This is a genomic window from Kaistia geumhonensis (assembly GCF_030815145.1).
Taxonomy (GTDB): Bacteria; Pseudomonadota; Alphaproteobacteria; order Rhizobiales; family Kaistiaceae; genus Kaistia; species Kaistia geumhonensis.
The window spans coordinates 1,628,957-1,742,212 of record NZ_JAUSWJ010000001.1 but is presented as its reverse complement, the minus strand read 5'-3'; the positions used below and the strand labels follow the sequence as shown (position 1 = coordinate 1,742,212).

The following is a 113,256-nucleotide window of genomic DNA, read 5'->3' as shown; positions in this document are numbered from 1 at the left end:
TCTCAAAGGCGTCCTCGTGGCCCTGGCCGCCGAGCGGCCCGATCCCGTCGGCGCTGTCCGCCTCGGCGATCACGGCGCCCTCGCGGTCGAGCAGCATGGCGCGGCAGCGCGAGGTTCCCCAGTCGACGGCGATGAGCGCGGCCCTTGCGGCGGCCTCGGCGGAAAGCGCTGATGAAGTCACGGCGTTGATCCGGCTGATGACCGCAGCGTTGTTCGACGTTCCCCGCCGCCTGTCAAGCGGCCGCTCAGCCGTCCGGCGCCGGTCCCGTCGAGGCGCGCACCACCAGTTCGACGGGCCAGAGTTCGTGGATCGTCTCGGCCGCGCGGCCCTCGACAAGTTCCTTCAGCAGTTCGCCCACCCGCTTGCCGGCCGCGCGGATCGAGGAGCGCGTCGTCGACATGGTCGGGACCATGACGTCAGGGTTCAGGAACGGGAAGACGTCGTCATGGGCGATCATCGAGACGTCGCGGCCGAGTTCGAGCCCTGCGGCGCGGATGGCGCGGAAGGCGCCGAGCGACATCATCATGGAGGAGACGAGCAGCGCCGTCGGACGTGGCGTCTCGCAGAGGAAGCGTTCGGTGATACGGTAGCCGATCTCGTCACTCATGACACCCGAGGCGACGAAGCGTTCGTCCACCGCGATGCCGCGCGCCGCGAGCGCCGAGCGGAAGCCCGCCTCCCGGTCGCGCGCGAAGGTGAAGCGCGTCTCGCCGTTGACGAGGCCGATGCGGCGATGGCCGAGATCGATCAGATGCTTGGTCGCGTGACGAAAGGCGCCCTCGTTGTCGATGTCGATCCAGGCATGCGCCACCGGCGATTCGGTGCGGCCATGCAGCACGAAGGGCAGGCCGAGCTCCGTCAGCAGGCGGACGCGGTCGTCGGCGATCAGGGGGCTCGACAGCACGACGCCGTCGACGCGCGAGCCGACGGCCATCCGGCGGTAGGTCGCCATCTCGTCGCTGCCGCGGGTCGGCGACAGCACGATGTCGATCTCGTCGGCCAGAAGCGTCTCGCCGAGCCCGGCCTGGAACTCCATGTAATGCGGGTCGAGCAGCATGTTGCGATCGGTCGGCAGCACGATGCCGATCGCGCCCGCGCGGCCGGTGGCGAGGCGGCGGGCATTGGCGTTCGGCTGGTAACCATGACGGCGCGCCGCGTCGAGAACCCGCCGCCGCGTCTCCTCGTTCACTTCCGGATAGCCGTTCAGCGCCCGGCTCACGGTCGTCTGGGACAGACCGAGATGCAGGGCGAGTTCTTTGAGCCGCATCGAGCCCGTCCTCCCTCGCCGCGCCATTCAAAGCGCTTTCAAACCAGCTTTCAAGATCGATCCTGAGCGAAGCTGATCGAACGTTGCTCCTGTTGCGATGCGAAATGATCGGGTGTCGACGGATTCACAAGAAGATTCAGCGGAATATGCTGATTTATCATACGAAATCATTGTTGGCGCTTGTTGCGCTGCACGCTGTTTCGATGCTGCACCCGCTTGACAGGCGCCGCGCCAACTGCTGAAACTCCCTTCAAAGCGCTTTGAAGCCCTGTTGCAAACGGGCTCTCATCGGGCGTTTTTTGGGGAGGGGACGCGTCGTGATCCGTTCGGGTGGACGGGCGTTGCGCATGCTCGCCCCATGGGTCTCGACCAGTTCCACAGGGAGGTTCTCACATGAACATGCGGACCGCGCTTCTGGGCTTCGCGTCGGCGATGATCATCGCCAGCGCAGCCAATGCGGCCAATCTGTCGATCGTGTCCGGCGACACCGGCAACGGCCTCGCCGTGCTGCGTGAAAAGCTCGACATTTTCGAGAAGCAGAGCGGCAACAAGGTCACCATCGTCCCGATGCCGTCGTCGACGACGGACCAGTTCGGCCAGTACAAGCTCTGGCTCGCCGCCGGCAACTCCGACATCGACGTCTACCAGACCGACGTCATCTGGGCGCCGCAGCTGGCCGACCAGCTGGTCGACCTGACGGAAGCCACCAAGGACGTCATCGGCCAGCATTTCCCGTCGATCGTCGAGTCGCAGACGGTGAACGGCAAGCTCGTCGCCATGCCGCTCTTCACCGACGCGCCGGCCCTCTACTACCGCAAGGACCTGCTCGAGAAGTACGGCAAGACGCCGCCGAAGACCTGGGCCGAACTCGCTGCCACGGCGAAGGAGATCCAGGACAAGGAGCGCGAGGCCGGCTCGAAGGACATCTGGGGCTTCGTCTGGCAGGGTAACGCCTATGAAGGCCTGACCTGCAACGCGCTCGAGTGGGTGAAGTCGAACGGCGGCGGCCAGATCGTCGAAGCCGACGGCGAGATCTCGATCAACAACCCGAAGGCCGCCGAGGCCCTCGAGATGGCCAAGTCCTGGGTCAACACGATCTCGCCGCCCGGCGTGCTCGCCTACCAGGAAGAAGAGGCCCGCGGCGTCTGGCAGACCGGCAATGCCGTCTTCATGCGCAACTGGCCCTACGCCTATTCGCTCGGCAACGGCGCCGACTCCGCCGTCAAGGGCAAGTTCGACGTGGCTCCGCTCCCGGCCGGCTCGGCCGAGGGTGCCGCCTCTGCCGCCACGCTCGGCGGCTGGAACCTCGCGGTCTCCAAGTATTCGAAGAACCAGAAGGAAGCCATCGACCTGGTGAAGTTCCTGGCTTCCAAGGAGATGCAGAAGAAGCAGGCGATCGAGGCCTCCAACCTGCCGACGATCATCGAACTCTATGACGATGCCGACATCGCCAAGGAAGTTCCGATCATCCCGCGCTGGAAGGAAGTGTTCCTGAACGCCGTGCCGCGTCCGTCGGCTCCGACGAAGGTGAAGTACAACGAGGTCTCGTCCAACTTCTGGACGGCCGTGCACAACACCCTGTCCGGCAATGGCAGCGCCGCCGAGAATCTCGAGCTGCTCGAGGCCCAGCTGACGAAGCTCAAGGGCTCGTCCTGGTAAGGACAGGCTGCCGAGGCATCCGTCAACCATCGCCTCCCGCCCGCGGGCGGGAGGCGAAACCCGATTGAAAAAGCGGCGCGCTCGACTAGCGTTGAAGACGGCGCGATCGATCGTTCCAGAGGGGCGCCCGAGCCGGCGCCGAGCGGGCGTGAGGGGGGACCAGCTGCAATGGCCATAGCGCAATCAGCCGACAGCGACGAGGTGGGCGCCGGATCGGAACTGTTCCGTCAGCGCATCCGCTCCGCATGGCTCTTCCTGGCGCCCATGCTGATCGTGCTCGCCATGGTGGCCGGATGGCCGCTGCTGCGAAGCATCTATTTCTCCTTCACGAATGCCTCGCTGACCAATATCGACGCCGCCGAATGGGTCGGCTTCGAGAACTACTTCTCGATGACGACGCTGAAGAGCGGCCGTGTCATCTATGACGGACTGCTCGTCGACCCGCTGTGGTGGCGGTCGGTCTGGAACACGGTCCGCTTCACCATCATTTCGGTGACGCTCGAGACCATTTTCGGCATGGTCGTCGCGCTGGTGCTGAACGCCGAATTCCGCGGCCGCGGCCTGGTGCGCGCCGCGATCCTGGTTCCCTGGGCGATCCCGACCATCGTGTCCGCCAAGATGTGGGCCTGGATGCTGAACGACCAGTTCGGCATCATCAACGACATCCTGCTCAATCTCGGCCTCATCTCGCAGAAGATCGCCTGGACCGCCAATCCCGACACCGCGATGATCGCCGTGCTGATCGTCGATATCTGGAAGACGACGCCCTTCATGGCGCTGCTCATCCTGGCCGGACTGCAGATGATCCCCGGCGACATCTACGAGGCGGCGAAGATCGACGGCGTGCATCCGATCAAGGTGTTCCTGAAGGTGACGCTGCCGCTGGTGCGCCCGGCGCTCATGGTGGCCGTGATCTTCCGCATGCTCGACGCGCTGCGCATCTTCGACCTCATCTATGTGCTGACCGCGAACAACGCGCAGACCAAGACGATGTCCGTGTTCGCCCGGGAGAATCTCTTCGATTTCGACAAGTTCGCGTATGGCTCGGCGGCGTCGACCCTGCTCTTCCTGATCCTGACGCTGATCACCATCGTCTACATCATCGTCGGCAAGGTGAATTTCGAGGGAGGCCGCTGATGCTCTGGCATCTCGTCAAGCGCACCGCGTTCTACCTGCTCGTGGTGTTCATCGTCGTCATCTCGGTGTTCCCGTTCTATTATGCGATCCTGACGTCCTTCAAATCGGGAACGGCGCTGTTCGAGATCAACTACTGGCCGACGAGCTTCTCGCTCGCCAACTACACCCAGGTGCTGACGACCGGCAGCTTCCCGCGCAATCTCGCCAATTCGCTCCTGATCTCGACGGTGGTCGTGGCGATCTCGTTGCTGCTCGCGGTGACGGCGTCCTTCGCCCTGTCGCGGGTGCGCTTCCGCGGCCGCTCGACGCTCCTGCTCACGATCCTCGCGGTGTCGATGTTCCCGCAGATCGCGGTGCTCGCGGGCCTCTTCGAGCTGATCCGCTTCCTCGGCATCTTCAACACGCCGTTCGCGCTGATCTTCGCCTACATGATCTTCACGCTGCCGTTCACGGTGTGGATCCTCACGACCTTCATGCGCGACCTGCCGATCGAGATCGAGGAAGCGGCGATCGTTGACGGCGCCACGCCCTGGGTCATCGTGACCAAGGTGTTCATGCCGCTGATGTGGCCGGCGCTGGTGACGACGGGCCTTCTTGCCTTCATCGCCGCCTGGAACGAGTTCCTGTTCGCGCTGACCTTCACCTCGTCGAATGCGACGCGCACGGTTCCGGTCGCCATCGCGCTGCTGTCGGGCGCCACGCAGTACGAAATCCCGTGGGGCAATATCATGGCTGCGTCGGTCATCGTGACCGTGCCGCTGGTCGTGCTCGTGCTGATCTTCCAGCGCAAGATCATTTCCGGCCTCACGGCTGGCGGCGTCAAGGGTTGAGCCAAGGTTGGGCCAAGGGCTGAGCATGGACCAGAAGGTGCAGAAGGTGCCGGGATCGATCCTGTCGAACGATCCCGACTGGTGGCGCGGCGCGGTGATCTATCAGGTCTATCCGCGCTCCTTCCAGGACACGAACGGCGACGGCATCGGCGATCTCAAGGGCATCGCCGAGCGGCTCGACCACATCGCGACGCTCGGGGCGGACGCGATCTGGATTTCCCCGTTCTTCAAGTCGCCGATGAAGGATTTCGGCTACGACGTGTCGGACTACTGCGAAGTCGACGGCATGTTCGGCACGATCGAGGACTTCGATCACCTCGTCGCCGAGGCGCATGCGCGCGGCATTCGCGTGATGATCGATCAGGTGCTTTCGCACACCTCCGACCAGCATGCCTGGTTCAAGGAGAGCCGTTCGTCGAAGGACAATGCCAAGGCCGACTGGTATGTCTGGGCCGACGCCAAGCCGGACGGCACGCCGCCCAACAACTGGCTGTCGATCTTCGGCGGCTCGGCCTGGGAGTGGGACACCACCCGCTGCCAGTATTACCTGCACAACTTTCTCGCCTCGCAGCCCGACGTGAACTTCCACTGCATGGCGGCGCAGGACGCGCTGCTCGATACTGTCGAGTTCTGGCTGAAGCGCGGTGTCGACGGCTTCCGCCTCGACACGGTGAACTTCTACGTCCACTCGCAGGGGCTGGAGGACAACCCGCCTTCGCAACTCGAGGACCGCAACTCGCCCGAGGCGCCGGCGGTCAATCCGTATAACTGGCAGGACCACATCCACGACAAGAGCCAGCCGGAGAATCTCGAATTCCTGAAGCGGCTGCGCGCGCTGCTCGATCGCTATCCCGGCCAGACGACGGTCGGTGAGATCGGCGACGGGCCGCGCTCGCTCCGGACCATGGCGGCCTACACATCGGGCGGCGACAAGCTGCACATGTGCTACACCTTCGACTTCCTGTCGCCGATCTTCACCAAGGACCACTTCGTCCGCCGCATCACCGCCTTCGAGGCGATCGTCGGCGACGGCTGGCCCTGCTGGGCCTTCTCCAACCACGACATCGTCCGCCATGTCAGCCGCTGGACGACCGACGGCGACTATGACGGTGTTGCCAAGCTTGCCTGCGCGATCCTCCTGTCGCTGCGCGGTTCGGTCTGCCTCTACCAGGGCGAGGAACTCGGCCTGACCGAGGCCGACATCGCCTTCGAGGACCTGCAGGACCCCTACGGCATCCGCTTCTGGCCCGAATACAAGGGCCGCGACGGCTGCCGCACGCCGATGGTCTGGGATTCGAACGCCGTCTATGGCGGCTTCTCGACCGGCAAGCCCTGGCTGCCGGTGCCGCAGGAGCACATCGCCCGCGCCGCCAATCGCGAGAGCGCGGACCACCAGTCGGTGCTCGAGCAGTATCGGCGCATGATCGCCTTCCGCCGGTCGCAACCGGCGCTGGTGCAAGGCTCGATCGCCTTTGTCGAGACGCCGGACGACGTGCTCGGCTTCGTGCGCGAGCATGCCGGCGAGAAGGTGTTGTGCCTGTTCAATCTCGGCTCCGCGCCGGTGACCGTCGCCCTGCCGGCGGGCGCGGAGGTGACGGCGCTGGAAGGTCACGGATTCACGGCGATACCGCATCCACAGGAACGAACCGTGAGCCTCAATGGGCGGAACGCGTTCTTCGCACGGATCGGCTGACGGAGCGGGAAGGGGAAACGACATGGCTGGACTGCTGCTGCGCGGCATCAAGAAGAGCTACGGCACGGTCAAGGTGCTGCATGGCATCGACCTCGACATCAAGTCGGGCGAGTTCATCGTCTTCGTTGGCCCCTCGGGCTGCGGAAAGTCGACGCTGCTGCGCCTCATCGCCGGCCTCGAGGACATCACCGGCGGCACGCTGCAGATCGACGGCCAGGTGGTGAACCAGCTCGCGCCCTCGAAGCGCGGCATCGCCATGGTGTTCCAGTCCTATGCGCTCTATCCGCATATGACCGTCTACGACAACATGGCCTTCGGCCTGAAGCTCGCGAAGGGGACGCCGCAGAGCGACATCGACCGCCGCGTGCGCGAGGCGGCGGACATCCTGCAGATCACGCCTTATCTCGACCGTCTGCCCAAGCAGCTCTCGGGCGGCCAGCGCCAGCGCGTCGCGATTGGCCGCGCCATCGTACGCGACCCGAAGGTGTTCCTGTTCGACGAGCCGCTCTCCAATCTCGACGCGGCGCTGCGTGTCGCCACGCGCATCGAGATCAACAAGCTGCACGAGCGCATGGCCGGCGTGACGATGATCTATGTCACGCATGACCAGGTCGAGGCGATGACGCTGGCCGACCGCATCGTGGTGCTGAATGCCGGCCGGGTCGAGCAGGTCGGCGCGCCGATGGAGCTCTACAACTTCCCGGCCAATCTCTTCGTCGCGCGCTTCCTCGGCTCGCCGTCGATGAACACCATCCCCTGCGCGATCGTCGCCGGCGGCGCCGAGGCGAGCGTCCAGCCGGACGGCTGCGCGCGCATCTCGGTCTCGGCCGTGATCCCGACCGCGGCAGCGGGCAAGCGCGGCACATTCGGCGTCCGCCCCGAGGACCTCATCCTGGCGGACGGCGCGGACGCGATCTTCACCGGCACGATCGACATCGTCGAGCAGCTCGGCGAGGTGACGCTCATCTATGTCGATGTCGGGACGTCGGAGCCGATCGTCGCCAAGGTCGACAGCGATGTCGAAGTGGTGAAGGGGCAGAAGATCGCGCTGACCGCCGAGAAGCGGCACCTGCACGTCTTCGACGAGAACGGCGTCGCCTATCCGCGCGGCTGATCGGATGCGGATGGCGCCGATTCGGCGAGCCATCCGTTCCGGCGATACCAGCGGACAACATCGGCGAGCGTTTCCTCGACCGGCCGGAACGACAGGTCGAGCTCGCGCGACGATTTCTCGTCGCTGAAGCGATAGCGGCCCTCCTCCCGCCGCATCAGCCTGACCGTGGCGAGACTGACGAGCGCCGGCCGGGCGAACAGCCGCTGGCCGAGTTCCTCCGCCATGCCGAGCAGATAGAGCATCGGGTAGGGCACCTTCCGCCTCGGCGCCGGAACGCCGGTGACGTGCTCGATCACCTTGACGAGTTCGGCCATTGTCATGGGTCGGCCGGCGGCGAGATAGAGTTCACCGCGCCGTCCCTTCTCGGCTGCCGCGACCTCCGCCAGGGCGACGTCGCGCGCATCAACGACGGAGAATCCGCCAGGCGGAATTCCCGGTAGCTTGCGCCTTGCATGATCGAGCACGATCTGCCCGGCGGCGGTCGGGCCGGCATCGCCGGGTCCGAACATGAAGCCCGGCAGGACGAAGCAGCCGTCCATATCGGGATGCCTCTCCAAGAAGTCCTTCACGGCGCGGTCGGCGAGGATCTTGCTCGCATAGTAGTCGTCCGCGTCCTTGATCCGTCGCGGCATGGTCTCGTCGATCAAGCTACCGCGCGGACCGTCGAGCACGGCGATCGACGAGGTATGAACGAAGCGCCGGATGCCGGTGGCATAGGCCGCGCCGAGCAGAGCCTCGGTCGCCGCGACATTGGTCGCGAGCAGCGCGTCGCGGTGGCGGCCGCCCTTGTAGCTGTCGCGGAAATAGGCCGCGGTGTGAAAGAGGACATCGTGGCCGGCGAGGCGGTCGGCGAAGGCTGGGACATTCCCCATGTCGCCTTCGACGATCGTCAGGTCGGAATCGCCCAACATCCGCATCGCCTTCTCGCGGGAGCGAACGAGTGCCGTGACCCGAACGCCGCGCTCTCGCAGCAGCCGGACGAGATTGTTGCCGAGCAGTCCGGTTGCCCCGGTGACGAATGCGCTCGCCAATGCCATTGTGCACTCCATCCGATATGGGATTGGGATACCGATAGGATCGTAAAATACTAGTTGGTATCCAAAGTGCAAGCGGTCTTGGGAGTGACGATGGCACGTCTGTCACGAGAGGAAAGCCGGGCAAGGACGCGCGAGCAACTGCTGGCCTCAGCCGCGCGGGCCTTTGCCCGGGCCGGCTATGGCGGCGCCAGCGTCGACGAGATCGCCGAGGATGCGGGGTTCTCCAAGGGCGCCTTCTATTCCAATTTCGCCTCCAAGGAGGCGATTTTCCTCGCTCTCCTCGAGCAGAAGAAACGCGGCGAGATCGCCGCCATCCGCTCCCTGCTGGCGGAGCCAGATACCGATGCGCTCATGCGCGGCCTCCGTGCATGGCTCGATGCGGCGCATGACGATCCCGCCCTGTCTCTGCTCGCGGCGGAGATAGAGTTGCAGGCACGGCGGAGCGAAAGCCTCGCGGCCGGCTATCGCGCCCTGCAGGAGCGGCTGAGCACGGAACTCGTCGGCTTCATCGCGGCCGTTTTCGGGCGCCTCGGTCTCCGGCCGCCGGCACCGGTGGCGGATATCGCGGCGACCTTCATCGCGATCTCGAACGGTGCGGCCATGGCGACCGATCCGGGCGCGAACCAGTCGGGCCGGCTGATGCAACTGTTTCTCGACATGGTGCTGAAGGCGAGCCGCCCCGCCGATGCCGGCGACAGCGACGGCTGATCGGCGTCAAGCCAGCCGGCGGGCGATGATCGGGCCGTCGCGGCGGAGCGTTAGCTCGATATGGCCGGCCTGGGTCACGTCGAGGATCTTCGAAGGGCGGTAGGCGCAGATGTTCTCGCCGCCGCGATGGCGCAGGCTGGCATAGAGAAGGCCGTCCTCGCCGCGGGCGCGCGCCGCCTCGCCGAAGGCCTGCGCGGCCGAATAGTCGGACGACGAATAGAGCCCGGCCGGCGCATTCGCGACGTCGCGGATGTCGAGATAGCGGCCGGCGAGGCGTGCGCCATAGGCGCGATAGGTGGCGGTGAAGCGGTCCATCCGGCTCGCGATCATCTCGCGGCGAAGGTGATGGCCGACTTCGGCGACCGCCGTCTCGACGCGCATCGCGCCATACCAGGCGCCCAGCGCGCCGGACGAGAAGCGCAGCCCCGTCGGCGGCGTGTGCAGGAACGACGCCATGACGACGCTCGCATTCGCGCGGCCATAGACCCATTCGTCCTCGGGCAGCCGCTTCAGCCGTTCGGCGACGAGGCGGTCATTGGTCCAGCCTTCGAGCTCCATCACCGCCGCGAGGTCGTCCGGCGAGGCGACGTCGTCGAACGCGCCGATCGGCGGAAAGCGCGACGGGATCAGGCGATGGGTCGGCTCCTCGATCGCGACGCGCGGCTCGTCCGTCATCGGTCAGGCCCAGACGATGTCGCCGTCGCCGATCGGGGCGGCCATGTCGTCGAGCGCCGGCAGCGGCGCCGCGAAGAGCCCGCCGCGCCAGGCGTCGAGATGGCGCCGCAGCAGCAGCAACCCGTCCTGCGTGCCGTTGGCCGCGAGGGCGAGCGGCGGCTGGCCGCCGAAGAGCGGACCGTCATTGGGACGCCGCAGCCAGTCGAGCGCCGTCCGGTCGTCGGTGAAGAGGATGCGCATGGCCTTGTGGATGCCGAGCACCGCCGAGATGCGCAGCAGCGTGTCGAGCGGCAGCGTCAGCGCCATGCCGGCCCGCGCCTTGGCGAGCCAGCCGAAATAGGTCGAGCGGCCGGGGAGGCCGAGCATCCGCATGCGCTCGGTCTCGCCGAGACCCCACTGGTCTGCGATGGCCGCGAAAGCCCTGAGGCCCGGCCCGCTCAGGCGGCGGCGATCGGCGGCGGAGAAAGGGCTCGCGGGACCACCATCGGCTTCGGCGATCGGACGATGTCCGGCTGACGGCATGACAGGCTCCAGTCCAATTCAGGACAATATAGTCCAAAACTGGACTGGAGCAAGACCTGAGCTGGATGGCGTCAGCGCATGTCTCGATCGGTTCGAGGAATTCGAGCCGGTTGCCGAAGGGGTCCGCGAGATAGAAGCGCCGATAGCCGGGCAGCGGCTCGTCTTCGACCGGCGTGTGACCCGCGGCGAGAAGCCGGTCGCGCAGTGATTCGAGACCGGCGACGCGGAAAGCGGGATGCGCCTTGCGGGCAGGCTGGAAGGGCTCTTCCACGCCGAGATGCAGCTGTCGATCGCCGAGGGCGAACCAGACGCCGCCGCGCCTGGCGAGGTTCTCGGGCTTGGCGATTTCCGTCAGTCCCAGAAGGGCACCATAGAATTGCCGCGCGAGCGCTTCGGCGCCGCGCGGCATGGCGATCTGCACATGGTCGAGCCCGATGATGGGCATGGACTCACCGCATCGCGGCTGCGAGGGCCTGCTTGCAGCCGGCGGACAGGCGCGCCGCATTCTTCCTGAGGCAGGCGACGCCATTGCCAGCGCCGAGACGGACGGTGCTGCAATAGCGGTTGAAATCGGCTCCGCAATACTGGCGGACGATCATCGCCTCCTGCCGTGGCGAGAGTGGCGGCATCGGGGGAGGGGGCGTCGCAGCCGCCTCAGGCTTGGTCGGTGCCGGAGCCGGCGTTGCGGTGGCCGGGGCGGCGGCAGGTGCAGGTGTCGCGGCAGGGGCAGCGGCCGGAGCCGTTGCCGCGGCGCCGCCGGAGGCGGCTTTCACCGCCTGCTGGCAGGCGGTCGAAAGCGCCGACAGGTTCGATTGCAGGCATTGCAGCGCCTCGCTGCCGCCCGGCGGCACGCTGGCACAGTGGGCGCGATAATCGCTCTGGCAGGACGATTTCAGCGCCTGCTGCTGGCTGCTGGTGAGCGCGGCCGCGCCGGCGGCGAGAAGCGGCAGCATCATGGCTACCAGACCCAGCCTCGCGGCCGGGGTGAAGCAACGCTTTATGGACATCGGAAGCCCTCCATCGCCCGATGGTCGGCCCGGCCGATGCCCCCGTCGCATCGCGAGGCCGAAGCGCGGGCACGATGGCACGCGCCCCGCCATTCCCGCAACGGCTTCAGCGGTCGAGCCGGAACACCGTCTCGGCGACGCCGGGCACCGGGCTCTCATAGGCGAAGAGCCCGCCGGCCAGCCGCTCCATCGGGCCGGAACCGCCCTGCGCGGTGGTGATGTAGAGCGTCTTCAGGTCCGGGCCGCCGAAGGTGCAGTTGGTGATGTTGCCGACCGGCATGTCGAGCACGCTCGCGACCTTGCCCTCGGGCGTGACGCGGACGACGCAGCCGCCGCCATAGCGCGTGTTCCACAGATGCCCCTCGGCGTCGATCTGCGAGCCATCGGGCGAGCCGCGTTCGAAGCCGGCGAACCAGACCCGTTCATTGGCGACCGCACCGCTCGCCGTGTCGTAGTCATAGGCCCATATCTCGTTCTTCAGCGTGTCGCCGGTATAGAAGCGGCGGCGGCCGAGATCCCAGGCCATGGTGTTGGAGATGCCGATATCGCCCCTGAGCGTCTCCACGGAGCCGTCGCCGCGCACGCGGTAGAGCTGGCCGCGGGCCGGGCCGCTGATATCGACGTTCGAGCCGTCGGGGGCAACATTGTTGAACATCGAGCCGACGATGAGATCACCATGCGGGTCGGGGCGGCCATCATTCAGCCGCGCGCCGGGCGTGTTCTTCTCCGGTGCCGCGAAATCGCTGCGCGCGTCCGTTGCGACCGTCCACAGGATCACCTTCGAGCCGAGCGCGATGATGAGCGTAGCGGGGCGGTCGGTGAGGCCGATCGTGGTGACCGGTTCGTCGAAGAACCAGCTCCGGACCGAGCCGCTCTCCGTGTCGAGGCGGTGGATCAGGAAGCGGTTGATGTCGGTCCAGTACACCGCCCGTTCGGCGGCATGCCATGTGACGCCTTCGCCGGTGCGGTCTCCCGCGGGAACGATGCATCGGGGTTCGGTCATCGCGTGGTCTCCTTGGCCCGTATCATGCTTGGCTCTTGTCCGGGGCCTGCCCGGAAGGCGGAGCGCACCTTAGGGCAAACTGGTCGCAGGAGTTTTATTTCGATGCTCTAATTTTCACGCTCAACATATGAAGCGGAATTGGATAGGACACCGGAGCGAACCAGGCCCTGCCGGTCCGGTGTCGGGAAAGAGGGATTTCATGACCAGTCGAATCATCGCCGTCGACCCCTTCGACCTCGTCGTGTTCGGCGCCACCGGCGACCTTGCCTATCGCAAGCTCTTGCCGGCGCTGTTTCACCGTCACCGCGACGGCCAGTTGCCCGACGTCTCGCGCATCATCGCCGCCTCGCGCCGCAAGCTCTCCGACGACGACTACCGCAAGCTCACCGAGGACGCGCTGACGAAGTTCGTGCCGGCGGCCGAGCGCGAGCCGGAGCATGTCGCCTCCTTCCTGAAGCGAATCTTCTATGTCTCGGTCGATGCGAAGATCGACGACGAAGGCTGGCCGGAACTCGGCCGTGTCCTGGAGGAGGGGAAGGACCGCGTCCGCGCCTTCTACCTCGCCGTGTCGCCCGATCTGTTCGGCGTCATCTGCGAGGGCATCGGCGCGCATGGGCTGATCACGCCGGAAACGCGCGTCATCATCGAGAAGCCGATCGGCAAGAGCCTCGCCTCGGCCACCGCGCTCAACGACGCGGTTGGCAAGGTGTTCAAGGAAAGCCAGATCTACCGCATCGATCACTATCTCGGGAAGGAGACGGTCCAGAACCTCATGGCGCTGCGCTTCGCGAACGCGCTGTTCGAGCCACTCTGGAACGCCGCCCATATCGACCATGTCCAGATCACCGTCGCCGAGAATCTCGGCGTCGAGAGCCGTGCCGGCTATTACGATACCGCTGGCGCGCTGCGCGACATGGTGCAGAATCACATCCTTCAGCTTCTCTGCCTCGTCGCCATGGAGCCGCCGAACCAGTTCGAGGCGGATGCGATGCGCGACGAGAAGCTCAAGGTGCTGCGCTCGCTGAAGCCGATCACTGCAAGCGACCTCGAAGCCGTGACGGTGCGCGGCCAGTATCGCGCCGGGGCCTCGGCGGGCGGCCCGGTGCCGGGCTACCTTCAGGAGCTCGGCAGCGACGATTCGGTGACCGAGACCTTCGTGGCCCTGAAGGCCGAGATCGAGAACTGGCGCTGGTCCGGCGTCCCCTTCTATATCCGGACCGGCAAGCGCCTTCCGGCGCGGCTCTCGGAGATCGTCGTCTCCTTCAAGTCGATCCCGCACTCGATCTTCGGCAGCGCGGCGGGACAGCTCGTCTCGAACCAGCTCGTGATGCGCCTGCAGCCCGACGAGGGCGTCCGCCTCTGGCTGATGATCAAGGATCCCGGCCCGGGCGGCATGCGGCTCCGCCACGTCCCGCTCGACATGAGCTTCGCCCAGACCTTCAAGGTGCGCAGCCCCGAGGCTTATGAGCGGCTGCTGATGGACGTCATCCGCGGCAATGCCACGCTGTTCATGCGCCGCGACGAGGTCGAGGCCGCGTGGAAGTGGATCGATCCGATTCTCGACGGCTGGGCAGCCTCGCGCGAGTCGCCGAAGGCCTACACCGCCGGAACCTGGGGACCGTCCTCGGCCATCGCCCTCATCGAGCGCGACGGGCGCACCTGGCACGAGGAAATCGACTGACGGCCTTCCGCAAGAGGGAGGCCGCATCGCCGGGCGCGGACGTGCCCGGCCACGAGGAGACCTGACGCATGACCATCCATCCACGGGTCGCAGAGGTCACGGCGCGCATTCGCGCCCGCAGCGAGAAGAGCCGCAGCCGCTATCTGGACCGCGTTGCCGCCGCCTCGAAGGCGGGCGTGCGCCGGGCCTCGCTCGCCTGCGGCAACCTTGCCCATGGCTTCGCGGCCTGCGGCGTCGACGACAAGGCGGCGCTGAAGGCAGACGTGGTGCCCAATCTCGGCATCATCACCGCCTATAACGACATGCTCTCGGCCCACCAGCCCTACGAGACCTATCCGGAGCTGATCCGGAAGGCGGCGCGCGAGGCGGGCGGCGTGGCGCAGGTGGCCGGCGGCGTGCCGGCGATGTGCGACGGCGTCACGCAGGGCCAGACGGGCATGGAGCTGTCGCTCTTCTCCCGCGACGCCATCGCGATGGCGGCGGCGATCGGCATGTCGCACAACATGTTCGACGCCTCGGTCTATCTTGGCATCTGCGACAAGATCGTGCCGGGCCTCATGATCGCCGCGCTCTCGTTCGGCCATATCCCGTCGGTCTTCGTTCCGGCCGGGCCGATGACGACCGGGCTGCCGAACGGCGAGAAGGCGCGCATCCGCCAGCTCTATGCGGAAGGCAAGGTCGGCCGCGCCGAACTTCTGGAGGCGGAGAGCGCCTCCTATCACGGCCCCGGCACCTGCACCTTCTACGGCACCGCCAACACCAACCAGATGATGATGGAGATCATGGGGCTGCACATCCCCGGCGCCTCCTTCGTCAATCCGAACACGCCGCTGCGCGACGCGCTGACCAAGGCCGCGACCAAGCGCGCGCTCGCCATCACCGCGATGGGCAACGAGTTCACGCCGATCGGCGAACTGGTCGACGAGCGCGTGATCGTCAACGGCGTCGTCGGGCTGCATGCCACCGGCGGCTCGACCAATCACACGCTGCATCTCGTCGCCATGGCCAAGGCGGCGGGCATCCAGCTCACCTGGGACGATTTCTCCGATCTCTCGGACGTCGTGCCGCTGCTGACCCGCGTCTATCCGAACGGCCTCGCCGACGTGAACCATTTCCATGCCGCCGGCGGCATGGCCTTCCTGATCCGCGAGCTGCTCGAGGCCGGCTATCTGCATGAGGACGTGAAGACCGTCTGGGGCCAGGGACTCGCCGCCTACACGACCGAGCCGAAGCTCGAGGAGGGCGGAGCGATCGTCTGGCGCGAGGGACCGCGCGAGAGCCTCGACGAGAAGGTGCTGGCGCCGGTCGCGAAGGCCTTCCAGCCGACGGGCGGTTTGAAGCTCCTCTCCGGCAATCTCGGCCGCGCGGTCATCAAGATCTCGGCCGTCAAGCCGGACCGCCACGTCATCGAGGCGCCGGCCAAGGTGTTCGACGCGCAGGACCAGCTCCTCGCCGCCTTCAAGGCGGGCGAACTCACCGGCGATTTCGTGGCCGTGATCCGCTTCCAGGGCCCGCGCGCCAACGGCATGCCGGAACTGCACAAGCTGACGCCGACGCTCGGAATCCTGCAGGACCGTGGCCACCGCGTCGCCCTCCTGACCGACGGCCGCATGTCGGGCGCGTCCGGCAAGGTTCCGGCGGCGATCCATGTGACGCCCGAGGCGCTCGACGGCGGCCCGATCGCCCGCATCCGCGACGGCGACATGATCCGCGTCGATGCGGTGACGGGTCGCTTCGACGTCCTCGTCGATCCGGCCGAATTCGCCGCCCGCCCGGCCGCCACGCGCCGCGACGAGGAGGACGAGGTCTACGGTATGGGCCGCGAGCTCTTCGAGATGTTCCGGCAGCGCGCCGGCGCGGCGGATCTCGGCGCCGGCGTGTTCTGAGGCGCCGCTTCGGTCGCGGAATGATATTCTAGATAGGCGACTCCTTTAGTCGTCTATCTGGAGCCTGCGGTTCTTCCCCGCGCCATCCCGGAAGCGCCACGCCCCGCACGACGCTTGGCTTTGCAAGGCCTTGGAGGCGCGCTTCGTTCCGGCGCCGTCTGGCGCGTCGTTTCACGCCGAAGAATGATTTTCCAAGCCCGTGACGGAGTTTGGAACCGGCTTTGTCGTGTTTCTGCTGCGCTGTCCTTAAATACCGTGCGAGGATTTACTCTCGAAGCGCGACCCGGTGCCGGAGATAACGATGGCGGCAGCCCATCGGAAACTGTCGACCTTCCCGGCCTTCCACAGGGTGGAGGGACGCCGCGTCGTGATCGTCGGCGAAGGCCGCGAGGCGGCGGCGAAGCTGCGCCTGCTCTCCGAGACCAGCGCGCGGCTCGTCCTGTTCGCCCCCGATGCCGAGCCCGAAGCAGCCGGCGATGCAGCGGCCGCCGGTGCCGAGCATGTCGCGCGCTGGCCTGAGGCGGCGGATATCGACGGCGCGGCCCTCGTCTTCGCGGCGACCGGCGAGCTCGAGCGTGATACCGCGATCCGCGATCTCGCCAAGCGGGCCGGCATTCCGGTCAACGTCGTCGACCGTCCGGAACTCTGCGATTTCCATGTGCCCGCGCTCGTCAACCGCGCGCCGCTCGCCGTCGCGATCTCGACCGACGGCAAGGCGCCGGTCCTCGCCCGCCATGTCCGGGCGCGGATCGAGGGGCTGCTGACGCCGGCGATCGGCGATCTCGCCCATCTCGCCGAGCGGCTGCGCGAGCGCGTCATCGCCCACATTCCCTCGAGCGATGCGCGGCGGCGATTCTGGGCGCATTTCTTCTCCGGTCCCGCTGCCGCCAAGGTGCTGCAGGGCCAGATCGAGAGCGCCGCCGATGTCGCCGAGCGGCATCTCGCGGCTGATACCGGCGAGCGCCTCATCGGCCATGTCAGCCTCGTCGGCGCCGGTCCGGGCGCCGAGGATCTGCTCACCCTTCGCGCCGTGCGGCTGCTGCAGGAAGCCGAGGTCATCGTCTACGACAAGCTTGTGCCCGAGGCGGTGGTCGCGATGGGCCGCCGCGACGCGCTGCGCATCTATGTCGGCAAGGCCAAGGGCATGCATGCCGCGAGCCAGGACGAGATCAACGCGATCCTCGTCCGCGAGGCGCAGGACGGGCGCCGCGTGGTCCGCCTGAAATCCGGCGATCCGCTGATCTTCGGCCGCGCCGGCGAGGAGATGGCCGCGCTCAGGGCCGCCGGCATCCCGTTCGACATCGTGCCGGGCGTGACCGCCGCCATCGCCGCCGCCGCCGAGAACGAGATTCCGCTGACGCTGCGCGACGTCGCGTCGACCTTCGTCATGGCGACCGGCCACGACATGCGCGGCGACACGCTTCCCGAATGGGCCGGCCTCGCACTCGCCGGCTCCACCATCGCCGTCTATATGGGCCGCAGCGTCGCCTCCAAAGTGGCCGCGAGGCTAATCGAGAACGGGCTCGCCGCCTCGACGCCGGTGGCGGTGATCGAGAACGCCTCGCGCGAGGATCGCCGCGCCTTCGCCGGCCGCCTCGACGAGCTCGCCGGCATCGCCGACCGTCCGGAGCTGGACGGTCCCGTCGTCATCATCGTCGGCAAGGTGATCGCGGAGAGCGCGCTCGGCGTCGCGCCGCTGCCGCTCGCCGCCATGGCCGCCTGACCGCCGCGTCGCCCCTTCCGGGAAGAACTCCATCCATGACCGCCAAAGCGCCCGTTCTTCACGTCATCACAGCGAATGCGCTGGGCGATGGCCTCGTCGTGTTCCTGACCGCCGATGGCGGCTGGAGCAACGACATCGCCGCGGCGCGCGTGATCGAGCCGGACGGGCTCGCGGATGCCGTCGCCTATGGCAAGGCGCAGCATGACGCGCGCATCGTCGTGGAACCCTATGAGATCGAGGTGACCGTCGACGCGGGCATGCCTTTGCCGGTGCGCCTTCGCGAGCGGATCCGCGCCGAGCGCGGGCCGACGGTCGCCTATGGCGAGGCGGAGATTGCCGCCCGCGCCGCCAACAGCCGGTGAGAACGCCCCATGTATCGCTATGACGAGTTCGACCAGGACTTCGTGACCGATCGCGTCGCGCAGTTCCGCGACCAGGTGAACCGGCGCCTTTCCGGGGACCTCACCGAGGACCAGTTCAAGCCGCTGCGCCTGCAGAATGGCGTCTATCTGCAACTGCACGCCTACATGCTGCGGATCGCAGTGCCCTATGGCACGCTGAACAGCGTCCAGATGCGCCGTCTCGCCCATGTCGCGCGCCGCTACGACCGCGGCTACGGTCATTTCACGACCCGCCAGAACCTTCAGTTCAACTGGCCGAAGCTCTCCGACATCCCGGATATCCTCGCCGAGCTGGCCGAGGTCGAGATGCATGCCATCCAGACCTCCGGCAACTGCATCCGCAACGTGACCGCCGATCACTTTGCCGGCGCCGCCGCCGACGAGGTGGCCGATCCCCGGCCCTATGCCGAGATCCTGCGCCAGTGGTCGTCGCTGCACCCGGAATTCCTGTTCCTGCCGCGCAAGTTCAAGGTCGCGGTCACGGGAGCGGAGCGCGATCGTGCCGCCATCCAGGTGCACGATATCGGCCTGCATCTGAAGCGCGACGGGAATGGCCGCCTCGGCTTCGCCGTCTATGTCGGCGGCGGGCAGGGCCGCACGCCGATGCTGGCCAAGAAGATCCGCGACTTCCTTCCGGAAGAGGACCTGCTCTCCTATTGCGAGGCGATCCTGCGCGTCTACAACCTCTCGGGCCGGCGCGACAACAAATACAAGGCCCGCATCAAGATCCTCGTCCACGAGATGGGCGCGGAGGAGATCACGCGCCAGGTCGAGGAGGAATGGGAGCGCATTCGCCATGGCGCCTTGAAGCTTCCGCAGGGCGAGGTCGAGCGCATTCGTGAGTATTTCGCGCTGCCCGACGCCGTGCGCCCGCTGGACAGCGATCCTGCCCTCGCGGTGACCCTCGCCGCCGATCCCGAATTCGACGCCTGGGTGCGGCAGAACACGGATCCGCATGCGGTCGCCGGCCATGTCTCGGCGACCATCTCGCTGAAGGCCATCGGCGGTACGCCGGGCGACGCCACCGCCGACCAGATGGACGCCGTTGCCGACCTCGCCGAGCGCTACGCCTATGACGAGATCCGCGTCAGCCACGAGCAGAACCTGATCCTGCCGCATCTGCCCGAGACGGCGCTGCGCGCGGTCTATGACGGGCTGGTCGCAGCAGGCCTTGCGACCGCCAATGCCGGCCTCGTCACCGACATCATCGCCTGCCCGGGCCTCGATTATTGCGCGCTCGCCAATGCCCGCTCGATTCCCGTGGCGCAGCGCATCTCAGAGCGCTTCGGCGACATCGCCCGCCAGCGTGAGATCGGCGAGCTCAAGATCAAGATCTCCGGCTGCATCAATGCCTGCGGCCATCACCATGTCGGCCATATCGGCATTCTCGGCGTGGAGAAGAAGGGCGAGGAGTTCTACCAGATCTCGCTCGGCGGCTCCGGCGACGAGGCGGCCTCGATCGGCGACATCATCGGTCGCGGCTTCTCCACCGAGGAGATCGTCGATGCGGTCGAGACGATCGTCGACACCTATGTCGCGCAGCGCGCCTCACCGGAGGAGACCTTCCTCGCCGCCTATCGCCGCCTCGGCCAGGCGCCGTTCAAGGAGGCGCTCTATGGCGCGGCTTGAGCCATCGCCGTCAGGCGCGGCCGGCGCCGCGCCGCTGTTCGACCACGAGAATGCCGGCCTCGAGGAGGCCGCCATCCTCAACGCCCGTTATGGCCATCTCGGAGCGCGCGAGGCGATAGCCAAGGCGCTCGAACTCTTCGGCGAGCGGATCGCGCTCGTTTCCTCCTTCGGCGCCGAATCCTCGGTGCTGCTGCATGTGGTGGCGAGCGTGAGCCGCGACGTGCCCGTCGTCTTCATCGATACGCTGCGACTCTTCCCCGAGACGCTCGCCTATCGCGACACTCTGGTCGAGACGCTGGGCCTCACCGATGTGCGGACCGTGGCGCCCGATCCCGCCGCGCTCGACGACAAGGACCGCTACAAGGCGTTGTGGATGACCGACGCCGATCTCTGCTGCCAGATCCGCAAGACGGAGCCTCTGGCGCGGGCGCTCGCGGGCTTCGACGCCTGGTTCACCGGCCGCAAGCGCTTCCAGGCCGCGACGCGCGCCGCGATCCAGCTCTTCGAGCAGGATGGGCGGCGGGTGAAGGTCAATCCGCTCGCCAGCTGGTCGTCGGCCGAGCTCAAGGCCTATATGGCCGAGCATGCGATGCCGGCCCATCCCCTGGTCGCGAAGGGCTATCCCTCGATCGGCTGCCAGCCCTGCACCTCCAAGGTGAAGCCGGGCGAGGACGAGCGCGCGGGCCGCTGGCGCGGGCTCGACAAGACGGAATGCGGCATCCATCTCGGCGAGTCCGACGGCAGCGGGATCTGAACATGGCTCTGTGGAAACATGGCGTTTTCGTCGAGGACGGCTTCACGCATGTCCATGGCGAGGCGGAGCTGCCGCACCATGGCGGCGCCATCGTCGGCCTCGCCCGCTATCGCGAGGAGCGCGAGGCGCTTCTCGCCTGGCCGCGGCCGCTCGGCGTCGTGATCGAGCCGGGCGCCGACTGGACCGATCTCGTCCCCGATCTCGACCGTTTCGCCGTCGTCGCGGCCGACCTCCCGAAATTCGCCGACGGTCGCGCCTTCTCGATCGGCCGCCTGCTGCGCGAGCGCGACGGTTTCAGGGGTGAGCTTCGCGCCGTCGGCGCCTTTTTCCTCGACCAGATTCCGCTGCTGCGCCGCGTCGGCTTCGACGCCTTCGAGACCCATGATCCCATCGTCATCAAGGGTCTGGCCGAAGGACGCTGGCCCGAGGTAAAGGAATATCTTCAGCCAGCCTCCGAGAATGGCGAAGTCCCGGCCGGAAAGCGGCCCTGGGCGCGGCGGGCGGCGCGTATGGGAGCGACATGAAGCTTTTCGTCACGGATCAGGACGGCGGCGAGCACGAGCTCGAGGCACTCGAGGGCTGGCGCGTCATGGAGGTGATCCGCGACTGGGGCCTGCCCATCAAGGCGGAGTGCGGCGGCGCGCTCGCCTGCGCAACCTGCCATGTCTATGTCGATCCCGACTGGCTCGACCGCCTCGTTCCGATGAGCGACGAGGAGGAGGAACGGCTCGACGACGCGATGATGGTGAAATCCAACTCGCGGCTCTCCTGCCAGATCCTCATGTCGGACGATCTCGACGGCCTCCGCGTCACGCTGGCGCCGGGCAGCGAGCCGGGCTGATCACCGCCGTCCGCGACTTCCCTGTGCGGGGGCCTCGACTTCCCCTCGCCATCGCTCCGCCGATCGCTATGCTGGCGCCTGTCACGCAACGATCACGCAGGACGTGCGATCGTCGCCAAAGAGTCGCCGTTCTCACTTTCGAGGAGCGCCATGTCCGATCTCGTCGCTATCGTCTATCCCTCGCTGGAAAAGGCCGAGGCCGTCCGCCAGGAATTCCTGACGCTGCAGAAGGAATATCTGATCAGCCTCGATGACGCGGTCATCGCGGTGAAGACCGACGACAACAAGATCAAGCTGCACCAGATGGTCAACACGACCGCCACCGGCGCCGCCTCGGGCAGCTTCTGGGGCCTCTTGGTCGGCATGGTGTTCCTGATGCCGGTCGTGGGCGTCGTCATCGGCGCCGCCTCGGGCGCGCTGGGCGGACTGCTCGCCGATTTCGGCATCAACGACAAGTTCATGAAGGACCTGTCGTCGTCGATCCAGCCGGGCAATGCCGTCCTCTTCCTGCTGATCCGCTCGATGACCGCCGACAAGGTGCTCGAGGAAATCCGCGGCTCGGGCGGCGTGGTGCTGAAGACCTCGCTCAACAACGAGAAGGAAACGGCGCTGCGTGAGGCGCTGGCCGGTTCCCCTGTGCACGACACCCCGGCCGCCCCGTCGGCCTGAGTGGATCCCCTGAGGGCGGCCGGCCAGAACCGGCCGCTCGATCACCGGCAGCTCAGTCGAGCGTGCGCCGGTAGCGGACCAGCGCGATCGCCGCGACGGCCAGCCAGAAGACGGCGAGCGGCCAGACTTCGCCGGCGAGATCGGCCGCTCCGCTTCCCTTCAGCATGATGCCGCGCACCGAGCGGATATAGTGGGTGAGCGGCAGCACCGCGCCGATCAGCTGCGCCCAGTCCGGCATGCCTCGGAACGGGAACATGAATCCCGACAGGAGGATCGACGGCAGGAACCAGAAGAAGGTCATCTGCATGGCCTGCATCTGCGTCCGCGCGATCGTCGAGAACGTGTAGCCGAGCGTGACGCTCGCGCCGATGAAGAGGAACGTCACCGCGACGAGCAGCGCGAGCGAGCCCTGCATGGGCACCTCGAACAGGAGCCGCGCGCAGACGAGGATGATCGCCACCTGCAGCGTGCCGATGCCGATATAGGGCACGATCTTGCCCAGCATGATCTCGAGTGGGGTCGCCGGCGTCGCCATGAGGTTTTCCAGCGTGCCGCGCTCGCGCTCCCGCGTCAGGGCCAGCGCCGTCATCAGGATCGTCGTCATGGTTAGGATCGTGCCGAGGAGGCCCGGCACGATGTTGTAGGCGGTGATGCCCTCGGGGTTGAAGCGCCGGTGGATGACGAGATCGACCGGACTCGGCGTCGGCGCGCTTCCGGCCAGCGGTCCTGCAAGGCTCCTTGCGAGCGCGGCATCGACGATCTGCGACAGCGCGCCGAGCGCATTGGCCGAGGCGGATGGATCGGTGGCATCCGCCTCGACGAGGATCTGCGGGCGCAGGCCACGCGCGAGGTCGCGCTCAAAGCCCGGCGGGAACGAGATGACATAGGCAGCGCTGCCGTCGACCAGTGACGCCGCTCCTTCGCTCTCGCTGGCGAGCCCCGGCCGCAACGCGAAATAGCGCGAGCTGGCGAGCGCCGAGACGACCGCGCGGACATGCGGTCCGTTGTCGGCTGCGGTCACCAGCGTCGGCAGCTCTTTCGGATCGGTGTTGATCGCATAGCCGAACAGGACGAGCTGCATCACCGGGATCGCGAGGATCATGGCGAAGGTCATCCGGTCTCGCCTGAGCTGGATGAACTCCTTGATCATCATTGCGAGGATGCGCGATCCAGACAGTGCCGATGACGCGCTCATGGGCGTCTCCCGGACGGGGTGGAGTCGTCGGCGAGGGCGGCCTGCTGCATCAGCCGGATGAAGACGTCTTCGAGGCCGGTCGAGCCCGTCTCGGCCGTGACGCCGCCGCCCGCCTCGGCAATGGCCGCGTCCACGGCGGCACGGAGGCGCTCCGGGTCCGTGCCGACGACGTGGAGATCGTTGCCGAACGGCGCCACCTGCTCGACACCGTCGCGCCCGCGCACGGCCGCCGCGACGCGCACCACATTGGCCCCCGTGACGACGATGGTCGAAAGGCCCGAGGCGGCGATGACCTCGGCGACCGTGCCGCGGGCCACGATGCGGCCATAGGCGATATAGACGATGCGGTGGCAGCGTTCGGCCTCGTCCATGTAGTGGGTCGAGACGAGCACCGTGAGGCCGTCGGCGGCGAGGCGGTGGATCTCGTCCCAGAACTCGCGCCGCGCCTGCGGATCGACGCCCGCCGTCGGCTCATCGAGCAGCAGCAGCTTCGGCTCGTGCATGACGGATGCGGCGAGCGCCAGCCGCTGCTTCCAGCCGCCGGAGAGCGCGCCGGCCAACTGGTCGCGGCGCCGTTCGAGGCCGAGGCGACGGACCGTCTCCGTGACGCGGGCGCGGCGGTCGGCGAGACCGTAGACGCGCGCCACGAAATCCAGATTCTCGCGGATGGTCAGGTCTTCGTAGAGCGAGAAGCGCTGCGTCATGTAGCCGACCTCGCGCTTGATGCGGGCCGACTGCGTCAGGATGTCGAGGCCGAGGCAGGTGCCCGAGCCGGAGTCGGGCTTCAGCAGCCCGCAGATCATGCGGATGGTGGTCGTCTTGCCGGAGCCATTGGGGCCGAGAAAGCCGACGATCTCGCCACGGCGGACCTCCAGCGCGACATCGTCGACCACCTTGCGGCCAGAATAGCTCTTGGTGAGCCCGCTGATCGCGATGATCGGCGCGTCCTCGCCCGTCACGGCGCGGTGCTCGTGAGCGTCACGTCGACGGGCTGGCCGGGCGTGAGGGACGACGCGCCGGCATCGGGCTTCGCCTCGACGCGCCAGACGAGGCGAGCCCGGCTTTCAGTCGAATAGATGACCGGCGGCGCGAACTCCGCGTTCTCGGCGATGCGCGATATGGTCGCCGTCAGACCTGTCGTGCAGCCGTCGCAGGAGACGGCCACGCGGTCGCCGGGTTGGACGGCGCTCCGCCGAGGCTCCGGCAGGAAGAAGACGATGTGGCGGTTCTCGGGCGGCAGCAGCGAGAGGACGGGGCTGCCGGCTGGCACCATCTCGCCGATGCGAAAGAGGATGTCGTTGATGCGGCCGGCGGCCGGGGCGGTGACGCTGCGTCGCGCAAGCCGCGTCCGGGCGGCCGTCACCGCCGCCTCGCGCGCCGCCAGCGTCGCACGGGCGGCCTCGATGGCGTCCGGCCGTGCCGGCAGCCGCGCGACGTCCAGGTTGCGGGTTGCCGCATCCACGCGGGCATTGGCGGCGTCGAGATCGGCGCGCGCCTGGTCGAGCACGGCGGCCGAGGCGACGGCTCGGGTCTCCAGCGCCTGATTGCGGGTATAGGCCTTCTCGGCGGCGCTCTGCTGCGCCCTGGCCTCGGCGAGGTTCGATTCGAGGACGGCGATCTCCTCCGGCCGGCGGCCGGTCAGAAGATCCTGAAGCGAGGACGCCGCGGCGGCGCGTTCAGCCTCGGCCTGCGCCAGCGCAGCCGTTTCGTCGCGCGTGTCGAGCGCGAAGAGAGCGGCACCCGCCACGACGCTGTCGCCCTTCTCGACATCGAGATGCGTGAGCCGGCCGGCGCTCTCGGGCCCGATATGCAGGAAATCGCCCTCGACATAGCCCTGTAGCGTCGGTGGAGCGGCTTCGCGCGTGCAGGCGGCCAGCGCCAGTGTCACGCCGATGGCCGAGAGGACGCGCACGATCGTCACGGTCGGCCCTCGAGCGGCACGCCGGTGATGCGGTCGATATTGCCGGCGATCAGCGAGGCGATCAGGGCGCGGTCGCCGACGGTGATGGCGTCGCGGCCTGTCAGCCGAAGCACAATCGGCTGCGCGACGCGAAACACCATGGCCTGGCCGAGCAGCGTGAAGACAAGGAAGCCGACCTCGTCGCTGTCCGGGTCGCGGTCCATGAGAACGCCGACGAGCCGCCGCAGGATCGCGTGCATCGGCGTCATGAAGCCGATCAGCGTCTCGAGGACGGGGGAGGGCTCCATCTGCTCGCGGACGATGAAGCGGGCCCAGGCCTCCGCCTCGCGAAGCCCGAGCATGGTGTCGAGATGCGCCTCGGCCATGCCCTGGAGCAGGCGACGCGCAGCCGGCTTGTCGAGCGCGCCGGCGGCGAAGGCCTCGCTGACCCGCGCCGCGGCCGGTCCGAGGCGTTGCTGGATCTCGGCCGTCACATGTTCGGCGACCGCGCGGTGAAGACCTTCCTTGCCGCCGAAATGATAGACGATCGCGGCGAGATTGGCGTCGGCCTGGCGGGCGATCTCCCGCGTCGACGCCGCCTCGAAGCCGAGCCGCCCGAACACGTCGAGCGCCGCCACCATCAGCCGGGCGCGGGTCTCGGCACCGCGATCCTGACGTGCCCGCTGTGCGTGCCGCGACCGCTCCGCCGGTTCGGCGCGAGCCTTGCCGTCCGTTCCGCTCATTGCGAATCCCCTGGGCCCCCGCCCCGGATGCGCCCTGCCGTGGCCGAGCGCACGCAGGTACTCTGGCTGCTCTCGACGATAAAGTCAATCAATCGAATGAATTTATTACATACACCTGGAGGTTTTGCTTGCAGGAGCGGGCGTAAGGATCGACAGTTTGATCTACCGCAAACCGAAGAGGGGCTCTTCGCATGTCGGTCTACCTTCTCGCATTGCTCATCGGTGTGATCGCTGGTCTCAGGGCCATGGCGGCGCCGGCCGGTCTCGCCTGGGGCGCCTGGCTCGGCTGGTACGCCGTCGCTGGAACCTGGGCCTCCTTCATGGCGCACTGGATCGCCGTGCTGGTCTTCTCGATCCTCGCGCTCGTCGAACTGGTCACCGACCAGCTTCCCTCGACGCCGAGCCGCAAGGTGCCGATGCAGTTCGGCGCCCGCATCGTGAGCGGTGCCTTCTGCGGCGCGGTGATCGGCACGGTGGGCGGCTCGCTCGTCGGTGGCCTCGTCGCTGGCGCCATAGGAGCCGTCATCGGCACCCTCGGCGGTGCGGAGATCCGCGGGCGTCTCGCGCGGGCCTTCGGCCGCGACCTGCCGGCCGCGCTGATCGAGGACGTCGTCGCCGTCGTCGGCGCGCTCGCCATCGCGGCCGCCGTCTGATGGCGCGGCACTTCGACGCCATCATCATCGGCGCCGGGCAGGCCGGCATTCCGCTCGCCGGCCGCCTCAGCGCCGCCGGCCAGAAGGTGGCGCTGATAGAACGCCATCTCGTCGGCGGCACCTGCGTCAACACCGGCTGCACACCGACCAAGACGCTGGTCGCCAGCGCCGAGGCGATCCATACCGCCCGCCGGGGCGCCGACTACGGCTTCACGGTCGGCGGGCCGGTGATGGTCGATTTCCCGGCCGTGATGGCGCGCAAGGACGCCGTCGTCGCGAAGTCGCAGCAGGGGCTCGCCGGCTGGATCGGCGGCATGGAGAACTGCACTCTGATCGAGGGCCACGCGCGCTTCGAGACGGCGCAGAGCGTCCGCGTCGACGACGAACTTCTGCAGGCAGGTCGCATCTTCATCAATGCCGGCGGCCGGGCGGCGGTGCCCGAGCTGCCGGGCGTGCATGACGTGCCCTTCCTCACCAACACCTCGATCCTGCAGCTCAAGGAATTGCCGCGTCATCTCGCCATCGTCGGCGGCAGCTATATCGGGCTCGAATTCGGCCAGATCTTCCGCCGCCTCGGCTCCGAGGTGACGATCATCGAGAAGGGCTCACGGCTGATCGCGCGCGAGGACGAGGACGTCTCCGAGGAAGTGAAGGGAATCCTGGAAGGAGAGGGCATCGGGTTCCGGCTCGATGCCGAATGCATCAGCCTCCATTCCCGTCCTGATGGCGGCGTCACCGTGGGGGTGGATTGCCGCAGCGGCGAGCGGGAGGTGCATGCCTCGCATGTGCTGCTCGCTGTCGGACGGCGGCCGAACACCGACGATCTCGGCCTCGACCGTGCCGGCGTCGCAACCGATGAGCGCGGCTTCATCGCGGTCGACGACCGGCTCGAGACCAGCGTGCCGGGCATCTTCGCGCTCGGCGACTGCAATGGCCGCGGCGCCTTCACCCATACCTCCTACAACGATTTCGAGATCGTCGCCGCCAACCTGCTCGATGGCGACGATCGCCGCGTCTCCGACCGGCACGAATGCTATGCGCTCTATGTCGATCCCCCGCTCGGCCGCGTCGGCATGACGGAGGCGGCGGTCAGGAAGAGCGGGCGCAAGGCGCTGATCGGCACGCGGCCGATGTCGCGCGTCTCCCGCGCCACGGAAAAGGGCGTCAGCCAGGGCTTCATCAAGATCCTGGTTGATGCCGAGACCGGGCGGTTTCTCGGCGCCTCGATCCTCGGCGTCGGCGGCGACGAGGTCGTGCACTCGATCCTGAACCTCATCTATGCCGATGCGCCCTACACGGTGATGGCTCGCTCGGTCCCGATCCATCCGAATGTCTCGGAACTGCTGCCGACCATCGTTCAGGGGCTCACGCCACTGGAGTGACAGGCCGTGGGCCGTCAGATCCGGTCCCGCAGCGCATACCAGCTCATGCCCGCGACGAGGGCCGGCCAGCGCAGCAGCTTGCCGCCGGGGAAGCGGGGGCAGGGCAGGGCGGCAAAGCTGTCGAGCCGTCCGGGATTGCCGAGGATCGCCTCGGCGATGATCTTGCCCCCGAACGGCGCGAGCGCGACGCCCTGTCCGGAATAGCCCGAGGCGGCATAGATGCCGGGTCGGATGCGGCGCAGGAAGGGCAGCCGGTTCACGGTCACCGCCAGCGTGCCGCCCCAGGCATGGTCGATCCGGGTAGCGGCGAGCGAGGGATAGACCTTGAGCAGATGCCGCCGCACGAAGGCGAAGATGTCGGCGGGATCCTGCCGCGAATAGGTCTCGCCGCCGCCGAAGAGAATGCGCCCGTCGCCGGTCGGCCGCCAGTAATAGACGACGAAGCGGGAATCCGACACGGCCTCGCCGCCGGGGATGAGGCCGCCCGGCCTGCCGGCGCCGATCGGCTCGGTGGTGAGGATGTAGTTCTTGATCGGCATCGCCCGCGTCTCCGTCTCCTCGTCGATGCCGTCGAGGAGGCCGTTGCCGGCGAGGACGACGATGTCGGCGTGGATGGTGCCGCGTTTTGTCACGAGGGCGGGCTTGATGCCGGGATCGAGCCGGATCGCCGTCGTGTTCTCATGGATGCTGGCGCCGGCGCGCGCCGCGGCGCGGGCGAGTCCTTGCGCGAATTTGAGCGGATGCAGATGTCCGGCCGTCCGGTCGTAGCGGCCGCCGAAATAGGCGTTGCTGCCGATCATCGCCGCGAGGCGCTCGGGCTCGATCCATTCGGCGGGTTCGTAGCCGTAATCCGTGTTCAGGTGATCGACATAGGCGCGTTCCTCGGCGACGAGCCGGCGCTTGTGCACCGCCTCGACGAGGCCTGGGCGCCATTCCGCATCGATATCGTGGCGCGCGATCAGCTCGTGGACGAGCGCTTTCGCCTCTTCCGCGAGGTTCCAGAGTTCATGGGCCGCCGGCCGGCCCAGCCGCCGCTCCAGCCATTCCTGGTCGCGCCGCTGGCCCGTATGGAGCTGCCCGCCATTGCGGCCCGAAGCGCCGGACCCGACCTTGCCGGCCTCGACCAGCACCGTCTCGATGCCGGCCTCGGCGAGATGCAGCGCCGCGGAAAGGCCGGTGAAGCCGCCGCCGACGATCGCGACATGCGCCTTGCGGTCGCCGTCTAGCGGGGCGAAGGCGAGCGACGGGTCGGCCGTCTCGGCATACCAGGAGGGGGCGTGCGCCGCCGTCATGCGGCGGGGCCGCGCACAAGTTCGTCGCGGCTCTTCACGAAGCGCAGTTGTCCGTCCGGCATCAACCCGTCGTGGCGCCAGCCAAGATGCGCGTAGAAACCGTGCGCACGCAGCCCCTCGACCGCGCCGGCTTCGAGCCAGACGTCGCGACAGCCGGCCTCAAAAAGGAAGCGTTCGGCCTTCGCCATCAGCAGGCGCCCGAGACCCATACCCTCGTAATCGGGGAGCACGAACATCGCGAAGATGCAGCCCGCCTCGGCCTCCGCGATCGAGATGCCGGCATCGACGCCGTCGACGCTGGCGATGAAGCCGCGCCCGGTGGTGGTGATGACGCGCGCGATAACCTCGGGCGTGATGCCATAGTCCGCCATCCGTTCCAGCGACATGTGGTTCTCGCGCACGCTGGTGCGGATGGCGTTGAGGATCGGGACCTCGTTGGCCGTGGCGACACGGATCGCGACGGTCATTTGAGGCCGAGCCGCTTCACTTCGGCCAGCGTATCGTCGAGCGTCTTGCGGGCGGTCGCGACCAGATAGTCGGCTTCCTCGTGCGACAGCGTGAAGGGCGGCGACAGGATCAGCGAATCGCGGACAGCGCGCATCACGAGGCCGTTGCGGAAAGAGAAGTCGCGGGCAATCGTGCCCACCTTGCCGGTATCGGGGAACGCGCTCTTGCGCGATGGCTTGTCGGGAACGAGTTCCAGCGCGCCCATCAGGCCAGTCATCCGCGCCTCGCCGACGAGCGGATGCTCGCCGAGCGCCCGCCAGCGCTCCTGAAGATAGGGGCCGATATCGTCGCGCACGCGCTCGACGAGCCTGTCATCCTCGATGATCCGGAGATTCTCGAGCGCCGCCGCCGCTGCCACCGGATGGGCGGAATAGGTGAAGCCGTGGTTGAACTCGCCGCCCGGCCCGATCAGCACCTCGGCGACCTTGTCGGAGACCATGACGCCGCCGATCGGCAGATAGCCGGAGGACAGGCCCTTGGCGATCGGCATCAGATCGGCCTCGATGCCGAAGGTTTCGGAACCGAACCAGTTGCCGGTGCGGCCGAAGCCGGTGATGACCTCGTCGGCGACGAGCAGGATCTCGCGATCCTTCAGGATGCGCGCGATCTCCGGCCAGTAGGTGGCGGGCGGGATGATGACGCCGCCGGCGCCCTGGATCGGCTCCGCGATGAAGGCGCCGATCCGGTCCTCGCCGATCTCGTCGATCGCCGTTTCGAGGGCGCGGGCCGCGGCAACGCCGAATTCGTCCGGCGTCATGTCGCCGCCCTCGCCGAACCAGTAGGGCTGGGCGATGTGATGGATGTCGGGGATCGGCAGGCCGCCCTGCGAATGGATCGGCTTCATGCCGCCGAGGCTGCCGCCGCCCATGGTCGAGCCATGATAGGCGTTCCAGCGCGCGACGATCACCGTCTTCCGAGGCTTGCCGAGCGTCGCCCAATAATGCCGCACCATGCGGATGACGGTGTCGTTGGCCTCGGAGCCGGAATTGACGAAGAAGACATGGTTGAACTGCGTCGGCGTCAGGCGGGCGAGAGTCTCGGCGAGCGCCACGGCCGGCGGATGCGTCGTCTTGAAGAAGGTGTTGTAGTAGGAGATCTCCGCCATCTGGCGCTGGATGGCGTCGGCAATCTCCTTGCGGCCGTGGCCGATATTGACGCACCAAAGGCCCGCCATGCCGTCGAGGATGCGGTTGCCGTCGCTGTCGTAGATCCACGACCCCTCGCCGCGAACGATGACGCGGCTGCCTTCGGCATTGAGCGACTTCATGTCGGAGAAGGGATGGATGTGGTGCGCCGCATCGCGGGCGCGATAGTCGGCGGTGAGGTTGGATAGCGTCATTCTGCCCATCTTCCGTCATGGCCGGCATGGCCCGGCAATCCAGCCCGCCGTCGCGCGTCCGGCGGGGCCGCGGCCGGCTCCGGCTCGGCCGTCCCGTGTGGCGGCACGATATCCGCTACACGTTCAGGAGCAGGAACTCGCGCTCCCAAGGGCTGATCACCTGCATGAAGGTCTCGTATTCCGCCTGCTTGATCGCCCTGTAGGTCGAGACGAAGCGCTTGCCGAAGATCTCGACCAGTTCCTCGCATTCCTCGAACAGCGACACCGCCTCGAGGATCGAGCGCGGCAGGTCGATCTCGTCCGAATTGGCCGAGCCTGTCACCGGTTCTCCGGGCTTCAGCCCTTCGACGAGGCCGAGATAGCCGCAGGCAAGCGAGGCGGCGATCGCGAGATAGGGATTGGCGTCGGAGGAGGGCAGGCGGTTCTCGAGCCGCCGACCCGCCGCGCTCGAATTCGGCACGCGCAGCCCGACCGTCCGGTTGTCGTAGCCCCATTGCGTGTTCACCGGCGCCGAGGACGAGCGCACCAGCCGCCGGTAGGAGTTCACATAGGGCGCCAGCATGCACATCACGGCCGGCAGGTATTTCTGCGAGCCGCCGATGAAGGCGAAGAAATGCTCGGTCGGGTCGCCGTCCTCGTCGGAGAAGATGTTGCGGCCGGTCTGGATGTCGACGACCGACTGGTGGATATGCATCGCCGATCCCGGCTCGCGCGACATCGGCTTCGCCATGAAGGTGGCGTACATGTCGTGCCTGAGCGCGGCCTCGCGCAGCGTGCGCTTGAAGAGGAACACCTGGTCGGCCAGCGTCAGCGGATCGCCGTGCAGGAGATTGATCTCCATCTGCGCGGCGCCTTCCTCGTGGATCAGCGTGTCGATCTCGAGGCCCTGCGCTTCCGAGAAGTCGTAGATGTCGTCGAAGAGATCGTCGAACTCGTTGATCGCGGCGATGGAATAGGACTGCCGCGCCGCCTCCGGCCGGCCGGAGCGGCCCGTCGGCGGCTCGAGCTGGTAGTCAGGATCGGTGTTCGGCTTGACGAGGTAGAACTCGATCTCCGGCGCCACGACCGGCTTCCACCCCTGCCGCTGGTAGAGATCGACCATGCGCCGCAGCACCTGGCGTGGCGCCGTCTCCACGGGGCGGCCGTCGCGATGATAACCGTCATGGATGACCTGCGCCGTCGGATCGTTCTCCCAGGGAACGATGGCGAGTGTCGAGAAGTCCGGCTCGAACAGGATGTCCTGGTCGGCGGCGTCGTTCTCGTAGTCGCTGTCGTCGGGCGGGTAGTCCCCGGTGATCGTCTGGGTCAGGATCGAGCCCGGCATCGACATGGTCGGACCGGCGAGGAACTTGCCGACCGGCATCATCTTGCCGCGGGCGACACCGGCCTGGTCAGGCACGATGCACTCGATATCCTCGATCCCTCTCGCCTTAAGCCATTCACGGGCCTCGTCCAGCGAGGCGGCGCCGCGGCGCGCGTCCTCGCGCGCTTTCACGGGCCTTTTCCTTTTGCTCACGGTATCCCCTCGGCGTATCGCCATAAGGCGCCAAGTGTGGCAAGCCGCCGGGGGAAGTCAACTGCGGCGGCTGCGACGAGAGCGACGCGCGGGCTCCCGAATAATCAGTTGAGTGCGACGGAAATCGCTCATAACGTCGCGCAATTAGGCATGCTCAGGGGGCAGTCACTATTCGGCGTGCGCAGGGAATGTGGGCACGCTCACGATGGAGAGGGAAAGGGTCTATGACGAAGTTTTCCGGACGGATCGCACTCGCGGCCGCCCTTCTGGCCGGCTCGGCCCTGTCCGCTTTCGCGGCGGACAAGGAAATCCACGTCTATAACTGGTCGAACTATATCGACGATTCCATCCTCCAGGATTTCACCAAGGAAACCGGCATCAAGGTCGTCTACGACGTCTATGATGCGATGGAGACGCTGGAAGCGAAGATGTTCGCCGGCCGCTCGGGCTACGACATCGTCGTGCCGACCGACCGCAACATGCAGGTCATGATCGAGGCCGGCATCTTCCAGCCGCTCGACAAGGCGAAGATCCCGAACCTCAAATACAACTGGCCGGAGATCTACCAGCGCCTCGCGACCTATGATCCCGACAACGCCCATGCCGTGAACTATATGTGGGGCACGACCGGCCTCGGCTATGACAAGGTCAAGATCGACAAGGCGATGCCGAACGCGCCGGTCGATTCCATGGACATGATCTTCAAGCCGGAAGTGGCGGCGAAGTTCAAGGATTGCGGCATCTATGTGCTGAACTCCGCCGAGGACGTGATGCCGGCGGCGCTCAACTATCTCGGGCTCGATCCGAACTCGAAGAATGTCGAGGACTTCCAGAAGGCCGCCGACCTCCTCATGAAGGTGCGGCCTTATATCCGCAAGTTCGACTCCTCGCTGATCAACCCGCTGGCGACCGGCGAGGCCTGCCTCGTCTTCTCTTATTCGGGCGACATCCTGCAGGCGCGCGACAGCGCCAAGGAAGGCGTCGACGTGAAGTACTCGATCCCGAAGGAGGGCGCGCTGCTCTGGATGGATTCGATGGTCGTCCCCAAGGACGCGCCGAATCCGGAAGGCGCCTTTGCCTTCATCGACTACATCCAGCGGCCGGAGGTGATCGCCAAGGCGACCAACTTCGTGAAGTACCCGAACGGCAATCTCGAGTCGCAGAAGTACGTAGATCCGGCGATCCTCAACGACCCGACCATCTATCCGGTCCCGGAGACGATGAAGCATCTCTACACGACGACGCCGAACAGCGAAGAGGTTCAGGACAAGCTGACCGAGCTGTGGCAGAAGGTCCAGGCAGGCCAGTAGGCCCCTGGTGAAAAACGGCCGTCCGCCCCGGCGGGCGGCCTTTCGATGCAACGACGTCGCGAAGGGGGTTGAGCGATGGTGGGTCCCGCGATCGGTCCGGTTCGGCGTGCCTTTGCGCCGTGGAATGACCCGTCCGCCAAGCCCTTCATCGAATTCCGCAACGTCACGAAGCGGTTCGGCGATTTCGTCGCGGTCAAGGATCTCTCGCTCAAGATCTACGAGCGCGAGTTCTTCGCCCTGCTCGGCCCGTCGGGCTGCGGAAAGACGACACTGATGCGCATGCTCGGCGGCTTCGACGAGCCGACCGAGGGCAGCATCCTCCTCGAAGGCAAGGACCTCGTCGGCATCCCGCCCTATCGGCGGCCGACCAACATGATGTTCCAGTCCTATGCGCTGTTCCCGCATATGACGGTGGCCGACAATATCGCCTTCGGCCTGAAGCAGGCCGGTATGCCGAAGCCGGATATCCAGAGCCGCGTCGACGAGATGCTGGCGCTCGTCAAGCTCGAGAAGTTCGCCCGCCGCAAGCCGCACCAGCTCTCCGGCGGCCAGCGCCAGCGCGTCGCGCTCGCCCGCTCGCTCGCCAAGAAGCCCAAGGTCCTGCTGCTCGACGAGCCGCTTGGCGCGCTCGACAAGAAGCTGCGCGAGGAAACGCAGTTCGAGCTCATGGACCTGCAGATGAAGCTCGGCATGACCTTCCTGATCGTCACGCACGACCAGGAAGAGGCGATGACCGTCGCCGACCGCATCGCCGTCATGAACAACGGCGTCATCGTGCAGGTGGCGACGCCGGCCGAGATCTACGAGCAGCCGAATTCGCGCTACGTGGCCGACTTCATCGGCGACATCAATCTCATCGAGGGCAAAGTGGCCGAGGCGTCGGAGGGCAGCGCGAAGCTCGCCTGCGCCGCGACCGGCGCCACGGTCGCGGTCAACCAGACGCTTTCCGCGTCGATCGGCGACGAGGCCTGGTTCGCGATCCGGCCGGAAAAGATGCGCATCTCGCGTGACGCGCCGGCCGATACCTCGGTCAACGCGCTCTCCGGCGAGGTCTGGGACATCGGCTATCTCGGCGACGTCTCGATCTACCATGTCCGCCTGCCGACGGGCGCGACCGTGAAGGCGACGATCACCAATGCCACCCGTCTGGTCGAGCGGCCGATCAGCTGGGAAGACAAGGTCTGGCTGACCTGGTCGCGCGACGCCGGCGTCGTGCTGACGCGCTAGGCGAGACGGGGGCGGACGCGATGGCGGCGGAAGCGAAGGACCGGTCGGGAAAGCTGAGATGGCTGCTGGTCGCCATCCCCTTTGCCTGGCTGCTGATCTTCTTTCTCATCCCCTTCTTCAACGTCCTCAAGCTTTCCTTCTCGACGCGGGCCCGGGCGTTGCCGCCCTACAAGCCGGTCTTCGACTTCGCCGACGGCATCGCGGGCTTCTTCGCCAAGCTCCAGCAGCTGACGCTCGCCAACCACCTGTCGCTCTTCACCGACCCGCGCTATGTCGAGGCCTATCTCTCGAGCCTCAAGATCGCGGCGATCTCGACGGTCCTCATTCTCCTCGTCGCCTATCCGATCGCCTATGGCATGGCCCGCGCGCCGCGCGAGTGGCGGTCGATGCTGGTGATGATGGTCATCCTGCCGTTCTGGACCTCGTTCCTGATCCGCGTCTATGCCTGGATCGGCATCCTCGGCAACGAAGGCCTCCTCAACGGCTTCCTGCTCTGGCTCGGCGTCATTGACCAGCCGATCACGATCCTGACGACGGACTGGGCCGTCTATATCGGCATCGTCTATTCCTATCTGCCCTTCATGATCCTGCCGCTCTACGCGACGCTGGAGAAGATGGACGAGACGCTGCTGGAAGCCGCCGCCGATCTCGGCTGCCCGCCGATCGAGGCGTTCTGGAAGATCACCTTCCCGATCTCGCTGCCGGGCGTGGTCGCGGGCTGCTTCCTCGTCTTCATCCCGATCACCGGCGAGTTCGTGATCCCCGAGCTTCTCGGCGGATCGGGCACCAAGATGATCGGCAAGACGCTCTGGTACGAGTTCTTCAACAACCGCAACTGGCCGCTCGCATCGGCGGTCGCGGTCGTGCTGCTGCTGATCCTGGTGGTGCCGATCGTCCTCTTCCAGAACGCGCAGAAGGCGAGCGAAGCGAAATGAGGAACGCGCGATGAGAAAGGGCCAGAGCTGGTTCAATACCACCTCCGTCGCGCTGGGATTTGCCTTCCTCTACGCGCCGATCGTCATCCTCGTCATCTATTCCTTCAACGATTCCAAGCTCGTCACGGTCTGGGGCGGCTTCTCGACGCGCTGGTATGTCGAGCTGCTGAACGACCAGGCGATGCTCGACGCCGCCTGGATCACGCTGCGCCTCGCCCTTCTTTCCGCGACTCTGGCGACCGTTCTGGGCACGCTCGCCGCGATCACCATGGTTCGGTTCGGCCGCTTTCTCGGCCGCTCGCTCTTTTCCGGCATGATCTATGCGCCGCTGGTGATGCCCGACGTGATTACCGGCCTGTCGCTGCTGCTCCTTTTCGTCTCGATCGACATCGACCGTGGCTTCTGGACGGTGACGCTGGCGCATACGACGCTGACCATGTGCTTCGTCGCCGTCGTCGTGCAGTCGCGGCTCGTCGTGTTCGACCGAAGCCTGGAGGAAGCGGCGCTCGATCTCGGCTGCCCGCCCTTCAAGACGTTCTTCGTCATCACGCTGCCGCTGATCCTGCCGGCCGTCGTCGCAGGTTGGATGCTGGCCTTCACGCTGTCGCTCGACGATCTCGTCATCGCCAGCTTCACGACCGGACCGGGCGCGACGACGCTGCCGATGAAGATCTTCAGCCAGGTGAAGTTCGGCGTGACGCCGGAGATCAACGCCATCAGCACCATCCTCATCACGATCGTCGCGATCGGCGTCATCGCGGCGTCGCTGTTCAACAAGCGGCGCGAGGTCGAGCGGCAGAAGGCCGAACGGCTGGCGATGCAGGGCTGAGCCGGATAAATCATCCGGGTAATATTGACGGACGTGTTTCATCCGGGTAAAAGCCCGGACAAACACGGAGACATGTCATGACGCCCGATCCCAACCGCACCTGCACCGCCTTCTGCGGCCTGAAGCGCATCGCCTCGGGGCTGCTCGGGGATGTGGTCACCGCGGCCAAGGCGGCGCTCGATCGCGGCGAGACGGGCGCCATCGCCATTTTCGACGACGAGACCAGCCGGCCGATCGAGGTCGACTTCCGCGGCTCGGTCGAGGAGGTGAGGGCCCGCCTGACGCTCGGCGCGCCGGAGGCGGAGGCGCCGCGCGGCCCCGGCCGTCCGAAGCTCGGCGTGGTCGCCCGCGAGGTGACGCTGCTGCCACGGCATTGGGACTGGCTGGCGGCGCAGCCGGGCGGCGCCTCGGTGGCGCTGCGCCGGCTGGTCGAGGCAGCCCGGCGCGACGGCGATGGCGAAAGCCGTGTCCGTCTCTCGCAGGAGGCGGCCAACCGCTTCATGACGGCGATGGCCGGCGACCGCCCCGGCTTCGAGGAAGCGGGCCGCGCCCTCTTCGCCCGTGATCGCGCGCGCTTCCATGCCGAGACGGAGTTGTGGCCGGAAGACATCCGCGACCATGCGCGCCGCCTCGCCGAACCTGCCCTGCAGGAAGGATGACGACGTGGCCCGCGCGCCGACGCTGCTCCCGGAAGGTCCGCTCTGGCGGGCCTTCCTTCTCTTTCTCATCCCGATGATCGCCTCCAACGTCCTGCAGGCGCTGTCGGGCACGATCAACAATGTCTATCTCGGCCAGATGATCGGCGTGGAGGCGCTCGCCGCCGTCTCCGCCTTCTTCCCGATCCTGTTCCTCTTCATCTCCTTCATCATCGGCCTCGGCAGCGGCGCCTCGGTGCTGATCGGCCAGGCCTTCGGCGCGCAGAAATTCGACGAGGTGAAGCGCGTCGCCGGCACGACGCTGGCCGTCGCCATCCTGTTCGGCCTGCTCGTCGCCGCCTTCGGCGGGCTCTTCACCGGGCGCCTGCTGGCGGTCGTCGGCACGCCGGCCGACATCCTTCCATCTGCCACCGGCTATGCGCGCATCATGCTGGTCGCCATGCCCGGCCTCTTCGTGTTCCTTCTCTTCACCGCCATGCTGCGCGGCGTCGGCGATACGGTGACGCCGCTCTATGCGCTGGCGCTCTCGACCGCGATCGGCCTCGTCGTCACGCCGATGCTGATCCGCGGCAGCTTCGGCCTGCCGAAGCTCGGCGTCGAAAGCGGCGCCGTCGCCTCGATCCTCTCCTTCCTGCTAGCACTGGTCTGGCTCGCCTGGTTCCTGCGCCGTCGTCGCCATCCGCTGGCGCCGGACGCGACCTTGCTTCGTGGCCTCGTCATCGACCGCGCCATCCTCGTCGCGGTGCTGAAGATCGGCCTGCCCTCGGGCGTCCAGCTCATCCTCGTCTCGCTGTCGGAGGTCGCGGTGCTGGCGCTGGTCAATTCCTTCGGCTCCCAGGCGACCGCCGCCTATGGCACCGTCAACCAGGTCGTGAGCTATGTGCAGTTCCCAGCCATCTCGATCGCCATCACCGCCTCGATCCTCGGCGCGCAGGCGATCGGCGCCGGCCGCGCCGACCGCCTCGGCCAGATCACGCGCACCGGCCTCGTCATGACGCTCGTCGTCAGCGGATCGCTGGTGCTTCTCGCCTATCTCTTCTCGCGGCGGATCATCGGCTTCTTCATCACCGATCCGGCCGTCATCGAACTGGCGCAGCGTCTGCTGCACATCACGCTGTGGAGCTATGTGCTGTTCGGCCTCGCGGCGGTCGTCGCCGGCGTGATGCGGGCGAGCGGCACCGTGCTGGTGCCGACGGCGATCGCGATCGTCGCCATCGTCGGCATCGAGGTTCCCGTCGCCTATGCGCTGGCGCCGCGGCTCGGCATCGATGGTGTCTGGATCGCCTATCCCGTCGCCTTCGCCGCCATGCTGGCGATGCAGTCGGCCTATTACTGGTTCGTCTGGCGCAAGAAGCCGATCAAGCGGCTCATCTGATCATCCGCCACGGCGCGGCTGCGGGCCGATCCTGGCGCGGAGGTCAGGCGATGCGCCGTCGAGCGTGTCGAGGATCGCGGCGTCGCCGAGTTCGGACAGGGCATTGATGCGCTGGCGCAGGGTCGCGAGCGCCGATGCGACGCCAGCGCGGTCATAAGGCTCGGCGCGCATTGCCGCGATCACCGCCTGACGGGCCTGGCGCACCGAGGCCACCGCCGCCTTCAGGTTCGGCGCGTCGGATTTGAGGCGGTCCGACACCTCGGCGCGCAGCGGCGGCGGCAGCAGCCGCGTACCGACGACGGAGATGCGCTCGGCCGGCGCCGGCCGCGGCCGCTCGGTGCTGCGCGCGACGAGGAAGCCGATCAGCACGCAGTTGACCATGAGCGACAGTGCCAGCACCGCGAGCGCGGCGATGGCCGGGCGGCCGGTGAGGGTCACATCAGGCCTCCGAGATCGGTATCGTTGACGGCCATGTAGACCGTATCCGTGCCGTCGTCGTCATCAGGCGGCGGCAGCGCAATGCCGAGCGCGAAGCCGAGTACCAGCGAAGCGGCGAGCGCGGCGCCGCCGAAAGCCGCGAGGCGCGGCCAGGACGGCATCACGACGCCGGCCCGTGCCTTGGGGGTGGACCCCGCGCGGCCGGCGAGCGGCGGCAGAGGACCGCCCGGCTGCATCAGGCCGGCAACGGCCCGGTCGACCGAGGCTGCAGCCTCGAGCAGGGCGCGCGCCTCGGCGCTTTCCGCGATCAGCCGCTCGGCCGCGACCCTTTCGGCGGCCGGCCAGCGCCCGATCGTCGCTCCACGGCGGTCGAGCGCCGCGGCGAAATCCACGAGCCGCATGGGTCCCGTCTCGTCGCTGGTCATGATGGCTCCGCCTTTCCCTTTGCCTCGACTGCCCCGGCCCGCTTCATCGCCGCAAGGCGGAGCGCGCGCCGCGCCCGCACCAGAAGCTGCTCCGCCGCTCCGACCGAGAGGCCGAGCGCCTCGGCGATTGACGCCGTGCTCGCCTCGTCGTCGGCGGCGAGCAGGATAGCCGCCCGCTGGCGTGGCGGAAGAGCCTCGAGATCGGCCCTGACCGCGGCGATCTCAGACCGGGCACTCGCCGTCTGCTCCGGATCGGGCAGGTCGTCGGCCGTGTCCGGGGCGCTGTCGAGGCCGATAAAACGCAAAAAGCGTGCGCGCCGCGCCCGGTCGATGGCCCGGTTGACGACGACGCGGGTCAGCCAGGCGCCGATCGCGCCGCGCTCGGGATCGAGGCGATCCGCCTGACGCCACAGCGCGATGAACGCATCCTGCACCAGATCGTCGCCCTCGTCGTTACGGCCCAGCATGCGGCGCGCCAGCATTCTGAGCCGCGTCGCATGCCGCTGCATCAGCATGTCGATCGCCCGCCCGTCCCCGGCCTTCAGCCGGGCGACGAGCGCGCGCTCGATGTCGTCTGCCTGATCGCTGGTCTTGTCCGTCATCGGCCGTGCGCCGCCCTCCGCGCGACCCGGCAGGCAGGATAGGGCAGGTTGCCGCCCAAGGCGAAGGGCAGTCTGCCGCCCGGGGCGAGGGGCAGGTCGCCGCTGAGGGCGAGAGGCGGCCTGCCCGGTCATCGCCGCGTCCGATCAGTTCGGGACGGAAGCGCCCCGCTTGCGGGCCGCCGCGAAGAACTCGTCCTTCGTGATGCTGCCGTTCTTGTCCGCATCGGCGCGGCCGATCATCGGCATGGGTTGCTTCAGGAACTCGACCACGGTGATCTCGGTGACGCCGTCCGTGAAGCCGAGACGCTCGAGCGCGCGCTCCTGCCGCTGCTCCCGGCGCTCGGCGCGGCGCTGCTCGCGCTCCGCCTTTCCGGCCTCGCCGCCCTTGCCGGCCTCGCCCCTGGCTTCCATGGCCTTGCCGCCATGGCGATGCTTGCCGCCGTGGCCGGCGCCCTTCATTCCCGCCAGCGCCTCGTCGCGCGTCAGCTTGCCGTCGCCATTGGCGTCGAGCGAGGCGAACCGCGCGGTGCGATAGGCGGTGATCTCGGCCGCGTCGATCACGCCGTCGCCGTTGCGATCGAGATACCAGAACATCATCTGCGCGCGCGGCGAAGCCGTGGCGGCGGGTGCCGGATCGGTCGCGGCGGCGGCAGGAAGCGCCAGCACCGGAGCAAGGGCAAGGGTGGTGGCGAGAAGCAGGGTCTTCATGGGGTGGAACTCCTGGAACCGAGGTCGCCGACGGCGTCCTTCACCCCCTTCACGAACGGCCGCCGTGCTCCCTACGCGACCGGTGCGTTTTTTTCTTCACGGCGTCGGGACGGCTGGTGCGACGACGGGATGGCTCCAGCTGCCCGTGATCTCGAAGGGAAGGCTTGCCGGCGGTGAGCGGCGCCCGGCGAGCTCGACGGTCCCCCGCGCGCGGATGTCCGGACCGCCGAGGCTTGCCTCGGCCGCCATCTCGGCGCTGTACCCGGCTCCGGTGACGGTAAGCGCCGGCGCCGAGATGGTCGGCCCGGTAATCGAGAGGTCGGCCCGGGCCGCGGTAAAGGCGGTGCTGCCGTTGAAGAGCCGTCCCATCAGCGTCGGGATCGCGGCATTGCCGGCCGTCAGCACCGAAAGATCGATGCCCCGGATTGTGCCTCGCGCGATCGATGCGCTGCCGCGTCCGGTCAGCGAGGCCACCAGCGCGTTCCAGCTTTCGCCCCGTCCCTGCAGGCTGAGCGTGCCGCTGAGGCTGCCTTCGATGGCATTGATGCCCGCTAGTTCGCCCAGCGCCGTCTTGAGCGCCAGACCGTCGACGCGCGCCTGCAGGCTTCCAGAGGGCGCGTCGCCCTGCATTTCCGATGAGAAGCTGGCCGTCAGCCGTCCACCATAGAGCTGCATGTCGCCGATGGCGAGGTCGAGCCGGCCGTCACGCAGCGCCAGAGAGGCCGCCACGCGGCTTGTCGCCCCGCCCACGAGCCGGAGCTGGTCGGCCGAGATCCGGACGTCCGCATCGATCCTGTCGAGCTTCGGCCAGTCGAGCGGAGCGTCGGGCGCGAGGCGCGAGGTATCAATGATCGCGCGCACCGCGTCGATCGTGTTGCCGACATCGAGCGCGTCGAAGGCCAGCGTCGCCTGCACGGCCGGCCGGTCGCCGCCGAGCGCCAGCGACAGCGCGCCGACGCCCTCGTTGCCGTTCACGGTGAGCGCCACGTCGCCGAGCGTCAGCGCACCGCGGGCGAAGCCGGCGCTGGAGGCGATCGACGCCGCGCCGATCCGTGGCATGCGGCCAGTCGGCAGGCCAAAAAGCTGCGCGAGCTCGGTGACGGACGATGTCGAGAGAGAGAGCTGGCCGTTGGCCGCGAGGCCGTCGAGCTGCCGGACGCTGCCGTCATACGTGCCGCGCAGCACGTTGGATTCGAGCACGATCCGCGCATTCGCCGCTTCGCCGGCGATGAGCGCGCCCGGCGAATCGAGCGCCGCGTAAAGGACGAAAGGCTGGTCCTGCCAGCGTGCCGAACCCTGGATGCTGGCAGCACGGCGCAGATCCGGCAATTCCAGCGTCGCGTTGATCGCCGTGAGCGAGGCACCGAGGCCGGTGGCGTCGTCATAGTCCAGCGTGCCGTCGACGATGGTCAACTGGCGCAGGGGCGAGGTCGCGTCGAGGCCGCTCGGATAGTCCCAGTTGGTGGTGCCGTCGGCGGCCCGGCTGACGCGGAAATGCGGCTTGCGGAAGGTGAAGGAGCTGGGCTCGATCCGCCCGCGGAAGATGAGCGGCAGCAGCGGCACCTGCGCCCGGAGCGCGTCCATGTCGACGAGCAGCGTGCCGTCGCGCGCGGATTCGATGCGGGCCTTCGGGAAGGTGACAGTGAGGAAGGGCGTGAAGGCAACCTCGGGGGTGCCTTCGAAAGTCATGCTCCGCCCGCTCCAGCCGGCGATCTCGCGCGACATCGAGCGCCGCACCACCTCGATCGAGACGAGGCGGGGGGCGAACAGCAAGAAGGCGACGCCGAGCACCGCGACAAGGGCGAGGATCGGCGCGACCCATCGGACGAGAATGGTGGATGCGCGTCCCATCTCTTGATTGCCGGCTCCGCGAAGTGCCTTTCGGATAGGCAGAATTGCCGGTTGCCGCAAGGGACAATCGCATCGCTGCTTTCCGCGTGACAGCCATTTCCGCCGCCGCTATCCATTCTTTCATGGCGGCGCCGCCGCGCCGCAGCATCGGGAGAGCGCGGGCGGATGACTGACGGGATCGCGGCTGCAACGGACACCCCGCTCTGGGTTCCCTCGAAGGCGTCTCTCGCCACCCATCCGATGACCCGCTTCCGCGAGGAAGCGGCGCTGAGGAGCGGCCAGCCGCTGGGCGACTATGATGCGCTGCATCGCTGGTCGGTCGAGGATCGGGCCGCGTTCTGGGATCTCGTCTGGGACTTCTGCGGCGTCGTCGGCGACAAGGGCGACATCGGCCTTCTTGATGGCGACCGCATGCCGGGCGCGCGCTTCTTTCCCGACGCCTCGCTCAATTTCGCCGAGAACCTCTTGAAGAGGCGCGGAAGCGGCGATGCGCTCGTCTTCTGGGGCGAGGATCGCGTCAAGCGCCGCATGAGCTGGGACGACCTCGCCGCATTGGTCTCGCGCCTGCAGCAGGCCATTATGGCGGCGGGCGTCAAGGCTGGCGACCGTGTCGCCGCCATGATGCCGAACCTGCCGGAGACGATCGCCGCGATGCTCGCGGCCGCCTCGATCGGCGCTGTGTGGTCGTCCTGTTCGCCGGATTTCGGTCCACGCGGCGTGCTCGACCGGTTCGGCCAGATCGAGCCGACGGTCTTCATCGCCTGCGACGGCTACTACTACGGCGGCAAGGTCATCGACATCGCCGGCAAGCTGGCCGAGATCGTGCCGGCGCTGCCGACGGTCCGCAAGGTCGTGATCGTGCCCTATATCGGCACCGCGGAGGCGACCGCGGCGATGCTGCCGCGCGCTGAAACGCTCGACGCCTTCATCGCCCCCTTCGCCGCGAGGGAGGTCGAGACAAGGCCGCAGCCCTTCGCGCACCCGCTCTACATCATGTTCTCGTCGGGAACGACCGGCATCCCGAAATGCATCGTGCATTCGGCCGGCGGCACGTTGTTGCAGCATCTGAAGGAGATCCATCTCCATTGCGGCATCGGCGACGGCGACCGGCTGTTCTACTTCACCACCTGTGGCTGGATGATGTGGAACTGGCTCGCCTCCGGCCTCGCGACGGGCGCGACGCTGCTGCTCTATGACGGCTCGCCCTTCCATCCGGACGGCAACATCCTGTTCGACTATGCGGCAGTCGAGCGGATGACGATGTTCGGTACCTCGGCGAAGTTCATCGACAGCGTCCACAAGGCCGGCCTCAAGCCCGGCGAAACGCACGACCTCTCGGCGCTTAGGGTCATCACCTCCACCGGCTCGCCGCTGGCGCCGGAGAGCTTCTCCTTCGTCTATGAGGCCATCAAGCGCGACGTCCATCTCGCCTCGATCTCGGGCGGAACCGACATCGTCTCATGCTTCGTGCTCGGCATTCCTGACAAGCCGGTCTGGAAGGGCGAGATCCAGGGGCCGGGCCTCGGACTCGCCGTCGATGTGTGGAGCGAGGACGGGAAGCATCTCGACAGCGGCAAGGGCGAACTCGTCTGCACCAAGCCCTTCCCCTCGATGCCGGTCGGCTTCTGGAACGATCCCGACGGCGCGCGCTATCACGCCGCCTATTTCGAGCGCTTCGAAAATGTCTGGTGTCATGGCGACTTCGCGGAATGGACGCGCCATGGCGGCCTCGTAATCCATGGCCGCTCGGATGCGACGCTCAATCCCGGCGGTGTGCGCATCGGCACGGCGGAGATCTACAACCAGGTCGAACAGATACCGGACGTCCTCGAGGCTCTGGCGATCGGGCAGGACTGGGACGGCGACGTGCGCGTGGTGCTCTTCGTCCGGCTCCGGCCCGGGCTCAAGCTCGACGACGCCCTGCAGCAACTCATCCGCACCCGCATCCGCACCGGCTGCACGCCCCGCCATGTTCCGGCGCGCATCGTGGCCGTCGTCGATATCCCGCGCACCAAGTCGGGCAAGATCGTCGAACTCGCCGTACGCGAGGTGGTGCATGGCCGCCCCGTCAAGAACCAGGAGGCGCTGGCCAATCCCGAGGCGCTGGCGCTCTTCCGCGAACTGCCGGAACTGGCGGTCTGAGCGCGGCGGGATGGTTGACGAATCGTAAACAGATAGATCGGATTATCGGGTTTGAAGAAAATCACCCGTTAATTGCGAACTAAACTGTAGAAGTTCGATTAAGTTCTCGTTTACGGTTGCGGTTCGCTTATGGCTGCGTCGCGCGTTGCGGTGGGGTGCTGCCATGTCTCTTCTGAAACTCTTTCGCCGGGACCGGCGAGGCAATGTCGCCGTGATCTTCGGGCTGGCGGCGATCCCGGTCGTCGCCGCCACGGGTGTCGCGATCGACTATGGCCGCACGGCGATGGCGCATTCGCACCTCGCCGATACGCTCGACGCCGCCGTGCTCGCCGTCGGCTCCAAGCCCACCATGACGGATGCCGCTGCGACGACACTGGTCAATGACTGGCTGTCGGCCAAGCTGACCGACGACAGCACGATCAAGGACTGGAAGATCGACTCGCTGACGCAGAAGGACGGCAAGGTCACCGTCACCGCCTCGGCGAATGTCCCGACGACGCTCACCAACATCATCGGCGTCGAGAGCATGCCGATCTCGGTGCTGAGCGAGGCGATCCGCAGCGTCAACAAGCTGGAAGTGGCCCTCGTCCTCGACACGACGGATTCGATGAGCGGCACGAAGATCACCGCGCTGAAGACCGCTGCGAAAAGCCTCGTTTCGAAGATCACCGCGGACGCCAAGGCCGACGTGAAGATCGCGGTCGTCCCCTATGGCTCGACGGTGAATGTCGGCCTCGCCAACCGCTCCCAGCCTTGGGTCAGCGTCCCCGCGGACTATTCCTCGACCTCGACTCCGACCTGTACGACGCAGACCACGAAGAAGGTCTGCGACAACACGACGACGACCTATTCCTGCACGAAATACAAGGACGGCGTCCCGTACACCGCTACCTGTTCGACGACGGCGAGCACCAACTGCCGCACCGTCACGCTCGACCCGCCGGTCACCAGCTGTTCGACTGCCACAACCACGAACTACAAGTGGAACGGCTGCGTCGGCTCGCCGAAATACCCGGACAATGTGAAGGATGATAATCCGGCGCGCGTCTATCCGGGTTTCGTGTTCTCTACGACGAGCGGCGACTACAAGCGCTGCCCGACGCAGTTCACGCCATTGACGAGCACGGTCTCGACGGTCAACGCGGCCATCGACGCGATGACCACGAAGGATATCGACCAGACCTTCCTGCCGGCTGGACTTGCCTGGGGCTTCAATGTGATCTCCGCGGCGACGCCGATCACGGATGCGGCGGCTTATGACACCACCGGCCGAAATCTCAATCCGACGAAGGCGATCGTCCTGATGACGGATGGCCTCAACACGTCCAAGGTCGATTCCGCCGGCAAGCATGTCGCGTCCAACAACAGCGATGGCTCTCCCAACTCGACGCAGGGCAACACCTACACAGCCGAGCTCTGCGCCAACATCAAGGCAAAGAACATCGAACTCTATACCGTGGCTTACGCTCTACCGGATACGGTTACGGGTGCAGCCACCGCCAAGGCCATGCTGCAGGCCTGCGCGACAAGTGCCAACAACTACTTCGACGCCCAGGACGCAACCGCGCTGCTCGCCGCCTTTGGCCAGATCGCGGAGGACATGAACAATCTGCGCCTCACCCGATAGGAGCTGCGCGCGGCGAGCCAGCAAGAGCTCTTGGGCTCAACGCCGGCGGATCAGCGCGATCACCGGCGCGAGGCCGACGAGCACGATCATGAGGGCGGCCATGGCGCCGTCCTCATGCGTTCCGCGCGCCGCCTCGCCATAGAGGCTGGTCGCCAGCGTCTCGAAATCGAGCGGTCGCAGCAGCAGCGTCGCCGGCAGTTCCTTCATCGCATCGACGAAGACGAGGATCGCCGCCGAGGCGAGGGGCGGGGCGAGCAGCGGCAGATGGATGTCGCGGGCGATGCGCCGCCGGCTGGCGCCGAGGCTCTGCGCGGCCCCGTCGATCGAGCGGCTGATCCGCTCGAGACCGGCGTCGAGCGTACGGGCGCTGATCGTGAGGAAACGCAGCGACAGCGCGAGCAGCAGCGCCGCGCCGGAGCCGATCAGCACGAGGCCGATCGCCTCGCCCGTCATCGCCCGAACGAGATCTGCAATCCGGTTGTCGAGCGCCGCCACGGGCACCAGCAGCCCGACCGCCAGCACCGTGCCCGGCATGGCATAGCCGAGCCCGGCGACGCCGGCGAGCGGCGCCACGGCCGGGTTGCGCGCGCCGCGCACGGCGATCGCCAGCGCGAGCCCGGCCGCGACCGTGATCGCGGCGGTGAGGCCGGCGAGCACGACACTGTTGAGGGCGGCGGAAAGAAGCCCGGCCGGAATGCCGCGCTCCATGAAGCGCGACAGAGCCGCGCCGGCGAGATAGCTGCCTGGAACGCCGAAGCCGAGGAGGATCGGCAGCGCGCAGGCGCCGAAGGCGAGGCTGCCGCCGAGCGGGCGGAGCCGACGCTCGCTGGTGCGGCGCTGCGTGCGCCCGGACTGGGCGGGGAGATTGCGGCGGGCAAGGCGCCCGAGCGCCATGACCAGCACGACGATCGCCAGCATGGCCAGGGCGATCTGCGAGGCGCCCTCGATGGAGCCGCGCACCGTCCAGGTGGTGTAGACGGCGACCGTCAGCGTGCGGATGCCGAGGAATTCCGAGGCGCCGATATCGTTGAGCGTCTCCAGCATCACGAGCGCGAGGCCGAGCGCCGCCGCCGGCCAGACGGTCGGCAGGCTGACGCCGAAGAAGATGCGCAGCGGACCGGCGCCGAGCGTCCTCGCCGCCTCGCCGAGCGCCGCCGAGCGCATCAGGAGCAGCGCGCGCACGGGGAGATAGACATAAGGATAGAGCACGAGGCCGATGACGAAGATCGCGCCGCCGGCCGAGCGCAATTCCGGAAGCGGCAGGCCGCGCGGGTCGTCGATCCCGAGGAGGGCCCGCAGTATCGTGGGCAGCGGTCCCAGCGGATGGATCACGTCGAGCCAGGCATAGGCCATGACATAGGTCGGCATCGCGAGCGGCAGCAGCAGCGCCCATTCGAAGACCGACCGCCCCGGAAAGCGGCAGCGCGCGACGAGAAAGGCCGTGCCGATGCCGACGAGCGCAGCGACCAGCGCAACGCCGATGAGCAGCGTCGCCGTCGTCAGCGCGGCGCGCGGCAGGACATTGGCGATCAGCGACGGCCAGACCCGGCCGCCCCCGCCGATGGCGAAACTGACGAGCCCCGCGACCGGAAGCAGCGCCAGCCCCGCGACAACGAGGCAGAAGACAAACCCGCGCCGGTCGGTGGCGAGAAGCCTCCGGACCGGCGAGGGTGCAGCATTGAATGCGGCGGGCGGGGCCTCAGCCGTCGAAGCCGACTGCATCGACCAGTTCGCTCGCCTCGACGCGGTGCTTGGCGATATCCGTGAGCGGCAGCGGATCAACCGTCAGCGGGCCGAGCGCGGCGATGATCGGGTCGGCGGCGACGCCCGGCCGGACCGGATATTCGAAATTCGCCTTGGCGTAGATCTCCTGCGCCTTCTCCGATGCGAGGTACTCGAGCAGCTTCACGGCGTTGTCGCGGTTGGGCGCGTTCTTCGCGACCGCTGCACCCGAGATGTTCACATGCGTACCAGCCTTGTCCTTGAAGGTCGGCAGGATCACGCGGATCGCCTCGCCCCAGGCCTTCTGCTCCTCGCCGCCGGCGCCGCTGCGCATCAGCCCGACATAATAGGAATTGCCGATGCCGACATCGCAGAGATTGGCGAGGATGTCGCGCGCCACGTCGCGGTCGCCGCCGCCGGCCTTGCGGGCGAGATTGGCCTTGACGCCTTCCAGCCAGGTGCGCGTCGCGTCGACGCCGTCCTTGGCGATCATCGCGGCGATGAGCGAGGTGTTGTAGGGGTGCTGGCCCGAGCGGATGCAGACCTCGCCCTTGAAGCGCGGATCGGCGAGATCCTCATAGGTCAGCGTCTCGTCGGTGACGCGGTCCTTGGCGGCATAGATGACGCGGGCGCGCATCGAGAGGGCGAACCAGTTGCCGGCCGGATCGCGGAGATTGGCGGGGATCGCCTCGTTGAGCGCGGCCGAATCGACCGGCTGCGTCAGCCCGCGATCGACGAGCTCGATCAGATTGCCGTAGTCGACGACGCTGAGGAGATCGGCGGGAGAGTTGGCGCCCTCGGTTTCGACGCGCTGCGCGAGGCCTTCCTTGACGAACACCACTTTCGCCGCGATGCCGGTATCGGCAGTGAAGCTGTCGAGGAGCGGCTGGATCAGGGCGGGCTCGCGCGTCGTGTAGATGTTCACGGTGCCGTCGGCGAGCGCCGGCGTTGCGAGCGCGAGGCCGAGAAGCGCGGCTCCGATGAAGCGGGTCGTCATGAGGGTCTCCGTCATGGGTGGGCGGAATGGGCCGAGGGACCGTCATGCACGGCCCCAACGCCACGCCCTTTCCCATCCGGACGCTGCCGGCGTCAACCAGAATACCAGCAGAAACAATAACTTGGAGCGATTCCAAGCTGGAGCGATTCCAGCTTCGGCGCTTATGCCTTGTCGGTGCGCCGGAAGTGATGCGAAGGCAGACTTATCAAGCAGGGATCACGATCGCGTGATCCTTTCCTCGATGCTTGGCTTTATCCCTCCCGCCAGTCGCCGACCGCGGCCTGAACGAGCGCCAGCGCGGCCACCGCCGCCGTATCGGCCCTGAGGATTCGCGGGCCGAGCGCGATCGAGCTCACGAAGGGCAGGGATTTGAGCTCGGCCCGCTCCTCCGGGGAGAAGCCGCCCTCGGGCCCGATCAGTACGGCCAGCGGCGAGGGTGGTAGCGCCCTCAGCACCGCGATCGGGTCGGCGCCCGATTCGTCCTCGTCGCAAAAGACGATGCGGCGTCCAGCCTCGGCCTTTTCCCAGTCGGCGAGGCAGGCGGCGAGCGTGACAGGCGCGGCGATGTCGGGAATGGCGAGGATGCCGCACTGTTCCGCGGCTTCGATGGCGTTGGCGCGCAGCCGGTCCTCGTTGAGCCGGGTCACCTGCGTCCGCCGCGTGATGACGGGCCGCAGCCGCGCCGCGCCCATCTCCACGGCCTTCTGCACCATGTAGTCGAGCCGCGCCTGCTTCAGCGGCGCAAAGAGGTAGTCGAGCGTGCCGGCCGCGGTTTGCGCCCGCGTCTCGCTTTCGACGAGGAGGCTGGCGCGCTTGCGGTCGCCGGCGAGGCGGGCGAGCCACTCGCCGTCGCGCCCGTTGAACACGAGCACCGGCGCGCCGGCCGTCATGCGCAGCACGTTGACGAGATAGTTGGCCTGGTCGCGGTCGAGCGCGATGCCGGCGCCGGCGGCGAGAGGGGCGTCGAGGAACAGCCTCTGGGTCGTGAAGTCATAGCGGGACATGGCCGAGGGATAGTCGCCGTCGCGCCCGCCGGCAAGCGCGCGCGGCGGTGGGCAAGCATGCGCAGCGTTCGGCAGGCACGCTCCGGCTTGACCCGCCGCGTTCCGCGCGGCAACCAGAGGCGAGCAAGCAGGGAGCGGAGCGCCTATGGCCGAGCCTCAGTCCAACGTCGCCGAATTCTCCGTCTCCGAAATCTCGGCCGCCCTGAAGCGCACCGTCGAGGAGACATTCGGCCATGTGCGTGTGCGCGGCGAGATCTCCGGCTATCGCGGGCCGCATTCATCGGGCCACGCCTATTTCGCGCTGAAGGACGAGCGCGCCCGCCTCGAGGCCGTCATCTGGCGGACGACCTTCGCGCGGCTCCGCTTCCGCCCCGAGGAGGGGATGGAGGTGATCGCCATCGGCAAGCTCACCACCTTCCCGGGTTCGTCGAAATACCAGATCGTCATCGAGGCTCTGGAGCCGGCCGGCATCGGGGCGCTGATGGCGCTGCTCGACGAGCGCCGCCGCCGCCTCGCCGCCGAGGGCCTCTTCGACGAGGCGCGCAAGCGGCCGATTCCCTATCTCCCGCGCGTCATCGGTGTCGTGACCTCGCCGACCGGCGCCGTCATCCGCGACATCCTGCATCGTCTGTCGGACCGTTTTCCCGTCCGTGTGCTCGTCTGGCCGGTGCGGGTGCAGGGCGAGACCTCGGCTGCCGAGGTCGCCGCCGCCATCGCCGGCTTCAACGCGCTCCCTGCCGGCGGCCCGATTCCGCGGCCTGACGTGCTCATCGTCGCGCGCGGCGGCGGTAGCCTCGAAGACCTCTGGGGCTTCAATGAGGAGGCCGTAGTGCGCGCCGCGGCGGCCTCCGATATCCCGCTCATTTCGGCGGTCGGCCACGAGACCGACACCACGCTGATCGATTTCGCGGCCGATCTGCGCGCACCGACGCCGACCGGCGCGGCCGAGATGGCCGTGCCGGTGCGGGCCGATCTCGTCGCGGCTGTGGGAACGCTCGGCGCGCGCCTCGAGGGCGCCGCCTTTCGCCAGATCGAGACCAGGCGGCGCGAGCTGCGCACCGCGACGCGCGGCCTGCCGCGGCTCGACGATCTCCTCGCCGTGCCGCGCCGCAGCTTCGACGAGCTGGCGGCGCGGCTTTCCCGCTCGCTCCACGCCAACACGCTCGCCCACCGGGCCCGGCTCGGCCGTTCCGCGGCGCAGCTGACGCCGACGACACTGGCGCGACGACTGGAGCGTGCTGCCGACCGCCTCGCGTCGCTGGCGCAGAGGCAGGGACGGGCGCTGGAAACCCATGCCGAACGCAAGCGTGCGCTTTATCTGCGCAGCGCCGGCCGTCTCCGCATCGAGCCGATCGCCGAGCGGATCGGGCGCGGCCGCGACCGCCTCGCGGAGATCGACGGCCGCACGGGGCGCGCCTTCGTCCGCGTCGTCGAGCGGCAGCGCGACCGGCTCGACCGCGCCTGGCGCCTCGCCGAGACGCTCTCCTATCGCAGCGTGCTGGCGCGCGGCTTCGCGCTCGTGACCGACGAGGCCGGCGCGCCGATCCGCTCGGCCTCCGCGGTGTCCCCGGGCGACGCGTTGGCCATCGCCTTCCACGACGGCAAGGTCGAGGCGACGGCCTCGGGCGCGCCGGGGCGCCCGAGGCCGAAGGGCAAGGCGGCGAAGCCGGCGGGGCAGGGGAGCCTGTTCTAGTCGGCCGGGCGGGACACCGGCAGCTTCCAGATCTCCGCGTCGATCATGCCGTCGAGCTCCGGATAGGCGGCCGGGTCGAAGACGGGCGAGCCGCTGCGGTTCTGCGTGAAGTAGTCCCGCGTCAGCTTCACGACGAGCGGCGAGAGCAGGCAGATCGCGACGAGGTTGATCGACGCCATCAGCCCCATCGAGGCGTCCGCCGCATTGAAGACGGTCGCCGCGCTCTCGTAGGAACCCCAGATCACCATGGCGAGGAGGCCGAGGCGGGCGATGGTCAGTCCGGCGCGGTTGTCGAGGCCGAGATAGACGAGGGCGTTCTCGGCATAGGAATAGTTGCCGAGTACCGAGGTCCAGGCGAAGAAGAAGATGGCCACCGCGATGAAGGTGTGCCCGGCCGCGCCGATCTCGGCGGTCAGCGCAGCCTGCGTCAGCGGCGTTCCCGTGAGGGCGCCACCGGGGACGAGCGCGCCCGACAGCAGGATCATGATGCCGGTCGCCGTGCAGATGAGGATCGTGTCAATGAAGACGCCGAGCGCCTGCACCATGCCCTGCGAGGAAGGATGGTGCGGGTTGGGCGTCGCGGCCGCGGCGATGTTCGGCGCCGAGCCCATGCCCGCCTCGTTGGAAAAGAGGCCGCGCTTGACGCCGTTCAGCATGGCGCCGGCAATGCCGCCGGCCGCCTGATCGAGGCCGAACGCGCTCTTGAAGATCAGCATGAACGCGGCGGGCACTTCGGTGATGTTGGCGATGATCACATAGGCGGCGACGCCGAGATAGGCGACGGCCATGAACGGCACGACATATTCCGCCCACCGGGCGATCGCCTTGATACCGCCGAAGATGACGACGGCGGACAGCAGCGCGACCGCGGCGCCGACGCCGAGCTTCGGAACGCCGAACGCTCCGTTCATCGCCTCGGCGATGGAATTGGCCTGCACCGCGTTGAAGACGAATCCGAACACGAGCAGCAGGCAGACCGCGAAGATGACGGCGGCCCAGGGCGCGTTCAGGCCGCGCGCGATGTAGAAGGCCGGGCCGCCGCGGAATTCGCCGGTCTGGCCGCGCACCTTGAAGAGCTGCGCGAGCGTGCTCTCAGCATAGGCCGTCGCCATGCCGAGCGCGGCGACGATCCACATCCAGAACAGCGCGCCGGGGCCGCCGAGCGTCATGGCGACGGCGACACCGGCAAGGTTGCCCGTGCCAACGCGCGAGGCGAGGCTCGTGCAGAGCGCCTGGAACGGCGTGATCCCGGACGCGTCCGTCTCGGGTGCGCGCGTCACCACCCTGATGAATTCGGGGAAATGCCGGATCTGCAGGAAGCCGAGGCGGAAGGTGAAATAGACGCCCACCGCCAGCAGGCCGTAGATCAGGACATAGCCCCAGAAGATCGTGTTCAGAAAGTCGATGATGGCCGACATGGCCGCGCCCCGTTTTGCCTTGCCGCGAGCCCCCTCGCCGCGGCGGAAATCCCCACCCGGTGACGACTGTGCACGATGCGCGAGAGCGGCGCATCCGATTTGCCGGCGCAATCCACGGCGGCGGGGAGCGATCGGACGACGGCGTTCGCTAGGTGGCCGCCCTCAACCCGCTGATCGTCGCGGTCGGTGAGATCGCCTCGGGATCGCTCTTCACATGCAGGATCGACGGCAGCCCGCTCGCGGCTGCGCGGGCGAAGGCGGCCGCGAAATCTTCCGTGCGCTCCACCGTCTCGCCATGCCCGCCATAAGCGCTGGCGAGCGCGGCGAAATCGGGGTTCTTCAGCGCCGTGGCCGAGACGCGGCCGGGATAGGCGCGCTCCTGATGGGCGCGGATCGTGCCGTACATGCCGTTGTCGACGACGATCGCGATCACGGCCGCACCTTCCTGCGCCGCGCTGGCGAACTCCTGCCCCGTCATCTGGAAGCAGCCGTCGCCGGCGAGTGCCACGACCATGCGCTCCGGATGGCGCAGCTTCGCTGCGATCGCCGCCGGAAGGCCGTAGCCCATCGAGCCCGAGGTCGGCGCGAGCTGCGTGCCGGGGCCGCGGAAGCGGAAATAGCGGTGCAGCCAGCCGGCATAGTTGCCGGCGCCGTTGCTGACGATGGCATCCTCCGGCAGCGCCGCGCGCAGCGCGCGGATCATGGCGCCGATCTCGACGCCGGCCACGGCCCGCGGCGCCGGGTCGGACCAGGCCCGATAGGCGGCGTTGGCGGCACGCGTTTCCTCGCCCCAGCGGATCGCAACCGGCGGATGCACGACTTCGAGCTGCGCCGCGAAACCGTTCGGCGTCGCGTTGATGGCGAGCGTCGGCCGGTAGACGCGGCCGAGTTCTTCGGCGCTCGCATGGACATGGACCAGCTTCTGCTTCGGCTCGGGCGACTCGATCAGCGTGTAGCCCGAAGACGGCACCTCGCTCATGCGCCCGCCGACGAGCAGCAGGAGGTCGGCATTGCGGATGCGGGCCGCGAGCGCCGGATTGATGCCGAGCCCGATATCGCCGGCATAGTTCGGATGCTCGTGGTCGAAGAGGCCCTGCCGGCGGAACGAGACGCCGACCGGCAGGTCGAAGCGCTCGGCGAAACGGCGCAGCGAGCCGACGGCCTTGTCGCTCCAGCGCGATCCGCCGGCGATGACGAAGGGACGCTCGGCCGCCCACAGCAGCTTCTGCAATTGCGCCGTCTGCGTCAGGCCCGGATAGGTCTCGACCGGCTCGAAGGCAGGCGGCAGCGTCGCGGCGGCCTGTTCGCGAAGCATGTCCTCGGGCAGCGCCAGCACGACCGGGCCCGGCCGGCCGGACGTCGCGACATGGAAGGCGCGCGACAGCAGTTCGGGAATGCGGTCGGCGCTGTCGATCTCGACCACCCATTTGGCGACCTCGCCGAACATGCGCCGGTAGTCGATCTCTTGGAACGCCTCGCGCTCCCGGTGGCCGCGCGCGATCTGGCCGACGAGCAGGATCATCGGCGTCGAATCCTGCCGCGCAATATGGAGGCCGGCGGCGGCGTTGGTCGCGCCCGGCCCGCGCGTGACGATGGCGATGCCCGGCCGGCCGGTCAGCTTGCCGTCTGCTTCGGCCATGATCGCCGCGCCGCCCTCGTGGCGGGCATTGACGATGTCGATGGCGCTGTCGGCGAGCGCGTCGAGAACGGCGAGGAAGCTCTCGCCCGGCACGGTGAAGACCCGGTCGACGCCGTTCGCGGCCAGCATGTCGACGATGAGCTGGCCGCCGGTGCGCGGCGTTGCGGGCGAGGTCAAGGGGAGGCACTCCGGTGGCGGGACGTCGCCGGAGAACTTAGCGAACTCCGCGAGCGCCCGGCAAGCGCCGGCCCTGTTCGCGCCCCGATCCCGCGCCTAGCATGGGGCGAATCCCGAGGAGACGCCCCCTTGCGCGCTGGTCCGCTCCGTTCCGTCCTCGCCGCCCTTGCGCTGTCGGCAGCCCCCCTTGCTGCCTTCGCGGCCGGGGAGGGCGGCCCTCCCTTTCCGACGACGGAATTCGCGCCGGGCGAGCGCGCCGCGACGCTGTCCGATTCCGGCCTGTCGCTGCGGCTTTCCTATGAGCGGCGGCCGAATCTCGACCTTGACCGCGATGTGCCGGTGCTCACGATCTCCCGCGGCGCCACGATGCTGCTCGAGACCATCGGCGTCCCGTCCGGTATGGACGCCCCGGCGGCGAGCGCCTCCATCGCCGAGATCGATCCCTATCGCCTCGGCAAGGAGGTCTATTTCTCCTCCTATTCCGGCGGCGCTCATTGCTGCACGCGGGTCGTGGTCGCCGAAGAGGGGCCGAAAGGCTGGACGGCGATCGCGGTCGGCAATTTCGACGGCGACGGCGACTATCTCAAGGATGTCGACGGCGACGGGGTGGCCGAGATCGCGACGCTCGACGACGCCTTCCTCTATGCCTTCGACTGCTATGCCTGCAGCGCCGCGCCGCTCGTCATCCATGCCGTGCGCGACGGCAAGGTGGTCGATGTCAGCGCCGAGCCGCGCTTCCGCGTCGCCCACCGCGACTGGCTGAACGAACTGGAGGATGGCGGCGATCCGGAGACGCGCTGGTCCTCCCCCGGCTTCCTCGCCGGCTGGGTGGCGCAGAGCATCCGCGCCGGTACGGGCGCCGCCGCCTATCAGGCGCTCCTCGATCATTGGGACTACGCCGCCGATGCGGGCGAAGAAGCCTGCCTCAGCGGCGACGACCTCGACCGCTGCCCGAAAGCCGATCTCCGCGTCCTCAAATTCCCCGACCGGCTGAAGCTGTTCCTCGCCCGGCACGGCTACCCGGTTTGAGTGCCGCCGTCTTCCAATGACCCCCTCTCCATCTCTTTCCCGCTGCGCGGGAGAGAGGGCAGTTCGCGGGCTGCATCGACGGCGCCACGATCCGGATAGAAAAAGGCCTGGAAGCCCGTTGCGGCCGCGTCCCCTCTCTCGCGCAGGGGGGAGGGCCAGGGAGGGGGGTCTAGTGTGCGGGGGGATCAAGTGACGCTGTGCGAAGCCCCCGGGCCCTTCCATGAAATCGTCATCGCAGTGACGGAACGGCGCCGCTCCTGCGTATCAGCCGTCGGCGGGTCTATGGCGCGGCGAAAGCGGCGCCCGAACTGGAGGATGTGACGTGACGCTCTCGAGACGATCCCTGCTGCGCGGGCTGTTCGCCGCCGCTCTCGCGGCGCCGGCGGCGAGCCTCGTGCTTCCGGAGGAGGCGGAGGCGCAATGGGGGCCGCCACCCGGCCGCATGTATGCCCCGCCGCCGATGCGGCGCGAGCCCCTGCCGCCACCGCGCCGCGGCTGGGTGTGGAACCCGGGTCACTGGACCTGGAGCCGTGGCCGCTATGTCTGGGTCTCGGGCCGCTGGGTGCGCGGGCGCCCTGGCTGGCGCTGGCGCCCGGCGCGTTGGGTCTGGCGCGGCGGCCGCTGGGTCTATGTGCCCGGCGCCTGGGTCCGCTGACGGCAGAAGAAGAGGTGGGCGGCGCTCAGGCGCCGTCCACGACCTGGAAGCCGGCCCAGAACGGGTCGCGATCATCGACGAAGATCGTGTTGTAGCCGGTCACCCGCGCCCAGCCCTCGATGGTGGGGATGATCGCAGGCTTGCCGCCGACCGTCGTGGTGCCGGCAACGCGGCCGGTGAAGGTCGAGCCGATGATGCTCTCATGCACGAAGGCCTCGCCCTCCTGGAGGCGGCCGGTGGCGAAGAGCTGCGCGAGCCGCGCCGAGGTGCCGGTGCCGCAGGGCGAGCGGTCGATCGCCTTGTCGCCGTAGAAGACGGCGTTGCGGGCCGAGGAGCCCTCGTTCTTCGGCTTGCCGGTCCACAGTACATGCGTCAGCCGGTTCAGCGCCGGATTCTCGGGATGCACGATCGAATGGCGCGCGTTGAACGCGGCGCGCAGCTTCGGCGAGAGCCGTACGATGTCCGAGGGCTCGAGATCGGAGAGGTCGGCGTAGTTCGGCTGGCTCTCGACGATCGCATAGAAATTGCCGCCATAGGCGACATCGACGGTGAGCGTGCCGATGCCATCGACCTCGACCTCGTAGCCGCGCCCGAGCAGGAAGGACGGAACGTTGGTGAGCGTGACGCTCTCCACATAGGGGCCGTTCTGGACATAGCGGGCCTCGACGAGCCCGGCCGGCGTCTCGAGCCGAAGCAGGCCCGGCGTCTTCGGCGTCACGAGGCCGTGCTCGATGATGGTGGTCACGGTGCCGATCGTCCCGTGGCCGCACATCGGCAGGCAGCCCGAGGTCTCGATGAACAGGATCGCCGTGTCATAGGCGTCGGACGAGGGCGGATAGAGGATCGAGCCGGACATCATGTCGTGGCCGCGCGGCTCGAAGCAGAGGCTCTTCCGGATCCAGTCGAACTCGGCGAGGAAATGCTGCCTTTTCTCGAACATGGTCGCGCCATGGAGGACCGGGATCGAACCGCCCGTCACCACGCGCACCGGATTGCCGCAGGTATGGCCGTCGATGCAGAAGAACGAATGGCGGGCCATGGTCAGAATCTCCTGGCGAAGCGGGTGACGGAATAAGGGGCGGGATCGATCGAAGGCGCGCGGCCGGCGACGAGGTCGGCGACGATTTCCGCGCTGGCAGCCGCCTGCGTCAAGCCGTAATGGCCGTGGCCGAAAGCGTGGATCACACGCGGGTCGCGGGTCGACGTCGAGATCACGGGCAGCGAATCCGGAATCGACGGCCGGAAGCCCATCCAGCGCGTGCCGCCGGAAAGATCGGCATCGGGCAAGAAACGGCGGGCGCGCCCGAGGATGGCATCGACGCGCGCATAGTTCGGCGGTGCCTCCAGCCCGGCGAACTCGACGCTACCGCCGATGCGGTCGCCGCTGTCGAGCGGGGTGGTGACGAAGCCCTGGCCCTCATACATCACCGGGCGCGTGAGGCCGAGCTGGCCCGCCGGAAGCGTGACGTTGTAGCCGCGCTCGGTGTCGAGCGGCACGGCGTCGCCGACGGAGGCGGCGAGGGGCTTCGACCAGGCGCCGGCCGCGATGACCACGCGGTCGTAGAGCGCGAGGCTGTCCATGCCGGTCACGAGGGCCACGGCGCCTTCCTGCGGCTTCACCGCGACGACGTCCATGGCGAGGAGGCGAGCGCCGCGCTCCATTGCGACGTGGCCGAGATCGAGCGTCAGCGCCTTTGGATCGGAGACGTGGCAGCCGCTGCCATAGAGCGCACCCTTGGCCGCCTTCGGGCCGAGCGCCGGCTCGAGTGCGACGAGCGCTTCCCGGTCCAGCCATTCGACGTCGATGCCGAGCGATGCCTGACGCGCGAGGAGAGCCTTGGCCGCGTCGGCCTCGGCAAGGCTCGGCCAGACGGAGAGGATGCCCTTGCGGCGCAGATGCGAAGAAAGCCCCAGCGCGTTGAGCCGCCGCTCCCAGGCCGGGAGTGAGAGGCCGTTCAGCGCGGTGATGGCGCGCGTCGAGGCTTCGATGCGGTCGCCCCGGCTCGCCGCGACGAAGCGTGCCAGGAAGGGCGCGAGCTTTGGCAGATAGGAGGGGCGGATGGAGAGCGGGCCGAGCGGATCGAGCAGCCAGCGCGGCAACTGCCGCCAGACCTTGGGCGAGGCCAGCGGCAAGATATCCATATGCGCGATCCAGCCGGCATTGCCGGCTGAAGCGCCCGCGGCGAGGCCGGAGCGGTCGAGCCAGTCGACCGCGTGACCTTCGTCGAGGAGGGCGTGGACCGTGGCGGCGCCGACGAGGCCGCCGCCGATGACCGCGATGCGCAACGCCGCCGCCGTCAGGCGGCCGCCGGCAGGCCGGTCTCGGGCAGGGCCGGCCGCGTCGCTAGCGCCTTTTCCATGACCGCGTCGAGCTCGGCCTTCTCGGCAGCGTCGAGCGCGAGGCGCGGCGGGCGGGTCAGGTCGGTGCCGCGGCCGAGATACTTTTCGCAATACTTGATCGCCTGCACGAGATCCGGGCGGGCGTCGAGATGCAGGATCGGCATGAACCAGTCATAGAGCGGCATCGCCTCGGCATAGCGGCCGTCGCGCACCAGGCGGAACAGCGTCTCGCCTTCGCGCGGGAAGACGTTGGACATGCCCGAGACCCAGCCGACGGCGCCGAGCGCCACGCATTCCAGCACCACGTCGTCGAGGCCGCAGAAGGGGATGAAGCGGTCGCCGGTCATGTTGCGCACATCGACGATACGGCGGGTGTCGCCCGACGAATCCTTGAAGGCGACGATCGTGTCGATGTCGGCGAGCCCGGCCAGCATCGCCGGCGTCACGTCCGTGCGATAGCTCGGCGGGTTGTTGTAGATCATGATCGGCGTGTCGGTGGCGCGCGCGATCGTGGTGAAATGGTCGAGCGTCTCGCGCGGCTTGGCCGGATAGACCATGGCGGGCATGACCATGAGGCCGTTGACGCCGACGCGGGTCGCCTCGCGGGCATAGGCCGAGCCCAGCGCGCTGGTATACTCGGCAAGGCCCGAGATTACCGGGACGCGGCCGCGGGCGGTGGTCACCGCCATCTCGACCAGCGAGACCTTTTCGGCCTGCGAGAGCGAGCAGTTCTCGCCGACCGTGCCGCAGATGATGAGGCCGGAAACGCCGTCGGCGATCAGCGCCTCGATCACCTTGGCCGTCGCCTCGAGATCGACGGAGAAATCCGCGCGGAACTGGGTGGTCACCGCCGGAAATACACCCTTCCAGCTCTCTTTCGGATTCATCGTCGCTGTCCCTCTGCCTCGATCTCGTCGTGTCGACAGTTTGTATTTATCTCATCGGGCGTCGTCCGGCAAGCCGGTCCCGCCAGGTCCGTCCCGGCCATGAAAAAACCCGCCGGGCGGAGGGCTCCGGCGGGTCTTGTCGTGCGGTAGGGGAATGGCCGGCTCAGGCCGGAACGGCTTCGAGCTTCTTGGCGATCATGCCGCGCAGCGTGCCGAGATCCTTGGCGAACTGGCGGATGCCTTCGGCGAGCTTCTCGGTCGCCATCGCATCCTCGTTGAGATGCCAGCGGAACGCCTTCTCGTCGAGCTTCAGCAGCGGGCCGGCTTCGCCGGGATTGGCGGCGTCGAGCTTGCGGGTCAGCGTGCCCTCGTCGGCGGCAAGCTTTTCCAGGAGCGCCGGCGAGATGGTCAGCCGGTCACAGCCTGCCAGCGCTTCGATTTCGCCCGTTGAACGGAACGAGGCGCCCATCACGACGGTCTTGATGCCGTGCTTCTTGTAGTAGGCGTAGATCTGGCGAACCGACAGGACGCCCGGATCCTCTTCCGGCTCGAAGGTCTTGCCCGTCGACTTGACGTACCAGTCGAGGATGCGGCCGACGAAGGGCGAGATGAGGAAGACGCCGGCATCGGCGCAGGCGGCGGCCTGGGCCATCGAGAAGAGCAGCGTCAGGTTGCAGTCGATGCCTTCCTTCTGCAGCACCTCGGCGGCGCGGATGCCTTCCCAGGTCGAGGCGAGCTTGATCAGGATGCGCTCGCGCGGGATGCCGAGCGCGGCATAGTCGGCGATGATCTCGCGGGCGCGGGCGAGCGAGGCCTCGGTGTCGAAGGACAGGTCGGCATTGACCTCGGTCGAGACGCGGCCGGGGACGAGCTTCGAGACTTCGGCACCGAACAGCACCGGCAGCCGGTCGGCGACGGCGGCCGCGATCGCCTCCTTGCTGCCGCCCTTCTTGGCGCCCCAGGCGACGGCGCCGTCGATCACGTCCTTGTACTGCGGCAGCTCGGCGGCCTTCAGCACCAGCGAGGGATTGGTGGTGCAGTCGACCGGCCTGAAGGTCTTGATGGCCTCGAGGTCGCCCGTATCCGCGACCACCACCGTCATGGATTTCAGCTGGTCGAGTTTCGATGTCATTGGCGATCCTCCAGAATATCCGCGGCAGTGCGCCGCACAGGCCTATAACCCGGCATATGAGCACCTTGCCGGTCAAATGGAAGCCAAAAATACGACCGAACGGAAAACGGTTGCGTGACGGTTTCGGGCCTGATCCAGTCCGCGCTGCCCGCTCGCCCCGACAGCCCCGCGCTTTTGCCTCGCGCCGATAGGACAACTGCCATGACACGTCTTTCGCTCGCCGGAACATGGACGCTCGCCGATGCCGAAGGGGCGGTGATCGGCGACTGTGCCATTCCCGGCGATATCCATTCCGCGCTGCTCGCCGCGGGCCGCATTCCCGATCCGATGATCGGGCGCAACGAGGCTGCCGTGCAGTGGGTCGGCGAATCGGCCTTCGAGATCGTCCGCCGTTTCGACGTAGCGTCCGGATCGCTCGCCGGCCGCTGGGCGGTGCTCGAGCTCGAATTCGTCGACACCTTCGCCGAGGTGATCGTCAACGGGAAGAGCGTGGCCAGGCTCGAGTCGAGCTTCATCCGCCACCGCATCGACGTGACCGGCCTCGTCGTCGAGGGCGCCAACGAACTGACCCTGCGCTTCTCGCCAGCCGGCGCCGAGGCCAGCCGCCGCGCCGCGCTGCAGCCCTTCCCGATCCCGTGGAGCGTCAACAACAACAAGGTTCCCGACCTCAACATGATCCGCAAGGCGCAGTGCCATGGCGGCTGGGACTGGGGGCCCTGCCTGATGGTGATGGGCGTCTATGCCGAGCCGGTGCTGCATCTCTACGAGACGGCTCGCATCGAAAGCGTCCAGATCCGCCAGCATCACGACGCGCAGGGCCATGTGCGGGCCACCGCCGAGGTGGAACTCGCCGCGCCTGCGACCGCCGATGCCGCGATCCCGGTGACGTTCGAGTTCGCCGGCAGGACCGTGACCGGCGAAGCCCGCGTCGCCGGCGGCATCGGCCGCCTGTCGCTCGATCTCGATGTCGGCAAGCCGGATCTCTGGTGGCCGGCCGGCCATGGCGCTCAGCCGCTCCATGACGCGACCGTCTCGATCCCGGGCGACAGCGTCATCCGCCGCGTCGGCTTCCGCACGCTCGAAGTGGTGACGGAGAAGGACGAGGCCGGCGCCTCGATGATCTTCCGCGTCAACGGCGTCGACATCTTCGCCAAGGGTGCGAACTGGATCCCGGCCGATGCGCTGCCCGCGAAGATCACACGCGAGCGTATCGCGGCGCTGCTCACCGCTGCGGTCGAAGCCAACATGAACATGATCCGCGTCTGGGGCGGCGGCTTTTACGAGTTCGACGCCTTCTACGACCTCTGCGACGAGCTCGGCCTTCTGGTCTGGCAGGACATGATGTTCTCCTGCTCGCAATATCCCTCGACGCCGGAGTTCCTCGATCAGGTGGATGCGGAACTGCGCTACCAGATCAAGCGCCTGTCGAGCCGCCCGTCGATCGCGCTCTGGTGCGGCGACAACGAGGTCGTCGGCTCGCTCACCTGGTATGAGCTCTCCCGCAACAACCGCGACCGCTATCTCGTCAACTACGACCGCCTCAACCGTGTCATCGACCGGGCGGTGATCGAGACCGATCCCGGCCGCCGGTTCTGGCCGTCGTCACCGTGCAAGGGCGAGCTCGACTATGGCGACGCCTGGCACGACGACGGCTCGGGCGACATGCACTTCTGGGACGTCTGGCACTCGAACAAGAATTTCGAGCACTACTATACGGTGAAGCCGCGCTTCTGCTCGGAGTTCGGCTTTCAGTCCTTCCCGTCCATGACGGGCGTCCGCTCCTTCGCCAAGGAGGAGGAGTGGAACGCCACCCATCCGGTGATGGAGTTCCACCAGCGCGACCTGGCCGGCAATTCGCGTATCATCGACACCATGGCCCGCTATTTCCGCGTGCCTTCCGGCTTCGAGCAGTTCGTGTTCCTGTCGCAGCTTCAGCAGGCGCTCGCCATCGAGACGGCGGTCCGCTACTGGCGCAGCCTGAAGCCGCATTCGATGGGCGCGCTCTACTGGCAGCTCAACGATGTCTGGCCGGCGGTCTCGTGGTCGTCCATCGACCATTCGCTGGCCTGGAAGACGTTGCATTATCACGCGAAGCGCTTCTTCGCCCCGGTGGCGGTCGCCGCCCGCATCCTTGACGGCCGCCTCGCGCTGCGGGCCGTCAACGACCGCCATCACGAAGTCCGGCTCGGCGTCCGCATCCGCACGCTCGATCTTTCGGGCGCCCTGCTCGGCGAACGGATCGCGGAGGCCCATCTGCCGCCGGACCGCGCGGTGGATGTCGCGTCGATCGATGCGCCGCGCGCCGATGACCGCTTCTATGTGATCGACGCGCTGGTCGATGGCGTTACCGATCCGACGCTGCAGGTCGTGGTCTTCCCGGACCTGCCGAAGCGGATCGAGATGCCGGTGGCGACGATTTCCGTCACCAACGAGGGTGACGGACGCTTTACCCTGTCCTCGGACGCGCCGGCCTTCTATGTGCGGCCCGAGGCGGCGGCCCATCCGGGCCATTTCGACGATGCGAGCTTCCTGCTGTTGCCGGGGGAGCCGCGCACCGTCACCTTCAAACCGGAGGCCGGCGTTGCGATGCCCCGGGCTGAGGACGTTGCCGTCCATCATCTCGGCGCAACCTGGCGCTGACGGTCCGGCGCAAAGGGTTCCAGAAACGAAGAAGGCCGCGGCGGGTGCCGCGGCCTTCTGATGGAAGCCTGCTGGATCAGACCATCCAGTAGGGCGGCAGACCGTAGTAGTCGTGCACGCGCTTCTCGTAGTCGCGGTCGCCCCAGAGCGGCTCGTCGAGCTCATCGTAGACGGGGCCGCCCTCGAGCTGCTCGCGCGTCAGGTTGACGACATAGCCGCCGAGTTCGACGTCGTATTTGAGGGCGTTCCACGGCAGCGGATGATACTTCTCGCCGATGCCGAGGAAGCCGCCGAACGACATGATGGCGTAGACGACGCGGCCCGAGACCTTGTCAATCATGACGTCATGCACATCGCCGAGTCGCTCGCCGGCGCCGTTGTAGACGGCCGTGCCATCGACCTTGTCGCCCGAAATGAGCGGGTTGATCGGGCGCGTATCGGTGGTGAAGCCGGTGTCGTTGACCAAAGTCATGGTGATCCTCCATCGCTGCTTCTGATGGAAGGTCAACGTGAGCCGGCGCGGATCGTTCCTCGGGAAGAGCGCTTCCGGCAGGCCGGAAGGGCTCTAGGCCCGCCGCGGGCGGCGGACGACCCGCACCTTGCCGCTGGTGCCGCCACCACAGAAGAAGCGCTCGCCGCCGTCGGATTCGAGGCCGGACACTGTCAGCCCCTCCGGCATATCGAGCGTCTCGAGCACGGTCCCGCTCGCCGGATCGATCCGGCGCAATTCGCTCGTTTCGTCCTCCCAGGTGCCATGCCACAGTTCGTCGTCGACGAAGCTGACGCCGGTCACGAAGCGGTCGGAGCGAATGGTGCGGCGGACGGCGCCGGTGTCGGGGTCGATCTCGTGGATGCAGCGCTCGCGGTACTGGCCGACGAACAATGCGCCTTCGGCATAGGCGAGGCCGCTGTCGCCGCCCTTGCCGGGCGCCGGGATGGTCGCGATCAGTTCGCCGGTCGCCGGGTCGATGCGGCGGATAAGGTCGCCGGCGATCTGGTAGATGTGGCGCCCGTCGAAGGCCGTGCCCGCATGGGCAGCGATGTCGATGGCGCCCACGACCGCTCCGCTGTCGGGGTCGAGCGCGGCGAGCCGTTCGCCGGCCGCGAACCACACCCGCTCCCCGTCATAGGTGACGCCACCGATGCTGGGTGCGCCTTCGAACGGGCCATATTCCCGCATCACCTCGGCCTTCGCGCGCTTCATGACATCGTCCCCCTTTCGGTCGGCTCCGAACGGCGCCCATCCTAGCCGCCGGGGGCCGGGCCGGGGAGTAACAAGCTTGTCGGGAAGCCGGGGACCGGCGGTGCCATCCAGCGCCGGGCAGGCCCGCGTCCGACGCTCTGGATCTTGTCGGATCGCGCCAGCACGTCGAGCGCGCGCTGCACGCTGCGGGGGCTCGTGCCGAGCGCAAGGGCGAGCGCGGAGCTGGACCAGGCCTCGCCGTCGGACAGCAGCGCCAGAACGGCGGCGTGCGGCGCGTCAAAGGGCGGGGCCAGCATGATGACGGACCGCTCCGCCGGCATCGACAGACGGTAGCCCGCCTCGGTCGCGACGATATCGGCGAGCGGCGCCAGCGCCTCGCGCAGGCGCCCGATCTCGACCCTCAGCCGGGCGCGATGCGACTCATCGGCCTCCCGGCCACGAAAGGCGTCGCGGATGAGTGTCATGCGGGGAACATCGTCTGGCCAGCCGCCCGCGAGACTTCGGAGAAGTGCGAAGAGAACAGGGCGCGTGCCGAGCGCCACCTGCTCCTCGCCCGAGCGCGCAACGTGGCGGCAGCCATCGACGACCAGCGCCCGCGAGGCGAACAGCGTCTCGACCTCCGCGAGCGCCAGCAGGCGTGTGCCCGTCCTCTCGACCAGCAGCGCCGCCGGCGCATCCAGCATCGCGGTTGCGGCGGCGATTTCGGCCACGAGCGCGGGGATGCCGGCGCGCCGGGCGGCCGCGTCAGCCCGGCGGAGGGCCGCCCGGGCCGCCCTGCTGTCGATGCGGCGGATCGCGAGGCCGGCCTTTGCCAGAGCTTCCGATGCCAGCGTGGCCGGCGGCAGGGCATCGGACGGCGCTTCGGCGTCGAGCAGGGTGGCGGCCTCGGCGAGGCGCCCGAGCAGGATCGCCCGCCGCGCAGCCAGGATGCGGGCATGACGGGCATTCGCATGATCGCCGCGCGCCTCCAGAGTGGCGCGGGCCTCGTCGAGCGGCCTGCCGGGGAATCCGAGGTCGCGCGAGACGAGCGCGATCTCGGCCTCGGCGACGACGCAGCGCGCCCGCGCCACGGTTTCGCGCGGGCCGAACCCGCGCCGCGCCCGTTGCAGCAGCGCCCTTGCGCGCGGGAAATCGCCGAGCTGCGCCATCGCGATGCCGCGCAGCGCCAGCGCCGGCGCATCATCACGCAGCGCCACGCGGTTGAGCGCACCGAGCGGATCGCCATGGGCGAGCGCCAGCGCCGCGGCGTTGATCAGCGAGTCCATTTCGATCGCGCCAGAATTGTCACTCCCGCTCCCGCTCTTCCCGCGGCGAGGATCGGTTCGCGGTCCAGCCGGGCCGCGTTCGCAGCATGGGATGGATGGCAGCAAATGACCAGCAGCGCCTGGAAGGCGTCTTCGGCGGCGTCCCCGTCGTGGTCGGAGCGGATCGCCGGGGGCATCGCGCTCGCCGCGACGCCGCTCTTCGCGGCGATGGCGGTGGCGAGCTTCGCGGAGGAGAGCGGCACCGTGCTCTGCGGGCCCATGCCGGGAACGATCCTGCCCGGAGGCATGGGCCTCATGTACGCGCTCATGAGCGTCGTCCATGCCGGGGCCTGGCTCCGCCGTCTCGCCCGGGTCTGAATCCTCAATTGATCAAGGAGAAGAAAGATGCTCAACACGATCGTCGCGCATGACGACTGGCTGACGGCTCGGCTGGAGCTTCTGGCCGCCGAGAAGGAGTTCACCCGCCAGCGCGAGGTGCTGACCCGCAAGCGCATGGCGATGCCCTGGGAGCCGGTGACGAAGGACTATCGCTTCCTTGGTCCGAACGGGCGGATGTCCCTTTCCGATCTGTTCGACGGCCATTCTCAGCTCATCGTCTACCACTTCATGTTCGGGCCGGACTGGCAGGAGGGTTGCAAGTCCTGCTCCTTCTGGGCCGACAATTTCGACCGTATCCCGATCCATCTCGCGCATCGCGACGTCGCCTTCACGGCCGTCTCGCGGGCTCCGCTGGAGCGGATCGAGGCCTACAAGGCGCGCTTCGGATGGTCGTTCCCCTGGGTGCAGGCCGAGGGCAGCGAGTTCAATTTCGATCATCAGGCGGCATTCACGCCGGAGGAACTCGCGGCGGGGCGCGCCTACTACAATTACGAGATGCGCCGCGTCGGCGCCTCGGACATCGTCGGCATCAGCGTCTTCGCCAAGGACGAGGCGGGCGCCGTCTACCACACCTATTCCTGCTACAGCCGGGGCGTGGAGATGCTGAACGGCGCCTATCACTATCTCGACCTTGTCCCCAAGGGCCGCAACGAGGAAGGGCTCGAATTCCCGCAATCCTGGGTGCGGCGGCGGGATCAGTACTGAGCTCCGCTCGCGCGATCACAGCTCTTCACGCGTCATGGCCGGGCTCGTCCCGGCCATCCACGTTTCTCTCGCGCATGGGACGATATCGGGCCGTCCGCCTCCGGCGGACTGCCTTCTGATGTCAGTTGGTCCAGCCGCCGTCGATGATGTGCATCTGGCCGGTCGTATAGGTCGCGGTCGCGAGATAGATCGCGAGGTCGGCGATCTCCTGCGGCGTGCCGATGCGGCCGATTGGCTGGCGGGCGATGAAGGCGGCGCGCGCCGCCTCGTAGTCGCCCTGCGCGCGGAGGCGGTCCTGCAGAGACGGGCTCTCGACGGTGCCGGGGCAGATGCCGTTGCAGCGGATGCCTCGCGTCACGAAATCGGCGGCGACCGACTTGGTCAGCCCCACCGTTGCCGCCTTGGTGACGCCATAGGCGAAGCGGTTCGGCACGCCCTTCACGGATCCGGCGACCGAGCAGATATTGACGATCGCGCCGTCGCCCTTGGCGAGCATGCCGGGCAGCGTCGCCTTGATCGTGCGCCACATCGACTTGACGTTGAGGTCATAGGCGAAGTCGAGATCGGCCTCGGTCGCCTCTTCGATCGTCCCGGCATGGACGATGCCGGCACAGTTGAACAGCACGTCGACAGTGCCGATTTCGGCAGTAAGCGCGCCGACTTCGGCGTCCTTCAGCACGTTGAGCACGCGCGTCGTCACCTGCGACAGGCCGCCGAGTTCGGCGAGCTTCGCCTCGTTGATGTCGGTCGCGAACACGGTGGCGCCCTCGTGCGCCGCGCTTTCGGCGATGGCGCGGCCGATCCCCTGCGCCGCCGCCGTGACCAGCGCGACCTTGCCTGCGAGCTTTCCGCTCATGAAACGTCCTTTCAGCTTTGGATGAGGAAGCGCGACCCATCGACCGTCATGCGGTCGATCGCGGCAAAATCCCAGGCGATGCCGAGGCCGGCCTCGGCGCTCGGGATGGCATGGCCGTCCTCGATACGCATGCCGGCCGTCGTGAGGCTGTCGAGCTGCGGGATATACTCCACCCAGCGCGCGTTCGGGACGGCGGCGCAGAGCGCGACATGCAGCTCCATCAGGAAATGCGGGCAGACGGCGACGTTGAAGGTCTCGGCCAGATGCGCGACCTTGAGCCAGGGCGTGATTCCGCCGATGCGGGCGACGTCGACCTGCACGATCGAGCAGGCCCGGCGCTGGAGATAGTCGCGGAACTGCGGCGCGGAATAGAGGCTTTCGCCGACCGCGACCGGGACCGAGGTCGAGGCGGCGAGGCGCACATGCCCGTCCACGTCGTCGGCCGGCAGCGGTTCCTCCAGCCAGCCGATATCGACCGCCTCATAGGCCCGCGCCCGGCGGATCGCCTCGTCGACCGAGAAGGCCTGGTTGGCATCGGTAAAGATCTCGAAGCCCGCGCCGACCGCCTCGCGCACCGCGGAAAGCCGCGCGACATCCTCGTGCAGCGGCCGCCCCACCTTGACCTTGGCGCCGGAGAAGCCGGATTCCTTCGCGCGGATCGTGTCGTCGACGATGGCCGCGGTGTCGAGATGCAGCCAGCCGCCCTCGGTCGTGTAGAGGCGGATGCGCTCCTGCGCGCCGCCGGCGAGGATGTGCAGCGGCAGCGACGCGCGGCGGGCCTTCAGGTCCCAGAGCGCGGTGTCGATGGCGGCCAGAGCCAGCGAGGTGATCGCGCCGACGGCGGTGGCATGCGTCATGAAGAGGAGATCGCGCCAGATGCGTTCGATCTCTCCTGCCTCGCGTCCGATCAGCGCCGGCGCCAGCGTGCGCTCGATCAGCGAGAGGATCGCCGGACCGCCGGTGCCGATCGTGTAGGTGTATCCGGTGCCGACAGCGCCGTCGGCATCGGTGATGCGGATGATCGGCGTTTCCTGGCTGACGAAGGACTGGATGGCGTCGACGCGCTTCACCTTCGGCTTCAGGTCCACCATCAGCCCTTCGACACGCGTGATGCGGGCCATGCTTCCCTCCCCAAGGCCGGCGATCCGGCCGGTGCCGCGCAGGCAAAGAGGCCTTCAAGAAGGCCTCGATTATCCACCCTTGAATGGTGTATTCGCATATAAGCGATCCGGGTGGAGGGAAGTCAATCGCTTCCCGTTGCCCTCAGCGACGCGAGAGGGCGGGACGGCCGCCGGAAGAGGCGAGGGGAATGTTCGAAGACGCCGCCGACCGCTATCGCGCCCCCGCCCTCGACAAGGGGCTCGACATTCTGGAGCTGCTCGCCGCAACCGACGAGAGCATGACGCAGGCCGAGATCGCCAAGGCGCTCGGCCGCTCGCCCAACGAGATCTATCGCATGCTCGATCGCCTGGTGCGGCGCGGCTATGTGGCCCGCATCCTCGGCGACCGCTACGAGCTGACGCTGCGCCTCTTCGCGCTTGCCCACCAGCACGCGCCCGTCAGGCGGCTCGTCAGCCAGGCTCTGCCGGTGCTGCGCCAGTTCTCGCGCCGGGCCGAACAGGCCTGCCACCTCGCGATCTATGACCGCGGCCGGGTGATCGTCGTGGCACAGATGGATGCGCCGTCCTACTGGAGCTATTCGATCCGGGTCGGCGCGCGGGTCAGTCTCTACAATACCGGTTCCGGCCACGTTCTGCTCGCCTTCGCGAGCGCCGAGGAGCGCTCGCTGATGGAGGCGGAGCGCGAGATCGGCGCCGACGACCGCGGCCGTCCGGACGATCTCGACGAGCGGCTCGAAGCGGTTCGCGCCCGCGGCTACGAGGCGATGTCGAGCTTCCAGTCGGAATCGGTGTTCAATCTCTCCGCTCCGGTGCTCGGTCCCGGCGAGTCCGCCATCGCGGTGCTGACCTGTCCGTTCCTGCCGCGCGTCGATCGCGCCGACGTTCCCGGTCGCGACGAGGCGCTCGCCATTCTTCTCGACGCCACCCGAGACCTGTCCATCGTCCTCGGCAAGGGCGGCGAGGAATCCTGACCGGCACTCAAGACCAAGAATGGGAGGCACACGCGATGAAGCGCATGGGTTTCGTCCTCGGCATCCGCCCCGAGGCCATTGCCGAATACAAGCGGCTGCATGCCGACGTCTGGCCGAGCGTCCTGGCGATGATCGCCCGCTGCAACATCCGAAACTACTCGATCTATCTGCGCGAGCCGGAAAATCTGCTCTTCGCCTCGTTCGAGTATCACGGCGAGGACTTCGCCGCCGACAGCGCGATCATGGCCGCCGATCCCGAGACGCAGCGCTGGTGGTCGATCTGCGGGCCGATGCAGCTGCCGCTCGAAAGCCGCGCCGAGGGCGAATGGTGGGCGCCGATGGAAGAGGTCTTCCATGTCGATTGAGCGTTCTCTCGTTGGTTGAGGTGAGGGCCCGTTAACGACGCCGAAATTGCGTTCGTACGGGTCTTGCGGTGCACTGATTGCGATGTGCAAGCTGGAGCGTCCGGGAGCCGATTCCTGCAACCGGGGTAGGGCAGTTCCGTGGCATTCCCCGCCGCCAGTCCATGGCAGGCGGGGCCGTTGTGGAGGGCCTTGCCCGGCGGCAAGGCGGCGAGCGGAGGAAATCGCCGCTGCAGTCGGATAGTCATGGTCCCCCGCCCTGTCGCCATCCTGCTCGCCGGCCTCTGGGTCGCTGCGTCCGTCGCCCTTGGCACCCTCGTGGTGGCCCTCGGCTACGAATTCTACGCCTGGCAGGACCGGCACTCCGAGCTTCAGGACCGGGCGCGGCTCGTCATCGCGCGCGCCGAGCAGATCGCCACCGACTCGCGCATCGCCCTGCGTGCCATCGCCCGGCTGAAGACGGTGCCCTGCTCGCCGGAGGACCTTGCCGAACTGAGGATCATCGCCGCGCGGACGACGCAAGTCCTCGATATCGGGCGTATGCATGACGGAAAGGTCCTGTGCGACGGCGCCCGCGGCATGGCGCGCGGCACCGTCCTGCCGGCGACGACGATCCTCCGCGCCGACGGGGCCGCCTTCTGGCCCCAGGTCCAGATTTTCGGCGATCCGCGCATCCATGTGTCGGCGCTGGCCCGCGACGGCGTCATCGTCTTTTCCAGGCCGCGGGCGGCGGGCGAGCTTCTCGACGACCTCGATCGGGCCGAGGTCGCCGGCTGGACCAGGGCGGGCGACCTGATCTTCCGCAGGAACGGGACACCCGGAAGGCTCGTCGGCGCCGAACATGCCCGGGCGAACTATGCCGGCTTCTGGAACGATCACGGCATCCGCAGCTGCGCGAGCGCCAGCGATTTCTGCGTCGAGATCGCCGAGCCGGCGCCGGCGGCGCTGACACGCATGAGCACCACGACAGGCGCGGTCCTGCTCACCGCAGGTTCGGCGCTGGGGTTCGGGGGCCTGTCCCTCGTCTGGTCGCGCAATGCAAGCCGGCGGTCGCTGTCGAGGCGCCTGGCACGCGCCATCCGCAAGGATCAGATCAACGTCCACTACCAGCCCATCGTCCGTCTCTCCGATAGGCGGCTGGTCGGCTTCGAGGCGCTGGCGCGCTGGCATCCGCCATCGGGCGGCGCGATCCCGCCCGACGATTTCATCCCTGTGGCCGAGCGCGACGGCCTGCTGCCGGCCCTCACCGAACGGGTGGTGAGCCGGGCCATCTCCGGCCTCGCGCCGCTTCTCGCCGGCAGCGCGGAGGTCTATCTCAGCATCAATATCGGTGTCGGCTCGCTGTTCGATCCGGAACTGCCGGAACTGCTCGACTATCACCGCCTGCGTTACGGCGTGGACCGCAGCCGGATCGCGCTCGAGATCACCGAACGCGACACCGGCGACATCGAGCGCATCGGCGAGGCCATCCGCTCGCTCCGCGAGGCCGGATACCGCGTCTTCCTCGACGATTTCGGCACCGGCTATTCCAGCCTCGCCTATCTGGCCACGCTGCCGATCGACACGATCAAGCTGGACAAGCTCTTTACCCGCTCCGCGGACAGTGCCTTCGTCCCGGCGCTGGTGCTGCGCCAAGTCTCCCACATGGTCGCGACGCTGGGGTTGAAGATCGTGTTCGAAGGCGTCGAGACCGAGGAACAGGCGCAGGCGCTGGAGGAGCTGACACCGGGAGCGGTCGGCCAGGGTTGGTTGTTCGGTCGACCCATGCCGGCGCACGAGGCGCTGACCCTCGCCTTCGCCTGAGGCGGTCTCCTTTTCCGCCTCAGGCCCGGCTGCCTCAAGCGTCTCAGCCGTTGCCTTCGAGCACGAGCAGCGAGCGCGCCGGGACCTTGCGCGTATCGCCGGGCATGACTTCGCCCTCGTTGTCGGAGGCGGTGTCGAGCACGACCTTCCAGCCGGAACCTTCCTTGCCGGGGACGACGAAGTCGACGTCGACATGCGACGCGTTCATCATGACCATCATGGTCGGCTCGTCGCCCCGCATCGGCGCGAGCCGCACCGTGAGGCATTTGACGAACGGGTCCTGCCACTCGCCGTCGGACATGCGCTCGCCGCCGGCGCTGTACCAGGCGACGTCGCGCTGGCCGAGCGAGGTCCGCGCCCCGGTGAGGAACTCGGCCCGAGAGAAGGCGCTCCTGCTGCGCCGGAGCGCGATCACCTTCGCCGTGAAGTCCATCAGCTCGGGATCGGTATTGCTCCAGTCGACCCAGCCGATCTCGTTGTCCTGCGCATAGGCGTTGTTGTTGCCGCCCTGCGAATTGCCGATCTCGTCGCCGGCGAGCAGCATCGGAACACCCTGGGAGAGCATCAGCGTCGCGATGAGGTTTCGCTTCTGCTGCTTGCGCAGCGCTAGGATGCCCTCGTCCTCGGTCGGGCCTTCGGCGCCGCAGTTCCAGGAGCGGTTGTCGCTGTGGCCGTCGCGATTGTCCTCGCCGTTCGCCTCGTTGTGCTTGTCGTTGTAGGAGACGAGGTCCTCCAGCGTGAAGCCGTCATGCGCGGTTATGAAGTTGACGCTCGACCAGGGCCGCCGGCGTCCTTCGTTGAAGAGATCACTCGACGCGGCGAAGCGTGCGGCGAAGCTCGGCAGCAGGCCCTCGGCGCCCATCCAGAACTCGCGCACGACGTCGCGATAGTCGCCGTTCCATTCGGAGAAACCGGCGGGGAAGTTGCCGAGCTGGTAGCCGCCCGGGCCAACATCCCAGGGCTCGGCGATCAGTTTCAGCTTGCCGAGCAGCGGGTCCTGCAGGATCGCGTTGAAGAAGGCGTGGCGCGGGTTGAAGCCGGTCGGCTCGCGGCCGAGCGTCAGCGCGAGGTCGAAGCGGAAGCCGTCGACGCCATAGACGCTGGCCCAGAGCCTGAGGCTGTCCATGACCATCTGCAGCACGCGCGGGTGATTGGTGTCGATGGCGTTTCCGGTGCCGGTCAGGTCGTCGTAGTAGCGCTTGTCGTCCGGCATCAGCCGGTAATAGGAGAAATTGTCGATGCCCTTGAACGAGAGCGTCGGCCCGAGATGGTTACCCTCGGCCGTGTGGTTGTAGACGACGTCGAGGATGACCTCGATGCCGGCCTCGTGCAGCCGGTCGACCGCTTCGGCGATCTCGGCGAGCCCGCCGCCGTCGATATAGCGCGCCTCGGGCGCGAAGAAGCCGATGGTGTTGTAGCCCCAGAAATTCCTGAGTCCACGCTCCTCGAGGTGACGATCCTGCACGAAGGCGTGGATCGGCATCAGCTCGATCGCCGACACACCGATGCGGTGCAGATGCTCGATAGCCTTCGGATGTCCGAGCGCGGCGAAGGTGCCGCGGATGTCGTCGGGCAGAACCGGATGGCGCATCGTCCAGCCGCGGACATGCGACTCGTAGATCACCGTCTGTGGCCAGGGGGTCATCGGACGCTTCGATTTCGTCAGGATGTCCGGCCCGATCACGCGCGCCTTCGGCATGAAGGGGGCGCTGTCGCGCTCATCCTTCCGAAGATCCGCGTCGTCGCCGTCGCCGACCGGATAGCCGTAGAGCGCGTCGTCCCAGGTGAGCGGGCCGACGAGTTCGCGTGCGTAGGGGTCGAGCAGCAGCTTGGTGTCGTTGAAGCGGTGGCCGTTGACGGGGTCGAAGGGACCGCTGACGCGATAGCCATAGAGCTGGCCGGCCTTCACGCCCCCGACATGGCCATGCCAGACGCCGTTGGTGCATTCCGGCAGCGCGATGCGCTCGGTCTCCTTGCTTCCGTCTTCCGAGAAGAGGCAGAGGGTGACGCCATCGGCATGATCTGAAAACAACGCAAAATTGGTGCCCTTGGCGTCCGGCGTGGCGCCGAGGGCATAGGGATTCCCCGAGGAAAGCTTGGTCATCTGGCGGCGGCTCTACGGTCCGAGTCGGTGCTGATCAGTTTCGGCAGGCGCGTCACTCCGGAAAAGCCGCGGTCCGGCGGCCGCTCCATCGGCAGGCCGGTGACGCGCGAGAAGAGTTCCTCATAGGACTGCGCCGGGCCGTCCCAGTCGAACGTCTTGGCCATGGCGCGGCGGCGCATGTCGGCCAGGAGCTCCGGCTGCGTATAGGCATCGAAGGCGCGGTTGGTGGCCTCGAGCAGGCCGCCGACCCAGAAGTCGTGGAAGAGGAAGCCGGTCTGGTTGTCCTCGATCGTATCGGCGAGACCGCCCGTGGCATGGGCGACCGGGAGCGCGCCATAGCGCTGTGCCTGCATCTGAGTGAGCCCGCAGGGCTCGAAGCGCGAAGGCATCAGGAAGAAGTCGCTCGCCGCCACGAGGCGGTGCGCCATGGTTTCGCTGAAGCCGGCAACGAGACCGATCGATCCGCGATGGCGGCGCGACATGTCGAGCAACATGCGCTCGACGCCCGGATCGCCCGTACCGAGAATGGCGATCTGGCCGCCACGCTCGACGATGGCTCCCGCCGCCTCCGCGATCAGGTCGAGCCCCTTCTGATGCACGAGCCGCGAGACGATGCCGAACAGCGGTCCGTCGGACGGCGCCATGCACAGCGACATGCGGATGAAGTCGGTGTTGACCGCCTTGCCCGAGAGATCGCCCGCATGGAAGCCGCTGAGGAGATGCGCATCGGAGGCGGGGTCCCATTCGGCGTCGAGGCCATTCACGATCCCGGAGAGCCGCCCCTCATGGGTGAGGCCGCGCGTCAGGCCATGCAGGCCGGATCCGAGGGGTTCCTCCGTGATTTCCGCAGCATAGGTGGCGCTCACGGTCGTCACATGAGTGGCGTAGACAAGACCCGCCTTCATGAAGGAGATGTAGCCGTGGAACTCGACCCCGTCGGTACGGAACGCCTCGTGCGGGATGCCGAGCGCGTCGAGGCGGTCGGCCCCGAAAAGGCCCTGATGGGCAAGGTTGTGAATCGTGAAGACCGACGGCGTCGTCACGCCCGACCACACCATGTAGGCCGGCGCCATGGCGGCCGGCCAGTCATGCGCATGGACAAGATCCGGCGTCCAGTCGACGCCGGAGAGCCCGCGCGCGATCTCGGCGGCTGCGAGCCCGAGCCGCGCGAAACGCAGGTCGTTGTCGCCCCAGTCATAGCCCTCGGCGGTGGTGTATGGCGTGCCGGAACGCTGGTAGAGCGAGGGCGCCAGGATGAGATAGACCGGGATGCCGTCCGGCGTCTGGGTCTCGCCGATGAGGCAGGGCTCGATCGACGCATGGCCGGGCAGCGACGCGACGACCTTGAGCTGCGAGATGCGGTCGAGAACGTTCTGGTAGGCCGGCATCAGGACGCGCACATCCGTTCCGCGACGCTTCAGCGCGCGCGGCAGCGCGGCCGAGACATCGGCGAGGCCGCCAGCTTTGGCGAAATCCGCAAACTCGCTGGTGACGAACAGGATCTTCATGGCTCCGGTCGACCCTTCTGCCCTCGGGACAATGATGGAAGGCAGCGATCCCGGACCGATCGGGCGGCGAGACCCGGACAGGCGGAGATGAACTGCCCGACTACAACGGTGAGGACGGCGCTTGGTTGCTACAGTCCCTGCCTCAATTCGCGCCATGCGACCTTATTGCCGGCTGGAGCGGCACTCGTGTTGCATGGCATAGTCGCAGCGCAGCATGACGCAGGACGGGCGGGCGATCGGCTCCGTCCCGGCCCATGCGGGGGATGGGAGACGACATGGTCGACGCCGTTATGAAGTCAGAACTTCCGGCCGCCGGAGCGGCCGCCGATTCAGCCGCAATCGCCGCCGCGCGCGAGGCGATCACCGCCAAGCTCACCTATGCGGTCGGCAAGAACGCGGTAACGGCGAGCGACCGCGACTGGTTCCTCGCGACGGCGCTCGCGGTGCGCGACCGGATGGTCGATCCCTGGATCGCATCGTCGAAGGCCACCTACGCGGCCGGCGCCAAGCGCGTCTACTACCTGTCGCTCGAGTTCCTCATCGGCCGCCTGCTCTTCGACACGATGAACAATCTCGGCATCACCGAGACCTTCCGCGCCGCGCTCGGCGATCTCGGCGTCGATATCGAGAAGCTGAAGTCGGTGGAGCCGGATGCCGCGCTCGGCAATGGCGGCCTTGGCCGTCTCGCCGCCTGCTTCCTCGATTCCATGGCCTCGCTGTCGATCCCGGCCTATGGCTACGGCATCCGCTACGATCACGGCCTCTTCCGTCAGGTCGTGAAGGGCGGCTGGCAGCAGGAATATCCCGAAAACTGGCTTTCCTTCGGCAATCCCTGGCAGTTCGAGCGTCCGGAGGTCGTCTACGACATCCAGTTCGGCGGCTCCGTCGAGGCGATCATGCAGCCCTCGGGCCTGCCGCGCTATGTCTGGCACCCGTCGGAGACGATCGAGGCCGTCGCCTATGACACGCCGATCACCGGCTGGCGTGGCCGCCACGTCAACACGCTGCGGCTGTGGTCGGCGCGTGCCGTCGATCCGCTGCGCCTCGACGCCTTCAATTCGGGCGATCACATCGGCGCGCTGGTCGAGCAGGTTCGCGCCGAGGCGATCTCGAAGATCCTCTATCCGAGCGACGAAACACCGGCCGGCCAGGAACTGCGCCTGCGCCAGGAATATTTCTTCGTCTCGGCCTCACTGCAGGACCTCGTCTACCGCCATATGCGGACCTATGGCGACATCCGCTCGCTCGCCGACAAGGTGGCGATCCAGCTCAACGACACCCATCCGGCGATCAGCGTCGCCGAGCTGATGCGCATCCTCGTCGACCTGCGCGACATTCCCTGGGACGAGGCGTGGGACATCACCACCCGCACCCTTGGCTACACCAACCACACACTGCTTCCCGAGGCGCTGGAGACATGGCCGGTGCCGCTGCTCGAGCGGCTTCTGCCGCGCCAGATGCAGATCATCTACCTCATCAACGCCATCCATCTCGAGAAGGCCAAGCATCTCGAGGGCGCCGACGACGGCTTCCTGTCGTCGGTATCGCTGATCGACGAGGCCGGCGGGCGCCGCGTGCGCATGGGCCATCTCGCCTTCATCGGATCGCATTCGATCAACGGCGTTTCGGCGCTGCATTCGGATCTCGTCAAGGAGACCATCTTCCGCGATCTCGACCGCGTCTATCCGGGGCGCATCAACAACAAGACCAACGGCATCACCTTCCGCCGCTGGCTGCAGGGCGCCAATCCGGGCCTCACCCGCCTGCTGGTCGATACATGCGGGCCGGATATCCTTGACGACGCGACGGGTCTTGCGAGGCTGGTGCCGCATGCCGGCGACGCCGCCCTGCATGATACGTTCGGCACGGTCCGCCGTGCCAACAAGGTGGCGCTCGCCCGCGTCATCCGCGACCGGCTCGACATCCGCGTCAACCCGAACGCGCTGTTCGACGTGCAGATCAAGCGCATCCACGAATACAAGCGCCAGCTGCTCAACATCGTCGAGACCATCGCGCTTTATCAGGCGATGCGCGCCCAGCCGCACAAGGAATGGGTGCCGCGCGTCAAGATCTTTGCCGGCAAGGCGGCCGCCAGCTATCACATGGCCAAGCTGATCATCAAGCTCGCAAACGACGTGGCGGCGGTGGTGAACAGCGACCCGACGGTGCGCGATCTGCTCAAGGTCGTGTTCCTGCCGAACTACAATGTGAGCCTCGCCGAGATCATCATTCCGGCCGCCGATCTCTCGGAGCAGATCTCCACCGCCGGCATGGAGGCGTCCGGCACCGGCAACATGAAGCTGGCGCTGAACGGCGCGCTCACCATCGGCACGCTCGACGGCGCCAATGTCGAGATCAAGGAGCATGTCGGCGACGAGAACATCTTCATTTTCGGCCTGACGACGCCTGAGGTCGCCGAGCGCCGCCGCCAGGGCATCGACGCCTCGGCCACCATCGCCGCCTCGACGCGGCTCGCCCAGGCCATCGAGGCGATCGAGAGCGGCGTGTTCTCTCCGGGTGACCCTGGGCGCTATGCGGCGCTGACCACGGCGCTCCGCCATCACGACTACTTCCTGGTGACGGCAGATTTCGATTCCTACTATGCAGCCCAGAGAGACGTTGACGCGTTGTGGTTGGACAGAGCAGCATGGTGGAAAGCGAGCCTCACGAACACGGCTCGGGTCGCCTGGTTTTCCTCGGACCGCACGATTGCGGAATATGCCAAGGATATCTGGAACGTACCCGTGAAGCCGGCCGGATGAGGCTCGCAGTGCGGGAGGCGTGATGGCTGGGTGGCGTGCCGATGAAGTCGATGTCGGAAATCTGATCGCGGCGCGCCACGGGGATCCGTTCTCCTTGCTTGGCCTTCACGAGACGCGTGCGGGGATGACGGTCCGGGCCTTCGTCCCCCACGCTGAGAGCGTCGCGATCGAGACCCTTGAGGGCGAGCCGGTTGCCACCCTCGAGCGGCGCACCGGCACGGACTTCTTCGAGGCGCTGATCCCGGGCCGCGCCCGCCGCTTCCTCTACCGGCTTCGCGCGTCCAATTCCGGCGGCAGCTGGTCGCTGATCGATCCCTACGCCTTCGGTCCGGTGCTGGGCCCCCTCGACGATCATCTCCTCGTCGAGGGCACGCATCGGCAGCTCTACGAGAAGCTCGGCGCCCATGTGATGACGCATGGCGGCGTCGCCGGCGTGCATTTCGCCGTCTGGGCGCCCGAGGCGCGGCGCGTCTCCGTGGTCGGCGATTTCAACGACTGGGACGGCCGCCGCCACCAGATGCGCAAGCGCGTCGACAGCGGCATCTGGGAGATCTTCGCCCCCGAAATCGGCGAGGGCACGATCTACAAATACGAAATCGTCGGTCCCGACGATGTCGTGCTGCCGCTGAAGGCCGATCCCGTCGGCTTCGGCAGCGAACTGCGCCCATCGACCGCTTCGGTGGTGGCGAAGACCGACGCCTACGCGTTCGACGACGCCGATTTCATCGCCGGCCGCGGCCAGGGGGATGCGCGGCGCAAGCCGATGTCGATCTACGAGGTCCATCTCGCCTCGTGGCAGAAGGCCGACGGCTGGCGCTTCATGAACTGGGACGAGATCGCCGACCGGCTCATCCCCTATGCCGTCGATCTCGGCTTCACCCATCTGGAACTGCTGCCGATCACCGAGCATCCGCTGGATGCGTCCTGGGGCTATCAACCGATCGGCCTCTTCTCGCCGACGGCGCGCCATGGCGATCCCGCGGGCTTTGCCCGCTTCGTGAACCGTGCGCACAAGGCCGGCCTCGGCATCATCCTCGACTGGGTGCCGGCGCATTTCCCGACCGACCAGCACGGCCTCGCCCATTTCGACGGCCGCCCGCTCTACGAATATGCCGATCCGCGCCGCGGCTTTCATCCGGACTGGAATACGGCGATCTACGATTTCGGTCGTCGTGAGGTGGCTAACTTCCTCGCCGCCAGCGCGCTCTACTGGCTCGATCGGTTCCATGTCGACGGCCTGCGCGTCGATGCCGTCGCCTCGATGCTCTATCTCGACTATTCCCGCAAGGCCGGCGAATGGCTGCCCAATCCCGACGGCAGCAACCAGAACCATCAGGCCGTCGACTTCCTGCAGACGACCAACCGGCTGGCCTATGGCGAGCATCCCGGCACCATGACGATCGCCGAGGAATCGACCTCCTGGCCGGGCGTCTCGCGCCCCGCGCATGAGGGCGGCCTCGGTTTCGGCTTCAAGTGGAACATGGGCTGGATGCACGACACGCTCGACTATATGTCGCTCGATCCCGTGTTCCGCCGCTTTCATCACGACAAGCTGACCTTCGGTCTGCTCTATGCCTTCTCCGAGAACTTCGTGCTGCCGCTCAGCCACGACGAGGTCGTGCATGGCAAGGGCTCGATGCTCGGCAAGATGTCGGGCGACGACTGGCAGCAATTCGCCAACCTCAGGTCCTTCTACGGCTTCATGTGGGGACATCCCGGCAAGAAGCTGATCTTCATGGGCCAGGAATTCGCGCAGCGCCGCGAATGGAACTTCGACGCCGAGCTCGACTGGCACCTGCTCGGCGCGCCGCTGCATGCGGGCATGCGCGATCTCGTGCGCGACCTGAACCGCGTCTATCGCGGCCACGGCGCCCTTCATGCGCGCGATTGCGAGGGCGAGGGCTTCCGCTGGGTCGTGACCGACGACAAGGACCAGTCCGTCATCGTCTTCCTGCGCTTCGGCGGCGAGGGCGATCCGCCGGTCGTGGTCGCCTGCAATTTCACGCCGGTGGTGCGATACGGCTACCGCATCGGCCTGCCGGCCGCCGGTCGCTGGAAGGAAATTCTCAACACCGACGCCGCCGCCTATGGCGGTTCGGGCATCGGCAATCTCGGCGGCGTGCATGCGGCCGCGCTTTCGTCGCACGGACTTCCGGCATCTGCCGACATCATCCTGCCGCCGCTGTCGACAATCTATTTTGAATATGACGGCGTCTGGCCGCCGGCCTGACGGAACAGGCGAACCAAGAAGCCATCGAGGGGGAGAAGCGAGACATGCAGAAGACGGCGAGTGCACCCTTGGCACGCCAGACCATGGCTTTCGTCCTGGCCGGCGGCCGCGGCAGCCGGCTCATGGAACTCACCGACCGGCGCGCCAAGCCGGCGGTCTATTTCGGCGGCAAGTCGCGCATCATCGATTTCGCGCTGTCCAACGCCATGAATTCCGGCATCCGGCGCATCGGCGTCGCGACGCAGTACAAGGCGCATTCTCTGATCCGCCATCTGGCGCGCGGATGGAACTTCTTCCGTCCCGAGCGCAACGAGATCTTCGATATCTTCCCCGCAAGCCAGCGCGTGTCTGAAGAGCTCTGGTATCTCGGCACCGCCGATGCTGTCTATCAGAACCTCGACATTCTGAAGGACTATGACAGCGAGTATTTCGTCGTGCTCGCCGGCGACCATATCTACAAGATGGACTACGAGGAGATGCTGAAGCAGCACGTCGAGTCGAATGCCGACGTGACGATCGGCTGCCTCGAAGTGCCGCGCGAGGAGGCCTCCGGTTTCGGCGTCATGCATGTCGACACCGAGGACCGGGTCATCTCCTTCATCGAGAAGCCCAAGGACCCGCCGGCCATGCCCGGCAAGCCGGACCGCGCGCTGGCCTCGATGGGCATCTATGTGTTCTCGACGCGCTTCCTGATGGACGAACTCCGCCGCGATGCCGAGGACCCGAATTCCAGCCACGACTTCGGCAAGGACATCATCCCGCACATCGTCAAGCACGGGAAGGCGGTCGCCCATCACTTCGAGAATTCCTGCGTCCGCTCGCGCTCGGAGTCCATCTCCTACTGGCGCGATGTCGGAACGGTCGACGCTTACTGGGAAGCCAACATCGACCTCACGAGCGTGGTCCCCGACCTCGATCTCTATGATCGCGACTGGCCGATCTGGACCTATAGCGAGGTGACGCCGCCGGCGAAGTTCGTCCACAACGAGGAGAACCGTCGTGGCTATGCGCTGTCCTCGCTCGTCTCGGGCGGGTGCATCGTCTCGGGCGCCTCGTTGAACCGCGCGCTGCTGTTCACGGGGGTGCGCTGCAACTCGTTCTCGCATGTCGAGTCGAGCGTCATCCTGCCTTACGTCGACATCGGCCGCTCGGCGCGACTGCGCAATGTCGTGGTGGATTCGCGCGTCCAGATCCCGGAAGGGCTCGTGGTCGGTGAGGATCCGGAGTTGGACGCCAAGCGCTTCCGCCGCACGGCGAACGGCATCTGCCTGATCACGCAGCCGATGATCGACGCGCTGAAGTGATGGCCAGGCTCGAAGTCCTCTCCGTCGCGTCGGAGGTCTATCCGCTCGTCAAGACCGGCGGTCTCGCCGACGTGGTCGGCGCCCTGCCGGCCGCGCTCGCGGCGGAAGACATCCATGTCACGACGCTGGTGCCGGGCTATCCGGCCGTCATGGCGGCGCTGGAAGGCGGGGAGATGGTCCACATCTTCCATGGCCTCTTCGGCGGCGATGCGCGGCTGCTGCGCGGTCGCGCGGGAGGGCTCGATGTCCTGGTGATCGAGGCGCCCTGGCTCTATGACAGGCCGGGGAATCCTTATGTCGGTGGCGACGGGCGCGACTGGCACGACAATGCGCTGCGCTTCGCGGCGCTCGCCCGAGTCGCGGCCGATCTCGGTGTCGGCTTCCTGCCAGAGCTGCGTCCCGACATCGTCCATGCCCATGACTGGCAGACAGGTCTCGCGCCAGCCTATATGCGCTATTCCGGCCGCCCGCATGCGGCGTCGGTGATGACCGTTCACAACATGGCCTTCCAGGGCCAGTATGGACGCGACCTGATGCAGGTGCTCGGCCTGCCGCCGCATGCCTTCTCGGTCGACGGCGTCGAATATTACGGCACCATCGGCTTCCTCAAGGCCGGGTTGCAGATCGCCGATCGCGTGACGACGGTGTCGCCGACCTATGCCGTCGAAATCCGCACGCCCGAAGGCGGAATGGGCCTCGACGGGCTGCTGCGCGCCCGCGCCGGCGCCGTCTCGGGCATTCTCAACGGCATCGATACCACCGTATGGGACCCGGCGACGGACAGGAACATCGCCGAGCCGTTCAGCGCCGACAACCTCGCGGCCCGCGCTGCGAACAAGGCCGCGCTGCAGGCGCGGCTCGGCCTCGAGCCCGATCCGGATCGGCTCATCTTCGGCGTCATCAGCCGCCTCACATGGCAGAAGGGCCTCGACCTTCTTCTGGAGCGCCTCGGCACGCTGCTCGGCACCGGCGCCCAGCTGGCGATCCTCGGCTCCGGCGAGGCGGGCATCGCCGGCGGCCTGGAGCATGCCGCGCGCGTTCATGCCGGACAGGTCGGCATGTTCAACGGCTATGACGAGAAGCTCGCGCATCTGATCCAGGCCGGCAGCGACGTCATCCTGGTGCCCTCGCGCTTCGAGCCCTGCGGGCTCACCCAGCTCTGTGCGCTGCGCTATGGCGCGATCCCGCTGGTCGCCCGCGTCGGCGGGCTGGCGGATACCATCATCGACGCCAACGAGGTGGCGCGTGCCGCCGGCATCGGTACCGGCATCCAGTTCGGCCCGGTCTCCGGGGATCACCTGGAGGCGGCGATCCTGCGTGCAGCCGAGCTCTGGCACGACCGAGATTACTGGCGGCAGATGCAGCGGAACGCGATGACCACCGACGTCTCCTGGCGCCGCCCGGCCGCCGCCTATGCGCGGCTGTTCCGCGCCCTCGCCGCCGCCGCCTGAAGCCGATGCAGAAGCGCATCGTCAGCGAGGGCTCGCCCTTTCCGCTGGGCGTTACGCCGGAGAAGTCCGGCGTCAATGTCGCCGTCCATTCGGCCGCCGACCACGTCGAGCTCTGCCTGTTTTCGGACGACGGCGCTCAGGAACTCGAGCGCATCGCGCTGCCCTCGCGCAGCGGCGATGTTCATTTCGGCCACATCGCCGGGATCGGGCAAGGGGCGCGGTATGGATTGCGCGCCCATGGTCCGTTCCGGCCGGAGGAGGGGCTGCGCTTCAACCCCGCCAAGCTGCTCGTCGATCCCTACGCCAGGTCCATCGACCGTCCCTTCCGCGAGGATCCGCTCATCTATGACGCGCGCCGCCTCGGCGCTGCGACGGACGAGAGCGACAGCGCCGCGGTCGTGCCCAAGGGCATCGTCCGCCGACCTCTCGCGCCCGCGCACCGACTCACCCCCGCGCCGGTGCTGGCCGAACAGGTCATCTACGAGCTGCATGTTCGCGGCTTCTCGAAGCTCAACGCCGACGTCCCCGAGGCGCTGCGCGGCACCTTCGCCGGCCTCGGCCATCCCGCCTCGATCCGCTACCTGACTGGACTCGGCGTCACCATGGTCGAGCTGCTGCCCGTCGCAGCCTGGCTCGACGAGCGCCATCTGCCGCCGCTCGGGCTCTCGAATTACTGGGGTTACAATCCGGTTGCCTGGTTCGTGCCCGATCCCCGGCTGGCGCCCGGCGGCATGGAGGAGGTGCGCGCCGCCGTCGCCGCGCTGCACGAGGCCGGCATCGCCGTCATTCTCGACGTCGTCTACAACCATTCCGGCGAGAGCGATCATCTGGGGCCCACGCTCTCGATGCGCGGCCTCGACAATGCCGGCTATTACCGCCTGCTCCCCGGGGACAAGCGCCTCTATGTCAACGATGCCGGCTGCGGCAACGTGCTGGCGCTGGAGCGGCCGCAGGGCGTCCGCCTCGCCATGGATGCGATGCGCCACTGGGTGACCGAGGCGGGCGTTGACGGCTTCCGCTTCGATCTCGCCACGACGCTGGCGCGCCGCGACAGCGGCTTCGATCCGGCGGCGCCGATCCTCTCCGCCATCGTCCAGGACCCGCTGCTCTCCAGCCTCGTCCTCATCGCCGAGCCCTGGGATATCGGCTATGGCGGCTATCAGGTCGGCGCCTTTCCGCCCGGCTGGGGCGAGTGGAACGACCGCTACCGCGACACGCTCCGCCGTTTCATGAAAGGCGAGGGCGGTCTCGCCGGGGAACTCGCGACCCGCATCGCCGGCTCAGCCGACACCTTCGCGTGGCGCCACCGCCAATTGGCCGAGAGCGTCAATTTCGTCACCGCCCATGACGGCTTCACGCTCGCCGATCTCGTCTCCTATGAGCACAAGCGCAACCACGCCAATGGCGAGGACAATCGCGACGGCAACGACAGCAACCATTCCTGGAACAACGGCGTCGAGGGCGAGACCTCCGATCCCGCCATCCTGCGCCGCCGCGCCGCTGACATGCGCGCATTGCTCGCCGCGCTCGTCTTCTCCCATGGCACGCCGATGCTGGCGATGGGCGACGAAATCGCCCGCAGCCAGGGCGGCAACAACAACGCCTATGCGCAGGACAATCCCATCGCCTGGATGAACTGGGAGAAGGCCGACACGGAGCTTCTCGCCTTTACCAGCGCCGTCATCGCGCTGCGCGCTGCCCGTTCGACGCTGCGCGATCCCCGGCCGCTGACGGGTGCACCACGCGACGGCGTCGCCCTTCCCGATGTCGCCTGGTTCGGTGCCGACGGCCGCCCGCTGGAGGGCGCCGCCTGGAACGACGGCGCCACGCGTGTGCTCACCGCGGTCTTCACCGGCCTGGCCAAGAACGGCCGCATGGAGCGGACCGCGCTCATCCTGTCCGGCGGCGAAGGTGACCGCATGGTCTCGCTGCCGAGGAGCGCCGGAGGCGGATGGCGTCTTCTCGTGGACAGCATCGCGGGTCTGACGCCGGCCAACGACCCGAGCGATCCGCTCCTCGTCGACGGCCCGTTGCTCGTCAAGGGCCGCGCGACGCTGCTCCTCGCCGATACGGTCGGCTAGACCGCCGTCGCGCGCTCGCCCTCAATGGGGAAGACGCGGTCATAGGCGAGATTGAAGAAAAATGTGTAGCCCATGTAGAAAAGTGTAAAGGCGATGTCCATCGTCAACGCCTCGAACAGGCTGATGCCGAGATACCAAGCGATGCCCGGCAGCAGCATCAGCATGAGCCCGCCCTCGAACAGGACCGCATGCAGGACACGCACCGGGATGCCCCGGCTCGTGCTTCCGGTCAGGCGGACAAGCGCGTGGTCGAAGCCGAGATTGTATACGTAGTTCCAGGCCGTCGCGACGAGGCTGGTCGCGATCCCGACCACGCCGATATCGAAAAGCGGCAGGTGGAACAGCGCCGCGGCAAGCGGCGTCGCGATGATAAGGCCGATGATCTCGAAGCTGATCGTGTGGCGGATCCGGTCGCGCGTCGTGCGCATCATGTCACCCATCGGATGCCGGGTCGTCCCGGTCGCGGTTGATCCCCGATGGGGGAGAGGCCGTCCTCGTCTGGCCGGCTATATAATCTCTGCCGACTTCAGAGGCAAGGTTCGGCGCTGTCGCTCAAGCGCCGTAGCGCGCGACCTCTCGGCCATTGATCGACCGAACTTCGCCTTCGGGCGCGCGGCCATCATGGAACGGAATGAGGCGGACAATGCGCTCGCGGCCGGGCGCGAGGTCGAAGCCATTGTCGCTGCTGCGATAATGCGGATCCTCGATCAACACATGTGCTGCCATGCGCTCGGCGGAGAGCCTCAGGAACCAGCCTTCGGCGTCACGCTCCAGGACGGCGCGAAGCCCGAGCGATTGGCGCTCGGCGCGGCGACCGGGCAGCCAGTGCGTGGCTTCCGCGAGCAGCGCCCCATCCGCCGACCGCAGTTCGGCGAGGCTGACATCGTGGCCCGCCGGGCCGAAGCGATAGGCATAGGTCGTGTCGAAAAAGGCGCCGAGCAGGGCCGTGGCGGTCACGCTCACGGCGCTCCGCGCGGGGATCATCAGATCGCGACTGCCCTGCGCCACCGGCAGCCGCCCGTCCCTGAGACAGGCGAGCGAAAGAGCGGCCTCGACCGGCTCGGGGCCATCATTCGCAACATGAAGGTGGAGACCGTTCACGCCCTCGTCGGTGATCGTGAGAGCGAGCGGCGCGAAGGCCCGCTTCAGCGCATGGAAGATCGCCTTCGGCCGGTCGAGCGCATCGATGACGCCCCAGCCGGCGCCCGGCACGAGATCGCGGAAGAACCAGACGAGGCCGCCTGCGGTCGGAGAGCCTGGCCGCCGCCATTCGGCAAAGGTTGCTGCGGCGACATCGGCACTGGTCGCGCGGGCAAGACCGAGATGTCGCGCCGGATCCTCGGTCCTCAGCCGCATCGGATCGACGCCGTACAGCACTTCGGTATAGTGCTCCCGCACATCCTCGAAATCCCAGGCTGCGCCGAGATCGCGCGGCACGGCGGCCTTCCAGCGCGGATGGTGAACGGACGCGACCGGCAGGGCCTCGGCCAGCGTCGCCGCATCCGGCACATTGGCGAAGGCGAGGCATTCCGAGGCGAAGCGGACATTCGCGCGCCGCGCATCCTCGAGCGGCCGCCGATAGGCGCCGACGCCATAGTAATGCGTCACGCCAGTGTCGGCGACGAAGGGGAGTTCCCCGCCGAAGGGCGAGGAGGGCACGAACGGGATATCGGGCCGGAGCCGTGAGGCCGTCGCCGGCAGCACGCTCTCGAAGATCCGGCTCGACCAGCTTTCGGGCGGCAGCCCCATCATCGCCGCCTGCTGAGCCACCTCGCTGCCGCCGCAGAGGACGGCCAGAGATGGCGACAACGAAAGGCGACCGAGCACAGCCTCCGCCTCCGCCGCGATATCGGCGGCGAAGCCGTCGTCGGCCGGATAGTCGCAATTGGCGAACATGAAGTCCTGCCAGACGAGGATGCCGAGCTCGTCGCAGAGTTCATGGAAAGCGCGGTCCTCATAGACCATCGTCCCGCCGACGCGCAGCATCGTGAAGCCGGCTTCGGCGGCGAGGCCGAGAAGCGGCTCCACAGCCTTGCGCCTCCCCGCGAGCGAGATGATGTCGGCGGGCGTCCAGACGGCGCCGCGGCAGAAGATCGGCACGCCGTTGACGACGAGCGCGAAGCCTCTGCCTTCCGCGCCGCGATCGACGGCGATGCTGCGAAAACCCGTGCGCCCGAGGGTGACGGTCCGTCCGCCGATGGCAATCGAGATCGAGAAGAGTGGCTGCGCGCCATACCCGCGCGGCCACCAGAGCGCCGGGTTCTGGATCGTGAGCGTGCCGCTGACGCGGCCATCCTGCCGGCACAAGGGGGCCTCGTGACTGCCGACCCGAAGCATGATCGGCTCGTCGCCACCGGGATCGGCGAAGGAAACGGTCACGCTGCCGACGCCGCCGGTGAGTGCCACCGAACTGGAAAGATCGCGCAGCGGCGGCGCGCCATCCTCGATCAGCGTGATGCTGCGGAAAGGACCGACGACATCGACCGGCGGGCACCAGCCGGGCATATGGCCGAGAAAGGTGGTTCGCACGAGGCGGAGGCGCGGATCGTCGATCATGGTCGGCCGCCAGCGGGCGCGCTTGCCCTTGCGGCGATCGAGTTCGAACGCGAGCGAACGGAAGCAGATCGCGAGTTCGCTGTCCGCCCGCCGCATCACGGCGATCTCCAGCGGCACGAACATCGACTGGGAGGAGGCGACGAGCGCCCCGTCGAGAAACACGTCGGCGATGGTCGCCAGTCCCTCGAAGACCAGCCGGCACGGTCCTTCGCCCGGAAGGCGGCACCGATACCAGGCGTCCTTGCCATGCAGCGGCTCGGGTCGATCCAGCGACCAGCGACCGATTGCGGCGAGAGACGACGCGACCGTGCCCGGCACGATCGCCGGCAGCCATTCGGCATGAACCGGCGGCTCCGGGAACGCCCCCGGCGCGGTCAGCGCGAGCGTCCAGCCCTCATCGAGATCGGTTGCGCGGGCGGCGCTGTCTGAAAGCGGATGCATGCGGGATGGTCCGGTTTGCGGGGGGGGGCGCCCTTTTCATCTCTCCCCGCGGTTCGCGAGAGAGGCCGGGTTGCGCGCGTCATCGGCGCCGAGCTCGGCGCCGCAATCGTCCCTGTCCTGCGGAGGTTGCAGGGGGCCTCGCCTAGGCGGCGCGGCGCTCCACCCGGCCAGCCATGAACCGGGCATCCAGTTCCGCCATCACCGTGTCCCATGATGCCGCCATCGGCGCGATGAAGGCGTCCAGGCCGTCGAAGCGTCCACGAGCCATGGCGCGCGCGAGCTTGAACTGCATGGTCTTTGCGCCCGTCGCGATCTCCAGCGCGGCCGCCTCGGCACGGGAGAGCCCGGGCTCGCCCCTTGCCGAGAACCAGGCGAGATGGCTCGCCAGCAGCTCGAAATTCGCGCCGAGCTGGCGCAGCGTGTTGAAGGCGTAGACGTGGAAATAATCCTGCGGCCGGCCAGCGAGATCGGCGAGATGCGCCGCGAGGGAAAAGCCGAAGGCCGCGATGGGGTTGGCCTCCGGCCTGCGGGCGAGATGGCGCACCATCAGCCGCTTGGCGATGGCGAGCGTATCGACCCTGACCGGCGCCGTCGGCAGCTTGACGAACTCCGTATAGGGCAGCAGCGCGTCCGCCCTCCGGCCTCGTCCCGCCTCGGCAAAGAGACCGTCGAAGTCTTCGCCGGACAGCTGGAAGAAGCCCGCATTATGGAAGTAGGTCATCCGCCGCGAGGCAGGATCGATCGACGTGATGCCGACCGTCGTCTTGGTGTGCTGGACGCGGTAAGAGACGCCGCCGGTGTCGGGGAGATGGAAGCCGTCCATCTCGACGAGCACGACGCGCTCGCGGGCGACCTGCCGCGCGACATGCGCGGCGAGATCGTCGAAGATCGCCAGTTCCTGAACGCGCAGCCCGTAGAGCGCTTCGAGATCGTCGACCGGCACCTTGAAGAAGGTGAACTGGTCGTCCTCGAAGTCCTGCGTGACCGTGAAGCCGAACATCGCCTCGGCCTCGAGCCCGAGCGCGCCGACGAGCTCGATGAAGAGATCGACATAGCAGTTGGTTTCGGGCCAGACGCGCGCGCCGTCATGCAGGGCATGCGGGCGGTGCGCGGTCGGATCGAGACTGGCGAGCGATGGCATGGCGGCTTCCTTCAGCTCAGCCCCAGAGAACGTCGCGGACCGGCTTCGGCCAGTTGGCGACCTTCATGCCGTGATGGCGGAACAGCGCGAGCGCGACGCGCTCGAGGCCGAAGCCGACGCAGGCCGAATGCGCCGCTTCGCCATTCGCCTGGGCGATGCCCCAAAGCGTGCCGAAATGGTCCTGGTGATAGTTGAACGAGAGGCAGGCCGTCGGCTTCTCGTTGGCGACGGGAATGAGAAGCTCGAACTTCAGTCCCTGGTCGCGCTGGTTGTTGGCGAGCATCTTGCCGGCGCGGCCGAAGAACGGGTCGTTCGCCAAGTCGATGTCGCAGGGAAGGCCGAGCGACCGGATCATCTCCGGGCCGCGCTCCAGCCAGGTCTCGCGGAAATCGCGCACCTGCTCGGGAGAGCCGATGCGGACGAATTCGCGCATGCGGAACAGCTGCATGCGCGCCGGATCCTGCGAGGGCTCGTGGCGGAAGCAGTAGGACTGGAGGTCGAACAGCACGCCATCGGCCGGTAGCGGGCCTCGCTTGGCGACGGTCGGATAGAGCGGGTAGCAGGCGGCGGGCGTCAGCACGACATCGGTCGCCTTCTGCATCTCCGTCCAGTCCTCGCCATTGGCGACCATCTGCAGGAGCTGCGCGTGGTCGGCTTCGCCGCCCATGAAGGAATGCACGCAGCCGGCGAGCTGCGGGAAGCTCTTCAGATAGCCGGACTTTTCCAGCATCGGTCGCGGCATGCCGGGCGGGAAATGGATGCGCTCGACGACATCGGCGCCGGCCGTGCGCGTCACCAACGCGAGGAATCTTTCGATCACCTCCTCGAAATCGCCGGAGCGACCATAGAGGCCGTCCACGCCGGTTTCGGTAAGCACGCCGGCACCGAAAAGCTGGTCGAGAAACTGCTTGGCGCCGCTCTTGGCGGGCGCGGTCTGCGGCAGGGCGTCCATGTCAGTTCACCAGGCTCGTGTCGAAGCGGCTGACCAGCAGCAGGTTCGAGGTGTTGGAGAGGATGCGATCGTTGGAGATCATGATGGCGGCGGAGGTGATGTCGCGGAGGTGCCGGCCGACGCTGAACGGCGTGTCGTTCTTGTAGCCGGAGAGGCCGGTGATCAGCATCGCATGCGTCACGATCTGCGCGCCGCGCTGCGAGGTCGTGACCTTGAGATTGTTCATTTCGACCGCGAAGCCTATCGAGGAGAGTTCGTCCGGACGGTCGAGCGCCGCCTCGTAGCGGACGACGCCGGCGACGACGCTCGCCTTCATGTCCTGCAGCATCGCGACGACCTCGGCGAGACGGAGCGCGCCGGGCGGAACGCTGCCCGGCTGCTTGCGGGCCGCGGCGCGGACATAGGCCTGTGCCCGGGCGACGGCATCGGCCGCAATGCCGAACCAGACGGCGCCCCAGAGGATATGCGAGGTCGAGAGCATCGACTGCGCTGCGATCTCGGAGAATGGCTGCGGGAAGATCTGCGCCGCGTCGCCGGACGAGACGAGGCGGAAGCCTTCGGAGCAGGTGCCGCGCATGCCGAGCGTGTCCCAGCCCGTCGTCTTGGCAAGGGTGTAGTCGCCCCGCCTCACGACGACCATCGACTGATCGGAGCTCTGCGCCTCCGGCGCGCGGCGGCAGGTGACGAGGATCGCGTCGGCATAGAGGCCGTAGGAGATGACGGTCGCGTCCTTCTCCAGCGTGAAGCGGCCATCCTTCACGTCGACCGCGCAGATCGAGTTGCGCAGGTCACCGCCGATGCCGCCCTCGGTGGTCGCCGAGGCGAGCAGATGCTGCTCGGCGACCATCTCCCGCATGAAGCCGGCATGCCATTGGCTCTCGCCGCCATGCGAGACGAGGCTCGAAGCCTTGATCTGGTGCATGGCATAGACCATCGCGGTCGAGCCGCAGGCCTGGCCGAGGATGGTGCAGAGTTCGGCGACCTCCAGAAGACTGAGCCCCTCGCCGCCGAAGCGCTTCGGGATCATCACGGCCATGAGCCGCTCGGCCTTGAGCGCATCGATGGCTTCCCGCGGGAAGCGGCCCTCGCGGTCCACCTCGGCGGAATGGCGCGCGGCGATCTCCGCCACGACGCGCATGCGCTCCGCGGGAGCGCGGAGTTCTTCGATGGTGCGGGAGGGCAGGGCCATGACGGTCAGACCCTTTCGGTCAGGAGTTCGGAGATGGAGCGGTCGATCGCCTCGATCGAGGCGAAGGTCTTGCGCGTCAGCATCCGCTCCGGAAACTCGACGTCGAAGGCGTCTTCGAGGGCGAGCATGAACTGTATGGAGGCGAAGGAGCTCAGTCCCGCCTCGTAGAGATCGGCGCTGTCGCTGAGGCTGTTCACGTCGACAGCGATGACCTTGCGATCGGCGATGAGCTTGCGAATACGATCCCGCATGATTCTCCCTCGGAAATACATCTCAAATTTGATGCGAATCCTTAGGGCTCGGTCTCCGAACGAATTATGAATCCGATCGCATAAACTCGGCCCTATTTGCCTTGCATTTTAACGGCTTCCGGAAGCTCGGATCTGTACTTAACGGATGCTGAAACCGGTTGCTGAAACTGGGCCCTGTTGGCCTCCAGACCGAGGGCGCGGCGATAGACTTCGCCATAGCGGGCCGCGACGGCGGGCCAGGCATAGGCCCCCACCCAGTCCGGCACGCAGCGCATCTCGGGCAGGGCGTCATAGGCGGCGCGGATCGCCGCGGCCGCCGCGTCGGGATTGGCGAAGTCGGTGAGACGGATGCCTTCGTGCCGCGCCGCGAGTTCACGGAAGGCGGTGTTGCCATTGACGACGATGCCGAGCCCCGCGCTCGCCGCTTCGATCAGTGCGATGCCGAAGCCCTCATATTCCGAGGCCGACACGAACAGCGACGAGCCAGCGACCACGCGGGCGAGCCCCGCATCGTCGAGCCCGATATGGAGATCGACATGGGTTCCGAGCCCGTGCCGCTCGATTTCCGCGCGCAGCTGCTCGGCCGACCAGTCGGATTCCGCGCCGACGATCGCGAGATGCCACTCGCGATCCGCCGCCACGAGCCTCGCAAACGCCGCGAGCAGGTGGTCCGGCCGCTTGTTGGCGGCGAGGCGGCCGATGCTGACGAGCCGCTTCGACTTCGTGGGCCGCGCCCGGCCCGCGAGCTTGCCGATATCGACGCCGTTCTCGATCAGCACGACCTTCTCGCCGGCGATCGTGGCGAAGGTCGCCTCGTCCTGCTCGCTGCAGGCGACGATGGCGCGATAGGCGAGGGCGGAGAGCCGTGTCGGCCCTGAAAACCAGAGCTTCTTCAGCGTCGAATGCGCGCCGGTATGGAAGAAGCCGCCATGTGTCGTCGCGACCAGCGGCTTGCCGTGCATGAGCCGGGTCGCGGCCAGCGCGTCAAAGAAGAAATCGATCGCGTGCACATGGACGAGATCGGCATCGCCGAGCGCTGCGAGGAATCCGGGCGCGAGCGGATATCGTTTCGAGCCTCGGAACGGGATGCGACGGATCGGGATCGGGCCGAGGGCGTCCCGCTCCGGCAGCGTGACGTCCGGCCGCGTGAACTGCCGGTCGAGCGTCAGCACGCGAGCATCGATGCCGGCTTCGATCTGCGTGCGGGCGAGATTGGCGACGAAGTCCTCGAGCCCGCCACAGTTCGGATGGAACTGGCGCACCACATGGAGGACGCGCAACTGCCGGTCGGCGGTCAAGGTCGTCATGGCGTCGGCCCCTTCGCCGGAACGGTGCAGGAGGATCCATTGTCGTGGCCGAGGACGGGCTTCAGCGCCGCGACCTGCGGCCGGTCGCCGTCACCATCGGGCTGGGCGGTGAAGATGTAGTCGGCCGGCCACCAGGCGCCGCCGGCCCAGTAGGTCCAGCCGATCCATTGGTCGGGCGCGTTGTCCACCGCCGCGACGAGTTCCTTCATCTTCGCGACGCACGCAGCGTCCTTCGACGCCGCGAACTCGCCGAGGAAGCCGTGCTTGCCATGCGCCTTGAGCCAGCCGGTTACCGACCGGATGCCCTCGATCGCAGCCTCCGCTCCCGAGCATTCGGCGTTGCGGCCGGAAAAGTCTGCGTCGAGATATTGGTGGAAGTCGTAGGCATAGCGGTTGGCCGGATCGACGACGCCGGCCATGACGGCGGCATTGTTGCCGGTTGCGAGTGACTTCGACCAGCTATGCGCACCGGCATAGGCCGTGCCGGAGACGAGGATCAGATTGTCGGCCCCGATGACCCGGATCGCCGCGATGGCGGCATTGGTGATCTTGAGCCAGTCGGGCGCCGCGATGTCGTAGGGCTCGTTCATCAGCGAGAAGACGACGCCATCTCGGCCCGCATAATGTGATGCGAGCCGGGCCCAGAACTGGGCGAAGGACTCGATCGGGACGTCGGCCGAGCCGATCTGCTTTTCCGCGTAGTAGCCATAATTGTGAACGTCGATCACCACCGTCAGCCCGGCCGCCGTGACGGCATCGACCGTGGCGTCGAGCGCCGCGAGCTCGGTCTCCGAAAGCGGCTCGCCGAGCGCGGGCTGCAGGCGCTCCCAGCGAACGGGGAGGCGGATGACCGATGCACCGGTCGCGACGAAGGTGTCGATCGTTGCCGGCGCAGGATAGGTATAGTCCTTGTCGAGCGCTCCCGGCAGCTTGCCGAATTCTGCGCCGGCGAGGTTGAAGCCGCGGAGGCACGGCGCAGCGGCGGCGCTGCCGAGCATCGCCAGAAGCGCGAGGACGGCGCCGCCGCTGCGCAGGAGCCCATGTTTCACGATGCGCTCTCCCGGCTTTTTGCTGGCGTGATCGCGGCCCGGAGCGCGGAAAGCAGCCGCTCGCGCGCGCCCAGATGCGTAAAATTGTGGTCGGCTTCTTCGATGAGTTCCATCGTCACGAGACGATAGTTTCCGAGCCTCTGGCCGCGCTCGCCGAAATAGGCGCGGAACTCCTTGAGCCCGGCATCGTCGGCGGAGAAGAGCATCGAGACCCGCGTTCCCCGATCTTCGAGCGCGCGGAACCGGCGATGCACGTCACGATGCATGCGGGCATGCTTGGAGAGGCCGCCCATGAAAGGCGCGAGCCGGCGGCTCGCCTTGGTCGCGATCGAGCGGAGGATGTAGCGGCCTGCCTGGCCGATATTGAGCTGCCCGCGCACGAGGCGCAGCAGCGTGTCGCGCTTCAGGAGGGTCGCGCCGAAATTTCCGACGCTGCGATGGCCGTAGCGGACTGCCGTCGCGACATCCTCGTCCTTGTCCCAGATGAAGCGCTGCGTGTTGACGATCACGAGATCGGCGACACGCTCGCGCCGGCCCGCCGCTTGCAGAGCGGCATAGCCGCCGCTGCATCGGCCGACCAGGATTACCCGACCTGCCGAGAGCTGGCCGGCGTGATCCACCGCCGCGATCGTGTCGGCGATGTGGGCATCGGAATAGAGCACCTCGCCCGGGCTCCCCGGATGGGCGGGGCTGTCGCCGATGCCGTCCATGTCGAAGCGGAGGCTCGCATAGCCCGCCTTCGCCAGTTCGCGCGCCAGCATGACGGTCACCCGCGCCCAGCCGATGTGATAGTCGTGCCCGGCATTGGTGAAGACCAGCACCGGCGCGTCGGGGATGCCGGCCGGACGGCAGAAGACGCCCATGAGCCGGCGGCCCGGTCCGAAGCGGCCGGCGATTTCTTCGAAATGCGGGCCGACGAGCGGTTGCGGCTCAGGTGCAGGCAGGGCGGCCGCGGGACGGGCATTGGCGAGCGCGGCGACATAGGTCGCGATCCGTTCCAGCGTCGGCATCGGCGGCCTCGCCTGGGTCGGATCGGTGAGCAGCGTCTCGTAGCCCTCGAAAGGCTGTCGCGCGACCCGGGCGCCGAGCGCGGCGAGCCTGTCGGCGATGATGTCGTCGCGATCCGTCCCGGCGCGGCCGACGACGAGCACGTCGGCGGCGGGGCACGCGGCGAGCGCATCGAGGCGCATCGCCTTGATGGCCGCGGCACGGCCAGCCGGCAGCGAGAGCCCGGCGACGCCGAGGCCGTTCTCGTCGCTCGGATCGGGGCCAATCCCGATCGAATCCGTCACGATGCGCGACCACGCGGCGAGCTCGCGCAGATAGTGGCGACCGTTCTCGACCGCCGCCATCGCGACGACGGCGCGAACGCCCTCGATCTCGGGCGCCATGGTGAGCGCGAGCGTGGCGCCGAAGCCCTGGCCGACCAGCACGATCTCGTCGGCACCAGCCGTTTCGCGGAGCCAGCCGGCGGCGCGACGCACGGCGTCCTTCCAGTCCTCGATCCCTTCGGGAGACTGGTCGGGGTCGAGCGCGTCGCCGGTGCCGGGATAGTCGAAGCGGAGGCAGGGCAGTCCCGCTTCGGCGAACAGAGTCGCGAGGCTGCGCCAAGTCGAGCGCAAGCACATCTCTTCGAAGCCGATCGGCGACAACATGAGGACGGCGAGCGCCGCGCGGCCCGGATGATAAAGCCCGCCGAAATTGCCGAGCGAGACCGGCTCCCCGAACTTTGCCGTGCGGGCGAGCGTCGGGGCGGTCCTGCCGGGATCGAGACCCGCATCGACCCGCGCCAGCGCGAGCGGACGAAGGAACGAGCCGGCCGCGCCGCTGCTGCGGTCGTCGATGTCGATACGGATCGTCATGCCGAGGCCTCCCCGTTTCCTTCGAGTGCGATGCGGCTGGCTGCCGCCGGACGATGATCGGTGGCGGAGCTGCGCCGGATCCGGCGCGCGTCGAACAGGAGAAACGGCCTGAGGACCGCGGTCGCCATGTTGTCGATGGTCCAGCGCCGCATGACCCAGACCGTCGCGATCAGGTTCGAGGCGACATTCATCGAGAGGCCGGCGACGGCGATGCCCATCAGCCCGTAGACTCGTGCGAGGCCGTAGAGCAGGGCGAGGTAGAACACGAAGAGGATGGAGCGGCCGATGAGGAAATAGCGCTCGCCGCCGCCGATCATGAGCAGCCACGAGCCCGGACCGAAGAAGGCGAGCGATACGGCCGAGAGGCAGAGCACGACCAGCACGTCATGATGCTGCGCGAAATCGGCGTTGAAGAGCACCAGCACATGATCGCCGATCACCGCGAGGCACAGCGCGCCCATCAGCGAGATGATGAAGCTCGCCGCCGACAGGCGCCCAACCAGCCGCTGCGCGCCCGGCACGTCGCTGGCCTGGAAGCGCGCGGCGATCATCGGGATGCCGACCGTGTCGATGGCGGCGACCGGGAGCGTCAGGAACATCGCGATCCGGAGCGCCACGAAATAGAACGCCGCCTGGTCGAGCCCCAAAGCCGCGCCGATAACGATGGTCTCCAGATAGGCGGAAGCCGAGTTGAGGCAGTTGTTGGCGATGAAATACCAGCTCTCCTTGCGCCACTGGCGCCGGGTCGCGGCATCGGTGCGCCCGGAATTGCCGAGCCAGTCGAGTCCCTCGTCGCGCACGAAATGGAGGAGCTGGTAGAGCGTCACCGCGCCGAGCAGGACCGTCACCGCCCAGAAGGCTGCGGCACCTCCGAGGAGAAGCCCGGTCGCGGCCAGTCCGCCGAGCGCCAGCGCCGAGGCGATGCGCCAGATGATCTCGCGCGGCGTCAGCGACAGGTTGATGCGGCCATGGATGCGGAAATAGTTCTGGAGATATTCGCTGAGCGCGAAGATCGCGGCGAAGATCAGCGCCGCATGAAGCTGGTCATAGGGCGAGGGCAGGCGGTCGCGGATCAGGAAGCTCGCAGCGGCGCCCGCGATGAGCAGTCCGGTCCCGAGCAGCAGCCAGCGGGCATTGACGCGGAGCAGCGCGTTGTTGCCGTGATGATCGAGGCCGACACCGGAGCGGTAGTGCTTCACGACGAGGATCTGCTGCCCCAGCACGAAGACGAGCCCAAGGGCGCTGCCGAGCGAGAAGAGGAAGACATAGAGGCCGTATTCGGTGGTCGGCAGGGCATGGCTCGCCGCCAGCAGCACGACAAAGGAGAGAACCGCGCTGCCGAGCCTGGAGGTGAAGGCCGAGGCGAAGCGGCCCGCGCCCGGCCGTCCGCGCAGATCCGCAATGATCCGGCGAAGGCTCATCGGGAGAGTCCCTGGGTGGCGAGGGCGGGGATGCCGCGCCTGCCGACGAGGCGGTCGAACAATTCGCCATAGGAGGCGGCGAGGACGGGCGGCAGATAACGGCGCGCCGACGAAAGCGCTCCCGCGGAGAAGCGGGCGACCACTTCGCGATCATCTGCCAGCCGCGCGATGGCTGCGGCGAGCGCCGACGCATCGCCGGGCGGAACCGAAAGGCCGTTGGCGCCGTCCTCGATCGTCTCTCCGATGCCGCCCGAGCGCGCGCCGATGACGGGCACGCCATGGGCGAAGGCCTCGACGATCACGCGTCCGAACGGCTCCTGGAAGAGCGAAGGGACGACCAGCACATCGATCTGCGGGAAGAAGTCGTTCGGATCGGTCCATCCGAGAAAGCGGGTGGTCGCAGCCGGGAACGCGGCCCCGAGCGAGGCGGCATAGTCGCCCTGGCCGCTGCCGGCGACGAGAAAGCGGAGATCGGCGCGGCCAGCGAGGGCGCGGGCAGCCTCGGCCAGCACATGCGGCCCCTTCATCGGCGTGTGGACGCCGATGAAGCCCACATTGAGCGGCCGTCCGACGGCCGCCGACCGCGGCGCGCTCGCCATCAACCTTGGCACCACGCCGGGGATCCGCCGCCGTTCGGCATGCGGAAAATAGCCGGCGTCGGTGTGCCGCGCGATGATGAAGTCGGTCTCCCCGACGACGCCGTCGACGAAGCGGCTCATCGCCTTCTTGCCGATCGATGTCGCCTTGCAGGAGGTGCAGGCCCCGGCGCAGTTCCGATCGCCCTTCATCATGCTGCCCTTCCAGCACAGAAGGAACGTGCTGCGCAGGATGTGACAGACAGGGATGCCGGCCCCGCGCGCCGCGGCCCAGGTGGCGACATTGACGTTCTCGATGCTGTCGGTCACCACCAGATCGGGCGAAAAATCCCGGATCTCGCGCCGCATGGCGGCATAGGCGCGCGGATTGAAGTTCTCCAGCGCATGCCAGGCCGCCTTCTTCCAGGCCGGCCGCGGCACGCGGTAGTTCCAGTAGAGATTGAGCGTCGACAGTCGGCGGACGGGAATGCCGTCGAAGACCTCGTCCTTCGCCTCGTCGGCGACATTGAGGACGCGCAATTCGTGGCCGGCACCGGTGAGCAATTTGGCTACCAGCATGGCCGAGACCGGTCCGCCGCCGTCCATGAAGGGCGGAAAGGCGGCCGCTGCCATCAGGATCCGCATCGCGTCGCCCCCTTGCTGCTCATCTCAGATTTCGGGTCTGAGGCGCTTCGGCAGCGCCTCGATCTCACGCGCCCGGTCGGCCGGCTTCACGGCAAGACGGGCGACGCGGAGGCGCAGGATCTGCGCCAGGAAGATCGCGAGCCCGCCGGTGTACCGCCAGCCGAGCCGCTTCGGCTCCTGCATCAGGCGGAACAGCCATTCGAGCCGCGCCGCACGCATCCAGCCGGGTGCGCGGGGCACCGTGCCGCTGATGAAATCGAACAGGGCGCCGACGCCGACCAGCACCGGCACTTTCAGCGCGGCGGCGTTGCGGGCGATGAAGATTTCCTGCAGCGGATTGCCCATCGCGACGAGCAGCAGGTCGGCTCCGGAGGCGTTGATCTCGGCGATCACCCCCGCCTCGTCGGCGGGACGCAGGTAGCCGTGATGGAAGCCGGCAACGCGGTGGCGCGGAAAGCGCTCGCCAAGCTGCCGCGCTGCCTCGGCGACGACCTCGGGCTTCGCGCCGAGCAGGTAGATCGAGACTGGCTTCGAGGCGGCGGCAAGGATGTCCGGCACGAGATCGGTGCCGTTCAGATTGTCCTCGAAGCCGTGGCCCATGAAGAGCGACGAGCAGATGTCGAGGCCGACGCCGTCATTGAGGACGAGAAAGCGCGACAGCGTCTCGACATAGGCCGGCGAACGCAGCGCCGAGACCATGGTATTCGCGTTACAGAACGCGATCCGGATCTGGCTGCGGTCGTGGAACGACCTGTCGATCGTCTGAAGCACTTTTTCGCGGGAGGCATAGGGCACGTGCACTCCGCCGACGCGGAGAAAACGGGGCACCCAACGCCGATCTGGACCGTCGTAGGACATTTGATTCGAGTTTTATGTTTCCGTGACCTGACCGATAACGCATGCCGGACCCGAAAACATCGATCATGATTTGACGTTTCATTTCACCGTTAAGACCTTTGTAACGATTGGCGGTAAAAGCGGTTAATGATCGTTAATATTTAGGGCTGATTGCGATTTATTAACCCTGTCTTGGCAGTCTCACATGCGATGCAGCGTCCGCTTCGCCGCAGTGCGTGAGGATCTTGCCGAGCCTGGCATGCCATCCGGCATGGTCGGCGTCGGGACTTGACGAGGATGGAAATGCTCGCGCGGAGCGATGTCCGGCTCCAGGAGGCAGCGCCGGCGGTGCGTCGGCCCTTGGCCTCCATCGACGTGATGGAGCTGGTCGCGGTCGTGCTGCGCCGCTACCCCGTCGTGCTCGGCTTCGGGCTGCTCTTCCTCGTGCTCGCGGCCGCCTACATTCACCGTCAGACCCCGGTCTATCGCTCGACGGTCGAGATCCTCGTCGATCCGCAAGGCCTTCAGGTCGTGGGGCGCGACATCCTGCCGACCGACAGCTCGGCCTCGATGGATTTCGCCAATGTCGATACGCAGCCGCTGATCATCGCCTCCACCAATGTCCTTTCCGAGGTCATCCGGAGGCTCGATCTCGAGCATGACCCCTTCTTCGCCGGCACCATGGCCAGTTGGCCCGAGGATCGCGCGGCGACCGTGAGCCCGCGCTTCGTGCATGTTCTCGACATGCTGCGCGCGCGCGTCGTGGTGCACCGGGTCGATCCGTCGCTGGTCTTCCAGGTGACGGTCACGCATGACGATCCTGACAGGGCGGCCGAGATCGCCAATACGATATCGGTGGTCTATCTGGAGCAGAGCCGCGAAGCGCGGCTGACCGCGGCCCGGCAGGCCAATGACACACTGTTGACGCAGGCAGCGTCGCTGCGCAGCCAGTTCGAGGCTGCGCAGCATCGCGTAGAGGCGTTCCGCGCCGAAAACGGGCTCGTGGCGACCGGCCAGGGCGGTCTCGTCGTGAACCAGCGCCTGCAGGATCTGACCAGCCGCCTCACCGCTGCGAGTGCCGAGGTTGCGCAGCTCGAAGCGCGGCGAAACCAGGTGCGCGGCCTCGATCTCGCAGTCGTCGAGGCCGGCGGCATTCCCGAAGCGGTGAGTTCGCCGACCATCACGGCGCTCAGGACGCAATACGGCCTCGTCATCCAGCGCCAGGCCGAGCTGGCGCGGACGCTCGGTCCCAACCATCCCGCGCTCCAGCGCGCCGATTCCGAGCGCGATGCGCTGGCTCGGCTGATCGATGCCGAGGTGTCGCGCATCAAGCAGTCGATCGAGGCCGACTATGCCCGCGCCAAAGAAAATCTTGCTGCCCTGAAGGCGCAGGAACTGGCGCTGACGCAGACGCAAGCCTCGAGCAACACTGCAGAAATCCGCGCCCGTGAACTGCAGGGCGACGCCGACGCCATCCAGAGCGTCTACAACGCCGTCCTGAACCGCACCAAGGAACTGGACCTCCAGCAGCAGATCCAGACCAGCAATTCCCGCGTCATTTCGCCGGCCGTGCCGCCGATCAAGGCCGCGGCGCCGCCGAAGTCGATCGTGCTCGCGGCCGGAACGCTGTTCGGCCTCATCGTCGGTGTCGGGGTCGCCTTCGCCATCGATTTCTTCGCCTCGGACCCCGTCTCGAAGCTGCGCGGTATCAGCGGCAGTCTCGGCACCGAACTCGTCGGGCTGCTGCCCTCGCGCCGCCACCGCTGGTTCAAGCGCAAGGGGCAGGCCGTGGTCGATCCGGCCGATCCGGACGGCGCGGACAGGGAGGCACTTCTTCCGGCGGCACAGGCACTTGCGATCCATCTGACGGACCAGCTGCCGGCGACGATCCTCATCATCGAGGCGGGGCCGGTCGCAAACGGGCCGCGCGTCGCGCGGGGATTGGCGGGAGCGCTCGCCGATCTCGGCGAGGAGACGCTGCTCTGCTCGGCCGACGACATGTCGACCATGCTGCGCGTCGAACGGTCGGCGCTCTCGATGCTAACCCGCTCTCATGAAACGCGTTTTGCCGGCGAGGGCACGGCGCTGGCCGAGCTTCGCCGCCACCGGACCGACCGCGACGGCCAGGAATTCATCCTGATCGACGGCGGTTCCTCGCGCGATACGCGGACGCTTGCCGCCAGTTTCGGCTATGTCGACGCGGTGATCGTGGTCGCGACCACAGGGGTGAGCAGCAGCGAGGATGTGCGCGATCTCATCGCCTCGCTCGGCCCGCTGGCCTCGGTTGCGATCGGCGTCGTCGGCGTCGTCGACCGCTGACGATGCGCTCCTTCGCCACCGGCCGCGTCGATCCCGCCTATGGCCGCTTCGATGCCGATGCGCTCCGCGAGCGGGTGCACGAGCCGGTGATCACGGCGATCCTCGTCGGGGCGCTCACCTTCAACCTCTTGCTCTGCCTCGTGAATACGGTGGCTTTCCGCATCTCCGACACGCTCGTCATGGGATCGGAAATGCTGCTCGTCAGCGCCGCCTTCGTGATGGCGGTCAATCGCGGCGTCTCGCTGTGGCTGATCCTCGGCATCTTCATGAGCTACATGCTGCTGCTCATGGCGATGCGGCCGGCGATCGATCTGAAGTCGGTGCGCGACTTCCTGATCCCCATCACCTTCTATGCGCTCGGCCGCCGCTATGCCGACATCCGGCTCGCCGATCGCGCAGCCCTGATCTCCGGCTTCATCGTGCTCGGTTTCGGCTTGTTCGAGTACTTCTTTCTCGACATTTATATCAAGTATTTCAACATAATTGCATATTATGTGGCACGCGGAACGGTGGCGGCGAGCGACGTCACCGGGGAGTCAGGGCTCTTTGCCAGCGGGCTGCGTCCGGACGCGCGGACGATCCTTCCCTTCCTCGGCCAGCACCGCGTGTCGTCGGTGTTCCTCGAGCCGGTCTCGGCCGGCAATTTCGGGGCGATCCTCTATGTCTGGGCGCTGGTGCGCAAGGACATGCGCTGGCGGAAGCTCCTCTTCGCTCTGGCCGCCATGCCGATCATCCTGGCCGATGCGCGGTTCGGCCTTTATGTCTGCATCGCCGCGACGGCGATCCACCTTTCGCCGATCCGCCCGCCGCGCCTCGTCTGGTATGTGCTGCCGATGGCGATCATGCTGGCGCTGGCCATCTATGGCTTCACGAGTGCGCAGGTGAACTGGCAGAACGACCTCTCAGGCCGGCTGCTCTGGACGGCGCGCCTTCTGACCTCGCTCGATGTCCACGCCGCCTTCGGCATCTCGCCGGACAAGCCGTTCCTGTCGGACTCGGGCTATGCGATGACGCTGAGCGAGATCGGCATTATTGGCGCGGTCGGCTTCTGGACGCTGTTCATCTTCGCGCGCGAGGACAATCCGGATGCCTGGCGGCTCAAGGTGCTGGTAGCGACCTATCTCTGCCTGCTCTTGCTGATCTCGGACTCGCCCTATTCGATCAAAACCGCCGCGCTGGTCTGGTTCATGGTCGGCACCTACGACGCCTTCGTTCCCAAGGTCGGCACGCGGCCGGGCGTCAGCGTGCCTCGGCGCGGCTGAGGCGGGCGCTCAGCCGCTCGGGAAGCAGGGCCGCGATCCCGTCGACGAGGCGGACGACCCGGTCTTGCAGCGCGTGGCGCAGGCCGAGCGCCGGCTTCTCCACGAAGTGCCACGAGAGCATCGCCAGGATGACGGTCGGCACGATGCTGATGGCGAAGAACAGCCAGTAATTGCCGATGCCGGGCATCAGATGCAGCAGCGTCTGCTGCACCGTGAAGCCGTAGAGATAGACGCCATAGGAGTAGTCGACCCCGACGAGAAGCGGGATGACGAACCAGTTCGCGAGACCGAGATAGATCGCGACATAGGCGAACATCGGCGCGGTCAGAACCCAGACCGGCGGCATCTCTGCCCAGCTCTGGTCGCCGGCCATGGCGACCGCCACGAGGCCGGCTCCGGACAGGACCGCGGGGAGCCAGTGCAGCGGGATCGACGCGCGGTATTGCCAGGCGAGCACGCCGACGAGGAAGAGGGGGACGAGCTTGGCGGCGCCGCGCGTGACGAAGACATAGGTCAGCAGTTCGTGATGCGGCAGCGCGATGCCGGCGCGGTCGGCGAGCCAGATGATGTTGGCCGCGGCGTAGAGGCCGAGGGCAAAGGCGAGCACGAGCGCCCGCCGCCGGAACACGCCGGCGCCGGTGAGCAAGCACAGGAGGATGTAGCAGCTCATCTCGTGCGAGAGCGTCCAGAGCGACCCGTTGACGATGTGTTCCGGGTTTTGCTCGAACACGCCGGGCAGCGTGTCCTGATGGCGGCCGAGCACGTTGAAGAAGAAGGTCAGGAAGCCGCGGTCGCCGAAATAGGCGGCGGGCGACAGCGACGTGACCAGAGGACCGACGACGAGCGCCGTCACGACCACCAGGACGGCGAGCGCGGGCACGAGGCGCAGGACCCTGTTGACCAGGAACGTATCGACGCGACTGCGCGCCATGCTGCCGGCGACGAGGAAGCCGCTGAGCACGAAGAAGGCCGGCACGGCCATGTTGGCGAGCCCCCAGCGCGCGCCATAGGGCCACCAGGCCTCGGCATTGGCCCCGCCATCGACGAGCGAGCAATGGACGAAGATCACCGACACGGCGAGGATCAGCCGCAACAGGCCGAAGCCCGGGCCGACACCCCTGTTCGCATCGAGGACACTGCCGACCGTCTTCATCATCGGGACCCTGTCTTGGAGGATGCCCCGTTGTGAAGCCGCGATTGTTGCCGGAACCTTGCGCCGATACCTGCAAATCGAGGGGTATTTGCAGATAATTTTCGTCTCAGCCGCCGTGCCGCTCGAGGAAGGCCTCGACGGAGAGCGCGCGGAAATCCTGAAGCGCGGCGTGCAGCCGCTCATGCGGCCAGTCCCACCAGGCAAGGGCGAGCAGCCGTTCGGCGACGGCTTCCGGGAAGCGTCGCTTCACCGTCCGCGAAGGAACGCCGACCGCGATCTCGTAGGCCCCGACATCCTTTCGCACGACGGCGCCGGCGCCCACGATCGCGCCCGTGCCGATCGTGACGCCGGGCAGGATCACGACGCCATGGCCGATCCAGACGTCATGGCCGATCGTGACCGGCTGGCCGCGCCGCCAGTCGAAGAACGCCGTCTCGTCTTCTTCGCCGTCGAAATAATAGGACGCGCGGTAGGTGAAGTGCGATTGCGAGGCGCGCCAGTGCGGGTGGTTGCCGGGATTGATGCGGACGTCGGCGGCGATGGAGCAGAACTTGCCGATCGTCGTGTAGATCGCCTCGCTCGAGCGCGAGATATAGGAATAGTCGCCGAGCTCGACCTCGGCGAGGTCGCATCCGGCGCCCACCTCGGTGTAGCGGCCGAGCACGCAATTGGCGACGCGCGCCGTCGGATCGATGGTCGGGGTCTCGCGAAGGCGCATGGTGTTTTCCGGCGGCTGGAGGGCGCGGCAAGGCTGCCGCCGGCCCATGACGCAGCGATGACGAAGCCGGCAAAGCCGCTTGATGCAGAACGGTCCGATGCTTGCCGTGACCGAGGTCGCGGTGCGCGGCTGTCACACCAGTTTCGCAGCCATCCAGCACTCTCCCGGGAACCAGGAGATTGCCGATGCTCGTGCTGGACGATGTCTCGCGTCAGTTCAACAACAAGACCGCCGTCGCGGGAGTGAGCCTCTCCATTCCGGCCGGCTCCTTCGTCGGCGTGATCGGCCGGTCTGGCGCCGGCAAATCGACGCTGCTGCGCATGGTCAACCGCCTCGTCGACCCGACCTCGGGCTCGATCCGCTTCGGCGATGTCGACGTGACGCGGCTCGACGGCAAGGCGCTGCGCGACTGGCGCGCCCGCTGCGCCATGATCTTCCAGCAGTTCAATCTCGTCGGCCGTCTCGACGTGCTGACCAATGTGCTGATGGGCCGCCTTTCCAAGGTGCCGACGGCCCGCTCGCTGCTCCGCCTCTGGAGCGAGGAGGACCGCGCGATCGCGCTCGCGGCGCTCGAGCAGTTCGACATCGCGCAGCTCGCCGCCCAGCGCGCCGACAGCCTTTCCGGCGGCCAGCAGCAGCGCGTCGCCATCGCCCGCGCCCTCGTCCAGGAGCCGGATGCGATCCTGGCCGACGAGCCGATCGCCTCGCTCGATCCGCGCAACACCAAGGTCGTGATGGATGCGCTGCTGCGCATCAATCGCCACTACGGCATCACGGTCGTCTGCAACCTGCATTCGCTCGATCTCGCGCGCGGCTATTGCGACCGCCTGATCGGCATGTCGGCCGGCCGCGTCGTCTTCGACGGGGCGCCGCAGATGCTCACCGAAGATGTCGCCCGCGACCTCTACGGCCTCGAAGCCGGCGAGGCGCTCGGCCATGCGCCGGCGCCCGAACCGAGGGCGGGTCTCATCGGCGCGCCTGCCGCCGCCCTGATCTGAACTCCCGTTCCAACCGGCGCCCTTTCGCGCCAACAGCCTCACGGAGACGTCCCATGCTGAACCGCCGCACCCTTTTCGGCGCCGCCCTTGCGAGCCTCGCGCTCGCCGGCGTCGCGCACGCTGCCGACGACTGGAAGGCGCAGTATCCCGAGCTGACGCTCGCCGTCATCCCGGCCGAGAACGCCTCGACGACGACCGACCGCTACCAGCCGCTGACGGCCTATCTGTCGAAGGAGCTGGGCGTTCCGGTGAAGCTCGCCGTCGCGACCGACTACGCCGCCGTCATCGAGGCGCAGCGCGCCGGCAACGCGCAGATCGCCTTCTACGGCCCCGCGTCCTATGCCCGCGCCGTGCTCACCGGCGTCGAGACCGAGCCGGTCGCTGTCTCGCGTCATTCCAACGGCCTGACGGGCTATTATTCGGTCATCTACACGCTGGCCAACGGCCCCTACAAGTCGATCGACGACCTCAAGGGCAAGAAGCTCGCCCTCGTCGACCCGAATTCGACCTCGGGCAACAACGCGCCGCGCTTCTTCCTGCATCGCGACGGCAAGGACGTCGACACGTTCTTCGGCGAGGCGGTCTTCGCGGGCAGCCATGACAACGCCGTGCTGGCACTGGCGCAGGGTACCGTCGACGCCGCCGCCAATTCCTGGAATTCGGAAGACGATTCCAACCTGACGCGCATGATCACCAAGGGCGTGCTCAAGGACGCCGACGGCAATCCGATGAAGAAGGAAGACTTCCGCATCGTCTTCAAGTCGGACTTCCTGCCGGAGGGCCCGTATTCGGTGCTCGCCTCGCTGCCGGCCGACCTCAAGGAAAAGATCAAGACCGCCTTCCTCGAGATGCCGGAGAAGGACAAGGCCGCGTTCGACGGTCTCTCGGACGGCAAGGACATCGAGTTCGCCGCGATCTCGGCCGCCGACTACCAGCCGGTTGTCGAGATGGTGAAGTTCAACGACGAGCAGCGCAAGAAGGGCTCCTGATCCGGAGCTTCGCTTCCTGGGGCGGTCCGGCAGCGGGCCGCCCCTTCCTCTTTTTCCGTTGAGAGCGACGCCCTTGGCGACAGCCGTTCCCGTCCTTCCCGAGCCGCAGGCCCGCGCCCTCGCCGAGGCCTATGCCTCGGCCGTCGCCGCGCGGCGGCTGCGCGGTCTCGCCGTCCTGGTCGCGATCGTCGTCCTCGCGCTGGTGAGCGGCTATCTCGCCCATGTCCGGCCGCTGACGCTCTTCGCCAATATCGGCAATTTCGGCAGCTTCATCTCCCGCACCATTCCGGACTTTTCCTCCGGCAATCCGGTCGCCGACCTGAGGGCCTGGTACTGGAACTTCCCCGGCTGGCTGGCGCTGCTCGGCCAGACCATCCTCATCGCCTATCTCGGCACGCTGATGGGCGCGCTCGGCGCCGTCGCGCTCTGCTTCTTCGCCTCCGCCAATATCGCGCTCGGCCGCGGCTCGCGCATCGTGACGCGCCGGCTGCTCGAGTTCTGCCGCACCGTCCCCGACATCGTCTTCGCGCTGATCTTCGTCATCGCCTTCGGCCTCGGCCCGATGGCGGGCGTGTTCGCGCTGGCGATCCACACCACGGGCGCGCTCGGCAAGCTGTTCGCCGAAGTGGTCGAGAACATCGACATGAAGCCGGTCGAGGGCATGCGCGCCACCGGCGCCTCGTGGATCCAGACCGTGCGCTACGCGGTGCTGCCGCAGGTGGCGCCCGGCTTCGCCTCATACGCGCTGCTGCGCTTCGAGATCAATGTCCGCGGCGCCGGCGTCATGGGCTTCGTGGGCGCCGGCGGCATCGGCCAGGAGTTCCTGGTCGCGATCCGCAACTTCTATTATTCCGACGTCAGCGCCATCCTGCTGATGATCATCGCCACGGTGATCATCATCGACATGCTCACCGAGCGGCTCCGCCACCGCCTGATCGGCTTCGAGGGCGCGCGATGACCGACGCCACCGCCAATCCGCGCGGCCTCGGCGACGCCGCCAGGGCCGATCTCGACGGGCTGAAGCAGCGCCATCCGGGGGGCTTCCGCGCCTCGCCGAAGAACCGCGCCCTCGCCATCCTGATCCCGCTCGCCATGCTGGCGGTGGCGATCGTCGCGATGGTCATGCTCGACTTCTCGCTGGTCCGCATCCTGAACGGCCTGTCGCGGCTCGGCCGCTTCGCCGTGCTGATGATCCCGCCCGACCCCGAAGGCCGCGCCTGGGCCTTCACCATCGCGCTCGGCGAGACGCTCGGCATCGCCTTTCTCGGCACGCTGACCGCCGCGATCCTGGCCTTCCCGGTCGCCTTCCTCGCCGCCCGCAACGTCATCCCGAACATCTTCGTGCATTTCGGCACGCGGCGAACCTTCGACGTCATCCGCTCTGTGGACACGCTCATCTGGGCGCTGATGTGGATCAACGTCGTCGGCCTCGGACCCTTCGCGGGCGTGCTCGCCATCGCCTGCTCCGATTTCGGCTCGTTCGGCAAGCTGTTCTCCGAGGCGATCGAGGCGACCGACGGCAAGGCCTCGGAGGGCGTCTCGGCCGCAGGCGGCTCGAAGCTGCATCAGGTGCGCTTCGGCCTCGTGCCGGGGGTGCTGCCGGTCATCGCCAGCCAGGTGCTCTACTATTTCGAATCCAACACCCGCTCGGCGACCATCATCGGCATCGTCGGGGCCGGCGGCGTCGGCATCTACCTGACCGAGCTCATCCGCGTGCTCGAACTGAAGCAGGTCGCCTTCCTGATCCTGATGATCCTCGTCACGGTCGCGATCATCGACTTCATCTCGACGCGCCTGCGCATGGCGATCATCGGCAAGCAGAAGATCAGCTGACGGTCGGGCCGCCAGCTCTCCGGCCGTCAGCTTTCGACGACGAGCTCCGTCCGGTCGGCGGAGAACTGCGCGTGCGTGTACTGGATGCGCCGGCCGCTCTCGTCGACATTGACGCTGTCGACCACGAGCAGCAGCCGGCCGGGCGCGAGATCGAGCAGCGCGGCTTCCTCGGCGGCGGCGGGGCGGGCGGAAATGCGTGTCTCGAGGCGGCGGTAATCGGCGACGCCGCAGGCGGCGAGCGCCGGCGTGATGGCGCCCTCGGCGCGGTAGGCATCGGCGAGATGCGCGAATCGGGGCAGCGGGAAATAGCCGCTGCCGAACGAGATCGGCGTGCCGTCGGCAAAGCGCAGCGTATCGAGGCGGATGACGGGCGCGCCCTCGGCAAGGCCGAGGCTCGAGGCGATGCGGGCATCGGCGGCGAGGGTCGCGGCGGCGAGCAGCCTGCCCCCGGCCTCGCGGCCGGCTTGCGAGACGATCTCGGAGAAGCGGGTGCGCGGGCCGATCGGATAGCGGATCGGCTGCGCCTCGACGAATGTGCCGCGTCCCTGCGTCGCCCGCACCAGCCCGCGCTGCGCGAGCTCGGCGAGGCCGCGCCGCACCGTGTGGCGGTTGACCCCGAAGCGCAGCGCCAGCTGGCTCTCGGTCGGCAGTTGCGTGCCCGAGGCAAGGCGGCCGGCGCCGATCTCGGCGGCGAGTTCGTCGGCGATCTGCCGCCAGGCGGCGATGCCGCCGCCGCGGGAAAGACCGGCGGGCGCGACGGAGGGCGAGGTGTCGGTCTCGCCGGCGCGATGGTCGGCCTCGCTGGCGGCTTCCGTCATGAAATCGTCACTGGACTGGCTCATGGAGTTGTCTATACCATTAGACAAATCGAAGCGGAAGCGGCGAGTGAGATCATGACCGAGCAGGGCGGCATCCGGTCCGTCGGAGCGACGGGCGGGCAGGGACAGGGCGGGGGCGGGTCGCCGCCTCATGCGGAAGTCCAGTCCGGATCGGCGGCCGGCGGGATCGCCGCGCGGCAGGCGCTGATGGCCGCGACGGCCGTGGCGCACCGCGAGGAACTCGAAGCGGCGCTGGCCGCGCTCGGCCCCGTGCCGGCGGCGAGCGATATCCGCGTGCCGGAGAGCGGGCTCGTGATGCTGCGCGGCCGGGCCGGCGGCGACGGAAGGCCGTTCAATCTCGGCGAGGCGACGGTCACGCGGGCGGCGATCCGCCTCGAGGACGGCCGCACCGGCTTTGCCTATCAGCTCGGCCGCGACGCGGCGAAGGCGCGGCTCGCCGCCATTCTCGACGGGCTCTGGCAGGGCGTGGAGCGCGACGCGGTCGAGGCGGCGCTGGAGCCCGTCCGGGCGCGCATCGCAGCCGAGGCCGAGACGAAGGCGCGCCGCGTCGCCGCGACGCGCGTCGACTTCTTCACCATGGTCCGCGGGGAGGACTGACGATGCTCGCAGCCGACAGCACCGGCTTCGCCGATCCCGTGCTCGATGCCCAGTCGACATTCCGAACGCTGATGGACGCCTTCGCACGGCCGGGCCGGGTGCAGCGCCTCGGGGCACGCCTCGTTCCGCCTGCCGGGCTTGCCGCCGGCCTCGCCGCCGCCGCGCTGGCGCTCACCGACCACGAGACGGCGGTCTGGCTCGATCCGCCGCTCGCCGCCGATCGATCGGTCGCCGCCTATCTCACCTTCCACACCGGGGCGCGGCTCACGGCCGATCCGAAGGAAGCCGCCTTCGCGCTCGTCTCCGACCTCGATGCGCTGCCGCCGCTCGGCAGCTTCTCCGTCGGCGACGACGCCTATCCCGACCGCTCGACGACGATCGTCGCATGCGTCTCGGCGCTCTCCGCGAGCGGCGCACTCCGCCTCGCAGGGCCGGGCATCGACGGCGAGCGGCGGCTCGGCGTCGCGCCATGGCCCGCCCGCCTCACGGCCGAGCTCGCGGAGAACCGCGCGCTGTTCCCGCGCGGCGTCGATCTCGTCCTGGTCGCGCCCGAGGCGGTGGCGGCGCTGCCCCGCACAACACGCATCGTGGAGGCCGGCTGATGTATGTCGCGGTGAAGGGCGGCGAGGCCGCCATCGACAATGCCCATGCGCTGCTCGCGCATGAGCGGCGCGGGCCCGCCGAGATCGCCGAGATCGACCCGGCGCAGATCGAGCACCAGCTCTCGCTCGCCGTCGACCGCGTGATGGCCGAGGGCTCGCTCCACGATCCGGCGCTGGCGGCGCTTGCCATCAAGCAGGCGCGCGGCGATCTGATCGAGGCGATCTTCCTCGTCCGCGCCTTCCGCACCACGCTGCCGCGCTTCGGCGCCTCCAAGCCGCTCGACACGGCGGCGATGGCGATCGAGCGTCGCATCTCGGCGACCTTCAAGGATCTGCCCGGCGGGCAGGTGCTCGGCCCGACCTTCGACTACACGCACCGCCTGATCGATTTCATGCTCGCCGCCGGCGTCACCCCGCCGGCGCCGGCCGAGGCGGCCGCTGAGACCGCCGCCGTGCCGCGCGTCACCGATCTTCTCGGCGGCGAGGATCTCATCGAGCGCGAGGCGGGCGAGACGGACGGCGCGGTCGGCGACCTGACGCGCGAGCCGCTCGATTTCCCGGCCGACCGCGATCTCAGGCTCCAGGCGCTGGCGCGCGGCGACGAGGGCTTCCTGCTCGCGCTCGGCTATTCGACGCAGCGCGGCTTCGGCCGCACGCATCCCTTTGTCGGCGAGATCCGCTTCGGCGAGGTGACGGCGGAATTCGTCCCCGAGGAACTCGGCTTTGCCGTTCCGCTCGGCCCGGTCGCGCTCACCGAATGCCAGATGGTCAACCAGTTCCACGGCTCGGCCGAGCGTCCGCCGCAGTTCACGCGCGGCTATGGTCTCGTCTTCGGGCAGAGCGAGCGCAAGGCGATGTCGATGTCGCTGGTCGACCGCGCGCTCCGGACGCGGGAATTCGGCGAGGACGTCGTCGCCCCGGCGCAGGACGAGGAATTCGTGCTCTCGCACTGCGACAACGTTCAGGCGACCGGCTTCGTCGAGCATCTGAAGCTGCCGCACTACGTGGATTTCCAGGCCGAACTCGGCCTCGTCAGGATGATGCGCGCCGAGCATGCGGCCGCGCGGGCAGAGATGAAGGAGGCGGCGGAATGAGCGCCAATCCCGTTTCCATCGACGCGGCTGTGGCGGCACCCCCCTCTCCAGCTCTCTCCCACAAGGGAGGAGAGGCCGCCGCTGCGGCCGGCATGGATGTCGTTGTTCGCTCTGAGGGGCAGGCGGTGACAACCGGTACGGCCGGAGAACCCTCTCCCCGAAGGGGGGAGGGCAGGGAGGGGGCTCTCTCCAACGCCGCCACCGCCACCGGCTACAACTTCGCCTATCTCGACGAGCAGACGAAGCGGATGATCCGCCGCGCGATCCTGAAGGCGATCGCCATTCCCGGCTATCAGGTG

100 protein-coding genes and 1 pseudogene (2 of these 101 only partly in view) are annotated in these 113,256 nt (G+C 67.7%); 49 read left to right on the top strand and 52 right to left on the bottom strand.

The features are described 5' to 3' along the window. Together QO015_RS08290 and QO015_RS08285 are read right to left on the bottom strand one after the other, a co-directional pair. Positions 1-181: the 5' portion of a 2-dehydro-3-deoxygalactonokinase gene (locus QO015_RS08290; protein ID WP_266280132.1), read on the bottom strand. It extends 770 nt beyond the left edge of the window; only the first 181 of its 951 coding nucleotides appear in the window; the start codon lies at positions 179-181; its stop codon lies off the left edge, out of view. Positions 182-245: 64 nt separating this feature from the next. After that, positions 246-1,268, bottom strand: a complete 1,023-nt coding sequence (locus QO015_RS08285; RefSeq protein WP_266280134.1) for a substrate-binding domain-containing protein — start codon at positions 1,266-1,268, stop codon at positions 246-248. A 399-nt stretch (positions 1,269-1,667) separates the two neighbouring features. On the opposite strand from QO015_RS08285, the gene QO015_RS08280 reads away from it, so the two are divergent. The 5 genes from QO015_RS08280 (at position 1,668) to QO015_RS08260 (ending at position 7,701) form a co-directional block, all read left to right on the top strand. Continuing rightward, entirely contained in the window at positions 1,668-2,927 is a 1,260-nt protein-coding gene (locus tag QO015_RS08280; protein WP_266282404.1) for an ABC transporter substrate-binding protein, read from the top strand. Between the two features lie 168 nt (positions 2,928-3,095). After that, positions 3,096-4,064 (top strand): carbohydrate ABC transporter permease, encoded by a 969-nt coding sequence (locus QO015_RS08275; protein ID WP_266280135.1) that lies wholly within the window; start codon positions 3,096-3,098, stop codon positions 4,062-4,064. Continuing rightward, complete coding sequence (locus tag QO015_RS08270; protein ID WP_266280136.1) at positions 4,064-4,894, top strand: carbohydrate ABC transporter permease; 831 nt, start codon at positions 4,064-4,066, stop codon at positions 4,892-4,894. The genes QO015_RS08275 and QO015_RS08270 overlap by 1 nt, the downstream gene beginning before the upstream one ends. A 25-nt stretch (positions 4,895-4,919) precedes the next feature. Then, positions 4,920-6,587 (top strand): beta-galactosidase BglA, encoded by a 1,668-nt coding sequence (bglA, locus tag QO015_RS08265; RefSeq protein WP_266280138.1) that lies wholly within the window; start codon positions 4,920-4,922, stop codon positions 6,585-6,587. A gap of 22 nt (positions 6,588-6,609) precedes the next feature. Continuing rightward, the gene (locus tag QO015_RS08260; protein ID WP_266280139.1) at positions 6,610-7,701 is read left to right on the top strand and encodes an ABC transporter ATP-binding protein; all 1,092 of its coding nucleotides are present in this window, start codon (positions 6,610-6,612) and stop codon (positions 7,699-7,701) included. Here QO015_RS08260 and QO015_RS08255 read toward each other — a convergent pair. Continuing rightward, the gene (locus QO015_RS08255; protein ID WP_266280141.1) at positions 7,686-8,738 is read right to left on the bottom strand and encodes an SDR family oxidoreductase; all 1,053 of its coding nucleotides are present in this window, start codon (positions 8,736-8,738) and stop codon (positions 7,686-7,688) included. The two genes, QO015_RS08260 and QO015_RS08255, sit on opposite strands and share 16 nt — an antisense overlap. Positions 8,739-8,828: 90 nt before the next feature. Here QO015_RS08255 and QO015_RS08250 point away from each other — a divergent pair, with 90 nt between their 5' ends. Continuing rightward, positions 8,829-9,446, top strand: a complete 618-nt coding sequence (locus tag QO015_RS08250) for a TetR/AcrR family transcriptional regulator (RefSeq protein ID WP_266280142.1) — start codon at positions 8,829-8,831, stop codon at positions 9,444-9,446. A 6-nt stretch (positions 9,447-9,452) separates the two neighbouring features. Here QO015_RS08250 and QO015_RS08245 read toward each other — a convergent pair whose 3' ends face one another. The 5 genes and pseudogenes from QO015_RS08245 to QO015_RS08225 form a co-directional block, all read right to left on the bottom strand. Then, positions 9,453-10,121 carry an RES family NAD+ phosphorylase gene (locus tag QO015_RS08245; RefSeq protein WP_266280144.1) on the bottom strand — a complete coding sequence of 223 codons (669 nt, stop codon included), beginning with the start codon at positions 10,119-10,121 and terminating at the stop codon, positions 9,453-9,455. A 3-nt stretch (positions 10,122-10,124) separates the two neighbouring features. Then, positions 10,125-10,643: an antitoxin Xre/MbcA/ParS toxin-binding domain-containing protein gene (locus QO015_RS08240; RefSeq protein ID WP_266280145.1), complete on the bottom strand. Its 519-nt coding sequence runs from the start codon at positions 10,641-10,643 to the stop codon at positions 10,125-10,127. 82 nt (positions 10,644-10,725) lie between these two features. Then, a pseudogene (locus QO015_RS08235) lies at positions 10,726-11,088 on the bottom strand (VOC family protein); the annotation flags it as partial. A gap of 4 nt (positions 11,089-11,092) precedes the next feature. After that, positions 11,093-11,650, bottom strand: a complete 558-nt coding sequence (locus tag QO015_RS08230) for a cysteine rich repeat-containing protein (RefSeq protein WP_266280147.1) — start codon at positions 11,648-11,650, stop codon at positions 11,093-11,095. Positions 11,651-11,756: 106 nt separating this feature from the next. Beyond that, positions 11,757-12,653: an SMP-30/gluconolactonase/LRE family protein gene (locus QO015_RS08225; protein WP_266280148.1), complete on the bottom strand. Its 897-nt coding sequence runs from the start codon at positions 12,651-12,653 to the stop codon at positions 11,757-11,759. A 199-nt stretch (positions 12,654-12,852) separates the two neighbouring features. Here QO015_RS08225 and zwf point away from each other — a divergent pair, with 199 nt between their 5' ends. The 9 genes from zwf (at position 12,853) to QO015_RS08180 (ending at position 22,237) form a co-directional block, all read left to right on the top strand. Further along, a complete protein-coding gene (gene zwf / locus QO015_RS08220) occupies positions 12,853-14,334 on the top strand; it encodes a glucose-6-phosphate dehydrogenase (protein WP_266280149.1) in 1,482 nt (493 codons plus the stop codon). 68 nt (positions 14,335-14,402) lie between these two features. Further along, the gene (gene edd, locus QO015_RS08215) at positions 14,403-16,220 is read left to right on the top strand and encodes a phosphogluconate dehydratase (RefSeq protein ID WP_266280150.1); all 1,818 of its coding nucleotides are present in this window, start codon (positions 14,403-14,405) and stop codon (positions 16,218-16,220) included. Positions 16,221-16,521: 301 nt separating this feature from the next. After that, positions 16,522-17,943 (top strand): siroheme synthase CysG, encoded by a 1,422-nt coding sequence (cysG, locus tag QO015_RS08210; protein WP_266280151.1) that lies wholly within the window; start codon positions 16,522-16,524, stop codon positions 17,941-17,943. A gap of 35 nt (positions 17,944-17,978) precedes the next feature. Further along, the gene (locus QO015_RS08205; protein WP_266280152.1) at positions 17,979-18,305 is read left to right on the top strand and encodes a DUF2849 domain-containing protein; all 327 of its coding nucleotides are present in this window, start codon (positions 17,979-17,981) and stop codon (positions 18,303-18,305) included. 9 nt (positions 18,306-18,314) lie between these two features. Then, a complete protein-coding gene (locus tag QO015_RS08200) occupies positions 18,315-19,973 on the top strand; it encodes a nitrite/sulfite reductase (protein WP_266280153.1) in 1,659 nt (552 codons plus the stop codon). Next, complete coding sequence (locus QO015_RS08195; RefSeq protein WP_266280155.1) at positions 19,960-20,727, top strand: phosphoadenylyl-sulfate reductase; 768 nt, start codon at positions 19,960-19,962, stop codon at positions 20,725-20,727. The genes QO015_RS08200 and QO015_RS08195 overlap by 14 nt, the downstream gene beginning before the upstream one ends. 2 nt (positions 20,728-20,729) lie before the next feature. After that, complete coding sequence (locus QO015_RS08190; protein WP_266280157.1) at positions 20,730-21,251, top strand: DUF934 domain-containing protein; 522 nt, start codon at positions 20,730-20,732, stop codon at positions 21,249-21,251. Continuing rightward, positions 21,248-21,568, top strand: a complete 321-nt coding sequence (locus QO015_RS08185) for a 2Fe-2S iron-sulfur cluster-binding protein (RefSeq protein ID WP_266280159.1) — start codon at positions 21,248-21,250, stop codon at positions 21,566-21,568. The genes QO015_RS08190 and QO015_RS08185 overlap by 4 nt, the downstream gene beginning before the upstream one ends. A gap of 150 nt (positions 21,569-21,718) precedes the next feature. Beyond that, positions 21,719-22,237, top strand: a complete 519-nt coding sequence (locus QO015_RS08180) for a DUF1269 domain-containing protein (RefSeq protein WP_266280161.1) — start codon at positions 21,719-21,721, stop codon at positions 22,235-22,237. 52 nt (positions 22,238-22,289) lie between these two features. Here the strand turns inward: QO015_RS08180 and QO015_RS08175 are convergent, their stop codons facing one another. The 4 genes from QO015_RS08175 to QO015_RS08160 are packed head-to-tail and all read right to left on the bottom strand — an operon-like array spanning position 22,290 to position 26,075. Next, positions 22,290-23,432, bottom strand: coding sequence for an ABC transporter permease (locus QO015_RS08175; protein WP_266280162.1), 1,143 nt, complete (start codon positions 23,430-23,432; stop codon positions 22,290-22,292). Continuing rightward, positions 23,429-24,391 carry an ABC transporter ATP-binding protein gene (locus QO015_RS08170; RefSeq protein ID WP_266280163.1) on the bottom strand — a complete coding sequence of 321 codons (963 nt, stop codon included), beginning with the start codon at positions 24,389-24,391 and terminating at the stop codon, positions 23,429-23,431. Before QO015_RS08170 ends, QO015_RS08175 begins: the two co-directional genes overlap by 4 nt. Further along, positions 24,388-25,353 carry an HlyD family secretion protein gene (locus tag QO015_RS08165; protein WP_266280165.1) on the bottom strand — a complete coding sequence of 322 codons (966 nt, stop codon included), beginning with the start codon at positions 25,351-25,353 and terminating at the stop codon, positions 24,388-24,390. Before QO015_RS08165 ends, QO015_RS08170 begins: the two co-directional genes overlap by 4 nt. Then, positions 25,350-26,075, bottom strand: coding sequence for a CerR family C-terminal domain-containing protein (locus QO015_RS08160; protein WP_266280167.1), 726 nt, complete (start codon positions 26,073-26,075; stop codon positions 25,350-25,352). Before QO015_RS08160 ends, QO015_RS08165 begins: the two co-directional genes overlap by 4 nt. 191 nt (positions 26,076-26,266) lie before the next feature. Between QO015_RS08160 and QO015_RS08155 the strand changes: the two genes are divergently transcribed. Beyond that, a complete protein-coding gene (locus QO015_RS08155; RefSeq protein ID WP_266280169.1) occupies positions 26,267-26,728 on the top strand; it encodes a DUF4126 domain-containing protein in 462 nt (153 codons plus the stop codon). Then, positions 26,728-28,110, top strand: coding sequence for an FAD-containing oxidoreductase (locus QO015_RS08150; RefSeq protein ID WP_266280171.1), 1,383 nt, complete (start codon positions 26,728-26,730; stop codon positions 28,108-28,110). The genes QO015_RS08155 and QO015_RS08150 overlap by 1 nt, the downstream gene beginning before the upstream one ends. A gap of 14 nt (positions 28,111-28,124) precedes the next feature. Here the strand turns inward: QO015_RS08150 and QO015_RS08145 are convergent, their stop codons facing one another. The 4 genes from QO015_RS08145 to QO015_RS08130 all read right to left on the bottom strand — a co-directional run bounded on the left by QO015_RS08145 (position 28,125) and on the right by QO015_RS08130 (position 32,764). Further along, positions 28,125-29,402, bottom strand: a complete 1,278-nt coding sequence (locus QO015_RS08145; protein WP_266280173.1) for an NAD(P)/FAD-dependent oxidoreductase — start codon at positions 29,400-29,402, stop codon at positions 28,125-28,127. Continuing rightward, positions 29,399-29,869 carry a GNAT family N-acetyltransferase gene (locus QO015_RS08140; RefSeq protein WP_266280174.1) on the bottom strand — a complete coding sequence of 157 codons (471 nt, stop codon included), beginning with the start codon at positions 29,867-29,869 and terminating at the stop codon, positions 29,399-29,401. Before QO015_RS08140 ends, QO015_RS08145 begins: the two co-directional genes overlap by 4 nt. Beyond that, complete coding sequence (locus tag QO015_RS08135) at positions 29,866-31,248, bottom strand: aspartate aminotransferase family protein (protein ID WP_266280175.1); 1,383 nt, start codon at positions 31,246-31,248, stop codon at positions 29,866-29,868. The genes QO015_RS08140 and QO015_RS08135 overlap by 4 nt, the downstream gene beginning before the upstream one ends. Before the next feature lie 115 nt (positions 31,249-31,363). Further along, entirely contained in the window at positions 31,364-32,764 is a 1,401-nt protein-coding gene (locus QO015_RS08130; protein ID WP_266280176.1) for a glutamine synthetase family protein, read from the bottom strand. Between the two features lie 224 nt (positions 32,765-32,988). Here QO015_RS08130 and QO015_RS08125 point away from each other — a divergent pair, with 224 nt between their 5' ends. The 6 genes from QO015_RS08125 to QO015_RS08100 all read left to right on the top strand — a co-directional run bounded on the left by QO015_RS08125 (position 32,989) and on the right by QO015_RS08100 (position 39,096). Continuing rightward, positions 32,989-34,074 (top strand): polyamine ABC transporter substrate-binding protein, encoded by a 1,086-nt coding sequence (locus QO015_RS08125; RefSeq protein ID WP_266280177.1) that lies wholly within the window; start codon positions 32,989-32,991, stop codon positions 34,072-34,074. 75 nt (positions 34,075-34,149) lie between these two features. Next, complete coding sequence (locus tag QO015_RS08120; RefSeq protein WP_266280179.1) at positions 34,150-35,301, top strand: ABC transporter ATP-binding protein; 1,152 nt, start codon at positions 34,150-34,152, stop codon at positions 35,299-35,301. A gap of 20 nt (positions 35,302-35,321) precedes the next feature. After that, complete coding sequence (locus QO015_RS08115; RefSeq protein WP_266280180.1) at positions 35,322-36,236, top strand: ABC transporter permease subunit; 915 nt, start codon at positions 35,322-35,324, stop codon at positions 36,234-36,236. A gap of 10 nt (positions 36,237-36,246) precedes the next feature. Beyond that, positions 36,247-37,065, top strand: coding sequence for an ABC transporter permease subunit (locus QO015_RS08110; RefSeq protein ID WP_266280181.1), 819 nt, complete (start codon positions 36,247-36,249; stop codon positions 37,063-37,065). A gap of 77 nt (positions 37,066-37,142) precedes the next feature. Next, positions 37,143-37,724, top strand: a complete 582-nt coding sequence (locus tag QO015_RS08105; protein ID WP_266280182.1) for a DUF2239 family protein — start codon at positions 37,143-37,145, stop codon at positions 37,722-37,724. A gap of 73 nt (positions 37,725-37,797) precedes the next feature. Continuing rightward, positions 37,798-39,096, top strand: coding sequence for an MATE family efflux transporter (locus tag QO015_RS08100; RefSeq protein ID WP_266282406.1), 1,299 nt, complete (start codon positions 37,798-37,800; stop codon positions 39,094-39,096). Here the strand turns inward: QO015_RS08100 and QO015_RS08095 are convergent, their stop codons facing one another. The 5 genes from QO015_RS08095 to QO015_RS08075 all read right to left on the bottom strand — a co-directional run bounded on the left by QO015_RS08095 (position 39,097) and on the right by QO015_RS08075 (position 43,120). Continuing rightward, positions 39,097-39,534, bottom strand: a complete 438-nt coding sequence (locus QO015_RS08095; RefSeq protein ID WP_266280184.1) for a periplasmic heavy metal sensor — start codon at positions 39,532-39,534, stop codon at positions 39,097-39,099. It abuts the gene before it with no gap. After that, positions 39,531-39,959, bottom strand: a complete 429-nt coding sequence (locus tag QO015_RS08090) for a hypothetical protein (protein ID WP_266280186.1) — start codon at positions 39,957-39,959, stop codon at positions 39,531-39,533. Before QO015_RS08090 ends, QO015_RS08095 begins: the two co-directional genes overlap by 4 nt. Then, on the bottom strand, positions 39,956-40,561 hold the full coding sequence (locus tag QO015_RS08085; protein ID WP_266280187.1) for an RNA polymerase sigma factor: 606 nt from the start codon (positions 40,559-40,561) through the stop codon (positions 39,956-39,958). Before QO015_RS08085 ends, QO015_RS08090 begins: the two co-directional genes overlap by 4 nt. A 144-nt stretch (positions 40,562-40,705) precedes the next feature. Further along, positions 40,706-41,269, bottom strand: a complete 564-nt coding sequence (locus QO015_RS08080; protein ID WP_266280189.1) for an EF-hand domain-containing protein — start codon at positions 41,267-41,269, stop codon at positions 40,706-40,708. Between the two features lie 96 nt (positions 41,270-41,365). After that, the gene (locus QO015_RS08075) at positions 41,366-43,120 is read right to left on the bottom strand and encodes an AsmA family protein (RefSeq protein WP_266280191.1); all 1,755 of its coding nucleotides are present in this window, start codon (positions 43,118-43,120) and stop codon (positions 41,366-41,368) included. Between the two features lie 165 nt (positions 43,121-43,285). Between QO015_RS08075 and QO015_RS08070 the strand changes: the two genes are divergently transcribed. After that, positions 43,286-45,262, top strand: coding sequence for an acetoacetate--CoA ligase (locus QO015_RS08070; protein ID WP_266280192.1), 1,977 nt, complete (start codon positions 43,286-43,288; stop codon positions 45,260-45,262). Between the two features lie 163 nt (positions 45,263-45,425). Continuing rightward, positions 45,426-46,889: a TadE/TadG family type IV pilus assembly protein gene (locus QO015_RS08065; protein ID WP_266280193.1), complete on the top strand. Its 1,464-nt coding sequence runs from the start codon at positions 45,426-45,428 to the stop codon at positions 46,887-46,889. Between the two features lie 36 nt (positions 46,890-46,925). Here the strand turns inward: QO015_RS08065 and QO015_RS08060 are convergent, their stop codons facing one another. From QO015_RS08060 to QO015_RS08050, 3 genes are all read right to left on the bottom strand, one after another. Further along, positions 46,926-48,611 carry an ABC transporter permease gene (locus QO015_RS08060; protein ID WP_266280194.1) on the bottom strand — a complete coding sequence of 562 codons (1,686 nt, stop codon included), beginning with the start codon at positions 48,609-48,611 and terminating at the stop codon, positions 46,926-46,928. Beyond that, a complete protein-coding gene (locus QO015_RS08055; RefSeq protein WP_266280196.1) occupies positions 48,589-49,608 on the bottom strand; it encodes a Fe(3+) ABC transporter substrate-binding protein in 1,020 nt (339 codons plus the stop codon). Before QO015_RS08055 ends, QO015_RS08060 begins: the two co-directional genes overlap by 23 nt. A gap of 251 nt (positions 49,609-49,859) precedes the next feature. Continuing rightward, entirely contained in the window at positions 49,860-50,612 is a 753-nt protein-coding gene (locus QO015_RS08050; RefSeq protein ID WP_266280197.1) for a 16S rRNA (uracil(1498)-N(3))-methyltransferase, read from the bottom strand. Positions 50,613-50,757: 145 nt separating this feature from the next. Between QO015_RS08050 and xseA the strand changes: the two genes are divergently transcribed. Continuing rightward, positions 50,758-52,305, top strand: coding sequence for an exodeoxyribonuclease VII large subunit (xseA, locus tag QO015_RS08045; RefSeq protein ID WP_266280198.1), 1,548 nt, complete (start codon positions 50,758-50,760; stop codon positions 52,303-52,305). Here the strand turns inward: xseA and QO015_RS08040 are convergent. Both QO015_RS08040 and QO015_RS08035 read right to left on the bottom strand, forming a co-directional pair. Next, positions 52,302-53,723 (bottom strand): alanine/glycine:cation symporter family protein, encoded by a 1,422-nt coding sequence (locus QO015_RS08040; RefSeq protein ID WP_266280199.1) that lies wholly within the window; start codon positions 53,721-53,723, stop codon positions 52,302-52,304. The two genes, xseA and QO015_RS08040, sit on opposite strands and share 4 nt — an antisense overlap. A gap of 148 nt (positions 53,724-53,871) precedes the next feature. Beyond that, on the bottom strand, positions 53,872-55,539 hold the full coding sequence (locus QO015_RS08035; protein ID WP_266280201.1) for a thiamine pyrophosphate-binding protein: 1,668 nt from the start codon (positions 55,537-55,539) through the stop codon (positions 53,872-53,874). A gap of 129 nt (positions 55,540-55,668) precedes the next feature. On the opposite strand from QO015_RS08035, the gene QO015_RS08030 reads away from it, so the two are divergent. After that, the gene (locus QO015_RS08030; RefSeq protein WP_266280203.1) at positions 55,669-56,568 is read left to right on the top strand and encodes a hypothetical protein; all 900 of its coding nucleotides are present in this window, start codon (positions 55,669-55,671) and stop codon (positions 56,566-56,568) included. Between the two features lie 322 nt (positions 56,569-56,890). Further along, complete coding sequence (locus tag QO015_RS08025) at positions 56,891-57,223, top strand: hypothetical protein (RefSeq protein WP_266280204.1); 333 nt, start codon at positions 56,891-56,893, stop codon at positions 57,221-57,223. A 25-nt stretch (positions 57,224-57,248) separates the two neighbouring features. On the opposite strand, the gene QO015_RS08020 is transcribed toward QO015_RS08025, so the two are convergent. The 4 genes from QO015_RS08020 to tal form a co-directional block, all read right to left on the bottom strand. Beyond that, entirely contained in the window at positions 57,249-58,262 is a 1,014-nt protein-coding gene (locus QO015_RS08020; protein WP_266280205.1) for a 4-hydroxyproline epimerase, read from the bottom strand. Between the two features lie 2 nt (positions 58,263-58,264). Further along, entirely contained in the window at positions 58,265-59,509 is a 1,245-nt protein-coding gene (locus QO015_RS08015) for an NAD(P)/FAD-dependent oxidoreductase (RefSeq protein ID WP_266280206.1), read from the bottom strand. Between the two features lie 11 nt (positions 59,510-59,520). Further along, positions 59,521-60,450, bottom strand: coding sequence for a dihydrodipicolinate synthase family protein (locus tag QO015_RS08010; protein ID WP_266280207.1), 930 nt, complete (start codon positions 60,448-60,450; stop codon positions 59,521-59,523). Positions 60,451-60,613: 163 nt separating this feature from the next. Then, positions 60,614-61,582: a transaldolase gene (gene tal / locus QO015_RS08005; RefSeq protein ID WP_266280208.1), complete on the bottom strand. Its 969-nt coding sequence runs from the start codon at positions 61,580-61,582 to the stop codon at positions 60,614-60,616. Between the two features lie 201 nt (positions 61,583-61,783). Here tal and QO015_RS08000 point away from each other — a divergent pair, with 201 nt between their 5' ends. Further along, complete coding sequence (locus QO015_RS08000) at positions 61,784-64,222, top strand: beta-mannosidase (RefSeq protein ID WP_266280209.1); 2,439 nt, start codon at positions 61,784-61,786, stop codon at positions 64,220-64,222. Positions 64,223-64,298: 76 nt separating this feature from the next. On the opposite strand, the gene QO015_RS07995 is transcribed toward QO015_RS08000, so the two are convergent. The 3 genes from QO015_RS07995 to QO015_RS07985 form a co-directional block, all read right to left on the bottom strand. Beyond that, on the bottom strand, positions 64,299-64,694 hold the full coding sequence (locus QO015_RS07995) for a PRC-barrel domain-containing protein (protein WP_266280210.1): 396 nt from the start codon (positions 64,692-64,694) through the stop codon (positions 64,299-64,301). 93 nt (positions 64,695-64,787) lie between these two features. Then, positions 64,788-65,426 carry an outer membrane protein assembly factor BamB family protein gene (locus QO015_RS07990; protein WP_266280211.1) on the bottom strand — a complete coding sequence of 213 codons (639 nt, stop codon included), beginning with the start codon at positions 65,424-65,426 and terminating at the stop codon, positions 64,788-64,790. A gap of 41 nt (positions 65,427-65,467) precedes the next feature. Then, positions 65,468-66,691 (bottom strand): helix-turn-helix domain-containing protein, encoded by a 1,224-nt coding sequence (locus tag QO015_RS07985; RefSeq protein ID WP_266280212.1) that lies wholly within the window; start codon positions 66,689-66,691, stop codon positions 65,468-65,470. A gap of 105 nt (positions 66,692-66,796) precedes the next feature. On the opposite strand from QO015_RS07985, the gene QO015_RS07980 reads away from it, so the two are divergent. Beyond that, positions 66,797-67,048, top strand: a complete 252-nt coding sequence (locus QO015_RS07980) for a hypothetical protein (protein ID WP_266280213.1) — start codon at positions 66,797-66,799, stop codon at positions 67,046-67,048. 27 nt (positions 67,049-67,075) lie between these two features. Continuing rightward, entirely contained in the window at positions 67,076-67,774 is a 699-nt protein-coding gene (locus tag QO015_RS07975) for a DUF899 domain-containing protein (RefSeq protein WP_266280214.1), read from the top strand. Positions 67,775-67,895: 121 nt separating this feature from the next. Here QO015_RS07975 and QO015_RS07970 read toward each other — a convergent pair whose 3' ends face one another. Together QO015_RS07970 and QO015_RS07965 are read right to left on the bottom strand one after the other, a co-directional pair. After that, entirely contained in the window at positions 67,896-68,630 is a 735-nt protein-coding gene (locus tag QO015_RS07970; protein WP_266280215.1) for an SDR family oxidoreductase, read from the bottom strand. A gap of 11 nt (positions 68,631-68,641) precedes the next feature. Further along, positions 68,642-69,751, bottom strand: coding sequence for a mandelate racemase/muconate lactonizing enzyme family protein (locus QO015_RS07965; protein WP_266280217.1), 1,110 nt, complete (start codon positions 69,749-69,751; stop codon positions 68,642-68,644). 188 nt (positions 69,752-69,939) lie between these two features. Here QO015_RS07965 and QO015_RS07960 point away from each other — a divergent pair, with 188 nt between their 5' ends. The 3 genes from QO015_RS07960 to QO015_RS07950 all read left to right on the top strand — a co-directional run bounded on the left by QO015_RS07960 (position 69,940) and on the right by QO015_RS07950 (position 72,887). Further along, a complete protein-coding gene (locus QO015_RS07960; protein WP_266280218.1) occupies positions 69,940-70,722 on the top strand; it encodes an IclR family transcriptional regulator in 783 nt (260 codons plus the stop codon). Between the two features lie 35 nt (positions 70,723-70,757). Next, on the top strand, positions 70,758-71,087 hold the full coding sequence (locus tag QO015_RS07955) for an L-rhamnose mutarotase (protein ID WP_266280219.1): 330 nt from the start codon (positions 70,758-70,760) through the stop codon (positions 71,085-71,087). 243 nt (positions 71,088-71,330) lie between these two features. After that, positions 71,331-72,887, top strand: a complete 1,557-nt coding sequence (locus QO015_RS07950) for an EAL domain-containing protein (RefSeq protein ID WP_266280220.1) — start codon at positions 71,331-71,333, stop codon at positions 72,885-72,887. A 43-nt stretch (positions 72,888-72,930) separates the two neighbouring features. On the opposite strand, the gene glgX (QO015_RS07945) is transcribed toward QO015_RS07950, so the two are convergent. Further along, positions 72,931-74,991 (bottom strand): glycogen debranching protein GlgX, encoded by a 2,061-nt coding sequence (gene glgX, locus QO015_RS07945; RefSeq protein ID WP_266280221.1) that lies wholly within the window; start codon positions 74,989-74,991, stop codon positions 72,931-72,933. After that, positions 74,988-76,499 carry a glycogen synthase GlgA gene (gene glgA / locus QO015_RS07940; protein WP_266280223.1) on the bottom strand — a complete coding sequence of 504 codons (1,512 nt, stop codon included), beginning with the start codon at positions 76,497-76,499 and terminating at the stop codon, positions 74,988-74,990. Before glgA (QO015_RS07940) ends, glgX (QO015_RS07945) begins: the two co-directional genes overlap by 4 nt. A 275-nt stretch (positions 76,500-76,774) precedes the next feature. Between glgA (QO015_RS07940) and QO015_RS07935 the strand changes: the two genes are divergently transcribed. The 5 genes from QO015_RS07935 to glgX (QO015_RS07915) are packed head-to-tail and all read left to right on the top strand — an operon-like array spanning position 76,775 to position 86,327. Next, positions 76,775-79,261 (top strand): glycogen/starch/alpha-glucan phosphorylase, encoded by a 2,487-nt coding sequence (locus QO015_RS07935; protein WP_370877407.1) that lies wholly within the window; start codon positions 76,775-76,777, stop codon positions 79,259-79,261. A 22-nt stretch (positions 79,262-79,283) separates the two neighbouring features. Continuing rightward, complete coding sequence (gene glgB, locus QO015_RS07930; RefSeq protein WP_266280225.1) at positions 79,284-81,491, top strand: 1,4-alpha-glucan branching protein GlgB; 2,208 nt, start codon at positions 79,284-79,286, stop codon at positions 81,489-81,491. A gap of 44 nt (positions 81,492-81,535) precedes the next feature. Beyond that, entirely contained in the window at positions 81,536-82,795 is a 1,260-nt protein-coding gene (gene glgC, locus QO015_RS07925; RefSeq protein WP_266280226.1) for a glucose-1-phosphate adenylyltransferase, read from the top strand. Then, entirely contained in the window at positions 82,795-84,246 is a 1,452-nt protein-coding gene (glgA, locus tag QO015_RS07920) for a glycogen synthase GlgA (protein ID WP_266280228.1), read from the top strand. Before glgC ends, glgA (QO015_RS07920) begins: the two co-directional genes overlap by 1 nt. A gap of 5 nt (positions 84,247-84,251) precedes the next feature. After that, complete coding sequence (gene glgX, locus QO015_RS07915) at positions 84,252-86,327, top strand: glycogen debranching protein GlgX (RefSeq protein WP_266280229.1); 2,076 nt, start codon at positions 84,252-84,254, stop codon at positions 86,325-86,327. Here glgX (QO015_RS07915) and QO015_RS07910 read toward each other — a convergent pair. From QO015_RS07910 to QO015_RS07855, 12 genes are all read right to left on the bottom strand, one after another. Further along, positions 86,324-86,755: a PACE efflux transporter gene (locus tag QO015_RS07910; protein WP_266282408.1), complete on the bottom strand. Its 432-nt coding sequence runs from the start codon at positions 86,753-86,755 to the stop codon at positions 86,324-86,326. The genes glgX (QO015_RS07915) and QO015_RS07910 overlap by 4 nt on opposite strands. Positions 86,756-86,879: 124 nt before the next feature. Further along, complete coding sequence (locus QO015_RS07905) at positions 86,880-89,324, bottom strand: glycosyl hydrolase 2 galactose-binding domain-containing protein (RefSeq protein ID WP_266280230.1); 2,445 nt, start codon at positions 89,322-89,324, stop codon at positions 86,880-86,882. A gap of 142 nt (positions 89,325-89,466) precedes the next feature. After that, positions 89,467-90,465, bottom strand: coding sequence for a DUF1839 family protein (locus QO015_RS07900; protein ID WP_266280231.1), 999 nt, complete (start codon positions 90,463-90,465; stop codon positions 89,467-89,469). A gap of 16 nt (positions 90,466-90,481) precedes the next feature. After that, positions 90,482-91,417: an amino acid--[acyl-carrier-protein] ligase gene (locus QO015_RS07895; RefSeq protein ID WP_266280232.1), complete on the bottom strand. Its 936-nt coding sequence runs from the start codon at positions 91,415-91,417 to the stop codon at positions 90,482-90,484. A 1-nt stretch (position 91,418) separates the two neighbouring features. Further along, complete coding sequence (locus tag QO015_RS07890; protein WP_266280234.1) at positions 91,419-92,606, bottom strand: acyl-CoA dehydrogenase family protein; 1,188 nt, start codon at positions 92,604-92,606, stop codon at positions 91,419-91,421. Positions 92,607-92,611: 5 nt separating this feature from the next. Further along, positions 92,612-92,857 carry an acyl carrier protein gene (locus QO015_RS07885; protein WP_266280235.1) on the bottom strand — a complete coding sequence of 82 codons (246 nt, stop codon included), beginning with the start codon at positions 92,855-92,857 and terminating at the stop codon, positions 92,612-92,614. Between the two features lie 92 nt (positions 92,858-92,949). Continuing rightward, entirely contained in the window at positions 92,950-94,164 is a 1,215-nt protein-coding gene (locus QO015_RS07880; protein ID WP_266280236.1) for a glycosyltransferase family 4 protein, read from the bottom strand. Continuing rightward, positions 94,161-95,213: a glycoside hydrolase family 5 protein gene (locus QO015_RS07875; protein WP_266280237.1), complete on the bottom strand. Its 1,053-nt coding sequence runs from the start codon at positions 95,211-95,213 to the stop codon at positions 94,161-94,163. The genes QO015_RS07880 and QO015_RS07875 overlap by 4 nt, the downstream gene beginning before the upstream one ends. Continuing rightward, on the bottom strand, positions 95,210-97,075 hold the full coding sequence (locus QO015_RS07870; protein ID WP_266280238.1) for an alpha/beta fold hydrolase: 1,866 nt from the start codon (positions 97,073-97,075) through the stop codon (positions 95,210-95,212). The genes QO015_RS07875 and QO015_RS07870 overlap by 4 nt, the downstream gene beginning before the upstream one ends. Then, entirely contained in the window at positions 97,072-98,496 is a 1,425-nt protein-coding gene (locus tag QO015_RS07865) for a lipopolysaccharide biosynthesis protein (RefSeq protein ID WP_266280239.1), read from the bottom strand. The genes QO015_RS07870 and QO015_RS07865 overlap by 4 nt, the downstream gene beginning before the upstream one ends. Beyond that, positions 98,493-99,716 (bottom strand): glycosyltransferase, encoded by a 1,224-nt coding sequence (locus QO015_RS07860; protein WP_266280240.1) that lies wholly within the window; start codon positions 99,714-99,716, stop codon positions 98,493-98,495. Before QO015_RS07860 ends, QO015_RS07865 begins: the two co-directional genes overlap by 4 nt. A 24-nt stretch (positions 99,717-99,740) precedes the next feature. Continuing rightward, a complete protein-coding gene (locus QO015_RS07855) occupies positions 99,741-100,574 on the bottom strand; it encodes a WecB/TagA/CpsF family glycosyltransferase (RefSeq protein ID WP_503128753.1) in 834 nt (277 codons plus the stop codon). A gap of 339 nt (positions 100,575-100,913) precedes the next feature. Between QO015_RS07855 and QO015_RS07850 the strand changes: the two genes are divergently transcribed. Then, positions 100,914-102,872, top strand: coding sequence for a GumC family protein (locus tag QO015_RS07850; protein ID WP_266280242.1), 1,959 nt, complete (start codon positions 100,914-100,916; stop codon positions 102,870-102,872). A gap of 2 nt (positions 102,873-102,874) precedes the next feature. Then, positions 102,875-104,134 carry a UDP-phosphate alpha N-acetylglucosaminyltransferase gene (locus QO015_RS07845; protein WP_266280244.1) on the top strand — a complete coding sequence of 420 codons (1,260 nt, stop codon included), beginning with the start codon at positions 102,875-102,877 and terminating at the stop codon, positions 104,132-104,134. Here the strand turns inward: QO015_RS07845 and QO015_RS07840 are convergent. Continuing rightward, positions 104,112-105,290, bottom strand: coding sequence for an acyltransferase family protein (locus tag QO015_RS07840; protein WP_266280245.1), 1,179 nt, complete (start codon positions 105,288-105,290; stop codon positions 104,112-104,114). The two genes, QO015_RS07845 and QO015_RS07840, sit on opposite strands and share 23 nt — an antisense overlap. Positions 105,291-105,393: 103 nt before the next feature. After that, complete coding sequence (locus tag QO015_RS07835) at positions 105,394-106,005, bottom strand: DapH/DapD/GlmU-related protein (protein ID WP_266280246.1); 612 nt, start codon at positions 106,003-106,005, stop codon at positions 105,394-105,396. A 185-nt stretch (positions 106,006-106,190) separates the two neighbouring features. On the opposite strand from QO015_RS07835, the gene phnC reads away from it, so the two are divergent. The 4 genes from phnC (at position 106,191) to phnE (QO015_RS07815) (ending at position 109,825) form a co-directional block, all read left to right on the top strand. After that, positions 106,191-107,003, top strand: a complete 813-nt coding sequence (gene phnC, locus QO015_RS07830) for a phosphonate ABC transporter ATP-binding protein (RefSeq protein WP_266280248.1) — start codon at positions 106,191-106,193, stop codon at positions 107,001-107,003. A 53-nt stretch (positions 107,004-107,056) separates the two neighbouring features. Then, a complete protein-coding gene (gene phnD / locus QO015_RS07825) occupies positions 107,057-107,992 on the top strand; it encodes a phosphonate ABC transporter substrate-binding protein (protein WP_266280250.1) in 936 nt (311 codons plus the stop codon). A 73-nt stretch (positions 107,993-108,065) separates the two neighbouring features. After that, complete coding sequence (gene phnE / locus QO015_RS07820; protein WP_266280251.1) at positions 108,066-108,950, top strand: phosphonate ABC transporter, permease protein PhnE; 885 nt, start codon at positions 108,066-108,068, stop codon at positions 108,948-108,950. Beyond that, entirely contained in the window at positions 108,947-109,825 is an 879-nt protein-coding gene (gene phnE, locus QO015_RS07815) for a phosphonate ABC transporter, permease protein PhnE (RefSeq protein ID WP_266280253.1), read from the top strand. The genes phnE (QO015_RS07820) and phnE (QO015_RS07815) overlap by 4 nt, the downstream gene beginning before the upstream one ends. Positions 109,826-109,851: 26 nt before the next feature. Here the strand turns inward: phnE (QO015_RS07815) and phnF are convergent, their stop codons facing one another. Next, entirely contained in the window at positions 109,852-110,667 is an 816-nt protein-coding gene (phnF, locus tag QO015_RS07810; protein WP_266280254.1) for a phosphonate metabolism transcriptional regulator PhnF, read from the bottom strand. A 51-nt stretch (positions 110,668-110,718) separates the two neighbouring features. Between phnF and phnG the strand changes: the two genes are divergently transcribed. The 4 genes in view from phnG to QO015_RS07790 are tightly spaced (at most 2 nt apart) and all read left to right on the top strand, a layout consistent with a single transcriptional unit that may run on beyond the window. Beyond that, entirely contained in the window at positions 110,719-111,261 is a 543-nt protein-coding gene (gene phnG / locus QO015_RS07805) for a phosphonate C-P lyase system protein PhnG (RefSeq protein WP_370877406.1), read from the top strand. Between the two features lie 2 nt (positions 111,262-111,263). Beyond that, the gene (phnH, locus tag QO015_RS07800; protein WP_266280255.1) at positions 111,264-111,863 is read left to right on the top strand and encodes a phosphonate C-P lyase system protein PhnH; all 600 of its coding nucleotides are present in this window, start codon (positions 111,264-111,266) and stop codon (positions 111,861-111,863) included. Then, complete coding sequence (locus tag QO015_RS07795; protein ID WP_266280256.1) at positions 111,863-112,957, top strand: carbon-phosphorus lyase complex subunit; 1,095 nt, start codon at positions 111,863-111,865, stop codon at positions 112,955-112,957. The genes phnH and QO015_RS07795 overlap by 1 nt, the downstream gene beginning before the upstream one ends. After that, positions 112,954-113,256, top strand: the 5' end (the start) of a protein-coding gene (locus tag QO015_RS07790) for an alpha-D-ribose 1-methylphosphonate 5-phosphate C-P-lyase PhnJ (protein WP_266280257.1). The gene runs 777 nt beyond the window's last position; the window shows 303 of its 1,080 coding nt (coding positions 1-303); the start codon lies at positions 112,954-112,956; its stop codon lies beyond the right edge, outside the window. Before QO015_RS07795 ends, QO015_RS07790 begins: the two co-directional genes overlap by 4 nt.

What these genes read in the sequence shown, in the direction of transcription:
- QO015_RS08285 (WP_266280134.1), bottom strand. Translation starts at nt 1,268, where the DNA reads ATGCGGCTCAAAGAACTCGCCCTGCATCTCGGTCTGTCCCAGACGACC.
- QO015_RS08280 (WP_266282404.1), top strand. Translation starts at nt 1,668, where the DNA reads ATGCGGACCGCGCTTCTGGGCTTCGCGTCGGCGATGATCATCGCCAGC.
- QO015_RS08275 (WP_266280135.1), top strand. Translation starts at nt 3,096, where the DNA reads ATGGCCATAGCGCAATCAGCCGACAGCGACGAGGTGGGCGCCGGATCG.
- QO015_RS08270 (WP_266280136.1), top strand. Translation starts at nt 4,064, where the DNA reads ATGCTCTGGCATCTCGTCAAGCGCACCGCGTTCTACCTGCTCGTGGTG.
- bglA (WP_266280138.1), top strand. Translation starts at nt 4,920, where the DNA reads ATGGACCAGAAGGTGCAGAAGGTGCCGGGATCGATCCTGTCGAACGAT.
- QO015_RS08260 (WP_266280139.1), top strand. Translation starts at nt 6,610, where the DNA reads ATGGCTGGACTGCTGCTGCGCGGCATCAAGAAGAGCTACGGCACGGTC.
- QO015_RS08255 (WP_266280141.1), bottom strand. Translation starts at nt 8,738, where the DNA reads ATGGCATTGGCGAGCGCATTCGTCACCGGGGCAACCGGACTGCTCGGC.
- QO015_RS08250 (WP_266280142.1), top strand. Translation starts at nt 8,829, where the DNA reads ATGGCACGTCTGTCACGAGAGGAAAGCCGGGCAAGGACGCGCGAGCAA.
- QO015_RS08245 (WP_266280144.1), bottom strand. Translation starts at nt 10,121, where the DNA reads ATGACGGACGAGCCGCGCGTCGCGATCGAGGAGCCGACCCATCGCCTG.
- QO015_RS08240 (WP_266280145.1), bottom strand. Translation starts at nt 10,643, where the DNA reads ATGCCGTCAGCCGGACATCGTCCGATCGCCGAAGCCGATGGTGGTCCC.
- QO015_RS08230 (WP_266280147.1), bottom strand. Translation starts at nt 11,650, where the DNA reads ATGTCCATAAAGCGTTGCTTCACCCCGGCCGCGAGGCTGGGTCTGGTA.
- QO015_RS08225 (WP_266280148.1), bottom strand. Translation starts at nt 12,653, where the DNA reads ATGACCGAACCCCGATGCATCGTTCCCGCGGGAGACCGCACCGGCGAA.
- zwf (WP_266280149.1), top strand. Translation starts at nt 12,853, where the DNA reads ATGACCAGTCGAATCATCGCCGTCGACCCCTTCGACCTCGTCGTGTTC.
- edd (WP_266280150.1), top strand. Translation starts at nt 14,403, where the DNA reads ATGACCATCCATCCACGGGTCGCAGAGGTCACGGCGCGCATTCGCGCC.
- cysG (WP_266280151.1), top strand. Translation starts at nt 16,522, where the DNA reads ATGGCGGCAGCCCATCGGAAACTGTCGACCTTCCCGGCCTTCCACAGG.
- QO015_RS08205 (WP_266280152.1), top strand. Translation starts at nt 17,979, where the DNA reads ATGACCGCCAAAGCGCCCGTTCTTCACGTCATCACAGCGAATGCGCTG.
- QO015_RS08200 (WP_266280153.1), top strand. Translation starts at nt 18,315, where the DNA reads ATGTATCGCTATGACGAGTTCGACCAGGACTTCGTGACCGATCGCGTC.
- QO015_RS08195 (WP_266280155.1), top strand. Translation starts at nt 19,960, where the DNA reads ATGGCGCGGCTTGAGCCATCGCCGTCAGGCGCGGCCGGCGCCGCGCCG.
- QO015_RS08190 (WP_266280157.1), top strand. Translation starts at nt 20,730, where the DNA reads ATGGCTCTGTGGAAACATGGCGTTTTCGTCGAGGACGGCTTCACGCAT.
- QO015_RS08185 (WP_266280159.1), top strand. Translation starts at nt 21,248, where the DNA reads ATGAAGCTTTTCGTCACGGATCAGGACGGCGGCGAGCACGAGCTCGAG.
- QO015_RS08180 (WP_266280161.1), top strand. Translation starts at nt 21,719, where the DNA reads ATGTCCGATCTCGTCGCTATCGTCTATCCCTCGCTGGAAAAGGCCGAG.
- QO015_RS08175 (WP_266280162.1), bottom strand. Translation starts at nt 23,432, where the DNA reads ATGAGCGCGTCATCGGCACTGTCTGGATCGCGCATCCTCGCAATGATG.
- QO015_RS08160 (WP_266280167.1), bottom strand. Translation starts at nt 26,075, where the DNA reads ATGAGCGGAACGGACGGCAAGGCTCGCGCCGAACCGGCGGAGCGGTCG.
- QO015_RS08155 (WP_266280169.1), top strand. Translation starts at nt 26,267, where the DNA reads ATGTCGGTCTACCTTCTCGCATTGCTCATCGGTGTGATCGCTGGTCTC.
- QO015_RS08150 (WP_266280171.1), top strand. Translation starts at nt 26,728, where the DNA reads ATGGCGCGGCACTTCGACGCCATCATCATCGGCGCCGGGCAGGCCGGC.
- QO015_RS08145 (WP_266280173.1), bottom strand. Translation starts at nt 29,402, where the DNA reads ATGACGGCGGCGCACGCCCCCTCCTGGTATGCCGAGACGGCCGACCCG.
- QO015_RS08140 (WP_266280174.1), bottom strand. Translation starts at nt 29,869, where the DNA reads ATGACCGTCGCGATCCGTGTCGCCACGGCCAACGAGGTCCCGATCCTC.
- QO015_RS08135 (WP_266280175.1), bottom strand. Translation starts at nt 31,248, where the DNA reads ATGACGCTATCCAACCTCACCGCCGACTATCGCGCCCGCGATGCGGCG.
- QO015_RS08125 (WP_266280177.1), top strand. Translation starts at nt 32,989, where the DNA reads ATGACGAAGTTTTCCGGACGGATCGCACTCGCGGCCGCCCTTCTGGCC.
- QO015_RS08120 (WP_266280179.1), top strand. Translation starts at nt 34,150, where the DNA reads ATGGTGGGTCCCGCGATCGGTCCGGTTCGGCGTGCCTTTGCGCCGTGG.
- QO015_RS08115 (WP_266280180.1), top strand. Translation starts at nt 35,322, where the DNA reads ATGGCGGCGGAAGCGAAGGACCGGTCGGGAAAGCTGAGATGGCTGCTG.
- QO015_RS08110 (WP_266280181.1), top strand. Translation starts at nt 36,247, where the DNA reads ATGAGAAAGGGCCAGAGCTGGTTCAATACCACCTCCGTCGCGCTGGGA.
- QO015_RS08105 (WP_266280182.1), top strand. Translation starts at nt 37,143, where the DNA reads ATGACGCCCGATCCCAACCGCACCTGCACCGCCTTCTGCGGCCTGAAG.
- QO015_RS08100 (WP_266282406.1), top strand. Translation starts at nt 37,798, where the DNA reads ATGATCGCCTCCAACGTCCTGCAGGCGCTGTCGGGCACGATCAACAAT.
- QO015_RS08090 (WP_266280186.1), bottom strand. Translation starts at nt 39,959, where the DNA reads ATGACCAGCGACGAGACGGGACCCATGCGGCTCGTGGATTTCGCCGCG.
- QO015_RS08085 (WP_266280187.1), bottom strand. Translation starts at nt 40,561, where the DNA reads ATGACGGACAAGACCAGCGATCAGGCAGACGACATCGAGCGCGCGCTC.
- QO015_RS08080 (WP_266280189.1), bottom strand. Translation starts at nt 41,269, where the DNA reads ATGAAGACCCTGCTTCTCGCCACCACCCTTGCCCTTGCTCCGGTGCTG.
- QO015_RS08075 (WP_266280191.1), bottom strand. Translation starts at nt 43,120, where the DNA reads ATGGGACGCGCATCCACCATTCTCGTCCGATGGGTCGCGCCGATCCTC.
- QO015_RS08070 (WP_266280192.1), top strand. Translation starts at nt 43,286, where the DNA reads ATGACTGACGGGATCGCGGCTGCAACGGACACCCCGCTCTGGGTTCCC.
- QO015_RS08065 (WP_266280193.1), top strand. Translation starts at nt 45,426, where the DNA reads ATGTCTCTTCTGAAACTCTTTCGCCGGGACCGGCGAGGCAATGTCGCC.
- QO015_RS08060 (WP_266280194.1), bottom strand. Translation starts at nt 48,611, where the DNA reads ATGCAGTCGGCTTCGACGGCTGAGGCCCCGCCCGCCGCATTCAATGCT.
- QO015_RS08055 (WP_266280196.1), bottom strand. Translation starts at nt 49,608, where the DNA reads ATGACGACCCGCTTCATCGGAGCCGCGCTTCTCGGCCTCGCGCTCGCA.
- QO015_RS08050 (WP_266280197.1), bottom strand. Translation starts at nt 50,612, where the DNA reads ATGTCCCGCTATGACTTCACGACCCAGAGGCTGTTCCTCGACGCCCCT.
- xseA (WP_266280198.1), top strand. Translation starts at nt 50,758, where the DNA reads ATGGCCGAGCCTCAGTCCAACGTCGCCGAATTCTCCGTCTCCGAAATC.
- QO015_RS08040 (WP_266280199.1), bottom strand. Translation starts at nt 53,723, where the DNA reads ATGTCGGCCATCATCGACTTTCTGAACACGATCTTCTGGGGCTATGTC.
- QO015_RS08020 (WP_266280205.1), bottom strand. Translation starts at nt 58,262, where the DNA reads ATGGCCCGCCATTCGTTCTTCTGCATCGACGGCCATACCTGCGGCAAT.
- QO015_RS08010 (WP_266280207.1), bottom strand. Translation starts at nt 60,450, where the DNA reads ATGAATCCGAAAGAGAGCTGGAAGGGTGTATTTCCGGCGGTGACCACC.
- tal (WP_266280208.1), bottom strand. Translation starts at nt 61,582, where the DNA reads ATGACATCGAAACTCGACCAGCTGAAATCCATGACGGTGGTGGTCGCG.
- QO015_RS08000 (WP_266280209.1), top strand. Translation starts at nt 61,784, where the DNA reads ATGACACGTCTTTCGCTCGCCGGAACATGGACGCTCGCCGATGCCGAA.
- QO015_RS07995 (WP_266280210.1), bottom strand. Translation starts at nt 64,694, where the DNA reads ATGACTTTGGTCAACGACACCGGCTTCACCACCGATACGCGCCCGATC.
- QO015_RS07990 (WP_266280211.1), bottom strand. Translation starts at nt 65,426, where the DNA reads ATGAAGCGCGCGAAGGCCGAGGTGATGCGGGAATATGGCCCGTTCGAA.
- QO015_RS07985 (WP_266280212.1), bottom strand. Translation starts at nt 66,691, where the DNA reads ATGGACTCGCTGATCAACGCCGCGGCGCTGGCGCTCGCCCATGGCGAT.
- QO015_RS07980 (WP_266280213.1), top strand. Translation starts at nt 66,797, where the DNA reads ATGACCAGCAGCGCCTGGAAGGCGTCTTCGGCGGCGTCCCCGTCGTGG.
- QO015_RS07975 (WP_266280214.1), top strand. Translation starts at nt 67,076, where the DNA reads ATGCTCAACACGATCGTCGCGCATGACGACTGGCTGACGGCTCGGCTG.
- QO015_RS07970 (WP_266280215.1), bottom strand. Translation starts at nt 68,630, where the DNA reads ATGAGCGGAAAGCTCGCAGGCAAGGTCGCGCTGGTCACGGCGGCGGCG.
- QO015_RS07965 (WP_266280217.1), bottom strand. Translation starts at nt 69,751, where the DNA reads ATGGCCCGCATCACGCGTGTCGAAGGGCTGATGGTGGACCTGAAGCCG.
- QO015_RS07960 (WP_266280218.1), top strand. Translation starts at nt 69,940, where the DNA reads ATGTTCGAAGACGCCGCCGACCGCTATCGCGCCCCCGCCCTCGACAAG.
- QO015_RS07955 (WP_266280219.1), top strand. Translation starts at nt 70,758, where the DNA reads ATGAAGCGCATGGGTTTCGTCCTCGGCATCCGCCCCGAGGCCATTGCC.
- QO015_RS07950 (WP_266280220.1), top strand. Translation starts at nt 71,331, where the DNA reads ATGGTCCCCCGCCCTGTCGCCATCCTGCTCGCCGGCCTCTGGGTCGCT.
- glgX (WP_266280221.1), bottom strand. Translation starts at nt 74,991, where the DNA reads ATGACCAAGCTTTCCTCGGGGAATCCCTATGCCCTCGGCGCCACGCCG.
- glgA (WP_266280223.1), bottom strand. Translation starts at nt 76,499, where the DNA reads ATGAAGATCCTGTTCGTCACCAGCGAGTTTGCGGATTTCGCCAAAGCT.
- QO015_RS07935 (WP_370877407.1), top strand. Translation starts at nt 76,775, where the DNA reads ATGGTCGACGCCGTTATGAAGTCAGAACTTCCGGCCGCCGGAGCGGCC.
- glgB (WP_266280225.1), top strand. Translation starts at nt 79,284, where the DNA reads ATGGCTGGGTGGCGTGCCGATGAAGTCGATGTCGGAAATCTGATCGCG.
- glgC (WP_266280226.1), top strand. Translation starts at nt 81,536, where the DNA reads ATGCAGAAGACGGCGAGTGCACCCTTGGCACGCCAGACCATGGCTTTC.
- glgA (WP_266280228.1), top strand. Translation starts at nt 82,795, where the DNA reads ATGGCCAGGCTCGAAGTCCTCTCCGTCGCGTCGGAGGTCTATCCGCTC.
- glgX (WP_266280229.1), top strand. Translation starts at nt 84,252, where the DNA reads ATGCAGAAGCGCATCGTCAGCGAGGGCTCGCCCTTTCCGCTGGGCGTT.
- QO015_RS07910 (WP_266282408.1), bottom strand. Translation starts at nt 86,755, where the DNA reads ATGCGCACGACGCGCGACCGGATCCGCCACACGATCAGCTTCGAGATC.
- QO015_RS07905 (WP_266280230.1), bottom strand. Translation starts at nt 89,324, where the DNA reads ATGCATCCGCTTTCAGACAGCGCCGCCCGCGCAACCGATCTCGATGAG.
- QO015_RS07900 (WP_266280231.1), bottom strand. Translation starts at nt 90,465, where the DNA reads ATGCCATCGCTCGCCAGTCTCGATCCGACCGCGCACCGCCCGCATGCC.
- QO015_RS07895 (WP_266280232.1), bottom strand. Translation starts at nt 91,417, where the DNA reads ATGGACGCCCTGCCGCAGACCGCGCCCGCCAAGAGCGGCGCCAAGCAG.
- QO015_RS07890 (WP_266280234.1), bottom strand. Translation starts at nt 92,606, where the DNA reads ATGGCCCTGCCCTCCCGCACCATCGAAGAACTCCGCGCTCCCGCGGAG.
- QO015_RS07885 (WP_266280235.1), bottom strand. Translation starts at nt 92,857, where the DNA reads ATGCGGGATCGTATTCGCAAGCTCATCGCCGATCGCAAGGTCATCGCT.
- QO015_RS07880 (WP_266280236.1), bottom strand. Translation starts at nt 94,164, where the DNA reads ATGACGACCTTGACCGCCGACCGGCAGTTGCGCGTCCTCCATGTGGTG.
- QO015_RS07870 (WP_266280238.1), bottom strand. Translation starts at nt 97,075, where the DNA reads ATGACGATCCGTATCGACATCGACGACCGCAGCAGCGGCGCGGCCGGC.
- QO015_RS07865 (WP_266280239.1), bottom strand. Translation starts at nt 98,496, where the DNA reads ATGAGCCTTCGCCGGATCATTGCGGATCTGCGCGGACGGCCGGGCGCG.
- QO015_RS07860 (WP_266280240.1), bottom strand. Translation starts at nt 99,716, where the DNA reads ATGCGGATCCTGATGGCAGCGGCCGCCTTTCCGCCCTTCATGGACGGC.
- QO015_RS07855 (WP_503128753.1), bottom strand. Translation starts at nt 100,574, where the DNA reads ATGTCCTACGACGGTCCAGATCGGCGTTGGGTGCCCCGTTTTCTCCGC.
- QO015_RS07845 (WP_266280244.1), top strand. Translation starts at nt 102,875, where the DNA reads ATGCGCTCCTTCGCCACCGGCCGCGTCGATCCCGCCTATGGCCGCTTC.
- QO015_RS07840 (WP_266280245.1), bottom strand. Translation starts at nt 105,290, where the DNA reads ATGATGAAGACGGTCGGCAGTGTCCTCGATGCGAACAGGGGTGTCGGC.
- QO015_RS07835 (WP_266280246.1), bottom strand. Translation starts at nt 106,005, where the DNA reads ATGCGCCTTCGCGAGACCCCGACCATCGATCCGACGGCGCGCGTCGCC.
- phnC (WP_266280248.1), top strand. Translation starts at nt 106,191, where the DNA reads ATGCTCGTGCTGGACGATGTCTCGCGTCAGTTCAACAACAAGACCGCC.
- phnD (WP_266280250.1), top strand. Translation starts at nt 107,057, where the DNA reads ATGCTGAACCGCCGCACCCTTTTCGGCGCCGCCCTTGCGAGCCTCGCG.
- phnE (WP_266280253.1), top strand. Translation starts at nt 108,947, where the DNA reads ATGACCGACGCCACCGCCAATCCGCGCGGCCTCGGCGACGCCGCCAGG.
- phnF (WP_266280254.1), bottom strand. Translation starts at nt 110,667, where the DNA reads ATGAGCCAGTCCAGTGACGATTTCATGACGGAAGCCGCCAGCGAGGCC.
- phnG (WP_370877406.1), top strand. Translation starts at nt 110,719, where the DNA reads ATGACCGAGCAGGGCGGCATCCGGTCCGTCGGAGCGACGGGCGGGCAG.
- phnH (WP_266280255.1), top strand. Translation starts at nt 111,264, where the DNA reads ATGCTCGCAGCCGACAGCACCGGCTTCGCCGATCCCGTGCTCGATGCC.
- QO015_RS07795 (WP_266280256.1), top strand. Translation starts at nt 111,863, where the DNA reads ATGTATGTCGCGGTGAAGGGCGGCGAGGCCGCCATCGACAATGCCCAT.